109 protein-coding genes and 2 pseudogenes (1 of these 111 running past the window's edge) are annotated in these 115,343 nt (G+C 41.7%); 53 read left to right on the top strand and 58 right to left on the bottom strand.

What is annotated here, in order from left to right:
- From V7K56_RS25075 to V7K56_RS25065, 3 genes are all read left to right on the top strand, one after another.
- Nucleotides 1-327: the final stretch of an aldehyde dehydrogenase family protein gene (locus V7K56_RS25075; protein WP_334914684.1), read on the top strand. It extends 1,194 nt beyond the left edge of the window; only the last 327 of its 1,521 coding nucleotides appear in the window; its start codon lies off the left edge, out of view; it ends in the stop codon at nucleotides 325-327.
- A gap of 97 nt (nucleotides 328-424) precedes the next feature.
- Nucleotides 425-892, top strand: a complete 468-nt coding sequence (locus tag V7K56_RS25070; protein ID WP_334914682.1) for a nuclear transport factor 2 family protein — start codon at nucleotides 425-427, stop codon at nucleotides 890-892.
- Nucleotides 893-1,101: 209 nt separating this feature from the next.
- Nucleotides 1,102-1,344 carry a hypothetical protein gene (locus V7K56_RS25065; RefSeq protein WP_334914680.1) on the top strand — a complete coding sequence of 81 codons (243 nt, stop codon included), beginning with the start codon at nucleotides 1,102-1,104 and terminating at the stop codon, nucleotides 1,342-1,344.
- A 164-nt stretch (nucleotides 1,345-1,508) separates the two neighbouring features.
- Here the strand turns inward: V7K56_RS25065 and V7K56_RS25060 are convergent, their stop codons facing one another.
- Entirely contained in the window at nucleotides 1,509-1,691 is a 183-nt protein-coding gene (locus V7K56_RS25060) for a hypothetical protein (protein WP_334914678.1), read from the bottom strand.
- A 593-nt stretch (nucleotides 1,692-2,284) separates the two neighbouring features.
- Here V7K56_RS25060 and V7K56_RS25055 point away from each other — a divergent pair.
- Complete coding sequence (locus V7K56_RS25055) at nucleotides 2,285-3,265, top strand: aldo/keto reductase (protein WP_334914676.1); 981 nt, start codon at nucleotides 2,285-2,287, stop codon at nucleotides 3,263-3,265.
- A 151-nt stretch (nucleotides 3,266-3,416) separates the two neighbouring features.
- On the opposite strand, the gene V7K56_RS25050 is transcribed toward V7K56_RS25055, so the two are convergent.
- A complete protein-coding gene (locus V7K56_RS25050) occupies nucleotides 3,417-3,614 on the bottom strand; it encodes a hypothetical protein (RefSeq protein ID WP_334914673.1) in 198 nt (65 codons plus the stop codon).
- A 34-nt stretch (nucleotides 3,615-3,648) separates the two neighbouring features.
- Between V7K56_RS25050 and V7K56_RS25045 the strand changes: the two genes are divergently transcribed.
- Together V7K56_RS25045 and V7K56_RS25040 are read left to right on the top strand one after the other, a co-directional pair.
- Nucleotides 3,649-4,146 (top strand): DUF4174 domain-containing protein, encoded by a 498-nt coding sequence (locus tag V7K56_RS25045; protein WP_334914671.1) that lies wholly within the window; start codon nucleotides 3,649-3,651, stop codon nucleotides 4,144-4,146.
- 430 nt (nucleotides 4,147-4,576) lie between these two features.
- Complete coding sequence (locus tag V7K56_RS25040) at nucleotides 4,577-4,849, top strand: GlsB/YeaQ/YmgE family stress response membrane protein (protein WP_334914669.1); 273 nt, start codon at nucleotides 4,577-4,579, stop codon at nucleotides 4,847-4,849.
- Between the two features lie 506 nt (nucleotides 4,850-5,355).
- Here the strand turns inward: V7K56_RS25040 and V7K56_RS25035 are convergent.
- From V7K56_RS25035 to V7K56_RS25020, 4 genes are all read right to left on the bottom strand, one after another.
- A complete protein-coding gene (locus V7K56_RS25035) occupies nucleotides 5,356-6,642 on the bottom strand; it encodes a glycosyltransferase (RefSeq protein ID WP_334914667.1) in 1,287 nt (428 codons plus the stop codon).
- A gap of 180 nt (nucleotides 6,643-6,822) precedes the next feature.
- Nucleotides 6,823-7,104, bottom strand: coding sequence for a Dabb family protein (locus V7K56_RS25030; protein WP_334914665.1), 282 nt, complete (start codon nucleotides 7,102-7,104; stop codon nucleotides 6,823-6,825).
- 200 nt (nucleotides 7,105-7,304) lie between these two features.
- A complete protein-coding gene (locus tag V7K56_RS25025; RefSeq protein WP_334914662.1) occupies nucleotides 7,305-7,757 on the bottom strand; it encodes an acyl-CoA thioesterase in 453 nt (150 codons plus the stop codon).
- A gap of 162 nt (nucleotides 7,758-7,919) precedes the next feature.
- Entirely contained in the window at nucleotides 7,920-8,099 is a 180-nt protein-coding gene (locus tag V7K56_RS25020) for an AraC family transcriptional regulator (protein ID WP_334914660.1), read from the bottom strand.
- Between the two features lie 1,318 nt (nucleotides 8,100-9,417).
- On the opposite strand from V7K56_RS25020, the gene V7K56_RS25015 reads away from it, so the two are divergent.
- The 3 genes from V7K56_RS25015 (at nucleotide 9,418) to V7K56_RS25005 (ending at nucleotide 12,496) form a co-directional block, all read left to right on the top strand.
- Nucleotides 9,418-10,131, top strand: a complete 714-nt coding sequence (locus V7K56_RS25015; protein WP_334914658.1) for a hypothetical protein — start codon at nucleotides 9,418-9,420, stop codon at nucleotides 10,129-10,131.
- 182 nt (nucleotides 10,132-10,313) lie between these two features.
- Complete coding sequence (locus tag V7K56_RS25010) at nucleotides 10,314-11,657, top strand: hypothetical protein (protein WP_334914656.1); 1,344 nt, start codon at nucleotides 10,314-10,316, stop codon at nucleotides 11,655-11,657.
- A gap of 338 nt (nucleotides 11,658-11,995) precedes the next feature.
- The gene (locus V7K56_RS25005; RefSeq protein WP_334914654.1) at nucleotides 11,996-12,496 is read left to right on the top strand and encodes a hypothetical protein; all 501 of its coding nucleotides are present in this window, start codon (nucleotides 11,996-11,998) and stop codon (nucleotides 12,494-12,496) included.
- A gap of 352 nt (nucleotides 12,497-12,848) precedes the next feature.
- On the opposite strand, the gene V7K56_RS25000 is transcribed toward V7K56_RS25005, so the two are convergent.
- On the bottom strand, nucleotides 12,849-13,646 hold the full coding sequence (locus tag V7K56_RS25000; protein WP_334914652.1) for a superoxide dismutase: 798 nt from the start codon (nucleotides 13,644-13,646) through the stop codon (nucleotides 12,849-12,851).
- Between the two features lie 403 nt (nucleotides 13,647-14,049).
- Between V7K56_RS25000 and V7K56_RS24995 the strand changes: the two genes are divergently transcribed.
- The 6 genes from V7K56_RS24995 to V7K56_RS24970 all read left to right on the top strand — a co-directional run bounded on the left by V7K56_RS24995 (nucleotide 14,050) and on the right by V7K56_RS24970 (nucleotide 20,871).
- The gene (locus tag V7K56_RS24995; protein WP_334914650.1) at nucleotides 14,050-14,928 is read left to right on the top strand and encodes a phosphodiester glycosidase family protein; all 879 of its coding nucleotides are present in this window, start codon (nucleotides 14,050-14,052) and stop codon (nucleotides 14,926-14,928) included.
- A gap of 106 nt (nucleotides 14,929-15,034) precedes the next feature.
- Nucleotides 15,035-15,346: a threonine dehydratase gene (locus V7K56_RS24990; protein WP_334914648.1), complete on the top strand. Its 312-nt coding sequence runs from the start codon at nucleotides 15,035-15,037 to the stop codon at nucleotides 15,344-15,346.
- 640 nt (nucleotides 15,347-15,986) lie between these two features.
- Complete coding sequence (locus V7K56_RS24985) at nucleotides 15,987-17,036, top strand: adenosine deaminase (RefSeq protein ID WP_334914646.1); 1,050 nt, start codon at nucleotides 15,987-15,989, stop codon at nucleotides 17,034-17,036.
- Nucleotides 17,037-17,378: 342 nt separating this feature from the next.
- Nucleotides 17,379-17,966 carry a peroxiredoxin-like family protein gene (locus V7K56_RS24980; protein WP_334914644.1) on the top strand — a complete coding sequence of 196 codons (588 nt, stop codon included), beginning with the start codon at nucleotides 17,379-17,381 and terminating at the stop codon, nucleotides 17,964-17,966.
- A gap of 571 nt (nucleotides 17,967-18,537) precedes the next feature.
- Entirely contained in the window at nucleotides 18,538-20,298 is a 1,761-nt protein-coding gene (gene mutL / locus V7K56_RS24975) for a DNA mismatch repair endonuclease MutL (protein ID WP_334914642.1), read from the top strand.
- Between the two features lie 360 nt (nucleotides 20,299-20,658).
- The gene (locus V7K56_RS24970) at nucleotides 20,659-20,871 is read left to right on the top strand and encodes a hypothetical protein (RefSeq protein WP_334914640.1); all 213 of its coding nucleotides are present in this window, start codon (nucleotides 20,659-20,661) and stop codon (nucleotides 20,869-20,871) included.
- Between the two features lie 600 nt (nucleotides 20,872-21,471).
- On the opposite strand, the gene cas12k is transcribed toward V7K56_RS24970, so the two are convergent.
- Nucleotides 21,472-23,040 (bottom strand): type V CRISPR-associated protein Cas12k, encoded by a 1,569-nt coding sequence (cas12k, locus tag V7K56_RS24965; protein WP_334914638.1) that lies wholly within the window; start codon nucleotides 23,038-23,040, stop codon nucleotides 21,472-21,474.
- Nucleotides 23,027-23,314 (bottom strand): hypothetical protein, encoded by a 288-nt coding sequence (locus V7K56_RS24960; protein WP_334914636.1) that lies wholly within the window; start codon nucleotides 23,312-23,314, stop codon nucleotides 23,027-23,029. Before V7K56_RS24960 ends, cas12k begins: the two co-directional genes overlap by 14 nt.
- A gap of 137 nt (nucleotides 23,315-23,451) precedes the next feature.
- Between V7K56_RS24960 and V7K56_RS24955 the strand changes: the two genes are divergently transcribed.
- From V7K56_RS24955 to V7K56_RS24945, 3 genes are all read left to right on the top strand, one after another.
- Entirely contained in the window at nucleotides 23,452-23,883 is a 432-nt protein-coding gene (locus V7K56_RS24955) for a MerR family transcriptional regulator (protein ID WP_334914634.1), read from the top strand.
- A gap of 242 nt (nucleotides 23,884-24,125) precedes the next feature.
- Nucleotides 24,126-24,260, top strand: a complete 135-nt coding sequence (locus V7K56_RS24950; RefSeq protein ID WP_334914631.1) for a hypothetical protein — start codon at nucleotides 24,126-24,128, stop codon at nucleotides 24,258-24,260.
- A gap of 105 nt (nucleotides 24,261-24,365) precedes the next feature.
- On the top strand, nucleotides 24,366-24,494 hold the full coding sequence (locus V7K56_RS24945; protein ID WP_334914629.1) for a hypothetical protein: 129 nt from the start codon (nucleotides 24,366-24,368) through the stop codon (nucleotides 24,492-24,494).
- Nucleotides 24,495-24,641: 147 nt separating this feature from the next.
- Here V7K56_RS24945 and V7K56_RS24940 read toward each other — a convergent pair whose 3' ends face one another.
- From V7K56_RS24940 to V7K56_RS24835, 22 genes and pseudogenes are all read right to left on the bottom strand, one after another.
- Nucleotides 24,642-25,151 (bottom strand): plastocyanin/azurin family copper-binding protein, encoded by a 510-nt coding sequence (locus tag V7K56_RS24940; RefSeq protein ID WP_334914627.1) that lies wholly within the window; start codon nucleotides 25,149-25,151, stop codon nucleotides 24,642-24,644.
- 100 nt (nucleotides 25,152-25,251) lie between these two features.
- Entirely contained in the window at nucleotides 25,252-25,443 is a 192-nt protein-coding gene (locus tag V7K56_RS24935) for a DsbA family protein (protein ID WP_334914625.1), read from the bottom strand.
- Nucleotides 25,444-25,848: 405 nt separating this feature from the next.
- Nucleotides 25,849-26,475, bottom strand: coding sequence for a response regulator transcription factor (locus tag V7K56_RS24930; RefSeq protein ID WP_334914623.1), 627 nt, complete (start codon nucleotides 26,473-26,475; stop codon nucleotides 25,849-25,851).
- 159 nt (nucleotides 26,476-26,634) lie between these two features.
- Nucleotides 26,635-27,558, bottom strand: a complete 924-nt coding sequence (locus V7K56_RS24925) for an NADP-dependent oxidoreductase (protein WP_334914621.1) — start codon at nucleotides 27,556-27,558, stop codon at nucleotides 26,635-26,637.
- 51 nt (nucleotides 27,559-27,609) lie between these two features.
- Nucleotides 27,610-27,828 (bottom strand): hypothetical protein, encoded by a 219-nt coding sequence (locus V7K56_RS24920; protein ID WP_334914619.1) that lies wholly within the window; start codon nucleotides 27,826-27,828, stop codon nucleotides 27,610-27,612.
- A 96-nt stretch (nucleotides 27,829-27,924) separates the two neighbouring features.
- Entirely contained in the window at nucleotides 27,925-28,278 is a 354-nt protein-coding gene (locus V7K56_RS24915; RefSeq protein WP_334914617.1) for a hypothetical protein, read from the bottom strand.
- Between the two features lie 178 nt (nucleotides 28,279-28,456).
- The gene (locus V7K56_RS24910) at nucleotides 28,457-28,822 is read right to left on the bottom strand and encodes an antibiotic biosynthesis monooxygenase family protein (RefSeq protein ID WP_334914615.1); all 366 of its coding nucleotides are present in this window, start codon (nucleotides 28,820-28,822) and stop codon (nucleotides 28,457-28,459) included.
- Between the two features lie 134 nt (nucleotides 28,823-28,956).
- Nucleotides 28,957-30,261 carry an alpha/beta hydrolase family protein gene (locus tag V7K56_RS24905; RefSeq protein WP_334914613.1) on the bottom strand — a complete coding sequence of 435 codons (1,305 nt, stop codon included), beginning with the start codon at nucleotides 30,259-30,261 and terminating at the stop codon, nucleotides 28,957-28,959.
- A gap of 157 nt (nucleotides 30,262-30,418) precedes the next feature.
- Nucleotides 30,419-30,745, bottom strand: coding sequence for an antibiotic biosynthesis monooxygenase family protein (locus V7K56_RS24900; protein WP_334914611.1), 327 nt, complete (start codon nucleotides 30,743-30,745; stop codon nucleotides 30,419-30,421).
- 146 nt (nucleotides 30,746-30,891) lie between these two features.
- Nucleotides 30,892-31,659 carry an SDR family NAD(P)-dependent oxidoreductase gene (locus V7K56_RS24895; RefSeq protein WP_334914609.1) on the bottom strand — a complete coding sequence of 256 codons (768 nt, stop codon included), beginning with the start codon at nucleotides 31,657-31,659 and terminating at the stop codon, nucleotides 30,892-30,894.
- A 20-nt stretch (nucleotides 31,660-31,679) separates the two neighbouring features.
- Nucleotides 31,680-31,859: a hypothetical protein gene (locus V7K56_RS24890; protein WP_334914607.1), complete on the bottom strand. Its 180-nt coding sequence runs from the start codon at nucleotides 31,857-31,859 to the stop codon at nucleotides 31,680-31,682.
- An 81-nt stretch (nucleotides 31,860-31,940) separates the two neighbouring features.
- On the bottom strand, nucleotides 31,941-32,246 hold the full coding sequence (locus V7K56_RS24885; protein WP_334914605.1) for a putative quinol monooxygenase: 306 nt from the start codon (nucleotides 32,244-32,246) through the stop codon (nucleotides 31,941-31,943).
- Between the two features lie 98 nt (nucleotides 32,247-32,344).
- Nucleotides 32,345-33,055, bottom strand: a complete 711-nt coding sequence (locus V7K56_RS24880; protein ID WP_334914603.1) for an antibiotic biosynthesis monooxygenase — start codon at nucleotides 33,053-33,055, stop codon at nucleotides 32,345-32,347.
- 61 nt (nucleotides 33,056-33,116) lie between these two features.
- Nucleotides 33,117-33,962 (bottom strand): hypothetical protein, encoded by an 846-nt coding sequence (locus V7K56_RS24875; protein WP_334914601.1) that lies wholly within the window; start codon nucleotides 33,960-33,962, stop codon nucleotides 33,117-33,119.
- 104 nt (nucleotides 33,963-34,066) lie between these two features.
- Nucleotides 34,067-34,891 (bottom strand): annotated as a pseudogene (locus V7K56_RS24870) (IS5 family transposase).
- A 211-nt stretch (nucleotides 34,892-35,102) separates the two neighbouring features.
- The gene (locus V7K56_RS24865; protein WP_334914599.1) at nucleotides 35,103-35,321 is read right to left on the bottom strand and encodes a hypothetical protein; all 219 of its coding nucleotides are present in this window, start codon (nucleotides 35,319-35,321) and stop codon (nucleotides 35,103-35,105) included.
- A 386-nt stretch (nucleotides 35,322-35,707) separates the two neighbouring features.
- Complete coding sequence (locus V7K56_RS24860; protein WP_334914597.1) at nucleotides 35,708-36,619, bottom strand: alpha/beta fold hydrolase; 912 nt, start codon at nucleotides 36,617-36,619, stop codon at nucleotides 35,708-35,710.
- A gap of 146 nt (nucleotides 36,620-36,765) precedes the next feature.
- The gene (locus V7K56_RS24855) at nucleotides 36,766-38,406 is read right to left on the bottom strand and encodes an FAD-dependent monooxygenase (RefSeq protein WP_334914595.1); all 1,641 of its coding nucleotides are present in this window, start codon (nucleotides 38,404-38,406) and stop codon (nucleotides 36,766-36,768) included.
- Between the two features lie 103 nt (nucleotides 38,407-38,509).
- Entirely contained in the window at nucleotides 38,510-39,139 is a 630-nt protein-coding gene (locus V7K56_RS24850) for an NAD(P)-dependent oxidoreductase (protein WP_334914594.1), read from the bottom strand.
- A 115-nt stretch (nucleotides 39,140-39,254) separates the two neighbouring features.
- Nucleotides 39,255-40,139: an NmrA/HSCARG family protein gene (locus V7K56_RS24845; protein WP_334914592.1), complete on the bottom strand. Its 885-nt coding sequence runs from the start codon at nucleotides 40,137-40,139 to the stop codon at nucleotides 39,255-39,257.
- A gap of 69 nt (nucleotides 40,140-40,208) precedes the next feature.
- Nucleotides 40,209-40,673: an HXXEE domain-containing protein gene (locus tag V7K56_RS24840; protein ID WP_334914590.1), complete on the bottom strand. Its 465-nt coding sequence runs from the start codon at nucleotides 40,671-40,673 to the stop codon at nucleotides 40,209-40,211.
- A gap of 257 nt (nucleotides 40,674-40,930) precedes the next feature.
- Nucleotides 40,931-41,092 carry a hypothetical protein gene (locus V7K56_RS24835; protein WP_334914588.1) on the bottom strand — a complete coding sequence of 54 codons (162 nt, stop codon included), beginning with the start codon at nucleotides 41,090-41,092 and terminating at the stop codon, nucleotides 40,931-40,933.
- A gap of 788 nt (nucleotides 41,093-41,880) precedes the next feature.
- On the opposite strand from V7K56_RS24835, the gene V7K56_RS24830 reads away from it, so the two are divergent.
- Together V7K56_RS24830 and V7K56_RS24825 are read left to right on the top strand one after the other, a co-directional pair.
- Nucleotides 41,881-42,495, top strand: coding sequence for a superoxide dismutase (locus V7K56_RS24830; RefSeq protein WP_334914586.1), 615 nt, complete (start codon nucleotides 41,881-41,883; stop codon nucleotides 42,493-42,495).
- Nucleotides 42,496-42,575: 80 nt separating this feature from the next.
- Nucleotides 42,576-42,962 (top strand): YciI family protein, encoded by a 387-nt coding sequence (locus V7K56_RS24825; protein ID WP_334914584.1) that lies wholly within the window; start codon nucleotides 42,576-42,578, stop codon nucleotides 42,960-42,962.
- Between the two features lie 117 nt (nucleotides 42,963-43,079).
- Here the strand turns inward: V7K56_RS24825 and V7K56_RS24820 are convergent, their stop codons facing one another.
- The 3 genes from V7K56_RS24820 to V7K56_RS24810 form a co-directional block, all read right to left on the bottom strand.
- Complete coding sequence (locus tag V7K56_RS24820; RefSeq protein ID WP_334914582.1) at nucleotides 43,080-43,709, bottom strand: response regulator transcription factor; 630 nt, start codon at nucleotides 43,707-43,709, stop codon at nucleotides 43,080-43,082.
- A complete protein-coding gene (locus V7K56_RS24815; protein ID WP_334914580.1) occupies nucleotides 43,706-49,810 on the bottom strand; it encodes an AAA family ATPase in 6,105 nt (2,034 codons plus the stop codon). Before V7K56_RS24815 ends, V7K56_RS24820 begins: the two co-directional genes overlap by 4 nt.
- 702 nt (nucleotides 49,811-50,512) lie before the next feature.
- On the bottom strand, nucleotides 50,513-50,686 hold the full coding sequence (locus V7K56_RS24810; protein WP_334914579.1) for a ribbon-helix-helix domain-containing protein: 174 nt from the start codon (nucleotides 50,684-50,686) through the stop codon (nucleotides 50,513-50,515).
- A 173-nt stretch (nucleotides 50,687-50,859) separates the two neighbouring features.
- On the opposite strand from V7K56_RS24810, the gene V7K56_RS24805 reads away from it, so the two are divergent.
- Nucleotides 50,860-50,994 carry a hypothetical protein gene (locus V7K56_RS24805; RefSeq protein WP_334914577.1) on the top strand — a complete coding sequence of 45 codons (135 nt, stop codon included), beginning with the start codon at nucleotides 50,860-50,862 and terminating at the stop codon, nucleotides 50,992-50,994.
- A gap of 51 nt (nucleotides 50,995-51,045) precedes the next feature.
- Nucleotides 51,046-51,414 (top strand): hypothetical protein, encoded by a 369-nt coding sequence (locus V7K56_RS24800; RefSeq protein WP_334914575.1) that lies wholly within the window; start codon nucleotides 51,046-51,048, stop codon nucleotides 51,412-51,414.
- Nucleotides 51,415-51,460: 46 nt separating this feature from the next.
- On the opposite strand, the gene V7K56_RS24795 is transcribed toward V7K56_RS24800, so the two are convergent.
- From V7K56_RS24795 to V7K56_RS24725, 15 genes are all read right to left on the bottom strand, one after another.
- The gene (locus V7K56_RS24795) at nucleotides 51,461-52,558 is read right to left on the bottom strand and encodes an Mrp/NBP35 family ATP-binding protein (RefSeq protein WP_334914573.1); all 1,098 of its coding nucleotides are present in this window, start codon (nucleotides 52,556-52,558) and stop codon (nucleotides 51,461-51,463) included.
- A gap of 120 nt (nucleotides 52,559-52,678) precedes the next feature.
- The gene (locus V7K56_RS24790) at nucleotides 52,679-54,025 is read right to left on the bottom strand and encodes a hypothetical protein (protein WP_334914571.1); all 1,347 of its coding nucleotides are present in this window, start codon (nucleotides 54,023-54,025) and stop codon (nucleotides 52,679-52,681) included.
- A gap of 82 nt (nucleotides 54,026-54,107) precedes the next feature.
- Nucleotides 54,108-54,869, bottom strand: a complete 762-nt coding sequence (locus V7K56_RS24785) for a DUF4058 family protein (protein ID WP_334914569.1) — start codon at nucleotides 54,867-54,869, stop codon at nucleotides 54,108-54,110.
- A 19-nt stretch (nucleotides 54,870-54,888) separates the two neighbouring features.
- A complete protein-coding gene (locus V7K56_RS24780; protein ID WP_334914567.1) occupies nucleotides 54,889-55,851 on the bottom strand; it encodes a HEAT repeat domain-containing protein in 963 nt (320 codons plus the stop codon).
- Nucleotides 55,852-55,855: 4 nt separating this feature from the next.
- On the bottom strand, nucleotides 55,856-56,083 hold the full coding sequence (locus V7K56_RS24775; RefSeq protein WP_053455107.1) for a 4Fe-4S dicluster domain-containing protein: 228 nt from the start codon (nucleotides 56,081-56,083) through the stop codon (nucleotides 55,856-55,858).
- Between the two features lie 23 nt (nucleotides 56,084-56,106).
- On the bottom strand, nucleotides 56,107-56,616 hold the full coding sequence (locus V7K56_RS24770) for a GNAT family N-acetyltransferase (protein ID WP_334914565.1): 510 nt from the start codon (nucleotides 56,614-56,616) through the stop codon (nucleotides 56,107-56,109).
- Nucleotides 56,617-56,638: 22 nt separating this feature from the next.
- Nucleotides 56,639-57,088, bottom strand: coding sequence for a GNAT family N-acetyltransferase (locus V7K56_RS24765; RefSeq protein ID WP_334914563.1), 450 nt, complete (start codon nucleotides 57,086-57,088; stop codon nucleotides 56,639-56,641).
- Between the two features lie 19 nt (nucleotides 57,089-57,107).
- Nucleotides 57,108-57,890 carry a class I SAM-dependent methyltransferase gene (locus V7K56_RS24760; RefSeq protein WP_334914561.1) on the bottom strand — a complete coding sequence of 261 codons (783 nt, stop codon included), beginning with the start codon at nucleotides 57,888-57,890 and terminating at the stop codon, nucleotides 57,108-57,110.
- A 310-nt stretch (nucleotides 57,891-58,200) separates the two neighbouring features.
- Nucleotides 58,201-59,910: a fumarate reductase/succinate dehydrogenase flavoprotein subunit gene (locus V7K56_RS24755; RefSeq protein WP_334914559.1), complete on the bottom strand. Its 1,710-nt coding sequence runs from the start codon at nucleotides 59,908-59,910 to the stop codon at nucleotides 58,201-58,203.
- 13 nt (nucleotides 59,911-59,923) lie between these two features.
- Entirely contained in the window at nucleotides 59,924-60,871 is a 948-nt protein-coding gene (locus tag V7K56_RS24750; protein WP_334914791.1) for a sulfonate ABC transporter substrate-binding protein, read from the bottom strand.
- Between the two features lie 577 nt (nucleotides 60,872-61,448).
- Nucleotides 61,449-61,808 carry a DOPA 4,5-dioxygenase family protein gene (locus tag V7K56_RS24745; protein WP_334914557.1) on the bottom strand — a complete coding sequence of 120 codons (360 nt, stop codon included), beginning with the start codon at nucleotides 61,806-61,808 and terminating at the stop codon, nucleotides 61,449-61,451.
- Between the two features lie 969 nt (nucleotides 61,809-62,777).
- Complete coding sequence (locus V7K56_RS24740) at nucleotides 62,778-63,119, bottom strand: 4Fe-4S binding protein (RefSeq protein WP_334914555.1); 342 nt, start codon at nucleotides 63,117-63,119, stop codon at nucleotides 62,778-62,780.
- Between the two features lie 13 nt (nucleotides 63,120-63,132).
- A complete protein-coding gene (locus V7K56_RS24735; protein WP_334914553.1) occupies nucleotides 63,133-64,818 on the bottom strand; it encodes an FAD-binding protein in 1,686 nt (561 codons plus the stop codon).
- A 296-nt stretch (nucleotides 64,819-65,114) separates the two neighbouring features.
- The gene (locus V7K56_RS24730) at nucleotides 65,115-66,215 is read right to left on the bottom strand and encodes a hypothetical protein (RefSeq protein ID WP_334914551.1); all 1,101 of its coding nucleotides are present in this window, start codon (nucleotides 66,213-66,215) and stop codon (nucleotides 65,115-65,117) included.
- 15 nt (nucleotides 66,216-66,230) lie between these two features.
- Nucleotides 66,231-67,283 (bottom strand): LLM class flavin-dependent oxidoreductase, encoded by a 1,053-nt coding sequence (locus V7K56_RS24725; RefSeq protein WP_334914549.1) that lies wholly within the window; start codon nucleotides 67,281-67,283, stop codon nucleotides 66,231-66,233.
- 231 nt (nucleotides 67,284-67,514) lie between these two features.
- On the opposite strand from V7K56_RS24725, the gene V7K56_RS24720 reads away from it, so the two are divergent.
- From V7K56_RS24720 to V7K56_RS24680, 9 genes are all read left to right on the top strand, one after another.
- Nucleotides 67,515-68,774: an MFS transporter gene (locus V7K56_RS24720; RefSeq protein ID WP_334914547.1), complete on the top strand. Its 1,260-nt coding sequence runs from the start codon at nucleotides 67,515-67,517 to the stop codon at nucleotides 68,772-68,774.
- Nucleotides 68,775-69,197: 423 nt separating this feature from the next.
- On the top strand, nucleotides 69,198-70,304 hold the full coding sequence (locus V7K56_RS24715) for an LLM class flavin-dependent oxidoreductase (protein WP_334914544.1): 1,107 nt from the start codon (nucleotides 69,198-69,200) through the stop codon (nucleotides 70,302-70,304).
- A complete protein-coding gene (locus V7K56_RS24710) occupies nucleotides 70,292-70,516 on the top strand; it encodes a hypothetical protein (RefSeq protein ID WP_334914542.1) in 225 nt (74 codons plus the stop codon). The genes V7K56_RS24715 and V7K56_RS24710 overlap by 13 nt, the downstream gene beginning before the upstream one ends.
- A gap of 159 nt (nucleotides 70,517-70,675) precedes the next feature.
- A complete protein-coding gene (locus V7K56_RS24705) occupies nucleotides 70,676-72,013 on the top strand; it encodes an LLM class flavin-dependent oxidoreductase (RefSeq protein WP_334914540.1) in 1,338 nt (445 codons plus the stop codon).
- Nucleotides 72,014-72,385: 372 nt separating this feature from the next.
- Nucleotides 72,386-72,931, top strand: a complete 546-nt coding sequence (locus V7K56_RS24700) for a protein-tyrosine phosphatase family protein (protein ID WP_334914538.1) — start codon at nucleotides 72,386-72,388, stop codon at nucleotides 72,929-72,931.
- 65 nt (nucleotides 72,932-72,996) lie between these two features.
- On the top strand, nucleotides 72,997-73,188 hold the full coding sequence (locus tag V7K56_RS24695) for a hypothetical protein (protein WP_334914536.1): 192 nt from the start codon (nucleotides 72,997-72,999) through the stop codon (nucleotides 73,186-73,188).
- Nucleotides 73,189-73,243: 55 nt separating this feature from the next.
- A complete protein-coding gene (locus tag V7K56_RS24690; protein ID WP_334914534.1) occupies nucleotides 73,244-74,041 on the top strand; it encodes a class I SAM-dependent methyltransferase in 798 nt (265 codons plus the stop codon).
- 344 nt (nucleotides 74,042-74,385) lie between these two features.
- The gene (locus V7K56_RS24685; protein WP_334914532.1) at nucleotides 74,386-74,526 is read left to right on the top strand and encodes a hypothetical protein; all 141 of its coding nucleotides are present in this window, start codon (nucleotides 74,386-74,388) and stop codon (nucleotides 74,524-74,526) included.
- Between the two features lie 21 nt (nucleotides 74,527-74,547).
- Nucleotides 74,548-75,786 (top strand): acyl-CoA dehydrogenase family protein, encoded by a 1,239-nt coding sequence (locus tag V7K56_RS24680; protein WP_334914530.1) that lies wholly within the window; start codon nucleotides 74,548-74,550, stop codon nucleotides 75,784-75,786.
- An 85-nt stretch (nucleotides 75,787-75,871) separates the two neighbouring features.
- On the opposite strand, the gene V7K56_RS24675 is transcribed toward V7K56_RS24680, so the two are convergent.
- Together V7K56_RS24675 and V7K56_RS24670 are read right to left on the bottom strand one after the other, a co-directional pair.
- Nucleotides 75,872-76,546, bottom strand: coding sequence for a pentapeptide repeat-containing protein (locus V7K56_RS24675; RefSeq protein ID WP_334914528.1), 675 nt, complete (start codon nucleotides 76,544-76,546; stop codon nucleotides 75,872-75,874).
- Nucleotides 76,547-76,683: 137 nt separating this feature from the next.
- Entirely contained in the window at nucleotides 76,684-77,592 is a 909-nt protein-coding gene (locus tag V7K56_RS24670; RefSeq protein ID WP_334914526.1) for a bile acid:sodium symporter family protein, read from the bottom strand.
- Between the two features lie 21 nt (nucleotides 77,593-77,613).
- Between V7K56_RS24670 and V7K56_RS24665 the strand changes: the two genes are divergently transcribed.
- Entirely contained in the window at nucleotides 77,614-77,901 is a 288-nt protein-coding gene (locus V7K56_RS24665) for a hypothetical protein (protein ID WP_334914524.1), read from the top strand.
- Here the strand turns inward: V7K56_RS24665 and V7K56_RS24660 are convergent.
- Together V7K56_RS24660 and V7K56_RS24655 are read right to left on the bottom strand one after the other, a co-directional pair.
- The gene (locus tag V7K56_RS24660) at nucleotides 77,882-80,221 is read right to left on the bottom strand and encodes an arylsulfatase (RefSeq protein WP_334914522.1); all 2,340 of its coding nucleotides are present in this window, start codon (nucleotides 80,219-80,221) and stop codon (nucleotides 77,882-77,884) included. The two genes, V7K56_RS24665 and V7K56_RS24660, sit on opposite strands and share 20 nt — an antisense overlap.
- Nucleotides 80,222-80,224: 3 nt before the next feature.
- The gene (locus tag V7K56_RS24655; RefSeq protein ID WP_334914520.1) at nucleotides 80,225-81,235 is read right to left on the bottom strand and encodes a formylglycine-generating enzyme family protein; all 1,011 of its coding nucleotides are present in this window, start codon (nucleotides 81,233-81,235) and stop codon (nucleotides 80,225-80,227) included.
- Nucleotides 81,236-82,015: 780 nt separating this feature from the next.
- On the opposite strand from V7K56_RS24655, the gene V7K56_RS24650 reads away from it, so the two are divergent.
- Nucleotides 82,016-82,255: a class II aldolase/adducin family protein gene (locus tag V7K56_RS24650; protein WP_334914518.1), complete on the top strand. Its 240-nt coding sequence runs from the start codon at nucleotides 82,016-82,018 to the stop codon at nucleotides 82,253-82,255.
- A gap of 409 nt (nucleotides 82,256-82,664) precedes the next feature.
- On the opposite strand, the gene V7K56_RS24645 is transcribed toward V7K56_RS24650, so the two are convergent.
- Nucleotides 82,665-83,606, bottom strand: a complete 942-nt coding sequence (locus tag V7K56_RS24645) for an N-acetylmuramoyl-L-alanine amidase (RefSeq protein WP_334914516.1) — start codon at nucleotides 83,604-83,606, stop codon at nucleotides 82,665-82,667.
- A gap of 455 nt (nucleotides 83,607-84,061) precedes the next feature.
- On the opposite strand from V7K56_RS24645, the gene V7K56_RS24640 reads away from it, so the two are divergent.
- The 9 genes from V7K56_RS24640 to urtD all read left to right on the top strand — a co-directional run bounded on the left by V7K56_RS24640 (nucleotide 84,062) and on the right by urtD (nucleotide 95,187).
- Nucleotides 84,062-84,541: a pentapeptide repeat-containing protein gene (locus V7K56_RS24640; RefSeq protein ID WP_334914514.1), complete on the top strand. Its 480-nt coding sequence runs from the start codon at nucleotides 84,062-84,064 to the stop codon at nucleotides 84,539-84,541.
- 247 nt (nucleotides 84,542-84,788) lie between these two features.
- Nucleotides 84,789-88,463, top strand: coding sequence for a magnesium chelatase subunit H (gene bchH, locus V7K56_RS24635; RefSeq protein ID WP_334914512.1), 3,675 nt, complete (start codon nucleotides 84,789-84,791; stop codon nucleotides 88,461-88,463).
- Nucleotides 88,464-88,597: 134 nt separating this feature from the next.
- Nucleotides 88,598-89,359 carry a hypothetical protein gene (locus V7K56_RS24630; protein WP_334914510.1) on the top strand — a complete coding sequence of 254 codons (762 nt, stop codon included), beginning with the start codon at nucleotides 88,598-88,600 and terminating at the stop codon, nucleotides 89,357-89,359.
- 34 nt (nucleotides 89,360-89,393) lie between these two features.
- Nucleotides 89,394-89,615 carry a type II toxin-antitoxin system HicB family antitoxin gene (locus tag V7K56_RS24625; RefSeq protein ID WP_334914508.1) on the top strand — a complete coding sequence of 74 codons (222 nt, stop codon included), beginning with the start codon at nucleotides 89,394-89,396 and terminating at the stop codon, nucleotides 89,613-89,615.
- Nucleotides 89,615-89,800, top strand: a complete 186-nt coding sequence (locus V7K56_RS37235) for a type II toxin-antitoxin system HicA family toxin (RefSeq protein WP_442940173.1) — start codon at nucleotides 89,615-89,617, stop codon at nucleotides 89,798-89,800. Before V7K56_RS24625 ends, V7K56_RS37235 begins: the two co-directional genes overlap by 1 nt.
- A gap of 941 nt (nucleotides 89,801-90,741) precedes the next feature.
- Complete coding sequence (gene urtA / locus V7K56_RS24620; RefSeq protein ID WP_334914506.1) at nucleotides 90,742-92,058, top strand: urea ABC transporter substrate-binding protein; 1,317 nt, start codon at nucleotides 90,742-90,744, stop codon at nucleotides 92,056-92,058.
- A gap of 93 nt (nucleotides 92,059-92,151) precedes the next feature.
- Entirely contained in the window at nucleotides 92,152-93,312 is a 1,161-nt protein-coding gene (locus V7K56_RS24615; RefSeq protein WP_334914504.1) for an ABC transporter permease subunit, read from the top strand.
- Between the two features lie 35 nt (nucleotides 93,313-93,347).
- Entirely contained in the window at nucleotides 93,348-94,466 is a 1,119-nt protein-coding gene (gene urtC, locus V7K56_RS24610; protein ID WP_334914502.1) for an urea ABC transporter permease subunit UrtC, read from the top strand.
- Nucleotides 94,441-95,187, top strand: a complete 747-nt coding sequence (gene urtD, locus V7K56_RS24605) for an urea ABC transporter ATP-binding protein UrtD (protein ID WP_334914500.1) — start codon at nucleotides 94,441-94,443, stop codon at nucleotides 95,185-95,187. The genes urtC and urtD overlap by 26 nt, the downstream gene beginning before the upstream one ends.
- Nucleotides 95,188-95,207: 20 nt before the next feature.
- Here the strand turns inward: urtD and V7K56_RS24600 are convergent, their stop codons facing one another.
- Nucleotides 95,208-95,402 (bottom strand): Imm1 family immunity protein, encoded by a 195-nt coding sequence (locus tag V7K56_RS24600; protein ID WP_334914498.1) that lies wholly within the window; start codon nucleotides 95,400-95,402, stop codon nucleotides 95,208-95,210.
- A gap of 148 nt (nucleotides 95,403-95,550) precedes the next feature.
- On the opposite strand from V7K56_RS24600, the pseudogene V7K56_RS37230 reads away from it, so the two are divergent.
- Both V7K56_RS37230 and V7K56_RS37225 read left to right on the top strand, forming a co-directional pair.
- Nucleotides 95,551-95,778: pseudogene (locus V7K56_RS37230) on the top strand (transposase family protein); the annotation flags it as partial.
- The gene (locus V7K56_RS37225) at nucleotides 95,761-96,078 is read left to right on the top strand and encodes an ISAs1 family transposase (protein WP_442940177.1); all 318 of its coding nucleotides are present in this window, start codon (nucleotides 95,761-95,763) and stop codon (nucleotides 96,076-96,078) included. The pseudogene V7K56_RS37230 and the gene V7K56_RS37225, both read left to right, overlap by 18 nt.
- 289 nt (nucleotides 96,079-96,367) lie before the next feature.
- On the opposite strand, the gene V7K56_RS24590 is transcribed toward V7K56_RS37225, so the two are convergent.
- Entirely contained in the window at nucleotides 96,368-97,666 is a 1,299-nt protein-coding gene (locus V7K56_RS24590; protein ID WP_334914494.1) for a lipase/acyltransferase domain-containing protein, read from the bottom strand.
- 205 nt (nucleotides 97,667-97,871) lie between these two features.
- Entirely contained in the window at nucleotides 97,872-98,471 is a 600-nt protein-coding gene (locus V7K56_RS24585; protein ID WP_334914492.1) for a Uma2 family endonuclease, read from the bottom strand.
- A gap of 148 nt (nucleotides 98,472-98,619) precedes the next feature.
- On the opposite strand from V7K56_RS24585, the gene V7K56_RS24580 reads away from it, so the two are divergent.
- The 9 genes from V7K56_RS24580 (at nucleotide 98,620) to V7K56_RS24535 (ending at nucleotide 115,123) form a co-directional block, all read left to right on the top strand.
- Nucleotides 98,620-98,955, top strand: coding sequence for a GNAT family N-acetyltransferase (locus tag V7K56_RS24580; RefSeq protein ID WP_334914491.1), 336 nt, complete (start codon nucleotides 98,620-98,622; stop codon nucleotides 98,953-98,955).
- Nucleotides 98,956-100,195: 1,240 nt separating this feature from the next.
- Entirely contained in the window at nucleotides 100,196-101,584 is a 1,389-nt protein-coding gene (locus V7K56_RS24575) for an AAA-like domain-containing protein (protein ID WP_334914489.1), read from the top strand.
- A 136-nt stretch (nucleotides 101,585-101,720) separates the two neighbouring features.
- Nucleotides 101,721-102,323 (top strand): hypothetical protein, encoded by a 603-nt coding sequence (locus V7K56_RS24570; RefSeq protein WP_334914487.1) that lies wholly within the window; start codon nucleotides 101,721-101,723, stop codon nucleotides 102,321-102,323.
- A 581-nt stretch (nucleotides 102,324-102,904) separates the two neighbouring features.
- On the top strand, nucleotides 102,905-105,172 hold the full coding sequence (locus V7K56_RS24565; protein WP_334914485.1) for a TOMM precursor leader peptide-binding protein: 2,268 nt from the start codon (nucleotides 102,905-102,907) through the stop codon (nucleotides 105,170-105,172).
- 22 nt (nucleotides 105,173-105,194) lie between these two features.
- The gene (locus tag V7K56_RS24560; RefSeq protein WP_334914483.1) at nucleotides 105,195-105,605 is read left to right on the top strand and encodes a nuclear transport factor 2 family protein; all 411 of its coding nucleotides are present in this window, start codon (nucleotides 105,195-105,197) and stop codon (nucleotides 105,603-105,605) included.
- A gap of 86 nt (nucleotides 105,606-105,691) precedes the next feature.
- Nucleotides 105,692-106,717 (top strand): amidohydrolase family protein, encoded by a 1,026-nt coding sequence (locus V7K56_RS24555; RefSeq protein ID WP_334914481.1) that lies wholly within the window; start codon nucleotides 105,692-105,694, stop codon nucleotides 106,715-106,717.
- 382 nt (nucleotides 106,718-107,099) lie between these two features.
- Nucleotides 107,100-112,553, top strand: a complete 5,454-nt coding sequence (locus V7K56_RS24550; protein ID WP_334914479.1) for a trifunctional serine/threonine-protein kinase/ATP-binding protein/sensor histidine kinase — start codon at nucleotides 107,100-107,102, stop codon at nucleotides 112,551-112,553.
- Complete coding sequence (locus V7K56_RS24545; RefSeq protein WP_334914477.1) at nucleotides 112,550-112,918, top strand: response regulator; 369 nt, start codon at nucleotides 112,550-112,552, stop codon at nucleotides 112,916-112,918. Before V7K56_RS24550 ends, V7K56_RS24545 begins: the two co-directional genes overlap by 4 nt.
- A gap of 24 nt (nucleotides 112,919-112,942) precedes the next feature.
- The gene (locus V7K56_RS24535) at nucleotides 112,943-115,123 is read left to right on the top strand and encodes an AAA-like domain-containing protein (protein WP_442940167.1); all 2,181 of its coding nucleotides are present in this window, start codon (nucleotides 112,943-112,945) and stop codon (nucleotides 115,121-115,123) included.
- Between the two features lie 17 nt (nucleotides 115,124-115,140).
- On the opposite strand, the gene V7K56_RS24530 is transcribed toward V7K56_RS24535, so the two are convergent.
- Nucleotides 115,141-115,343 (bottom strand): hypothetical protein (locus tag V7K56_RS24530; protein ID WP_334914476.1); only part of this gene is annotated, 203 nt, incomplete at its 5' end.

The raw sequence follows: 115,343 nt of genomic DNA, 5'->3' as shown, positions 1-115,343 counted from the left end.
GAGGTCTTCGGTCCAGTCCTAACGATGCAAATCTTCGATACTGAGGCAGAAGCGGTGCAGCTAGCAAACGATAGCGAGTATGGCTTGGCCGCGAGCATTTGGACTCGCGATGTTGACCGCCCATTGCGCGTTGCCCGCGAGATAGATGCAGGCACGATCTGGATCAACAATTGGGCGATCGTTTGGGACGAGTTTGAGGAAGGCGGATTTAAGCGCAGCGGCAACGGCAGGCTGAATGGTCTGACGGCGATCGATGAATTTCTGGAGTACAAACATATCGCTTTCAACTCAGGAGTGATCCCCAGTGTTGGCGTTTCTGCCCAATAGTTGAGCTTGGAGCCAAATCTTGAGTCTTTCTTAAATAAGCCTCACAACCATCAAACCCGACTATCGGGTTTGCATAAGCAGCCTTATCGGAACACGTATGTCTAGTACACCTGTAGAAATCGTTCAAGCCCTTCTCAAAGACCCCACCAACCCTGAGGTCGTCAACCGACTTGTCTCCCCCGATGCCATCTACGTATCGCTCAGCTACGATAATCCCGACCTGAAAAAGCTTATGCCTTGGGCAGGCACGCACAAAGATGGCCAAGCCGCCATCCTCAAAACTTTCCAGGATGTCAACACCTTTTGGACTATCGAGGAGTTTGATATCCAGCAGATATTTGGCGAAGGTGAGAACGTCGCTGTCTTTGGCAGCTTCACCGTCCATTCGGTGAAACTCGATAAAACGTTCATCTCTCCCTTCTCTATCCTGGCAAAGGTGAAGAATGGCTTAGTCACTTACATGCAGTACATGGAGGACACCTTTGGCACAGGTTCGACCTTCCGATCGAGTGGTACCTGGACATTCCAGAGCAACCCAGACGGCAGCGAAGTATCAGTGCCGTAGCAAGGTGTCCCAAGTGAATGGCACGCTTGAAAAGCCGAAAAGCCTGTGGTTTAAACAGTCTGCAATTGAAGAGTATAATGCGTGCCTGGGTTTGGTCATAAAAGGGTAAGCTTTGGGGCGGCGTTTGGTGACTCGTAGTTTGTTATTTAGTACAACATGGCGCAAATAAACATACCATTGCAAGTGGCCCAAGAGCTTGGAATACAATTATGCGTGACTTTTGGCTTTTGAACGCCAGTTGCTACCCTGCGGGAACGCTAAGAGCGAACAAGTCGGCAGAGCCGACGACAGTCGCCTCAAGTCGGGAAACCCTTTCGGCAATCGCTCATGGGGGAAACCCCCAAGACCGCGTTGCCTCACCACGGCGCTGTCTCCCCAACGCACTGGCTCCTTTTGACTTCTGCCTTGCGGTAATAGCCGTTGGTTTCGACTTTGCTCAACCAACTGAGTGATCGATAGTTGAGCGTTCGTGTAGCGTCTCGTAGAGAAGTCGAAACTCGTCAACATAGCTTTTTTTATCAGAAATCACCTTAATAGTCGTCAACTCACTTGCAATTCATCTCATCACCTACCGGATAAGCAGGTGATGAGATGAATTGCTGTATCAGTTATAGTTCTAAGTAGGTGAGTCTGAACGTTCTATTTGCTGACGAATAGTATCAATAGAAGCATTAAGACCAGCCAGTTTGGACTCTAAATCATCTCGCATCCAAATCAAGAATTTTAATTTCCGCTCTAAGCTAGTTTTGTGCGAAATAGGTTCGCTTCCGTAACATGGATTACCCCAAAAAGGAAACATATTTTACCTCTGTATTTAGCTTTTGTAAGAGTGCAATAGATTGCACCACTACATTCTGACGAATAACAATCAGACTAGTGTATGTAACAACCGACCATTATTGTGGGTGCTTAACGAACTTTTGCTAAAAGTTGTCTCTTGAATTGGTGGAGGTATTTAACCAAACTGCTGTCAACTCTATCCACTTTCTCCTCTAAGAAAAAGTTGAAGTGACAATGCCAGGTTAAAAAGTTCTGGCAATTTGGCATCACAACTTTGTATTTTACGGTTTAAATAAGATATCAACAGAACAGAACAACCACAAATCGCCAGTTGTTGACCCAACGCTGTAAAATAACTCAGCAGCCAATTTATAGCGTTTGGTCATCGCTTCGTTACAACTGGCTAGTAATTTACTAGAAAACCCATAGTAAAAGTGCCTATACTAGAAAGCTGTCTTAATACGGCTGGTAAAATAAATGTGAAGTACCAGCAAATCAACATACTTATATCAGTGTAAATACTTCTAATAATAGATGACTTGAAAAAAGGGAAAGGGATAATGCTGAAAGGCGTAATATTCTAAGACCAATTACTAAGTAGGAGATTATTTTATGAGAAGCAGAAAGCTAGGCAAACAAGGGCTAGAAGTTTCAACTATTGGACTTGGTTGTATGGGAATGTCTGAGTTCTATAGCGGTCGTGATGAAATTGAGGCGATCGCGACAATTCATCGAGCATTAGAACTTGGAGTGAATTTTCTCGATACTGCTGATATGTATGGACCGTTTACCAACGAGCAACTAGTAGGCAGAGCAATTAAAGATCGCCGAGATCGAGTAGTTTTAGCAACTAAATTTGGCAATGTCCGTACAGAAGATGGTGGTTTTAAAGGAATTGATGGTAGACCAGAATATGTCCATCAAGCTTGCAATGACTCGCTAAAACGTCTGGGAGTGGAAGTGATTGACCTCTATTATCAACATCGAGTAGATCCAACTGTCCCCATTGAAGATACTGTCGGGGCAATGGCAGAGTTAGTCAAGCTGGGAAAAGTGCGTTATTTGGGGCTTTCAGAAGCTGCTCCGGCGACAATTCGACGGGCTGTAGCAGTTCACCCGATTACTGCACTGCAAACAGAATACTCTCTTTGGAGTCGAGAGCCAGAGGATGAAATTTTACCTACCGTGCGAGAATTAGGAATTGGGTTTGTTCCCTATAGCCCATTAGGAAGAGGGTTTTTATCAGGTGCGATCACTACCCCTGACGATCTTGCACCTGATGACTATCGAAGAAATTCTCCTCGCTTTCAAGGAGAGAATTTTTATAAAAACCTGCAATTAGTAGAGCAAGTCAAAGCGATCGCCAGCGAAAAAGGAGTAACTTCTAGTCAGCTTGCTTTAGCATGGCTACTTGCTCAAGGAGAAGATATTGTCCCAATACCTGGTACAAAACGCCGTACTTACTTGGAAGAAAATATTGCAGCTACCGAAATTATCTTGAGTGAACAAGATTTAAATCGACTTGAAACAGTTGCACCAAAAAATGTGGCAGCTGGTGAACGCTATCCTGACATGAGTGCTATCAACCGTTGATTCATCTGAGTGCTGGAGTATTTTTAAAAATTCCGCTTTCGATGTACAAGCAGATATTACCGCAGCTTAACAAAGTAATCACCCAGAATTCTCAGAGAAAATGTCAAAAGTAGCGATCGCTATTTTATCAGCTACATATCTGGACACTCATTCAATCATCTGGAAACTGCCAGCACGAGATATGTTCAATATCTTTGCTGCCACATTTACAACAGACTGCATCAATCACAGAGTCCACCCATTCATAGCTACAACTATGACAATGATAGAAAATGTTATTGCGGTTAGCCATTTCAATACATTGATGCCACTGTGGTAGTTGATAAAAGTCTGGAAAAGCTTCTGACATTTCATTAAACCTCGTTCATGTCATAGTCTATATTATGAGCTTAACAATCGCTAAAGTGAATAACTCAGTATTAATCGCCCTAACTCTCACTACGTCTATAGCCCTATTGCCCGTCAGCATTGCTACTGTTCAAGCTTCAACCCATACTGTCAAAATGTCTTCATTTAATCTCAGTTCCCAAAAATGGCAAAACCGAGTGCTGCTTGTCTTTGCACCGTCTGTTGATAACCATAATTATCAGCAACAAATGCAGGTATTTAACCAGCACAAAAATGGTTTTAAAGACCGAGATTTAGTTCTAGTTCAAGTTTTGGCAACAGATAAAAGCTATGCCAACGGACAGCTAATAGATGAATCTTCTGTTGCCAATTTGCGAAATCGTTTTGGGGTTGAGCGAGAAAACTTTCGTGTCATTTTGATTGGTAAAGATGGTGGTGTTAAGCGCCAAGAAACTACACCAGTGCAAGCGACAGCAATTTTTAAGCAAATTGACGCTATGCCCATGCGTCAGCAAGAAATGCAAGAACGATAAATTGGTAAAGCAGTTGGTTTTATTGTTTAACATTAATGCAAGTACAGGTAATTGCCCTTTACTACAAATGCTACGCAAATTTTTAAGGGCAAACCTCTTACAGCACCAGAGTTCTACAAGTTGAGTAAACTTAAGTGCGAACATACAAAAGTATTTGCTTTCAAACCTGAGCTTAATTCTTCAAGTAGATGAGAACACTCATTAAAAATGCATATACTGCTATTATCAAGCAATGAATTTACTAGCTCCTAGTTTTAGACCTACTAGGAGCTTTTTTTATTATCCATCTTTAATTAAGGGAGTTCATCATCAGAAGTAATAGCGTTCATCCTCAAGGCTATCGATCATTGCTTCTGTTGGTAGATTGAAGATCAATATTTAGATTGCTATTGTGTATTTGTTACTAAAAAACGTTTATCAAATAAAAACAATGAATATTCTTGCTTGGATTGTTTTAGGTCTAATTGCTGGTGCGATCGCAAAGGCTATCTACCCCGGTCATCAAGGCGGCGGAATTTTAGCAACAATTTTATTAGGAATCGTTGGTGCTTTTATTGGTGGTAGTTTGGGTGTATTCTTCAGTACAGGAAGCTTTGCTCTAGCGGCTCCCTCTTTGAGTATTCCCGGTGTTGCAGTGGCAGTTCTTGGTGCAATTATTGCAGTCTTCTTGTGGAACGCATTAACTAGCCGCAGTGCTTTGTAATAAATTAAATTGAATTAATTAATTTAGAACTTACGCAATTTTTGTCTTAGCTGTCAATGTGTAAGTTCTGTTTATCAACAATTATTGACAGAATTTGCTGCTTGTCATACCGATAGCCTCAACATTATTGAAATGTTAAGGCTATGATTTTATTTTAGATGCCCTATGTGTTGCAGACATTTTTTGAATTGGTATTAGAGGATGTTTGGAAAGTATTAAACTAATCAAGCCAGTCTCTCAGCATTAACCGAATCATTGCGACTTGTACAAATGTTTCATGGGTCTGCGGTAAAATCTCATAGTCTTTACTTAATCAGCGACACCAATTAAACTCTCCCCTTACTGCGCTCAACAACCCAACGTCTTGGCAGTAGAACAAAGGCTTTGGCAGAATGGCACTAAGAAAAGCTGAAACATTTGTAGGTTAAACAGTTACCTCTTGTGATAGTTATATAATCTAAATAGTGATTCCGCGTGATTGTGAATGAGCAGATGATCTGGTGCAATTATCGAATTACTTGCTCATTCACAACGGGCTTCCCTGTAGACATAACCCGTTCAATAATATCCGCTGCACGAACGACTCCCCCTGCTTGCTGATTCGCTGTTTGCAATCGAGTTGCGTGATTGCGGTAAGAATCTTGCGTTAAAACTCGCTCGACCGCGCTTCGCAGTTTAGCAACATTCAAGCCTGACAGCTTAAACCTCTTTCCGCAACCTGTCCACGCAATTCGTGCCGCGACGCCGGGTTGATCATTCGTAATCGGAATCGCTACCATTGGCACACCATGACTAATTGACTCTAAAGCCGTGTTTAACCCCGCATGGGTAATCGTAAGACTCGCTCGTTGAAGTAATTCGAGTTGAGGGGCTTGTCCGACAACTAGGGGTGAACCCGGAAACTTTGGCACAGAGGCTTGACTGGTTTCCCGACCCAGGGAAATGACTAATTGAGCATTCAATCCCATACAGGCTTCTGCAATAGTTTCAAAGACTTGCATCAAACGATTTGACAACGTTCCCAGTGACGCATAAATCAGCGGTTGCCCAGTTAGCTTTGCAAACGGGAAATCAACCGATTCTCTAGAGGCTAGATTATGGTATGCACCCGTGAAGTGAAAACACTTCGGCAGGGTTTCTCGTGGAAATTCAAACTCAGCAGGCTGTTGACATAGTTGAGCGAGTTGTGAATAAGCATCATCTGGGCTGTGGTGTGGGGGTAAATGCCATTCGCGGCGGTATTCATTGATCGTTTCGTCAATTGGCTTTCTAATCCGATGTAACAGCTGATAGCCGATGCGGTTACGAATTTTTGCCCATCCAGCGGAACTATAATTCCAAGGCGTATTATAAGGAGGAACGCTGACATCTTCGTTGCTTGTGAGAGCAGCAGACACGCTGATAAAGGGAATATCTAAATAGTCTGCGATCGTTCCCCCGGCAGGTGAAAGTTGGTCTACCAGTAATGTGTCGATTGCATCCACTTGAACGGCTTTTGGGGCGTGTTGCAGCACAATCGCGGTCGTTCTTTGGATTGACTGTATGGCGTGTTGCAGTGCCGCTAATCCGCTTAATTTTCCCCGTTCCTCAAACACTTGCGCCATCGTTCCCCGTGGAAATTCTGATTCGGCAAAGGCGCAAAACTCCAGTCCTGCGGAATCTGCTTTTTTCTCAGCATCCAGAACGCCCACGACGCTGACTTGATGTCCCCGGCTTTGCAGTTCGCGACCCAAGGCTGTCAACGGATTGAGATGACCTGTTGCTGGAGGGCAGATAATACCAAAATGAGTCATGGTAGATGTTTTTGCATTGAATGAGTGGTGACAAGGCGCGCATCGCCTCGACTGTGGCGAACGCTTCGTTGATCTGTTTCCATTCAACTGAGATAATTCGTAACTGGCGTAAACCTACCGATAAATAGGGGACTGTCAGCGTCTAACGGTCAGCCCAGAATAGCGTAAGGTTAGTTTCACTCAGTAGTCTTCAATGATGGCAAACAAATCATTCTTAACGCTTTCGTGGTCAGGATGGGGTAAATAGTGATCTCGCGCTTCTGGGTTAGCAAAGGTCGTGAGAAAGCTGTGTGTGAAGCCTTTATTAAACCCTTCGGGACTGGAATAAGTACCACTAGAACAGTAATCAATTCCAGGAATAGATTGCTTTAATTCTTCCACTTTTTGCAGAACCTCAACGATCGCAGTGTCGCTCACTTCTGGTTTAAATTTCAAGAGAACCATGTAATGTACTGAAGACATAGTGTATGTGTTTAGCGTTTTCCTAGTGCGTATAGAACAAGTTTAGACGACCAGTTTATGCTACAAATCCTAAGCGCGAATCTTCCCAAGAATGAAACATATTTTGAATAGAAAACATCACTTTATGACTCCCTAGCATTCTTTATCAATCTGAAGTGTAATGAGTTCCAACACTCGATTCCTTTCAGATGCTTATGGCATTACTCAGCATAAACTAGCGAATTCGTAGATTGAGCTTCATCACTTGAGTGCAGATAGGGAGTAAACAAGGCACGTTCCTCTGGGCGAAGTCGTCTTGGACGCATTGTTTGCTTGTCAACAAACAATCCTTTCTGGAATCCCTCAGCCACAAGCGCTTCCTGTGCATTGTAAAAGCGAAATTGCATCATTGCAGAAGCACCTCTCAGTTCAGAAAGCCATAGTTTTATATGTACGGTGTCACCCAGATAGAGCGGAGATTTGTAGGTGATGTTGGTCTGAACCAATACAGGGGCAAAACCCTGCTGGAAGATTTTGTCAGTCGGCAGCCCAACTGCTTCGAGCAGTTTAGTTCGTCCAATTTCCATCCATTGCATGTAAACGGCGTTGTTCACATGACCAAGGAAGTCAATTTGATAGGAATAAATCTCTAAATCGAAGCAAATCTTTTGCATCTTGCTACCTTCCTGGTTCTATTAACGGTTGTGTTTTTTCTGATGGTGCTAGCTGCATTAGATTCTCGTCTTACCTAACTTGCAGTGTACTGAGTTCCAATGCTTGGTTTCTTTCAGATTCTTATCCTGTTAGCGAATCTACTTTGGATTAATTCCGGTGAATCACTTAAACTGCTGCGTTAGATGACTCTGGCTGGAGAAGCCTACCTGTAAGGCAACATCTGCCATCGTCAATCCGTTTTCAACAGCATCTCTTTTGCCCGCTTCACTCGCTATTGAATCACAACTACCGATTTGCTCAGTTATATTCCCGGTTAATTGTAAATAGTTGATTGTTGACAAACATCCTGCTTTTGAGGGATTCTCGCGCTTTGTGCCTCCATCCAACATAGTAAAGTAGTAGATTCAATGGATGATCCTCAAACACACTGATTGAACGTGCCAGCGATCGCGACGAAGTGTAGGAGCCAGCAAACCTTCTCGATATTCTTTTCTAAGCAACCTGAGATATATGGGCTTATATTTCTAGCCGAATGGCACTAAGATAAGCGCTGAAATAAATTTCGTGCTCAAAGCTAGAAATTAGCTTCCAGCTAATTAAGACAAAAATTTTAACTTGTTTGAACGGATTTAAGCTTTAAGCCAGAAATTTATTTCTAGGCTCAAAATGTCTTAACTTAGTGCCATTCTTCTTAGATGAAGTCGTGAATCTCTGCCTTACAAGCTTATAAAGTCTGTGGCAACAACAGCAAGAGCGTGATAAATCGCAAATTTTATACTTGTAATTTAAAATTAATTGTGTTTGGTGGATAGGCGTAGCCCATCATAGACATCGCCTGGTGGGATAATTAAAAACTTGGGTTAGCGATCGCAACTTATTATTTATACGTATATAATTTTAAAAAAGTTATATTTAAGACATAGCTTGGTTGTTTATATACTAATAATATTTAAGAACTTAATATTTATGGTGTATAAATAGATTAAGCTTGCCTCTGAGTTATTTGCTATGAAATTTAATGAAGAGGTAGTTACGATTCCCAGTGTACAACTTTGACAACTGTCCACAATACTGTTGCGTGTCTCAAGCTCATGGTAATATTATTTTACTGTCAAGGAGATATTATTTTATACATCAATTTTTACCATGCTGAAACAGCTAATTAGGTATGCTACCTTCAAAAAACAAAAAATTATTCAACCTACCCAGGAAATAAACAAAAGCCTTAATGTACAAAGCACAGAGCTTTTGAGAATCTGCTTATATAAGGTACTAAAGAGCTAGCTAAGGCTCTTTTTTCGAAATCATCATAGCCAGCAAAAAAGACATAAAACCCTCTTAGAATGGCAAAAACCTAGACAAGAGTAAATAGAAAAGTTTTGACACAATGTCAATAGTTTTTTGTATATGTAAAAATATCAAAAAGCCCAATTTGTATTGTCAATAATACATTCACATTGTGTGTTTTATTTAGACATTGGTTCTCTTTGTGATTAGTTATCTATATAAAAGTCCTATTTGATTAGTGAAAACTTAAGCTACGCTCGCTCAAATTAGGCAAACACTTAAATTTAACAAATAATTTAGGACTGCTAGATCAATCTCGATCTAGTGAAAAATTCGATTATTCACAAAGTCAGTAAGAGTAACAGGAAAAACATGAATATCATAGTTCGTTTGTTTGGAGCAATCGTTCTCCAAGTATCTGCGTTGGCTGCAATGTCTAGCATGGCAATGTCTGATGACAAGCCTTTTGGCATCAATACCCAGCAGACTCCTGCTATTTATCCACGGAAAACAACACAAATGTCTGATGACAAGCCCTTTCGCGTCAATACCCAACAGACTCCTGCTGTTTATCCACAAAAAACAACACAGAGGATTTGCTCTTTAGATCCTATTGAAGATTTATTACCTCCACCACAAACTAAAGCAAGTAATTCTTTACTGTCTTACCTTGCTGAACAAGGTTTTACACAAAATAAAGAGGGTTCCTGGGTCTGTTATGCCAACGATCCTAAAAAAGAGGGACGTTATTTTACTTTATTTAAGGTCAAACAAGTTAATAGCAGGCTGATAGCAAGTTCTTTCCTAGATGAGGGCAGTCTGATTCAAGGGCAGGAAAATCGTAGCTTGAACTTCTTTATGATGCTGATTGAGCATCATACGAATACTACTAAAGAGAATCGTCAAGGTATACGTAGATATCTACAAGCCTTCGTTTCCTTAGTCAAGGAAGGGAAGATCAAACCTACACGTCGTGGGTATCTTTTTGACCAACCAAACCGGGCGATAGTCTTGTATCACACACTCTCATCAGGAAATCTCAAAGGTACAGGAATCACGATCAACATTTATTTGGCTAAGAGTTGAACTGGGGAGCAGGGGAAGATAAGGGAGACAAGGGGGACAAATCAATTCAAAATTCAAAATTCAAAATTCAAAATTAAAGAACTTCTGCCTCCTGCCTCTTCTTTTTCAAAGCCCCATGTCCAATGACAAATGATCAATGACCAATCCCCAATTAAATTGTTGTCGTTTAGTAGAGGTGCATCTTGCCTAAATCAATTGTTCAAAGAATTGCGATGCCGAAGGTAGTTCGCTTTGCAGCGATCGCATTTTCATCTGTTGCAGTAATACTCACTACGTGTCAGTCTGCTTTTGCACAGCTAAATATTGGACGCTATGGTATCCAACAAGGACTGGAGTCTGAGTATCTCCAGTACCAAATTAATAACCAGAATTTGAGCCAGATGCGAGTCATTCCTGGATGTGATGTGGGATTTGGTCTGACTTGTAATAAGACAGGATCGGTAATCCAACAATTAGTAGAGTTAAATAATGGGACTAGTTATCAAAACCTTCTGATCCGAGCAGCCGGTGGGGAGAAAAACTTTCAGAATTTTGCTAGCTTTTACGGTAACAATCCCAATCTCTCTACAGTGCCTTACGCCTCATTTTGGAGAAACGCATCTCCCGCAATCATGGATGGATCTCAATATCTTCTTGGACAAAGTTTTGGTCGCAATCCAGTAGAAGGACTCGGACTTGTAACCAAGCAGTTCTACTGGGCACCATACTCAGGAGTCAATGACTCTGTTAGCCTTCGTAGTGGATTACTAGACCTGAAATTGTCATACGGACGACTGCTGTTTGAAGAAGCCTCAAAAATTTCTAACATTCAAGAGCAGATTCAGTCTCTAGGTCTGTCGCCAGAGATGACAAATTTTTATTTAGATAAAATCTCTACAGGCTTGGATGCGTTGAGTTCTGGAGATCAGAACCAACTCCAACAGAAGATTTTTGAAGTACTATCCTATCCATACTCCGAAGAAGGTGGGGAACTCGGACGGCCTAATAATGCGATTCCAGAAGAATTTAATCATCTTTTAGGAGAAAATATCGCAGGTGATACTTTGCTGAGTGATAATCCACTAGCCTTGGATGGAGAAACACTAGCTTTTGATGCTTTCCCTAGCTCTGCGGGAGATGTCTTGGTACCAGAGAGTTCTGGTTCCTTTCCACTTTGGCCAATAATCGGCGTTGGGGGTCTTGGTTTAATTCTGCTTCTACTACTGGGTAGTGATAGTTCTTCAGCTCAACCACCTGTTTCTTCCGTTCAACCACCTGTTTCTTCATCTCCTCAACCACCTGCACCTGTTTCTCCAGGAAATGCACCTTTGTCTCTCAACAACAAAGGCGAATGCGATCTGACCCCTAATGGTAATGGTTCCAATCACACACAGATCATTGAGATTCCGTGTAATGTTACTCCTCAAACCCCCACGGAAGTGAAAAAGGTAGTGGAGCCATCAACGATTAAAGCGCTTGTATTGCTAATTGTTCTACTATGGATAATCCGTAACAAACACCGAACTTTAAAAATCCGTCATTCGTAATTATGTTACATAAGGAGATTTAGGTTAATTGAGAAGGATAACATCTCAGCTAATCTGGAATATGTCAAATTATTAACAATGCTTGTAATAAACATCTAACAACTATATTTTTTGAGTTGATTATAACTACAACATTGTCTAGCACAATGCTAAACCTAAGTCTGGTTTGATAAGTGAGAATTTAATCAAAGTGCTTTCACCAATAGTATAGTTCCGAGAAACTTTACCATTGTCTCAATTTTAATGCGATTAAACAAAGGTAAGCTATGTTAATCCGTAAAACTTTCACCATACTATTAGTTTGTGCTTTATCGACACTAACCTTTTCCCCAAGCCTAATGAAGGCTCAATCCGTAAAAAACTTGACTGATTCTGGGCGAGCGTCTTGTCGCAGACTTGCCGTCGGGACATACATCTTGTCTACTTTCCTGAATGGTGAATTTGTTGGGCGAAGGGTGATCACACTGACCCTTGATGGCAACTTTTTTTCTATCGACTCAAATCAAGGTGGAACTCAAGGTGTGCCTAGCGCTGCTCAATCTTTCCCTAATAATCGTTTTACTGATGGACAAGGTGTTTGGAAGTGCAACCAATCAGGAGAAATTATCGCTACTGCCTTAAACTTTAATTTCCCGGCTCCACAGAGTAGAAACTCGGTTACAACTGCTAGAGCCGATTACCGTGCAACATTTAATCCTGTGAGTCAGACAGTACAAGGAACATTTGAAATTCGCACTTTTAATCTGAATGCAAATCCTTTGGACAATAATGTGCCAGTGGGTCAAGGCGAACCCTTTAAATTTACCTTCACAGGACAGCGTGTTACTGTTGGTAATTAAAAACTCATACTCAATCTTTTCATCCAATGTTCTTGTTACCAGCAATCGTCATTTTCAATACGTTCAATTTTAGGGCGTTGCTGAATCAAAATGTGAATCAGGCGATCGCTGCAATCAGACGAATACTGGACATGATGAGTCGTAGTGAACCATACTTGAGTAATGTATTACCAATTGAATAGAAAGTTTAAGCTTGTTACCCATGAACCGGATGTAGCCGAGCAAACTAACCGAATTATTCATGTTAAAGATGGTTTAGCTGAAGGGGTAACAAAAAAAGTTACAAACTAGACTGTGTGCATAGCAAAACCTGATGAAAATCGGATAGTTTACCAGCCCTTTAGCGTAGCGTTCAGTTCGGGGAGCGTCCCGTAGAGAAGGAAAGGTATCGCCTGTTAATCTGCGGCCAATTCACCACATTCCACCAATTATCCAAATACTCAGCTCGACGGTTGCGATATTTTAGGTAATAAGCATGTTCCCACAGATCGTTACCCATAATCGGATATGAACCCTCCATAATTGGGTTATCCTGATTTGCTGTGGTAACAATCTGGAGTTGCTTTTGAGGATTGCGTACTAGCCAAACCCAACCACTACCAAAACGAGCTGCACCCGCTGCGTTAAACTGTTTTTTAAAGGCATCAAAACTGCCAAAAGTTTGGTTAATTTCTTGAGCGATCGCTCCTGATGGTTGTCCTCCACCTTGGGGACTCATCAGTTGCCAAAAAATCGTGTGGTTGAGATGACCACCAGCGTTATTACGTACCTTTGTCCGAATATCTTCAGGTATGCTGTTCAAATTCACTAGTAAACCTTCAACACTTCTTTTTTGCAAATCTGAATACTGCTTCAATGCATCATTTAAGTTCTTGACGTAGCTAGCATGATGTGCATCATGATGCAATTTCATCGTTTCAGCATCAATCGCTTTTGCTAGTGCCCCATAAGCATAAGGCAATGGTGCTAGTTGTGCGGGAGAAGCACTTAATGACCTATTAGGATAAGCTACAGTGGCAAACGGTCTAGCAGGTGTTGATGTAGAAGTTTGTGCCTCAGCTATTGGTACTACTTCATGAGAAATTAGCACAGTTGTCAACACAATTGTTGTGAACAAAAAAACTATTGTTTTTCGCCAAAATCTGATCATAAATTGTAGCCTCAAAATCAATATTATTGGCTTATAACCCGATTATAGACTGTTATTTTGCAGTCCAATTTAGCCAAATACTATATATATTACCTTAGTTGTTAGTTAATTCGAGCAAAATATAGATATAGCTGAAGTTTTATTTTTTTAATCTATAATTCAAACCTTGTAACTAATAAATCTCTTGGACTAAAATTAATAATTATTAATACAAATCTTAATTTTATTGTGTTATTGGAGTCTCATTCGCCTGTGTAAACATCTTATTTACACCATAATAGCTAGATTTTATCTACCTTTTAGCTGGACTATGCTACTACAACTTTTCTATTATTCAGCTTAAAATATTTTAATTAAATTAACTAAATCAGCTTTTTTAATCTAACTGCAAGTGAGTTTAAAAGTGAGAAAAATCAAACTACTGGCTTTGATATTAATTAGTTTGGCAATAGTATTGTGGTTTAATTTGCGTTTTTCAACACCGTCAATACCCACTATTGCGGCTTCACCACCAAAAACTATCCGCTACTTTGATCGCACTTTGCCCCAAGGCATCGCTCACATCCTGTTGATTCCAGTTAATAGCAAATTTTTGGTGACTCCTGCGTTATCACAGAAGGTAGCCACTGTAGAGGAATTTGCCCAAAAGCATCAAGCCGTGGCTATTTTGAATGCAGGCTTTTTTGACCCAGTCAACCAAAAAACTACATCTTATGTTGTCCAACAAGGAAAGTTGATAGCCGATCCCAAGGAAAACGAGCGGCTGGTGAACAATCCCAACTTAAAATCTTATTTGGGTCAAATATTCAATCGCACAGAATTCCGTCGCTACTTATGCAGGCAAACTATTCGCTATTCCATTGCCCTACACAGTCAGTCATCACCAGCAGGTTGTCAGTTAGTTGATGCTGTAGGTGCTGGCCCACGCCTATTACCAGAACTCACCTTAGAAAAAGAGGGCTTTGTAGACAATGCCAATAAACGAGATGCCCTTGGCAGCAACCAACCCAATGCCAGAACTGCCGTAGGTATCACCCATGATGGTAGCGTTATCTTAGTTATGGTGGCTCAAAAACCCTTGGTTCCCGCAAACTCTGGAATATCTTTGCCAGCACTTGCTGATTTGATGAAAACTCTTGGTGCCAATCGAGCAATGAATCTGGATGGAGGAAGTTCGTCTTCGCTTTATTACAATGGGAAAACCTTTTACGGGAAGGTTGATTTGGAGGGAAATTCTATCAAGCGTCCTGTGAAGTCGGTTTTGCTGGTTCAAGAAAAGTAGGGGTTGTGGAAATTATACCTACCCACTGGTAGATTTTTGCCATAGCAGCAATCCCCGAATCCGAATTGAGTCACAATGATAATAGGCAATCATTGAAAGTGCTGTTATGCTTCGTCTAACTCAATTTATTCGGAACTTGTTCCTTCGTTTTGAAGGCTTGTTTGGTGTTTTATTCCAAAGTATTTCTAATTTTTTCGGAAATTTATTTGGTTTTTTTGGCAAGCTTTTCGGATTCAGTGAGTCTGGTTATTTCTTGGAATCTGATCGGGTGCAAAACATAAAGCAAGCTTCAGCTAAACAGCCAATTGAAACGAATCGGGATAACACTGCTAAAATTCCTGCCACTAACCGCCGTCGTTTTAATGCCAAACTTGACGACTACTACCTCAACATGGCTCGTGATATGAAAAAGAACTGAAAAAAAGCCATCAAGTAGAGGGTAAGTTTAGCAATAAGCTGTTCCACCTTTAACTTGCATAATTAGGGCGGGCAAAACTTTGGCATGAGGGCTACTTCAATAACACTCAGTACAAGTCAACCGAACGCTGTCCACCTTACAATATTTTAATTAAATTTAGATATGCAAATTATATCAGGAACACTTTACCAATAACTAAATGGCGTTTTGCATTTTCAGAAAAATTATCTAGCCGCAATTAAGGAATTTGTATGTGGGTAGGCGAGCATTTACAGCAGACATTACACTTTTAACAAAAATTTTGTCCAGTTTGAGGCTGGACAATAGCTAGAAATATTTTTGAGCTTGAATATTTACTTGGTTTTTAACTTACCAAATCAACTTTGACTTTTGACTTTTGACTTCCGCCTTGCGGCACTAGTGTAGAAGGTAGGAGGCAGAAATTTATTTGTTGCTCTCAACCCTATCTAATTCCAAGCCACCAAATCGTTCACGCAGTTTACAGGTCAGAGTATTTATTGAAATCCAGATGAAGGGAAACCTCTGCTCCAAAGAAGTTGGAGCTAAGTTTTTTTGATCGAAGATTTTTCTCTCGATGTTTTTGTTACAATCATTAAAATTTTTACCTAAAAATACCACTATGGCTTTATACGCTGAATTACATAGACATCTAGGCGGCTCGGTCGTACCACGAGTTTTATGGCGATATTTCGAGCGACATTCTACGGAGTTAATTTCCCGCTTTGCTGACTATTCAGATTTTGAAGATTTTTATACCCGCCCACGTAACACCCTAGACGAGTATCTAGAATTACATACCCTGGTAGAAAGCGTGCAAACTGTGGAGACTTTGCCTTACTTTATCTATCGCTTGGTGCGGGGTGCTTACATATTTGAAAATTTGGCTTATCTGGAACTGCGCTACACTCCTTATTTGCGGACACCTGAGCATCTGAGTCAATCCGAAAGAATTGACAAGATGGCAGAAATTGTGCGAGTCGTAGGACTTGCCAGCCACCAGCCAGAATATCCGATTGTTACTAGCCAAATTCTCTGTATGCATACGCGCCTACCTTATGAAGTGAACAAGGCGATTGTTGATTTGGCGGCGCAAAATAAACAGTATGTCTGTGCAGTAGATGTAGCCGGAGGTGATAGTTATTACGCCGATCGCTTAGAAGAATGGATTAGCTTATATGATTATGCGCGATCGCTAGGCGTTAACACCACCGGACATCTATATGAAACCACTGCTGGTTGTTACCCAGAACTTTTACCATATTTGATGCGGATTGGTCACGGCATTCAAATTCCCCTACTATATCCAGAGCTACTTAATGATGTGGCTAGACGCGGACAATGTTTGGAGGTTTGTCCGACAACTTATCTAAAAACTGGAACTTTACAGGATATACGCCAACTCAAATTAGTTTTTGACCGTTGTCTTGATGCTGGGGTTGATATCGCTATCTGTACTGATAATGCCGGATTGCACAATGTGCGTCTACCGTTTGAGTATGAGAATCTCTTGACTTACAACATTATTAGTTTTGAACAACTACAAGCTTGTCAAGATGCAGCTTTCCGTCATGCTTTTGCTTGGCCCTACAGTCAACCTCCTGCATCACTATTGAACGGTTTGCTCAAACCTGAACCAGCTAAAATTTTGTCCATGAGAGATACTAATTAACGAATCGCCTAAAGATATTCATAAAGTCAGGTGATTTTATGTTAATTAATGTTGCAATTACTCACTTTTTCTGATGCCATAGAAGAAGTTGTAATGCATAATAAATATCTTGCAAAATTAATGTTTTAAAAATCAAACCACAGATGGACACAGATAATTTATCAGTGTGTATTTGTGGTTTGTTCTTTGTTGAGAAACTATTATTGCTATAATATCAGGCTCGGATAATTAATTTTTTGTAATGCAAATCCAAGGGTTTACTTTCTTTATTTCAGTAAATTCACTGCAACAGTATTTCTCTAGAAAGGTACATAAAAGTATAAGTTAACTTTCAGGAAAATTATGATGAATTTTACAGAATCTCTCAAAAATGAGCTAATTTATTCAGGTATAATTGACCAAACTTTAAAGGTAGGAGATATTATTTCTAATTTCATTCTACCTAATGCTTTGAGTCAACCAGTAGAATTACAAAATCTACTATTTAATGGCCCTGTAGTTATTTCCTTTTTTCGGGGTTATTGGTGTCCTTTCTGTAACTTAGAACTAGCAGGACTCCAGCAAGCATTACCTGCAATTAAAACATTAGGAGCATCAATAATAGCTATTTCACCTCAAAATAATCGTCATACTATATCAACTGTAGAAAAACATGAGCTAACTTATGAAGTATTGAGCGATCGCAGTAACATGATTGCTCGTCAATTTGGGATTGTGTTTCAAATTCCGGAGTATCTAAGACCTATATTAGAAGAAAAGGGTCATGTATTACCTAGATACAATGGAGATGAGTCTTTTGAACTACCTATTCCAGCTACATTTGTAGTCGATCGAGACGGAAAAATCGTTTATGCTTTTGTTGATGCAGATTATACTAAACGGTTAGACCCAATTGAAATAGTCAGTATTCTAAGAAATATTCCTATATAGGACTTACGCACTGTAAAAAATAACTATCTTGTGTATCAACGTAAATAGGTTGTTTCAGGCTTTGGTCAATCACCTTTGATTGAGTGCAATCACTAAAATATCATTGAAAAATTTAGCTATAAGCCTTGAAAACTATACCTGTTATTTTGGCTTTTCTGTCAATGCGTAAGTCCTACTATAGTTAGCAAAAGCTAAAGTATCATCAGCAATATCTAAAAAAGCATGGACGAGCATTTTACAGGATAGGCTAATCTTTCGTCGGTTCAGCAGGATGTTCAAAGCCAAATGCTGTAAATCCACTTACTTGCTATACATATTAGGGAACTTTGCTTGAAGTTTAGCCAGTTTCGGTAAATCATTCACTACCTACATAGTGATCGCTTACTATAGCGCATAGACTTATTTCTTCCCATCTGCTCTCTCATAAGTTATTTGTAAAAAAGGTGACAGTTATTTATTTAACTTACTTACACGGAAAAACTTAGCGTAGGTATCAGTTTCAATTGCCAAATCAAGCGAACATGATATAAGTCATATATAGCGTGCCCCCAGAAGCTATAAACTATAATTTATGGCATCTACTATTCAAGCTCTACCAACAGAAGTTGTATATCTCATAACAGCTGGAGAGGTTATCGACTCTTTAGCCTCTGTGGTGCGGGAATTGGTAGAAAATTCCCTAGACGCAGGTGCAACGCGAATTGTGGTTTCTCTGTGGCCGCAGCAATGGCGAATTCGTGTGGCAGATAATGGTTGTGGAATGAACCTAGATGATTTGCAACAAGCAGCCACAGCCCACAGCACTAGTAAAATTCGCTCTAGTGCCGATTTGTGGAAAATTAACAGTTTGGGGTTTCGTGGTGAGGCGTTGCACAGTTTGACGACTCTGGCAAATTTGGAAATTTTGAGTCGTCCTCTGGGTGGAAAATTAGGATGGGGGATAATTTATGGCGATGGCGGCAAAGTTGTACAAGTTGAAGCAACTGCGATCGCACCTGGTACAGTAGTTACAGTTTCTCATCTTTTCGATAATTGCTCATCTCGTCGTCAGGGACTACCCACAACAGCACAGCAAATGAAAGCCGTGCAAGCCACAATTCACCAAATTGCCCTCTGTCATCCCCACGTCACCTGGCAGATTTGGCAAAATGACCGTCAATGGTTTACCATCTGTCCTGTTACCACAACTAGGCAGTTGCTACCGCAAATTTTACCGCAAGTGCGACAAGGTGACTTGCAAGAAGTGAAACTCGAAATACCCAACCCACTAAACTTAGAAGACAGAACTCCTAACTCCTGTAGAGACGCGATTAATCGCGTCTCTACTCCTAACTCAGCACTAAATTTAGTGGTAGGATTACCTGATCGCTGTCATCGTCATCGTCCAGATTGGGTACGTGTAGCCATTAACGGCAGGATGGTTAAGACACCGGAACTAGAGCAAACGATATTATCAGCATTTCACAGAACATTACCACGCGATCGCTATCCAATTTGTTTCTTACATCTTGCCATTTCCCCTGATCAAATTAACTGGAATCGCAATCCAGCAAAAACAGAAATTTATCTCAACGAAATAATTTATTGGCAAGAACAAATTACCCAAGCAATTAACCAAGCACTCAGCATCTCTTCTAACAATCTCAAAGAAGCTGTTCACACAACACGAGTTAGTAAATTAATCAAAGCCGCAGAAGCCAAAGGCGGTTACAATTTTAATCCTCAAAATCCCAACGAAAATCACAAAAATCTTAACCCTTGTACAGACGCGATTAATCGCGTCTCAACTCCTAACTCTTTAAAAGCTGTCGCTCAAGTTAGCAATACTTATATTGTGGCGGAACATTCAAGTGGTATGTGGTTAGTAGAACAGCACATTGCCCATGAGCGAGTTTTGTATGAGCAATTATGCGATGATTGGCAACTTGTACCCGTCGAACCGTCAATAATTCTTTATCAATTATCGCCAGCGCAAGTATCGCAACTGCAACGCATCGGTTTAGAAATAGAACCCTTTGGTGAACAACTTTGGGCAGTCCGTAATATCCCCGCACCTTTGCAGAAGCGAGACGACTGTGCAGAAGCAATTTTAGAACTTAGTTGGGGAGGTGATTTACAAACAGCCCAAGTAGCTGTCGCCTGTCGCAGTGCCATTCGTAACGGTACACCGATGAATCAACAAGAAATGCAGACACTTTTAGATAATTGGCAACGTACTCGCAACCCCCGTACCTGTCCTCACGGACGCCCAATTTATCTATCTTTAGAAGAATCAGCTTTAGCTCGGTTTTTCCGGCGTCATTGGGTAATTGGTAAAAGTCATGGAATTTGATGTTTTCTGCAATACATGACAACCGACAACTTCCTGTACATTAACTAATTATTTGTCACTGTTAACAGATTATTGTCATTTTTAACAAATTAATGTCCATTAAGCATTCTGGATCAGCCATATTAAAGATGAACTGCTGTGGTCACAATACCAGTTTAACAATGCATGACTTATTAACTAAGGATGTCGGCGCAAATAAACTGACAAGTTTTTGTCCCATTAGTCCAAGAATTCCATGACTTTTACCAATCTTTCAACCCACCTATTTTTAAGAGAAGTTTGTAAAACTCTCCGCAAAAAAATTGTCAATTTTCAAAGTTTTTTTTCAGCCCTTCTCTAGTTAGGAATACTTTTGAAACATTGTACCTGAAAGAATCTATTTTCGTTTCAACACCCCTCTCAGCTAGAGGCGGGTTGAAACGGCTTGGCTATTCAACCAAAGCCAACGCCAAGAGAACTTTTAACCCGCTTTTAGCTGGGAGGGGTGTTGAAACTCATCGCCACGTTGTTGATGCTGTAGGTAATCTTAAAGCTTTCAACCCGCCTCTAGCTGGGAGAGGTGTTGAAACCTAAATTGTTTTCGCTGTTTACATCCTGAGAGTATTTCTTTCAACCCGCCTCTAGCTGGGAGGGGTGTTGAAACCGAGCATCGTACCTACTACTGTGGACAATTCAACTTTCAACCCGCCTCTAGCTGGGAGGGGTGTTGAAACTCTGCGCTCCAAACCTTTGATTTGCCAACAGTTCTGAATGCATTTTTGGCAAGTCTCCCAAAATCACCTATCAGTCAATACTTAAAAAAGTAAATCAATTGACACAGTAAAGGCTATAAACCTTATCTAAATAAGCGATTTAGACTTTTGGCAGATCCCCAGGGAAATTGACCCCACTTCGATTCGCCAAAAAATAATTAAGGTGGGTTCCTCCTTGATCGGAGGTGATTCAGTAGCCACCACTGCGGTAAACCCGCACCTCTATTACTGGGGGCGCACCTTATTCCTGTCCACAAGGGACAGCAGCATCAAGGTGGGTAGCTACTAGGGTCAGAAAGCAAGACTGTTTAACAGCAGTCAAACTAACCCAAATTTACACAGCACAGAGGCTTGTAACAAGCATGAACTGCGGCGCTATTGAGTATTCTTATTCTATTGTCAAGGTTCGGTGTTTTGTCAATCAGTTTATTTTGCGGGAATAGTAAGCGGAGATCGCTAATTCTTTCGCTTTCTCTTGTGGACTACCTCGAATTGGCTGTTTTGACTCCTCTATCACAATTCCAGCTTTAACAGCTGACGAGTGAATATTTGCCATCAATCTGCCGTAACTCCATTGATGAACGCTAACTCGGTACTGTTTGGCATACTTTTGTTGAATTTCTATTAAGTCTGATTTTTGTTCAGCTTTGGCTTGAATCTCACTCTGAACTTGCTCTCGCATATTGTCCAATTTTGCTAGAACAATACTTCCAGCAGAGTATGTTTGGGCGATCGCAATAATCTCTTTGGCGAGTAATCTGTCAATATACTTCCCTAACTCCGATTCTCCAAACTGATTTGGTGCAGCAAGCGTTTGAGCTATTTGGCGTTGGTGGGATAAAAAATGCTTTTGCTGTCGCTGTCGATTTAGCAGTTTGTAATTATCACCCAGTAGTTGTCTGATGCTGCGATAGGTAAGGACTTGACCTGTAGTGCCGTTTACTACTGCTAGCGTTGCAGGCTTTTCTAAGCCGAGGCTAACACCAACAAGAATATGAGATTGTCCTTTATATAAAGGTTTCGTGGGGCGAGGAAAAGGGTTAATAATTCTGTCTAAGGTGGAGTTTTTCCGTTTTATGTGATCTTGCTGTTTTTTATTAAGGTCGCCTTTGGCTTTTGTATTAGTAATACTTTTAGCGATTTCTTCAGCTTTCTCTTCCCTTACTTGATTGGTTCCTTCAGTAGTCCATAGGCGGGTATCTACAGAACAGTAGAGGGTTAAGCGATTAACACTCCAAGGATCGCCTTTGCCTTGCTCTTCTTGCCAAGCAATACGCCCAATACGCAGGGTGAATAGGCTACTGGAGTGTTGATGTTTGCTATTTTTCTTAATTTGTTGATTTTCTAGGAAGCGTTGAAACCAGTGAAGTTGGCGAGAATCACAATACACTTGAAAACTATGCTTACTCAAACATTTGAATTTTACACAGATGCGCCCAAACTGGTTTTTAAACCAAGTCATGTCTTCGCTGGTTTCGTAAGCTACCGGGAAAGGTACTTTGCTAGATTGTCTTAAAAGGCTGTCTTGCCAAAATTTTGCCTCAGCTTCATTTGTTGGAACGTTATGAGTGGCAACAACAATAGTTTCTAACCATTTGGTATCGGTTAAATCTCGACCTTTGGGAATTCTTGTTTCTAGTTGTTCTCTAAGGCGTTCAATCTGAATTTCAAGTTTACGACGGCGTTGAGCAAATTTTTGAGCGTCTTCCTCTTTATTGTTTATTTTGCAACCATTTTTGAGCAAATAGCTGATGGCACAACGAGTTAAGTTATCTTCTGTCTTGCGATAAGACTCAAATAAGTTCTTTGATAAACTGTTGCTATCTGAATTTTGAGCTTTTTTGCGCTTTTTAGCTTTTTTTAGATTCGTTGATTGAGTTTCAGCAGTATTAAGGGGAGCAAATTCAGCCAAAACTTCAGCAGCTTTAGTGCGAAGACTATCTAAGCTGACACCACTACTTTCTACCAATTCAACATCACTTTTGAGCATTTCCAACCAGCGAATTTTGCCTTCTAGTTGGTACTGCGTGCGATCGCTTCATCAGGGCAAACCATGATTTATATATGTAGTTCACCAATGCGATCGCACTCGTATAAAACCGTCCAGGCTGACCAATAAAGCGAGGGTCAGTTTTCAAAGGTTCGCAGAGTTGTTTCACAACACTAGTGGGGTGTTTGCCCTTTTGCCGCCAAGTTTCAAACTCTGGGTGTTGATTTACCTGACGTAGTAGTTCATTAATCAGTGGCGTATTAAGCTCTGCCATCAACTTCCATAGTTGGTGGCGTGATGACTCTGAGGCTACAAGGTGACACTGAATAGTGATTAGACTCATTGCTTTAAAACAATATTGTCTAATACTAACATAATTGTGTTAAACAAGTCTTCTGTAAAATAAATTGTATGCAGGAGACATTTTTTACAAGCAAGGAAGCTGCTGAAATCACAGGCTGTACCCTCCGTCAGCTACAGTATTGGCGAGAAAGGGGGGTAATTGTTCCTGTCATCAGTGAGACTGGAACTGGACGTAGTATTTATTACTCAAAATCAAACTTGCTAGAATTGGCTGCAATGTCATATTGGTTATCTGTGGGGTTAAGTTTTGACATAGCCAGCACCACGCTCAGAAAGCTGAAAGACCAAGAGCCAGAGCTATTTATTTCAGGTAAAGGCAAGCGGTTTATGTTATTGCCGGAAGTACAGAAGCGATCGCTTGAGCTTGTGGAGTATGACAGAAAAAAGGCGATCGGATCTTTGGATGAAGGTAAGCCTGTGATTCCAGTGTGGTTAGACGTGATTTATCAGCAGTTACATCAAAAGTTGGATAAAAATTAAGCCTCTTATTACAAAGCAGACACCACTGTACTTTAAACTGTTACAACTATTGGGATGCGATCGCCTTCTGTACTGGCAACATGAATCACACGACACACAACACTATTGTTAACTTCATCTGGAATATTGCTGATGATGTATTATAAGTTAGCGTCAAGCTAACAATAACACTTGGACTTTTAAGCTTGTATTTAATAGTGGCCAAAACAAGAGAACAGAGTCTTTCAGATGTAGCATACAAAATGAAACAATTACAAGCCAAAAGAGAAGAAATTAACCAAGAAATCGTCAGTATTCAGAAGAGTGATGTAGCTCAAAATGGTTGTTGGATTATTCGTTGCCGGGCTAAAGGTAAGGGCGGAGCTTATTGGTATTAAAAGTGGCAATTATCCGAAGCCATCTTTGTTACCAAAAATGGCTTCAAGAGTTGCCATCAATATATTGGTAAAGCAGGTAGTCCAGCTTTCTTGAAGGCAGTTGAGATGATGAAAAATCGCACAAAAATCGAAGGCTTAAACCAGGTGCTTCATACACTGGAGCTAGGATTAAATGACCTAGTTGAAGAAGCTACAAGATATCAAAAATCTGATGATAATGGCGTTGTTGCATGAATAGAGAGAATGATAAATTATACTCATTACGTGTTCCCTCTCCAGTCTCAATCCGACAATGAAGAAAAAAACTAGCTACAAAGTTCGTCAAAAATGAGCCAATCCTGAATCCCTTGCGGTTCCAGAACGGTTTCAGCAAACTGAAGTTCATCTTTCAACAATGACCTGACCAATCATCCCTTCACTTTGATGAGGTGTACAGGCGTATGTATACTTACCCTCAGGCACGTTAAAAATTTTCGTGAACGTCCCTGTTGGCTCTTTAATCACGTTCTTATGGGAGAGATAACTAAACAACTCGGGATCTATTGCCTTCGGGTCTTCTTCAGTATCGTTATAGGTGTCGAAGGCAACCTTATCAAAGACCACGTTACAAGCAGAATCGGCAGAGAGGTTGTTGACCCACTTAATTGTGTCTCCTGCCTTAATGGTGACAGTAGAGGGTTCAAAGACCAGTTTTCCCCGCGCAGAGCCGATCTGAACCTCCGTAGTGGCAGCCTGAGCAGTACCAGGTAATAGGCTCAGCACAGACAAAATCAACGCTACGATCAGGGAAAGTGCTTTGACTTTACGCATTGGTCGGATTAGAGTTGTCGAAATCCAAGCAGGCAGGTGTGGCAATGTACGGTCTTTGAAGTGATTCATTTTACTTGTCATTACAATCTCCTTCAGGAATAGATAGAGGTATGTTAGTGGTCTCCAAGTTAATTAGTTGTGCTGTGTCTAATAGTGCGTTTCTGTCATCTACTGACATGTGTTAGGTTGCCTGTGAAATGGAGGCTTTGATCGCTCGCTGTAAAGCTTCAAAGCTCCAGTGAGCATCATAGCGATCGCCGTTGATAAAGAAAGTGGGGGTATCCGCAACACCACTCTCGACGCCGCTGTGAAAATCAGCTTGCACACGATTCGTGTAAACATGCTCCGAGAAATTCCACAGGAACTGAGGCATGTTGAGACCAACATGATTGGCGTACTCCACCAGTGAACCATCGTCTAAAGTCAGAGAAGGCAGAAGGTTCAATTACAGGGGGATTCTGACCCAAGCGTAATTTTAGACCACCAAATCGTCGATTTGGTGGGGGTCTTGAACCCAGTTTGGGCAAGGCAAAAAGGCTTACTTCAAAACTCATAAATCCCTTCTACCTCCTGCCTTCTGCCTTCTGCCTTGCCCGAAGGGCAGATAACTGACAATATAGTAGGAAGATCACAATTTTTTTGCACCTATCGATTTCTAGGTTTTTCAATTGAACAATCAGGTATGATTAAATGACTTAAAGTTGTAAGCATATGTCTAACTTTCGATCAGGTGCCAAGCTAACTTTGTGAATCAGCCCTGATCAAACTTGCTTTCCAATCAAATGCTAATAATGCCGCGCTTGAGGGCAGTGACGACTGCTTGCGTCCGATCATCTGCTTGCAACTTACTGAGAATTTGATTCAGATGCGATTTGACTGTGCCTTCGCAAATATTTAATGCTGCGGCGATCGCTCGGTTATTTCTGCCTCTAGCAACTAGGCGAAGTACATCACATTCGCGCTCACTGAGAGTCGAATACTCTATCCGGTCTGCTAGTTTGGCTCCTACCCCAATAGGAATATATTTTTTTCCTTCATGCACTTGCCGAATCGCTTCTAGAAGCTCGTTGCAGCTTGTATCTTTTTTGAGTAAGTAACCTTTTGCCCCAGCACGTAGCCCTCGATAAATATCTTCATCGCCGTCATAGGCTGTTAAAATGATGACTTTGGCATTGGGAAACTCTTGACGAATCATGGTGATTGCCTCAACCCCACTGAGTCCGGTCATTCGCAAATCCATCAAAGTAACATCAGGTTGCAACGCGCGAAAGCATTCGACTGCCTCAATCCCATTGCAAGCTTCTGCAATGGCTTTCATGCCCGATTCATACTTGAAAAATGCCATTAGGCTACACCGCATCACCGTATGTTCATCGACAATCAGAATTCGGATATTGCTGTCCATAGACGTTACTTCCAGCACAGCTTTGTTGCAAAAATTGACCTAGACACAAAATCCCTCACTTACCTCACCTAATTGTTGGCTCAGGCTACCAATAACCTCAGCCTCGGCAGCCTAACGTGATTGCAGTGTTGTCACGTTAACTTGGTTGGGTACGTCCTTTCAAGCACCAATTTGCAGCACGATTTTGCCCCGGACATGACCGCTTTGGCTCAGTTCTTGAGCTTGACGAGCTTCAGACAAAGGGAAAGTTTGAGCCACAACCGTCTTCACCTGCCTGGAATCGAGTAAGCCAGCAATCTCTTGCAGCAGCGAGGCAGAGATTTCCATACTCACCATCTCGGCACGGACACCTCGTTCTTGAGCTTTTTGAGCATTGGGGGGAGCGGGGGTTGAAACTAGAATGCCACCCGGCTTCAGCACTGAATAAGACTGCACTTGGGTGTCGCCGCCTAACGTATCCAGAACGACATCAACGTTCTCAACCACTTGTTCAAAGGGGGTGGCTCTATAGTCAATCACTTGATCTGCGCCCAGAGATTGAACAAATTCTACATTCGCGGCTGAGGTAGTTCCAATCACATGCGCTCCTTTCCACTTAGCAAACTGGACTGCGAACATGCCAACCCCACCTGATTCATGCTGCATCAGGACAGATTGACCCGGCTGGAGATCCGCATGATCAAACAGCGCTTGATAGGCAGTCATTGCCACCATTGGCACCGATGCCGCTTGTACAAAATCGAGTGTCTTAGGTTTGAGCGCGATCGCATCTTGTGAAGCCGTGGCAAACTCAGCATAAGCTCCCATTTTTAGTTCGCCATACACCGCTTGACCGACTTGGAATGTTTTGACCTCTGTACCAATCGCTTCTACAGTGCCCGCAACATCCATTCCAGGTGTGAACGGCAAAGGCATAGGAAAAACCTCTTTCATATAGCCTGCCCGGATTTTCCAATCGAGCGGATTGACTCCGGCAGCCTGAACTCGAATCAGCACCTCATTAGGCTGGGGTTCAGGGAGTGCGATTGTTTCCAGTGTCAGTACGTCTGATGCTTCATAGTCATGAACGCGAATCGCTTGCATCCTGTTACTCCTGCAAATTTGATAGTTGGGTCGCAAATACTTTTACATTATTTAAAGTGAATCAAAGGTGATCCAATCTTGAACACCTTGTGGTTTCAAAACTGCTTCTGCCTGGTGAATTTCATCGTCTGTTCCCTTAATCACGATCAGATATTCTCCTTGCGCTAACCGCTCCCGGTAGCGCTTTATTTGTTTGTCTGAGATGTTTGTGCCAATCGCACCTCCAAGGATTGCACCTGCCACAGCTCCATGAATCAATTCAAAATTCAAAATTCAAAATTAAATACAGCCACCCACAAGGGTTGGGGTTTCTACCTACCGAGTGAGACAAGGATTTTTTCGCCCACGAGGGGCGAGGTTTTAAACCTAACTTTTTTCATAAAAGGTTCCGGTCGCAAGTCCCATAGAAGCGGCTTCTGCGGCTAAGACAATCGAGCCAACTCCTGGAACTGCCAGGGTTACGAGTTCAGCTCCTAAAACGCCGACAATCCCGCCCCAGCCCCCAGCATCTAAAGCACCATGCTCAATTCGCTCGATTGTGCGGTGACGAGCAAATTGGGCTTCAGACTGTACCCTTGGCTCTGATGGGTTCAGCGTCGCCTCGTTTGAGTCACCGTGCTGGGCAACGACACAGAACGTTGTGCATGGGAAAATTAGCGGCTTTGAGTTGACTGAGGGCTGTCTCGATGTGTTGGCGATCGGGAAATGTCCCAGCTGCATTTTTGTGTTCTATTGCCATCTTGAATCTCCTGAAGGTTGATGATCGCAATTAGCTGCCAAAGATCAGCTTCTTCGTAGTCTTCGTGATGCCGTAGGTATACTCTTGCTTGTCTTTCCACGGTTCAACGTGAACCCTGCCAGTTGCATTCACCCGTACTCGATTACCTGATAATACAGGCTAATCAACACAGACGCGGGACACTGCGACCTTTTGGAAAAGGTGTGGCGATGCTACCGTGCTCGAAGGGTAACGGCTCAACTTGGCTTTGAAATCTGGACTATTGAACGCTTGCGTAAAATCTTCCACCGATTCCCAAACTGCGTAGTTAATAAAAACACAACTCTCACCGATGCCACGATGAAACTGTGTAGAAATGCAGCTGGGTTGCTCTTGCATATAAAGAGCATCCTCTGTCCAAGCCTTCACAAGCGCATCAGCATCTTCGGGAGCAACATTGAATTTGTTGATTAAAACGATGGAACCAACATTTTTGTTCATTTGCATTTGGAGTGTTACTCGCTCATCCATTTCAGTAAATTGCATAGCTTAAATCTCCTTGGTTAATTGAACTTGCTAGCGTGTTGTACGCTAGCAAGTCAGTACATTGGAATAAAATAGCCGTCGTTTGCGTAGTCTGTGTTCACGTTGTGGGGCATCTTCAGTCACTAGGGTGCTGGTTAGTTGCCAAAGATTAGCTTCTTCGTACTCTCTGTGATGCCGTAGGTATACTCCCGCTTGTCTCCCCACGGTTCGACGTGAACCATGCCAGTTGCATCCACCTCAGTATACATAGACTGAGCCTCGATCCCTCGTACGCGATCGCTCAACCAGTCCGTCACCATTGTGTACGCTTCCGGTCCTAGCTGTCCGGCACGGCTAGCGTGCATACCGTGGTCTTCGCCCTCGTAGAAGATCAAAGATTTAGCACCCGTCAGGCTGTTGAGGAAGTCGAAGGTATAGTGGGAATCGCTCAACTGGTCGTCCTCACCCGCAGCGACCAGAAATGGACACTTAATCTGCAAAGCAAGCTTGGAGACATCGAGTTTCTGGGCGATCTGGTCAAGCTCCGCTTCGTCTGTTGCGCCAGTCATGTACATAAACCGTAGTTTGAACGTTGGGCTTGCGGTTTCAAACAGCGAGAAGCCACCAGCTTCAAAGCAGGTCATGGCGACACCGCAGGCGAGAAAACGCGGTTCAGCTGCCGCCAGCGTGGTCGCCCAATAAGAGCCGAAGCTGAGACCATGCACAACGATCTGACTGGAATCGATCTCTGGACGGGCAGCCGCCAAATCGAACGCAGATGAACCCAATTTACCGTAGGTGTCCGGGTCGTACCAGACCTCCCGAATCAGTGCCTCGCCTTGCCCGGGACCATCGATCGCTAAAACAGCGAAGCCTCGCTGTAACCACTTATCCCCGTCCATCGCCACCGATAGCTCTTTCCACCCGTCCATGCCAGAGATGATCACGACACAGGGAACGCGATCGCCCTGCTGGTAAGTCGGTGGCAGGGAGAAAATCGCTGGTACCGATCGATCCTCAAACGGCACGTCAATCTGCTCGATGTGCCTGCCAGCAAGCTGGATGAACTTGGCATAGCAATCCGTCTTCTTCTGGTTCAAATCGAGGTTTAGCGGTGTGTTTGCCTCAATTGCCCACTGTGCGCCGCTATAGAGAATACTCGCGGTAAAGAAGCTCTCCCGTGCTGTAGACTCGTGACCCTGTTTGAGTTCGGCTTCGGCACGCAATTCGCGGCGGCGTGCTGCCTTCATGAACTCGCGTGTCATGTCATTGTAAGTCTTGATGAGCTGTCGCAGTCCAATGAAGTCACCCTGCGAATCGTGTCCACATACAGAGGCCCAAACGCTCAAGCGTCCCTGATCCCACTCCGAACCGAGCAGATTGATAATGGCATCTAATAACCAGCGCTGTTCAGAGAAGCGAGATGCGGGGCGCGTGACATCGAGAGGCATTGTTGGCATAAATTTTGCTCCTATTTTTGAGGATTTTTAAGGCATAGTGCCTTCGACGGTTTCCCAACTGAGCGGCTGCAAACCCAGTTGCGACAAACCTGTAATCGCTGTGGATACTTTCCCAAAACTTAGTTCATAGATTCAGAAGCAGAATGAGCGGCTGCCTTTACAGAGGCATTCGCCAGTCCACTTCGCGCATACTCTTAGACGCAATGACTTCCTGGAAAATGCCAGGATGGTGCTCGACACCCGGAATGCTTTCTTCACCTGGTTTGTAGCTGCCGTGGGTCGCATTCCAGGCATCTGCACTTTCCCAAAGCGCGATGTTGATGTACTGGAAGGTTCCGTCGCCAACACCCGTGTTTTTGTGCAGGTGGGTTTCAATAAAGCCGGGGGTGCTGGAGAAGACTCGCGTGGTCTCGTTCCAGGCTCTCAAAAATTCTTCTTCTTTGTCTGCGGGGACGACAAAGGGATTGATCAAAGCAACTGGCATATTTTAGCTCCGTAAGATTATGGAGGTGTACACGTAAGAAATAAACAGTACTTTATAGTACTATTATGTTATGCGTTTAAGCAGACGATCTACTCGCTTTATCCCAGCAAGGCGGAACTTTTCGCCCCTGCGCCCGGATACCAGCCTTAGAACATACCGCCGTTGACAGCGAGCGTGCTGCCAGTAATGTAGGAAGCATCATCAGAAACTAAAAATGCTACGGTTGCGGCGATTTCTTGCGGCTGAGCTAGACGTTGCAGTGAGGTCATGCTCTTGAGTACAGCATCGGCTGACACGTTTTGTAGGGCTGGGTGTGTGTAAAACTTCGCATTCTCTTGTGCCATGTCAGTCGCGGTGCCGCCCGGTGCAATGGCGTTGATGGTGATTCCACGCTCGCCCAGTTCGGGAGCCAAATTAAGCACCATCGCCGAAACAGCAGCTTTGCTGGCAGCATAGAGCGTGTGATAGAAGACCGCAATCCGAGCACTGACTGAGGAAGTCAGCACGATCCGTCCACCCGATCGCAGGTAGGGAGTGGCAGCCTGTGTCGCAAACAGTTGACCGGCAACATTCACACTAAACACCCGCTCGAAATCTTGCGGAGTAATCTCCTCCAGCTTTCCGAAATGCTCGACTCCTGCATTACTGACCAAAATATCGAGTTGACCGTATTGTTCAACTGAAGCAGTCACCAACTGCTGAATTTGCTCAACCTGACTGATGTCTGCTTGAATGGCCGTCGCTTCACCGCCCTGCTGCTGAATTTGGTTAATTACTTCTTCCGCTTTTTCACGGCTATGACTGTAGTTGATGACCACTTTAGCGCCTGACTGCGCCAATCTTATCGCAATCTCTTTGCCAATTCCACGACTCGATCCGGTTATAATCGCCACCTTTCCTTCTAGCTTTTTCATCTGTAACTCCTTCGTGATATTTATAACGTGTCAAAAATTGACCAGTCCTGAATTCCTTGAGTGCTTAGAACTGTTTCGGCTTGATGTAATTCATTGGCTGTTCCTTCAACCACGATCAAATACTGTCCCTGTGCCAACCGTTCGCCATAGCGTTTTGCCTGTTCGTCTGAAATACTCGCTCTGATCGCCGCTGTGATCAAATTGTCATGACACCAATCGGCGATTGGTTGTGTTGATCGGATTCAATTTGAGTTTGGTGCAAGCCTGTCGTTGAGTACGAACTATGCACCCGGTGCCTTTGCCCTTAGAATCGTCGTTTGAACGATCATCGGCATCTGAGTGAAAAGTTCCTCTACTTTTGCATAGAGTGCCTTTGCGACTAGCCCGTTCGCATGAGCATTTCGAGCCGCCTCGTCAGAAAAAGTGTCGAAGGTAGCATACGTATTCGCTCCAATCTTCAAGGCGTAGAAGGTGGTTGTGCCCGGCTCCTGCTCAATTAGAGATTGTGCATATTTTAGGAACTCTTCTACTTCCTGTTCCTTACCTGGCTTGACTTCCATGTATGACCAGATGGCAAACTTATCCATAGGTTTCTCCTTGGGAATAGGGCGCATCCGAGTTGAAGGGTCGGAGCAAGTTAAATCCGGGCACTGGCGTCATGCCAAGCAGTACCAGCACAACGCGTTCATCTAGTGAGAGGCTGTCTTGAATGACCGACTTCCACGGCTACCACGTCGAAGAAGACCCCCTGGAAATCTGCGACCCCCTCCCAATACAGGTTGTCATCGCGGAATCCTGGTCGCTGAATAAGAAAATTGAAGTCGTCGAAGGTGGTCCATACACCCAGGTTGATTACCTGCAACCCGTCGATGCTTCGGTGGAAGTCGATTGCGAGTAGACCAGGTGTTGTCAAGGATTTGGGTGCGTACTTGCGTGCCAAGTCGAGCAGGCGGTCTTGGTTCTCACGGGTGACGCTGAAGATTCCGAAATGGGCGTATGGAGTCTGCATTGACACCTGTGTGGGCGGGGTCATCGATTCTGCCTGATCCGTGAACTCGACCGTGTAGGTGCGGGAGTCCAACAGCTTGAAGGTTGGCAGAGCAACTGCAAGCGATCGAGATGCAACTGGAGCGGACGGTTCTTCACCGTCCGTCGGACTCTTCCATTGTGCATAGCAGGAAACGCCGCCCTGATCGCGACCTCGGAGAAGAATCGCTCCGACGAACTTGGAATCTCCCTTCCATTCCTGTGCGATGTGGTCAGCAGCTTTTTGGACAGCCTCTGCCTGCTGATCCGATGGAACGTCAAAGCGTTTGATCGCGGTCACGATGTCTCGGTCTTGAGAAATAGTGACCACTGGTTCGAGCGTTGAAGAGGTAGCAGATGGATTACTCATTGTTGTCACCGTTTGATTCGTGAGATCGATATCCGGGTCTTGCGATGGAGCACACGTCTCGTTACACTGGCACGATCTTGCAGAAGAACGGCATCGGCAGCTTGAAGCCGCGATCCACGTAGGCGCGTGTCACCGTGTCCAAGTAATTCGGATCATACGAAACGCCGAGAAAGAAGTGCTTGATCGAGTCAAAGTGTGCATAGTTGACCACCAGTATCGGCTGGCTTGGGTCTAGCGCTACCAACGGAAAGGACGAGCGCATCTCCCCTGTCTCGAAGAACCAAGGCAGCGCCTCTTGCCAGCCCGTCCACAGCACATCGACATCACCGGGGCCAGGAAAGAAGTTGAAGAACTGGATGACATTGGGGTCGCGCGACACGCTGGCATAGCGCATCGTGTTCTTGAACGCGCCCACGGTGTGCGAGCTGGTGTTCCGCGTGAGTGCCTTGAAACTCTCATCGCCTTTGTTCCAAGCAGCTGCGGCTGCCGACGCTTGATCCGTGGTTTCGAATTCTGCCAGCAGCGTCCAATCGGCGATGTCGTTCCGTTCTGCCATCTTGAGGGCCGGCTTGATAGTCGGATACTTGTCGGACTGGGTAGCTTGGCGCTTTTCAGCATCATGCAGCACGTTTTCGCATATTGCTTGATCGAACGGCATCGCGCCACCGAGCTCATCGGGTCGGATTTCGCGGTAGGCGGTGATGTCGGCGAGACCGATCCCCGCGGCGTTGGCGCGCAGAGCCTGGGCGAAGACGCGCGCCGTATTCGCGAAGTCAGTACCTGTGCCCTTGACCGCAACGACCACGAACCCGGCGGTGACAGGTTCGGCTCTGATCGCCTCGGTGAGGGTCGCGGCGTGCGGATCTTGCACACCCGGAAAAGGAAATTTAGTGAAGTCTACTGACATAGTTCGTACCTCATTGTTTTAACTGTTTGTGGTTTCTATTCAATTAATTTCCCCTGCAAGTGGGGAGATTAGAGGATGTTTGAAAAGTCGAAGCGAGTCAAAAATTATGCCAATCGTCTGACCATAATACGAATCATCGCTATATAGATAAAAGTCTCCGAAGTTTCCGGTAGTCTTTGATAATCTTTGCTTAAGCGGCGACTCCAGTTAAGCCACCCAAATGTTCTTTCTACTACCCACCGCTTTGGTAATAGGACAAAACCCTTTTTTTCCAAGGGTCGGAGGACAATTTCAACAATCCATTGAAACATATCCATTACCGGTCGCATAAATTCTTGCCCCCGGTATCCTCCGTCCATCCAAATCGTGTGCAACCGCTTTACCTGATTTCCCGTATCATCAACTCGTTTGAGGACTTGTTTTGCTCCAGCACGCTCTGGAATACTGGCAGATGTTACCAAGACCCGTAACACTAGCCAAGCGCAAATCTACTGTCAGATGCCGTTTGCGCCCATGTATCTGTTTTCCGGCATCATAACCCACTTCCAGAAAAATCATCGTTGCGGTTTCCACTGATTGGCTGTCAACTGCGGCTTCGGACGGGCTGGGCGATACGCATGATTGCGTCTGCCCTTTGGGCAATCGCCCCCCTGCAACTCTCACCCACTGGTATAGCTTGTCGTGTACTTTTAACCAAGTGCCATCTTTACACCATGCCCGGAAATAACCATAGACTGTAGACCAAGGGGGAAAATCTCCAGGCAATGCACGCCATGTACATCCAAAGGCATTGTACGTAAATAATCGCATCTCATAAAGTGTACATTGCCGTGGTACGAGGATGACCACCGGATGCGTGCTTCTGGAAATAGCTCAGCAATTAATTCCGACTGTTCCCACGTTAGATCATTAGGATATGCTTTAGTCATTTGCTCACGGGCGTACTGATGTCTACAAATTTCAGCATCAGCCTAGTGAGCTTTCTTACAATAGCCCACCACTTTTCAAACATCCTCTTATATCCATATCCAGCAATGCCTTAGCCACCAACCGTTCACATGTGCATCACGCACCGCTTCGTCGGCAAAGGTATCGAAAGTGGTATGAGTTACCTCTAAAGATTTGAGTTCTGCTGTTCCTTTAGCGTTGACCCTCTTTGATGTGGAATTCGCCACGTGCTAGCAAAATTCCTGCAAACGAGAAGACAGTGGCTAAAGCGTGGTCAATCGTAGCAGCGATATTGGGTGTATGCAAATCTAGCAACGGCCACGGCAACCACCAGCCCCCATAGTAGAACAATGCGGACAGAAGCATAACCGTCCAAAGTACGGGTCGGCGCTGCTGCGCGGGCTGGAACATTACAAACAGCATAATCACCACTGACCCGATGGCAAGCGTAAACCCACGGAACGCATGATAGTTAGTATGTCGAGATCCTAGCGGTAGCGCTGGTGCCTGAAAAGCTGGGTCTAAAGCTAACACTATTGTTTGGTAGATGCTGACGGCACTAAAGCCCACTCCCAGGCAGAGTAGGATGCGGCTGAACCGCAAAAGGTTCAGCTTGCGTTGCTGGCTCATAAAGCCACCTCGACATTAACAGAGATGCCGTAACCCTCTGCCCGTAAGATCCCCAAAGACCTTGCTGTATTTCCTGTATTAATCGTGCCAATTTTCATGATATAACCTCAATTCAGAATGCTGGTTGATATCAGTAACGTACTCCCAGTAACATATTGAAATTCTCTTCATTTGCGACCGAGAAACCCCAACACTGCTTGGTTGAGCAAATCGGGACACTCCTCCGGCAACCAGTGTCCGCAGTCAGGCAGGACATGGCCTTCAACGTTGTCTGCATAGTCCTGCATCTGGTCGACCTGGAACTGCCCCATACTGTCACCGCCACCAATCGCCAGCACCGGCATCTTCAGCTTATCCGCCGACAGCAGCGCGGTGCAGCGCGCGGTTTCGTTGAGCGCGCGGTAGTATTCAAACCCAGCATTGAGGCTGTGCGGCTTTGCATAGGAGCGCGCGTACATATCCAGCAGTTCCGGCGTGAACACCGCCTTGTTAGTGGCATGGGTCTTGATGAAATGCTCGAAGAAGAACCGCTCATGACCCGCGATCAGAGTCTCGGCCAGGCGATCGCCAGCTGAGAAGAAGCTGAAGTGCCAGACCAGTGACTCCCCCTCTGGGGTGAAGGCAGGGAAGTCATAGAGCCGCTGGTCGGCGATCGGTGACTCCATGTAGACTAGCTTCGCGATGTCGGACTGGTGCGTGACTGCCATCGGGTAAGTGTTCCAGATGCCGATATCATGGGCAACGAGATTGAACGGCGCGTCCAAGCTGAAGCTCTTAGCAAGCTTGTAGAGATACACCGAGACATCCTGACCAGCGTAGGAGGTCTTCGGCGGTTCAGATTGACCAAGGCCGGGAAGATCGGGTGCCACCACCGTGAAATTACGGGCAAGCAGCGGTATCAGATGCTGCCATTCGTACCAGGTTTGGCCGAAGCCGTGTACCAAGAAGGTCAGTGGTCCCTCGCCGCCTTTCACATAATGCAGCTTTACGCCATCGATCTCGCGGTAGTCGCTGATAAAGCCCGTCGGCACCGGAAACTCGTCTAAGGATGGGTTGTGCTTGGGAGTACTCATAGTCATAAAGCGTCTCCTTAGGATGCTCAGTTGCATGTTTGTCGAGGTCAAATTAAATGGCATCGGGACAAATTCGTGTCGTCATTATTGAAGTCAAATGTACGGATAATTCCCAAAACTCTTGTCTCAACTTTTTTACTCTGTCCATTAGCTCAATTTGCAATCGGTGGAAACCATTGGTTAAGCCACTTTGTGAGTGCTGGCAAAGCATCATGATCGCCAACAAAGCCGAGATATGAATCAGGTCTCACGAGGACAAGGCTCTGACCACTGCCAAAGGATCTGTCGAATTGGATCTTTGCTTCTGGTTGGTTAGGGGCAGGCGTAATGCGTTGCAGTTTCAAAAACCCATCCCAAGGACTGAGCTGCTCCTTCCAGGTTGGAGATAAGTCCGTTGTACTTTCGCCACCTGCTACCAGAAGAGTAAAGCGCGACGGATCGATAATCTCATAAAGGCGCGCTTTACCAGACTGAGCATTGCCCGAAGCGTCGCTCTCCCAGATCGATACGTCGAGATCCGGCAGACGATCGCCCGCCCGCAAATTCCCATGAACACGATCGGTTTGGGACAGCGAACTGGCTCGGTAATTCCAGGCGACCTCGCTGATCAGTCCAGTACTCAACTGCTGCACCAACTGTGTGCTGAGGAGAACTGGCGCGATGTGCGCGATGAGTTGATGCACGATCACGCTGTCGGAGTTAAACGCATCCGTGGCGGTTTCTGTTTTCGACACGATACCACGGATGACAGAGAGTCTCTCTTCCTCGTAGGTGTTCAGCAGATCTGGAACTGCTTTGCCGTGCCAAACCATAGCTAGCTTCCAGCTCAGGTCAATCATGTCCTGAATGCCGGTGTTCATCCCCTGTCCACCCGCCGGACTATGAACGTGTGCCGCATCGCCGCCAAAGAAGATGCGGTCTTCTCGAAGCGTGTGAAGCATCCGGCTGTTGATCCGGAACCGAGAACTCCAGGTCAGATCCCGCAGCTGGACAGGGATGTGCGAGTCCTCGTCGTAGAGCTTTTGCAGCTCTGCCAAAGTCGGGTCGTCGTCCGTCTTTTCATGCTTTTCTGGATCGGTAGCAATGAACCGGAAGTGACGATTACCCATGGGAAAGACACCCAAGAAGCCATGTTCGGCTGTGAATATCGAGAGTTCATCGTCGGGAATATCCCCATCGAGATAAAGATCCGCAAGAGCATAGCTTTGTTTGTGGGATTTGCCCTGAAATTGAAGATTCAATGCATGGCGAACCATGCTGTGTGACCCTTCGGCGCTAATCAGGTAAGCCGCTTCGAGTTCCTCTAGTACCCCTTCAAAGTTGCGTAGCACAGCCTTCACTCCACCCTGCCCAGCCTGAGAGGACGACTCTAGCTGAGAAAAATTGATCATCTCTGTACCGCGCTCGATTGCAATGCCCTGCCGAACGAGTTGCTCCCGCAGGATGCGCTCGGTTTCTGCCTGGGAGATCAGCAAAATGTAGTTATATCGGCTCTTGATCTGTTCAAGGTGTACTTGACCGAGACACTTGCCGTTCCCATAGATAGTGGCTGCTGTCGCCGGATTGCCGATTCGGAGCATCTCCTGGATTAGCCCACGCTGCTCGAACAGTTCCAATGTGCGGGACTGCACCGCCAAGGCTCGCGATGTGGTGGAGGGTGTTAGCAGCTTGTCCACAATACGGATGGGAACTCCAAAGCGCGACAGCTCCATCGCTGCTGTCATTCCAGTAGGTCCTGCACCCACGATCAGTACAGGTTTAGTTTCGCTTTTTTCTTTCAGCCCTAGCCTCATTCTGCTCTCCTTGATGATCAGACTTACAAAATTTTCATATTTTTGCTCTCTTGACAACCCCTTGTTGAGACTGGTGCAAGATCTGAGATAACGCTTCTCTCTATTAATTAGAAATGAGCGGCGTTTGGTGCAGATAGCGATCGCTACTCAGTTGTTGCAGCATAAAGCCTGCGGTATCAGCGCGAGAGATTTTACCTCCGGTCACATTGTTCAGATCAGTGAAGACGTGATAGTTCTCAGTCGCAGATCCGTTCGTGAGTTGAGCAGGACGAACAATGATCCAATCTAAATTGCTCTTTTGAATTACCGCTTCTTGACGGTCTTTGTCTTTGTAAACTTCTTTGAGTACCAACGGCAGAACGAGCTTGTCGTAAACAAATCCCCCGTGCCCTTTGCTATCTCCCGCGCCCATCCCGGTGATACAGACCAATCGCCGAACGCCGTGCTGCTGCATTGCCTGAACCAGATTTTTTGTCCCTTCAGATAGCAGCGTCATCGGCTTGAAGCTGAGTTTACTGCCCAGTGAACTAATTACAGCTTGCTGATCCGACATGGCAGCTTGTAGAGAATCAGGATTGAGGACATCGCCTTTAATGACGTGCAAGTGATCATGCTGCATGTCAAGTTTCTCAGGACTGCGAACCAGTGCGGTTACTTCATGTCCCTGTGCTAGTGCTTGTTGCACAATCTGTTGCCCAGTCGGACCTGTAGCCCCAATAATCAGAACGTTCATTTTGCCTCTCTATGCTTTTATGTGAACTCGTATGCTGTAGGCGTTTGGTTAGTCAGTACAAGTTGTATATAGGCTGGCATTTATGTACAATCCGCCTGCGATCGCGAGTTAGTGGTTACTTAGAACTTCCAACAGGTTTTGCCCAACCCTTTTCGCGCAAGTAAGAGTCAAAGTCACTCAGCTTAGAAAACTCGCGTTTCAACTGAGCGAAATCCGCCGCGTAGCCGACGTTCTCAAACCAGCGAAACATGATGGTTACTTCCTCTCCAGCTTGCTGCTCAAATGCTTCAAACGGGATTTGTTGGTATTCAACAGGTTTTCCCAAAACGCGGCTAAAGGCAGCAGCAATTTCCGTCATTGTCATATCTACACTGGCAACTTCTTTTTCACGGTTCAAGAACTCGGTAGGACGCTCGAACACCTCGGCGACCATTTCCCCATAATCTTCTTCAGAAAGTTGCTGCAATTTCGTCTGGGGATTGAGCGGTTGCGAAAGCGTTCCCTTGGAAACCATCGGGCGCATCTCGTTGTAATTAAAAAAGAAGAAAACCGGACGCATAATCGTGTATGGCAAACCGATGGCGCGGATGTGTTCTTCGATTTTAAACTTGCTGTCGAAATGGGGAATGCCAGTTTTGCGTTCTGCGCTGCCCACTGAACTGTAGACGAAATGCTGGATGCCCACCGATGAAGCTGCGTCTGCAACAGCCTTGCCCTGACGGATTTCGGTGTCAAATCCGTCTTGGAAGTTTTGTACCGAAAACACGCCGTAGATATCTTGTAAAGCACGATCAAGGGAAGTGCGATCGCCGAAATCTCCTTGTACGAGTTCTGCGCCCGCTTGTTGAAGTGCTTGAGCAGCGGGCTTGTTTGGGTCGCGCACAAAGGCACGCACCTTAAAGTTTCCGTGCTGTAAAAGATGACGTGCTACCGCGCCTCCCTGATGTCCCGTGGCTCCGGTAACTAAGATGATTCGTTCTACAGTTGTTTGCTGTGTCATGTCTGTTTCCTCACTGCGGTTTGTGGGCTTGAAATTTCAGCTAATCTAAACCAATAGTCCGAATTGTTGTTATTGCTGAAAGAATGGCAGCCTTTTGGTTATTTGCAATACGATTGGGAACATCATCATCAGGAACCCAGACACACCCGAGATCACTCCAACGGGCAGCTTCAGCACACCATCCGCCCATGCTCCGTAAAACGTCCAACTTGCAATCGGCAGGAACAGGATGACAGCGGTAAACAACCCTGGTGAGAAGATATGTGTTACCAGAACCGGAACGATGTGAAACAGGACGGCGTTGACAAGCATGAAGGCGGGAAAAGCGAGAGCTATGGCTGGTTTGCGCCACCCGATCGCCGCGCAGGACACGCCCAGAATAATCACGAAGGCATTGACTAGGTAGAATTCATTCCACTCTACTGGTAGATTGAGCACCCGACCAACCCAGTCTTGCCAGTTGTACTCGTACTCCTCCAACATGTGGAGTCCGTAGGCAATGGTGGCAACCCACAAGACATACTCACGCGACATAATTAATCCTCCCAGTAGGTGTCGCACCCACGATCAGTACAGGTTTAGTTTCGCTCATGATTCAATGCTCGCTCCAGGTTTAGTTTCATCATCGAAAAGAGATGAATGTTACTATATGCAACTGTAAGCACCTTATGAGTTATAAGTAATTGTTACAGTTCATCGTTAACTGAGACTGGTGGTTTTAATCTACCCTGTAATATATTGAAAATTCTCTTTTCTGTCACTAAGCAAAGGATGAGTTGCGAACTTAACGATCAAAAAGTTGCCATCCCTATCTTGCGATCGGGAGATACCCCTATCGTAAGATAAGGATGTCTCCCGATCGCAAAATAGCAGCGCATTATGATAGTTAGCCGTGTCTGCAAAATTGGACGATCATCGACCACTAAAACGCGAATATTCGAGAATAGAGTCATACCAATTCGCAATTGACAATTCGCAATTCGCAATTATTACCCCACAACTGAAGTTGGGGGTTTGAACATTGATACTACGTGTTTTTATTTTCTTCATCAATAAATTGAGGAGCCACTGCGGTGGACGGGTTTCCCGGCATAAAGGAGCCAGCGCTGTGGGCGGGTTTCCCGACTTGAGGCGACTGGCGTCAAGTGGCGTGGGCTTGCAACCCTGAATGAATCAATTTCCAATTTTGTCCGCAATTGCGAATTGTTCGGTCATGGCAGTGAGGAAGTGAACGGAATTTGGATGAGAATGCTTGTTCAAACTAGGTGCTTACGTGGATGCGACTTTTATAGACAACGTTTGAGCGCAAATTTGCAATTGTAGTATTTCAAGCTCCTGATCGTAAGATAGGGACGCCTCCACTCCGATTGTTAAGTTCACAACCTGTCTTCTGCTTAGTGACGGAAGATGAAATTTTCAATACATTGTGATCTAGAACGATCGGCAGACTGAATCAGGAATGAGCTGTGTCAGCTTGTTCTAAATCTTTAACGAATTCAGTGAGAAAATCATGGTTTGATACCAGCTGAAATTGAAACTCTAATAGAGCGAGTGGCAGAGGCGTTTCTGATGTGCGAGGGCGCAACCTCCATACTTCCTCTGTAACGACTACTATTCAAATCCATACTTGAAATTGACACAATCGTTATCTGAATTGCTCAGATAGTGCTCAATTTTATGGAATCGGACATTAAGCTGGGATTGTCTAGCTGTATCCTACAACAGGATAGGAGAGTTCACGATGGCTTTTATACTTCAGCCGCTACCTTATGCTTACGACGCATTAGAACCCTACATGTCTGAGAAAACATTAGGGTTCCACCACGATAAACACCACGCGACTTATGTTGCCACACTCAACACGCTCGTTAAAGAAACTGAATTTGCTAACAAATCACTAGAAGAGATTGTCCTAGCAACCTACAATGAAGCAAGCAAAACATCTATCTTCAACAATGCTGCTCAAGTGTGGAACCACACCTTCTTTTGGAACTGCATGAAACCGAACGGTGGCGGTCAACCAAGTGGAATTCTCGCTGAGAAACTCAATCATAGCTTTGGCAGTTTTGATCGGTTCGCTACTGAATTCAAAAGTGCTGGGGCAACTCAGTTTGGTAGTGGTTACGTTTGGTTAGTGCTTGACCAAGATCAGCTCAAGGTGGTCATAACTGGCAATGCGACCAATCCATTAGTGAATCAACAAATTCCTCTGTTGACATGTGATGTATGGGAACATGCCTACTATCTCGATTATCAAAATCGTCGCTCTGATTTTCTGCAATCGTTTTTACAGCATTTGGTGAATTGGGAGTTTGTGATACAGCAGTTGCAGATGCATCAATTAGCCCATGCCTAAGCTTGTGGTAGTTCGGTGAGCATCTCCAACACAATGTCTAAACTTTAAAGTATTAGATTTAAATTTTTTAGGAGTTAAAAATGAGTAAGCGCGTAGAAGCTAACAAAGTTATCGAAAGTTCTGGAAATTCCTTACGGATGCAACTTTATGTTGTCACTTCCGTGGCAACAAGCCTGGAATCTCTTCAACAAAATCTTGTTGAGCATCGAGCCTACTTGAGAGAACTGGAAGATAAAAATGTTTTATTTGGAGCAGGACCTCTTTTGACTGATGATGGTCAATATTTTGAAGGAGATGGCTTGTTAATCTATCGAGCTAGTTCTGTCGAGGAAGCAAAGAAAATTGCACAAGCTGACCCCATGCATACAAGTGGTGCTCGTACTTTCACTATCCGCCCTTGGTTACTCAATGATGGCAAAATTACTATCCAAGTTACCCTATCTGAGCCTCAGCGCTCTCTCATCTAGTTAAATTAATGCGCGACATAATTAATCCTCCCAGTGGATACCGCACCCACGAACAGTACAGGTTTAGTTTCGCTTATGATTCAACGCTCGCTATTGACCTATTTTTGCAACACAATCTCAAGGACTGGCAATCCCCCGTTGAAAGGCAGTAATCACCGCTTGAGTCCGATCGCTCACCCCCAACTTTGATAAAATGTTATTAACGTGAAACTTGACGGTGCCCTCGGTGATGCCCAATGCTGTGCCGATCAATTGGTTGTTTTTGCCTTTCGCTAACATCTTTAATACATCAATCTCGCGTTCACTCAGTTGTGGAGCGTTCATGCGCTCCACCAATTTTGCGCCAACTGTAGCCGGAATGTGTTTTTTTCCGGCGTATACAGATCGAATGGCATCTAATAGCTCACCGCGATCGGCATCTTTGAGCAGGTAGCCTCTGGCTCCAGCCTTTAGTCCGCGATAGATGTCTTCGTCGCTGTCATAGGTAGTGAGAATGATGATGCGAGCGTCGGGAAACTCTTTAAGAATCGCGGTGATTGCCTCAACTCCGGATAACTCTGGTAAGCGTAAATCCATCAAGGTGATATCAGGTTGTAGCGTTTGGAATTGGGCGATCGCTTCAATGCCGGTTTTGGCTTCGCCGAGCGGTTCCAGACCCGGTTCAGAGTCCAGCATGGTGGTTAGCCCAGTCCGCACAATTGGATGATCGTCAACAACCAAAACGCGAATGTTAGAGGATAGAGTCATGGTAGTGAGAAAGTAAATGGAATTTGGATGAGAATGCAAGTTCCCTGTCCGGGTTGACTGCGGAGGCTGAACTTTCCACCTAGACGATCGCAGCGTTGTTGTATCCCAAGCAAGCCAAAGCCGCCATGATCGTTAGCAAATTGCGAATTGAATCCGCGTCCATCATCCTTGATATGTAGCGCGATCGCATCTAGCTTAAAGGTGAGTTCGAGATGTAGCGTTTGTGCTTGAGCATGGCGCAGCGTGTTGGTAATAGCTTCTTGTCCAATTCGCAACAGATTCATACCGATATCGGGTGGCACAGGCTGAGGCGTTCCGACGATGGTGAGGTCGGCTTGCAGGTCAGTGTGAAGCGTCAGTTGCCTCAGCGATCGTTGCAACGACCCTGCCAAATCTCGGTACTCATCGGCATCGGGGTGCAATGACCAAACCGAGCGACGGGCTTCGGCAAGTCCGGTCTTTGCTAAAATTTTGACTTGCTCAATGATATCCCAGGCAATCTCTGCGTCTTGGGTGGCGTAGTATTGCGCGTTGTTGAGTTGCAGCGAGATGCCAGTAAAGGTTTGAGCAAGGGTATCGTGAATCTCTCGTGCTAGACGATTGTGTTCTTCCATGATCGCGACTTGTTTGGCATCTTCAGCCAACCGAGTTAGTTGAAGCGCCAACACGACCTGCTGCGCCAGAGCAGTGACCAGATCCACCGCTTCGGAGGAATAGGCATGACTTTCTAAGTGAGAGATCGAAAAGACACCCAGCAAGTCGTCCCCAAACACGAGCGGAATCAGCAGCAGCGTTTGCACGCCTTCGGGCAAGACTGACCAGGCGCGATAGATTTCCATGTCAGGATGGTTTGACAAATCTGAATATGCGAAAGGCTGATAGTGATGATGCAAAGGCTTCCAGGCGTCGAGCTGACGAAAGACCGAGAATGGTACGACGATCGGGATAGGCGTAGCAGGGGGGTTAGGGACAAGCTGAGTGTTCCAGCGGATTAGGTGCATGGCTGACACCTCTTGCTCGTCATCATTTAACCAAAGACAGGCAACTGGGGCATCAAGCTGCTCGACGACTATGGCAAGGACTTGCCCCAAAAATTTGTCGAGTTCTGGCTCAGTTGCAAGATATGCGAGCGATCGCTGGAGTGCCATCTGTTGCCCTTGCGACATTAACTGGGCTTGTCTGCGCTTAGTGATGTCTTGAAAGGCTACGATTGCATAAGCGACGTTACCCTGTTCATCAAAGATTGGCGTTCCCCACGACTCACACGGAATCCTTTTATTGTTTACCTGAATTTCTATATCATCAATCATGGTACTTTCACCGCTCAACGCACGGACTGCTGCCAATTTCTCAGTTGGGTAGAGTTGATTCGTTCCTGCTATATAAAGTTGATAAGCCTCTACGATTTGATCTTGTGCTATGGAAGGATCATTCCCTTTGCCCAACATCTGAGTTGCGCGTTGATTGATATAATATGAGTGACCCGCCGCATCCAGGACTCTAACGCCCACTGGAACCGCTTCTAGAAATTGAGAAAATCGACTTTCACTAGCGCGGAGCTTTGAGTAGAGTCTGGCATTTTTGATCGCAATCGCTGCTTGAGTGGATAATAGATTCAAGACCTGCGATCGCGTAGCGTCTCCTTCGGAGAATCGATCCGGTGTAAACGCCCCAGCCGCTAATGGATTTTCCAGATACAATACACCGACGAGCTGACTTTGGTTTAGCAGCGGCAAACACAAGATCGATTGAGTTTGATGGCGTTGAATATAAGATTCATGGATAAAATTACCCTCACAAGTTGCATCATCTAAGATCACAGTTTCATGAGTCCGAATCACGTACTGGATAATCGATTCAGGTAGATGATTCGTAATTGGAGTGGATTGCAGCACTTGCGTAGAACAGGCATTTTCACCAGCGCTGAGTTCACACGAAGCTTCAATTAACCATTCTCCTGAAGTTTCCAGAAGCAGAAATCCAGTTTGGGCACCAGCATTCTCAATTAAGATCTGAATTAGGGAACGAAGCAACTGCTCCAGTTCAATTTCGCTTGAAATCGCTTGGGATGATCTCATCACCGCCGCTAAATCGAAAGCAATAGGTGAGGAATTAGAACTAGTTTCAGAAGGGGTGCGAATTGACGTGGGAGCTACAGCCGATGACTGGGGAAATAGCTGTGGGTAGCGAGTTTTTAAATCTTTGACTTTTGCCCTTGCTCCCCACCGTTCATAGCAGTAGTGAGCTTCCTTCATGTAGGTTTGGGCAATTTTCGCCCTACCTCGCGCTAGATAATGTTTGGCAGCTAACTCATAGGCTAACGCTTCTTCTTGCAGATACTCGTTGTCTCTAGCACCTTGCATCGCTTGTTCATACAGTTCTTCTGCCTCAAAAAATTGACCTAAGATCCGTGCTTTTTCTGCTTCAACTAATTCGTATTTATGTTGACAATTTACTGGAGCAGAATGTGCCCATTTTTGCATCTTCTCCTGATTGTTATTGATTTTGAGCAGCAGATGCTCTTGTTCTGAGTCAGAAACAGATTGATATAATTGTATCTGCGCTAAAGAGTCATAGAAATAGAGTACAGGTACTAAAAAAGTTCCTGTATTTCCGTCTAGATAAAGTTCAGCTTGAGAAGCATACTCCACTGCTTGGGGAAAATCTTCAAATAAATAACTTAGAATAAGCTTGTCTAGATACAGATTGTAAAGGTGAGTTCTATCATTTGCTTCAAGGTGAATTGGCAAAAACTGATCTTCATTATAGTGATTACCAAGTAATCGACCTGGATTTGCAACTTGTTCTAGCAAGTTAAAGATAACTTGCTGCAATCTGCGAAAGTAAATTAAAATATTTTCCTGTTTGAACTGAGCTAAAATATTACTGTAAATCCTGATCGCTGATGTAATTTTTGTTAATTCTAAACCAGCAAAATATGCGTATATACAGTTAAGGGCGGCAGCATACATACTATATTCTAAATCTCCTGTTTCCAGCCCAGTCTCATATGCCTCCTGAAGTAAGGGTAAAGTCTGTCTAAGATGAGCTTTACAGTGCATAAGATGCGCTGCAACCATCTCTGTTACCCTAGGTTTAAGTTTTTTACTATCTAATCGCTCAGTCAAGCTGAGTGCCAATTCACCGAATTGGTAAGCTCCTTCAAAATCCCTCATGATTCCATTGAGAATTACCCCACCGTAAGTAGCATAGGCAAAAGATGTAAAGGAAGTATTTCCATACTGAGCAGATAAATTTATTTGCTCTAACACAATCAGTAGTAGTAGTGAAGGAGAAGCATGATAGGCAGCTCCAACTAAGCTTGATAGGATTTGCACCGCAGCCAATTTATCTGGCTCTTTCATTAAAGGTAGCTCCAGCAAATCTTCTATATCTATGGCATTAAAGTAATCTGCTGTCTCTTTTAACTGCCTTTGAACATCAGCTTCTACTGGTGTTTCTGGCAGAGCGATACCCAGCAGTTCTAAAACCTCTAAACCAATCTTAATTGCCTCGTTTTGCCTACCTTGCGCTACGCAAGCTTGAATTTTAGTTTCATAAACTTTGATCTTATCTAAAACAGTGCTTGCCTGTTCTAGAACCACCATCGCCCATTGCTCCATTTGTTGGAAGTCGCCACATAGGTATGCTGCTTCTGTCGCCGCTTCGTGCAATGCCAATGTCAGAGCGTATTGAAACTGCCAGCTATCAGCAGCTAGCAGTTCTATTCCTGTCGTTAAATACTGTAGTGCTGCACTATGAGCTAATGCTTTTTTGGCTTTCTGTCCTGCAATCAGATTCAACCTGGCTATTTTGTCGCGCTCCTGTTGATCCGTGACTAAATCACGACCGAGATTAAGGTGATCAACGACCTCAAATAAATTGGCTGATCTAGTTTCAGGCTGATTACTTTTCAGCAAACAGTAACCAATTTGCAAGTGAACAGCTTGTAGTTGTTCCTGATCAATCAAAGTATAGGCGGCTTGCTGCACACGATCGTGCGAAAACTTGTAATGCTGAATTAACAGATTTTCATCTAACTCTGAAGTAGCTAGAATCAACTCCAACTGAATCACGGTTATCAGTTCTGCAAAAATTTCAACTGCTGGTCGTTCGCAGATGACTGAGAGCGTTGCTAAATCAAACTCAGCACCGACACAAGCTGCTAGACGTAAGATTCGTTGAGTCTCCTCTGGAAGTTGCTTTAACTTTCCAATCATTAACTCTACTACATTATCAGTAATATTTTTGGCTTTGATCTGAGCAACATCCCATTCCCAGTGTTGTTGATTAATGTTGAAGACAATCAGGTCTTCGGTGTACAACGTTTTGAGAAATTCATTCGTAAAATAGGGATTGCCATTCGTTTTACGCCATATTAATTCTGCTAGAGGTGCGATCAACTCACTAGATGTGTGCAAGGTTTCAGCAATCAATTGAGCGACTGCTCCCTGTTCTAGCGGAGCTAATGTAATTTGATTAATCGCAACATTTTCCTGCTTGAGTTTTTCTATCATTGCCCAGAGCGGATGTATCTGGGTTACTTCGTTGTCCCGATAAGCTCCAATTAACAGCAAAAATTGCATCGCCCGATCGCTCAGGATTAACTCAATCAGCCTAAGCGTAGCGAAGTCTATCCACTGCAAATCATCTAGAAAAATGACCAAGGGATGTTCATAGGAACAGCAAGCTCGAATGAACTTTTGAAAGACAAGCTTAAACCGATTTTGTGCCTCGATCGATCCAACCTCCGGCACGGGTGACTGCTTGCCCACTATCAATTCAACTTCCGGAATTACATCAATGATTAGCTGTCCGTTGCTTCCTAAGGCGTTTAGAAGCTGCGATCGCCATTGTTGTACTTGCTCATCGGGTTCACCCAGTAGTTGCTGCACTAGCTTTCGCAGGGCATCAACGATCGCACTATAGGGAACATTGCGCCCAAATTGGTCAAACTTACCAGAGATAAAATAGCCCCGCTTTGCCGCGATCGGTTTGTAGAGTTCCTGCACCAATGCGGATTTGCCAATTCCCGCATAGCCGGAGACCAACATTATGGGCAACAGATGGGGAGCGGATGGGCGATCTGTGCGTCTCCTCGTCAAGTCATCTGCTACATCCGTTACAAAATCTGTTGCTACTATTCTGTCAAACGCCGCCAGTAATGCTTCAATCTCTGCTTCTCGTCCATACAGCTTTTGGGGAATATGAAACTGATCCGAAAAGTCTTGCACTCCCAGCTGAATGTTGTCAATTTGTCCTGTTTCTCTGAGTTGTTGAGCGCAAACCTCTAAATCTGCTTTAATGCCCCAGGCGCTCTGATAGCGATCCTCTGCGTTTTTCGCCATCAGCTTAAGAACGATATCTGAAACGGGTTTAGGAATTGCCGCATTTAGTTGGTGAGGCGGAACAGGTGGTTTGGCAATATGACAATGGACGAGTTCCAGAATGTCTGTGGTGGAAAACGGCAACTGTCCAGTGAGTAGTTCGTAAAATGTTACACCGAGCGAGTAGAAATCAGTACGGTAATCGATCAAACGGTTCATTCGCCCGGTTTGCTCTGGCGACAAGTAGGCGAGAGTGCTTTCTAACACATGAGGACTTTTGAAGGTCGGATTAGTGCGAGTAAACCGAGTGGCAATGCCAAAGTCAATGATTTTGACGACACCAGTATCCGGATTCAAGACAATGTTTCCAGGATTAATATCTTTGTGAATGACATGGGCAGCATGGATTCTGCCCAGAATATCTGTTAGGTCGATCGCAAGTTGCAAAAATGTAGATAGCGACATCGGGCAGAAGTCTCGTCGCTGCCGTATCCAGTATTCTAAGGACTCTCCGCCAAAGTCTTCCAGGAGCATAACGAGTGTGCGTTGATAGTCCTGCTGGCTATATGCCTTGACCACTCCTTTCAAGTTGAGGGAGCGGGTAATTTGATATTCCTGCCTATAGCGTGTTAATTCTTGAGGAGAGGGATAATCTTGCTTGAGCAGTTTGATGACGAGCGCACGATTGTCTGCCTCTCCAATGCCCCGATACACCAGAGAGGCAGAACTCTCATATATCTTGCTTTGGATGACGACTCCAGGTAGGGCGATCATAAAACTCCTGCTTCCGACTCACAACACAATGATCTTTGTGCCTTGATTTTACATTTCAACGGCTTCTCCTAGAATGTTTCGGCAAGATATGGTTAACTCAACTGCTCTTGCTTTGCTCCATGTCATTTCTAACTCCAAAGTAGAATCAATGTTAGGTTTCTTGTGTAGCATCACTATATAAATCTATTAATTGCATCTATCTTAAGATATGGTTTTAAAAATCTGAGCGAAAGTCAAGTTGATGCTTCTATGATTTTTGAGGAAACAAAACTAGGTGCTTACGTGGATGCGACTGTTATAGCCAACGTTTGAGCGCAGATTTGCAATTACAGTGTTTCAAGCTTCTGATCGTTTGTTAGAGATGGTTCCTGATCGTAAGATAGGGAATACCGAAACAGTGGAACAGTTGAGGCCTTTCCTCATGGTGGAGGTCAAAAATCGAAGCTCAATCACGAGTAACTGGCATTAATAGAGTTATTAGTAGAGTCAGATAATGATGCTACTTTGGTTGAATTGTGCGAGCAATTAGAACTGCGTACTTAGGTAAAAATAAGTCGCTCTACAATGGGCAGAATCTTACAAAAGCTGAATTTGACGCGTAAAAAAAACATTGCACACAACTGAAAACCGCTATAGCTGAAATTGCCCGTCTGGATCAGTCAGGATTACGTGCTGCTGCTAGAGATGCGGAGCGCGATCGCCTCACTTCCCCTTCCCAGGCGGTGAAATCGTTCCTTCTGCCTGCGCTTTTTTAATTGCTCGTTTCAGAATTAACACTGCCATTTGCGACAAAGAACGCTCCTCTGCATCCGCCAGTTGTTGCAGAGCTTCTTTGTCTTCTTCTTCCATGTAAATACTTAGTGTTACTTTTCCCATCTGACTATCATCAGCTTTTCTATGTATTTTTATATTAAATCACTAGAAACAAATAAATTTAAATATAAATAAATAAAAAATATGTATAATTACTGATAAGTCAAAAGTCAGCACGCAACTTTCTCAGGGCTGACGCACTGGCTTCTGGCTCCCTCTCACAGGAGACATATTCCATGTTAAGACCTGTTTGCCACAAAACAGATGAACACAGAAGTTATCTACAAGCTTTAGATGACTTCGGTATTGCTGAACTATTGGCGAGGCACTCCGTTGGGCGGGCAATGCCCGACTTGAAGGAAGTGCCGTGAAAACTCAGCGATTATTGTCAACAGCAAGAACAAGAAACTTTAGCAGCGTTGTTGATTTCCCAACTAACCCAGAGTCTTGATGCTGAACTAATTGCTAATTATTTGAGTGCGATGGCGCTCAATCGCCAGGATTTACTCCCAAGATTAATTAACCAGAAATTTTCTGCGAGTTGTGTTGATTTACCCGACGACTTTCCTAATACAGCAAAGACACCCCGCTTTTTGTATGGCGACAAATTGCGTTGGATTGGTTCTGATACTGATTGGGGAACTGCGATCAGCAGATTTTATAGCTTTGCTCCCCATCTTTGCTGCTGGACTTGGTGCTACCTGATTTGGTTGAGTTCATATTGCCCTCTCATGTATTGCTGTAAGCTGATTGGTTCAGCAGCGACTAGGATTCATGGAGCTTATGGGTAAAATCATCTGTTTTGCCTAAAAGTGTTGTCTAGTAAGGATTATTGTTTTATTCTCTGGTGAGAGTGATGAAAGAGTCATACGTAGTTTTATCATCTAGCATAAAAGTAGTGTTTAATGAAGTAGCTATTTTTATAAAAACCTCCCTTGCTGGTGAAGCGTATTCGCTTATCGCAATAGGATTTCCAGTATCACTACCGCTACAAATGCGCTGATCAATGGGAATTTGTCCTAACAGAGGCGCTTGTAATTCTGTGGCTAATTGTTCGCCGCCACCACTACCAAAAATCGGTGTGCGTGAACCACAATCGTTGCAAATTAAATAACTCATATTTTCAATGATCCCAAGGACAGGAACGCCCACTTGGCGAAACATATATATGTTACGTCGTACATCTGCAACAGCAACTTGTTGAGGAGTTGTCACTAAAATGACTCCACAAATTGGGCTTTCTTGGATAATTGTAATTTGAGCATCACCTGTACCGGGAGGTAAATCTATCAATAAATAATCTAATTCCCCCCATTCTACATCTTGCAAAAATTGCGTGATAATTTTATGCAATACAGGCCCCCGCCATGCCAAAGGACGATTTGCTTCTGCAAGTAAACCCACTGACATTACTTTTATTCCCTGAACTTCTAGAGGTAAAAACTTATCACCTATGGGAGTATTAATCACTTGAATATCAGCTTGTCCCAAACCCAACATCTGGGGAACATTGGGGCCATAAACATCAGCATCTAATAGTCCTACTTTTACACCTTGTAATTTTAAAGCTGCGGCGATATTAACGGCTGTTGTGGATTTGCCTACACCACCTTTACCACTAGAAACTGCAAGAGTTGTTTTAACACCAGGAATTGTACAAATTTGAATATAAGTTTTTTTACACCAAGATAGAGATGATAATTTAGATTGAATTTCTGGTTGTAATTGGTGCTGATGAGAACCAATATATAAACGTAAGTAAATATAGTCATCAACTATACGTAAATTTCGTACCATTCCCAAACTAACGATGTCATTTTTTAAAATAGGTTCGATAATTTGTTTGAGTAGTTGAACGACTTCTTGGTGCTGAAAATTAGTATCTGGTTTTACGTAATCTTCTGGACGCTGAAAGGGGGATTGGTGGTTAGACATTTAGAACTCCATAAAAATATTTATGTCAAACCTTGAATTTCCTAAAATGATGTGTGCGTCATAATTATTTTTATTGCAACTATGGTTGTTCTAAATAATATCTTTTATTAGTCGCCATACTTAGCTGCTTCTTCTTTGTCCAACCAAATTTTCATAGTTGACTCGAACCGCATCAGGGACACTAGAACTATCAATCAGTTTGAGAGCTTGTTGAAATCTTCTACGACATGAAGATTCGCTATTTATTTGACGTGCGACTATAGAAGAGTTTTTACGTGGAATCTCAACCATATGCTGAATTTCTTTTGGTGAAAATTCACGGATCATTTCCTCATAAAAAGGTTCTGCAATCTGAGAAATTCCATATCCATTTCCGATGTAGCAACCAACTACCTTTTCAACAAATTCATGTTGTATACTTTTTGGTAATGAACCTTGTTTAGATAGCTCTGCTAATCGCTCTGCAAATGGTGGTTCATTATAGAAATTATTCCATTCTTGATGAACATTCCATAGTTGATTAACTGCTTTTGAGATAATAGTGTGCTTTTCAGAATCATTTAGAAGAGTCAGTAGACCTATTTTTTGAAATAATTGTTGAGATATTATATGTCGCTGTGCATCACCTTTGGCTAGATATTCTGAATGTCGATTAATTAGATGAGACCGAATAGATGATGTGAAATTTTCGCTATAAGGAAGGTATAAATCTATTATATTTAAGCGTACAGGCTCTAGTGTACTTGGATCACAATAGATGCCATGAATCATACCAAACAACAATTCTCTTTGAGCGTCATGAGTTGCATCTAGACGTTCCAACCATAACGAACATTGTCCTTCTGCAAACCGAGAGTTTTTGACTGCGGAAATAAAAGCTCCAATATCTATACCCCGTGGTGAAGTAGATTCAGCAAGAGCATAATTGACACACCTATTTAGAAATGTAATAAACTCGCGGTCGTTGACTTGGCCAATTGTTGGATGCGCTGCTGAAAAGTTGTTACGAGTACTTCTAGATTGGTCTAGGAAAAAATAACCTTCTTCAGTAACAAGATTCAGTTTCAAGCAAAACTCTAAAAGTTGACTATCTTGAAGGTCTAAAAGATGTTTTTCTTCAAAATCTTTTTGGAGAGTTTGAGCAACTATTGGTAAACCAAAATTTTTAACTTTTTCTCTTAATTGTATGATAGCAGCATTCCAAGCATAGTTAATTGCACTATCAAAAAGTCCTACGCTTACTGCAATACACATTCTAGCAATTAGCTCACCACGTAAATTTATTCTAGGAATGCTACGCAATTCTCTAGGTAGGTTTATCCAAGCATATTCAATATCTTCATCACTTGCTAATACTTCTCTTGGAATTCCCAAAGCCACAATAAATTGATTGATAGCTGGTAGTATAGTTTGTGGCAGTGATGGTAGTTTAATTGTTGTAGGCTTTACAGGAATAATCTCTGTCATATCTTAAGATGGTGGCTCTTGATTGTATTTGTTAGTTATTATAATACATAAAATAATACTAAGTATAAATCCTTTTCTTCCTTCACATCCTCTGTAATACTTCTCTCACCCAAGCTTCTTCTTTTGGCGATCGCACTATCTTTAAAGGTTGTGAATAATCAATTGCCAAGTCAAATCTAGCCCGTTCGTAAACTTCATTTAATAACCTTTGCAAGTCAACTATAGGTTCAGGTTCTCCCTCACACAAAGGTACAGGAAAAATAGGAATTGGGTTTTTTAAATCGAAAGTATATAAATCTGCATCAGGTCTGTTGTAACTGGGACTGACCAAGATACTATAATCTGTAACTGACGCTCCAAGAATAGGCATTGACTCACCTTGTCTTAATAAGTCAATTTCTACCAAGTTGGTTGCAGAAGCTAAAATTTTCTGTCGTTTGCTTTCGTCGGCGGCTCTACCTTCTTTGGAGCGTTTATTTTTAGGGGAAAGTATTTCAATCACAGCAACTACTTCTTTGGTTGGAGTTGCTCGCACCTCTAAAAATCGCTCAGTTATTTGTTCAGGTACAGGAACTTTCACTTTACTGGGTTCAGCAAGTTTTGCAGCAGTCAAAGTTGTACTGTTATCTGTAGTGTTACGTTTGGCAACTGCTACATCAGCAATTCCTACGAGTAAAATATCATCTACACTAGTATAAACTCGCTCTTTAATAGAAACTCGGTATTTCGGCGCGATTTGAGGAGTCAGGTCATCAGCGATCACTACAATCAAACGATTGTGAACTTGATGCCAAAGTTCAGGTTGTTCCAAATACGGGTTCATTCCAGGAAATGGATTTCCCATTGTGCTTTTCCTTCGTTATTTACTGCTCCCTTAAGACTATTCTATCTGTTTGCATCTTCTGAATTGCCCGTTGCGCTTGAATAGCCACCTCCTTATCAGGGTCATCTAAGACTTGTTGCAAGGGGTTAATAACATCAGGATGAGCTAAATTACCAAGAGCAATTACTGCTTCTTTGCGGACATCTGCATATTCATCTGTTAATGCTTGAATTAATCTTGGCATAACTTGAATATCTGGGATTTTTTGCAAAGCTTGTACTGCGGATTTCCTCACTTGCCAATGTTCATCATCTAAAGCTATTTTTAGTGCTGAAATTGCTTGATAATTTTCATGAATAGCTAGAGATATTGCGGCATTTCGGCGAACTTGCCAATCACTATCATTCGTGAGTGCTTGACAAAGTATGGTAATTACATCTGTATCTTGTAAATGTCCTAAAGTTAAAGCAGCAGCACGACGGACAATTGTTTCTCGGTCAAAGACTAAATTTAAAGCTTGTGGACATTTTTCTAGTTGATTGATGTATCGCAGTGTAGTAACGGCTGCTTCTCTTAATTCGTGATTTTTTGATTCTAAAAATGGTAAGATAGCTGAGAAAGATTCAATAGCGTGTATTTTCCGCAAAAGCACTAAAATATTTAATTGAAGATTGACATTGTTGCTTTCTAATTTATCTAGTAAAAGTAACAAGTCATTTTGTGTAATCAACTCGTTTAAAGCTGATGCAGCTTCAGTACGAATTTCTAAAAATGTTGAAACAAGACATTCAATTAAAGCAGGAATAGCAACAGGGTTTGCAATTTCCCAAAGGGCAGATATTGCTATTTTTTGCACAACAAAGTTTTCATCTTTCAAAGCAATGATTAAAGCATCTATTGTTTCTTCATCACCGAGATGTTGTAAAGTTTTGACAGCTGTTAGACGGTCATTTACATCAGGCGATCGCAGCATTTCTAGCCACAATTGTATCTCATCATTCATGATTTTAACGTAATAAAAAGGGAATCTGGACAGTAATAGCATTGGTAGGACATTCTTTTTCACAGGGTAGACAAAACCAACACTCATCATATTTCATGTATGCTTTCCCCGTTTCTGGATTCTTAGCTAACACATCTAAAGGACAAACTTCAATACAAGCTGTGCATTTTTCTAAACATTTTGATTCATCAACAATTACAGGAACATCTACTCTTTGATTGATTAAAGCCATAAAACTACCCCCTGATTTTGTAATTAAACCGTTAACCGATAAAATAAATGAGGTAAATTGGCGTGGATAATCTCACGCTCATACTTAAATCCCAACTTTTCTATAACCCTGCGTGAAGCTTGATTTGTTGTGAGAGTAAAGCAAACCACCTCCTGTAACTTCAGCAGTTCAAAAGCAATTTGTAAAATTTGCTCACTCATTTCTGTAGCTAATCCTTGATTCCAAAATTTAGCCATGAGAGCATAAGCTAATTCAACTTCATTCATGCCTTCTACATGAGTATTGCGAAGACCAGCACGACCAACAAATTGATGATTAACTTTGTCTCGAAATACCCACAAACCGAATCCATAACATTGCCAATGGTGCAAGTTATTGAAAATAAATAGTCGTGTTTCTTCATCAGAACGCACACCACCTAAAGTTGCCATAACTTGTTGATTTTGGTGCATCCGGCAAAGTTCATTCAAGTGTTTAAATTTTAGCCGTTCTGCAAACAAGCGATCAGTTGTAAATGTATCAATTAACTGCATATCATTTTTCTAAATCAATTGTTTATAAAAAGCTAATGAATGTTTTATATTGACATAGCCTATTTTTTTCATAAAATAAGTGTGCCTCTTTGCGTTTAATATTAGAACGTAACATAACTCCATCACATTCTTTCATAGCAGCCCATTGTTCGATGTGCTGCATCAAATAACGTCCAATTCCATGATGACGATAATCTTTATCTACTATTAAACCTAAAATAATTGCCTGAGTTGGCATAATTAATAAATCACAAATATAAGCGTGCGTCCAACCAATCACATATTCATTTGCTAAAGTTGCAACACAAATAACATGGTCATCATCATTTTGAATTTTCTTAAGGCGTTGCTCTACTTGTTGAGGTGTTAAAGAATATCCAAGTTGTTCGCCAAGGATAGTAATTCGTTCTGCATCTTTCATCTCAGCTTTTTTAATTTTAAATTGCTCACTAATAGCGACTTTATTTGTCATAGTTTTAAATTATAATTATTTAGTTATCTAGCGTTGCACGGATAAAACGATAACCTATATCAATCTCTGTCAAATTGTGAATATCACCATACTTTTTCATCCATTCTCCACTATTTAAATCTGCTGTAAGTAACTGTAATCCTTGCTCAATTAAATCTTGATTAGCTAAAGCAAAAGACGATATACCCGCACGTACTTCAGGATTAAGATACATTTCTGGTCGTTTCCAAGCTGCTGCTGCGAATAAATCAGATAAGTCATGAGGTAATAAAAAAGGTATAGCCTCAACTCGCCTTGTAGTATTCTTCTGAATTAAATTAATCAGTTCATTAAGTGGTAAAAATCGTAAGCAATCTTCCCATAAAAAGGGGAAATAATCATAAATCCATATCTTTTGAGCTAATCTAATATCAAAAGTTAGCAAAATTATTGTTCCATCTCTAATAACTCGGTGCATTTCTTGAAACGCTTTTTCGAGATTGGAAAAGTGATGAATTGTTAGGATACTCACAACACCATCAACAGACTTATCTGTGAGAGGTAAATTTTCTGCATAGCCAGAAAACCACTTAACTTGTGGATGCTTTACTGCTTGTTTTTGCATCACTACAGAAGGTTCAATAGCATTAACAAGAAATCCTTGGTTAGCTAGCTCTATACTATAACCACCAGCACCAGCCCCAATATCAGCGATAATGCTACCTTTAGGTAAATTGAGTAAATCAATTAATGTATTGACAATGCGAATATCAGGAACGCGAGTTTTTGAATATTGTTGACCAATTGAATTATAAATAGACATATTTATGATACAATCCCTCAAAATAATTTATTTTAAATTATTTAAGCTTTAACTTGAAATGAAGAAATCAAAAATCTGTTGGTTAACCAACTCCAGCAACTTCAAGAGTTCATTTATCATAAATTTTGGTTGCACTTCTTGTGGTAAATTTTGATTTTTTCTGTTGTAATAGCAAAAATCCACGACCTTTACAGATGTTAAAGTTCAACAGTGTATTATCGAGATCAAATTGCTTCATAATACATTTTTGTTTTTTTAGGCATTAATATTGCCTAGTCTCTATCAAAGAATAGCATTTTTGACCGTAATTTCACTGAATTGCAACATTGTAAAATTCTTTGATTGTATCTACTTCTACAATGTAAGGATTTACAGGACGCTTAAACAATACCATTTGCCCTAATTCATCTTTATTTAAATTGACATGACAAAACCATTCCTGATCATTTTTTTCTGGATAATCTAAGCGGTAATGATAAAGACCCCAACGACTTTCTTGACGATACAGTGATGCTCTGGCTGCCATTTCTGCACAGTCGCGAATAAAATGCACTTCCATAGAGCGCATCAATTCATGGGGGTCACGCGCACCCATTACATCTAATGTTTGTTGATATTGGACAAAATGTTTTAACCCAATCTCAATTTTATTACCTGATTTTGGTGGTTGCAGATAATCATTAACTAAACGTCTAAGTTTATATTCAACCTGAGTGTGAGGTACACCGTCGGGGCGAGTTAAAGGTGCATAAATTCTGGCTTTTTCTGTTTCTAAAAAATCTGCATCTGGTTCTATAAAATCCAAATATTGAATATATTCAATGGCATGAATTCCAGCTATTCGACCGAAAACAAATGCCCCAATCATGTAATTATGGGGAACGCTGGCCATGTCTCCGGCTGCATATAAACCTGGGACTGTTGTTTGAGCATTTTCATTTACCCACACACCAGAGGCACTATGACCGCTACATAAGCCAATTTCTGAAATGTGCATCTCTACGCCATGAGTGCGGTAATCCTCATTTCTACCTTGATGAAAGCGTTCTCTACTTGGTCGTTCATTTGCCCAAAGTATGGATTCAATTTCTGCAATTGTATCTTCATCAAGATGAGTCATTTTGAGTTGGACTGGCCCTTTACCAGAATTCAATTCTTTCCAGATTTCCAACATCATTTGACCACTCCAATAGTCACAACTAATGAAGCGATTTCCTTCAGCATTAGCAGTATGAGCGCCAAAAGGCCCGGCAACATAAGCACAGGCAGGGCCATTGTAATCTTTAATTAAAGGATTAATTTGAAAGCATTCAATATTGCTAAGTTCTGCGCCTGCATGATAAGCCATTGAATAGCCATCCCCAGCATTGGTAGGATTTTCATAAGTACCGTAGAGATAGCCAGAAGCAGGTAATCCTAGTCTGCCACAAGCACCTGTACACAGGATGACGGCTTTGGCTTGAATGACTATATAATCGCCGTTTCTAACATCGAATCCCACTGCACCAATAGCACGTCCTTCTTTGACTAACACGCGAGTTGCCATGACGCGATTTGTAACTTTGACTTTGTGACGTTTGACTTGGCGGGTGAGAATGGTTTTCAGGTCTTTACCTTCTGGCATGGGTAAGACATATTTACCTACACGATGCACTTGTTTTAAGTCATAGTTGCCTTGGGCATCTTTTTGAAATTTTACACCCCAGCTTTCTAATTCTTGGATGACTTCATAACCTAATTTCCCTGTTTGATATACAGCTTTTTGGTTGAGAATGCCATCGTTAGCCAGGGTGACTTCGCGCACATATTGTTCTGGTGTGGAATGACCGGGAATGATTGCGGTATTTACTCCATCCATACCCATTGCGATCGCACCACTCCGTCGGATGTTAGCCTTTTCTAAAATCAGTACCTCTGCATCAGGATTTGCTTGTTTGGCTTTAATTCCAGCCATTGTCCCGGCTGTTCCACCACCAATCACAAGCACATCTGTTTTCATCCACTGGGTATCGATATTCATATTCTTCTACCTTCTATTGATTGCCTTTCCAAACGATTTCACTAATATTGATAGATTTCGGTATTAGCTTGATTTTGTAGAAAGTATCGGCAATCTCTTGCTGTTTGCGAATCACTTCCTCTGTTAGCGGTAGTACGCCATAGTCTCGTCGTTTTTCGGCAACTTCCAGCACCCCAACATCAATACCCAATTGTGGGGAAAGAAATTTAGCAACTTCTGTGGGATTATTTTTTGCCCAGTTGTTTCTTTTTTTGACTTCATCAAGCACTGTTTTCAAAGCATCAGGATACTTGTCAACAAAAGATTTAGCAGCCAGATAGTAACCGCGATTGGGTGCTAACCCAGTTGCATCAGTTAGAGTGCGTGCGCCTGTAGCGGCTTGCGCCGCCGATAAGTAAGGGTCCCAAATTGCCCAAGCATCAATATTATTACCCTCAAAAGCCGCACGAGCATCAGGAGGTTGGAGAAAAGCTGGTTTAATATCCTTATAATCTACTCTTCCCTTTTCTAAGGCCTTTACCAATAAGTAGTTAGTATTTGAACCTTTAGCAACACCAATTCGTTTACCCTTAAGGTCTGCAAGAGTTTTAATAGATGAACTTTTCGGCACAAGAATTGCTTCTGCTTTGGAACCCCAAGGATCGTAAGCAACATAAACCAAAGGATTACCCGCAGCCTGGGCAAAGATTGGGGGAGATTCACCAGTGTAGCCAAAATCAATACTCCCTGCGTTCATTGCCTCTAACATTGGCGGCCCAGAAGGAAATTCAGCCCATGTTACTGAAGCGCCACTAGCAGCAAAAGCTTTCTCCAAATCTTTTTGCGCTCTTATGGTGTTGAGAATAGTTGCTGCTTTTTGATAGCCAATCCGAACTACAACCTTTTGATTTGTCGCGGTTTGATTTACTGTCTGCGTTGCGGCAGAATTACTTGTGTTATCGGAAGAACAAGCAGATATCACAAGAGTCAAACTTAACCCACAGGCAAAGAATAAGCCAAATTTGTCAATTCTCCATATTCTATGCCTGTGAAGAAAGCTGTTGACAATCTTCATTGGTTGATTTGATAAATACTTAGTCAACATATGTAGATTCAGACTGTAAGTATATTTAAATTACTATAAATTGAGCAACTTACCGTATTTTATGTATAATATTCACATAGATCAGCCACAAAAGCAAGATCCAAAAAAGTATGTCTATAAGGAAAACACTAAATTTGACAACTGATTTGCATGAATATCTGTTGGTCTAATTGCTATTGATAATGTACTGTGGTCTGGAAGGGTGAGTCAGCTGGAAATAAAAGACTCAGGCTGGCTATTCCTGAGTTCAACAGTAAGCTATCTCAAAACGATCGCATAGACCTGAGTTTGATTGCAATGCCTTCTCTTTCAGAGACGCTACCGCGTAGCTTGCTTCCCCGTTCGCGGAGCGTTCCGTAGGAAAGGGGTACGGCGGGCTTCTCTACGAGACGCTACGCGACCGCCTACGCAGATGGGCTGAGTATTAGCACGCAAGCGTTAGGATAATTCTTAATTAAGAGGCGTTGGGTTTGATTCGTTGTAGGAAGTTGATGTTTAAATCTAGCTTATTGCCTAGCCACAAGGCGTGTGCTGTATGATCTGTGACATCATCACCTGTTTCTGGGTGAACGAGAATATCTAAGCTTTCACGATTGAGCATTAACCAAGGAACGACTTCCGTAAATTGGTTGGGTGCGAAGGCAACTTGATACATGGATTTAGGATGTGGGCCAATGGGCTGATCGTGCCAGCGTCCAAGCTGCACTTCAAATCTAGCTCCCAATCCTTCACGAATACGGGCAGCCATATCACGATTTTCGGTATTATAGTAGACATGAGCATGAAAACCAGTAATGATGCTATTTTCTTTCATAGCTTTATCTAGATGATTTTGTATTATCTCAATAAATATTGTCTTAAAAAAGCGTTGACTTTATCAGCGCATAACCCTACACAAACTGTCTTTCCTGCTTTTCTTAAAATTTCCAATCCCTGACCATTATTGCGAGGATCTGGATCGATTATAGATACATATATTTCATGTATACGAGTATCTTCAGCAATAGTTAAAGCACACGCTGGTGTACGTCCATAAAAAGAACAAGGTTCAAGAGTTACATATATTTTCAAAAAATCGAAAGTTTTTCCTTGAGTATGGTTGAGCGCACTAACTTCAGCATGAGGTTTTCCTGGTGGTTCTTCCGCACTGGGTTCGATAATTGCTGGACTTTATCTGATTTTAAGGAAACAAGCCACAGGATTAGTAAACGTCATAGCGTATTCTGCTACGGTTTTAGGTTTAGGTTTAATACTGTTTTCTCGCTCTTATAATCTACAGACTTACTTAGTATTGATTTTCATTGTCGGAATAATGAATACACTTACCTTGGCAGCTATTATTAACTTTGTACAATTAATTCTGGTTGATGAAACTAAACGGGGTAGAGTCACAAGTATATTCACAAAATTTAGTAACCTGTCAACCTAACGTTGAGTATTACTGGCTACTAGAATCAACCTAAAATTCTTGATTTAATGTTGAGTTTGAAAAGTGTCTCTAATCAACAAAAACTTTACATCACTTGAATTTCTTGATTTGAACAAAAATAATATTTGCACCTCCTCCCATAACACTAGTCATGGCACACAAAACCCGTTCTACATGCCGCTCTAGATGCAAGCGATCGCTTTATTTTTAGTTTCTGACTTCGCTTATGCAATTACTGGGGCGGAAATTTTGGTTGATGTGAGGGAAAAGGGAAAATAAAGGCGATCGCCTTGTTCAAAACGCCTCTCGATTGTGCTGAAAATAAATTGCGATCGCCTCTTAACCCTATTGAAATTAACTTTGATAAGGGCGCGGTAGTTGGCGTAGTTTATGAGCAGTATCTAATTCACTATTGTTTTTTCTGCCATATCCCCAGCCTAATATCTGGCGATATTCACCCATAATGCCGCTTTCAATTAACTCATCCTCATTGACTGCAATATCAGTATGAGATTGGGGAGCAACATAAAGCGCATCCGCAGGACAATACGCCTCACACATGAAACAAGTTTGACAGTCTTCCTTGCGAGCAATTACGGGTGGTTGGTTGGGAACTGCATCAAAGACATTAGTAGGACAAACCTGGACGCACAGATTGCAATTAATACAGAGTTTATGGCTGACAAGCTCAATCATGATATTGCTCCTGTTACAACTTTGATACAACGGGTGTGGTTGGAGTGGTTTGTACTGGTGGTGTGGCAGGAGCATCCGTAATCCAATCGCGCCTCACCCATAGCTTATCTAAGCCGCCTGTGGCTTGATAATAACGCTGATTAGGATCGGTCTGGGGATAGTCGATACGAATATGTTCGCTGCGGGTTTCTCTGCGATGTAAAGCACTAAAGTATGCCCATCGCGCAACAGCAGTTAGAGCAGCCGCGCGACGAGAAAATTCTATGTCGCGCACACTATCTTGTTTTGGATTCCCTTGTACCTGCTGCCACAAAGTTTCTAATTTGGCGAGGGAATCGAGAAGTTTTTGCTCAGAACGCAAGTAATTCTTCTCTAAGGGGAACATCTCGGCTTGGACACCGCGCACAATTGCTTCGCTATCGAATGTCTCAGAAGTCGGGGAGGGCGATAGGCTACGCTTGTCCAAAGGCGATGGCGTTCCGCCCAGCGTAGCTGATCGCAATCCGACTCGACCAGCTGCACGTGCAATCCGTTCATTTGCACGTGCGCCTAGACTCTTCGCAAAAGCAGCCGCCCCAACTCCTGCCCATTGTCCTGTAGAGATTGCCCAGGCAGCATTAGGGCCGCCACCACCAGAAGCTAACCCGGCTAAAAACTCCCGCGATGCAGCATCACCAGCTGCGTAAAGTCCAGGAACTTTTGTAGCACAACTATCATTTACAATCCGAATCCCACCTGTACCTCGGACTGTACCTTCTAAAAGCAGCGTTACAGGTACTCGTTCTGTATAGGGATCGATCCCAGCTTTTTTATATGGTAGAAAAGTGATGAAATGAGACTTTTCAATTACTGCCTTAACTTCAGGTGTGGCTTTATCTAAACGAGCATAAACGGAGCCTTTCATCAGGGCATTGGGGAGAAACCCAGGATCGCGGCGACCATTGATATAACCACCAAGATCGTTACCTGCTTCATCGCTGTAACTAGCCCAGCCAAAGGGAACACCCCGCGTCACTGTGGCATTAAAAGCGGTCGAAATTGCATAGTGATTAGAAGCTTCCATACTGGAGAGTTCGCCGCCAGCTTCCACTGCCATCAGCAGTCCATCACCTGTATTAGTATTGCAACCTAACACTTTACTTAAGAAGGCACAACCGCCATTCGCTAAGACTACTGCACCAGCACGAACGGTATAAGTACGATGATGTTGTCTCTGTATACCTCTTGCTCCTGCCACTGAGCCATCGTCAGCCAATAAAAGCTCTAAAACCGGACTTTGGTCGAAAATCTGCACACCAACACGCAAGAGGTTTTTGCGAAGTACCCGCATATATTCTGGGCCATAATAACTCTGACGCATAGATTCCCCATTTTCTTTGGGGAAACGATAGCCCCATTTTTCTACTAGGGGCAAACTGAGCCAAGTTTTTTCAATGACACGCTCAATCCAACGTAAGTTAGCCAGGTCTTTTCCTGCGCGATAACGCTCCGATACAACTTTGTCCCAATTCTCTGGAGAAGGAGCCATGATGCCATTACCACTCGCAGCCGCAGCACCGCTTGTACCCAGAAAACCTTTATCAGCAATGATGACTTTGACACCTTGGGATGCAGCTGCCCATGCTGCCCACGCAGCAGCAGGGCCGCCACCAATTACCAGCACATCAGCACTTAGTTGTAGTTCATTTTCTATTAGCAATTCTTTTCCTCCTATTTGGCATTACGTTAACGGTAGCGATACCGGAGGTATCGCTGATTTGTTTGTGACTAATGACTGCTGCTTTGTCTGAATAATTATGCAGTAGATAGAGTTTGCATAATATATACAAACAGTGTATAAGGCGAATTACAGTTAGTATGATACTCTAATTATTAGTTTATCAAATATTTAGTTTTACAAGTTAATTATCTATTGGATTTTTAGCGAAGAGTTGGAAATGGCAACATCCACCCTCTACCCTGTATATTTCTATTTGAGATGGTAGAAAATAGTTGTTATGCCCATAACTCAAAACATTGCCAGTCAAAGAAAGCTACTATTGATTTCTGCAATTGCTGAAACCACAACCATTTCATCTGACGAACTCCTTCTGCTGATGCACACCATTGTGTAGCAACGTAAATACTTTGAACAACACAAAGTTGATAGTCATTTATTAGTTGCTCCCAGCTATAGTCGGAAATACCATTACTGATGAGACTTGTATGATACTCACTTAAAATTGGTATTTCCCATTGTCGTCGTAAATCGGTTTCCCACCAATGCACTATCATATATGCAAGATCGCTAACTCCTAGCCATGTAGTCAGCGACCAGTCAAATGGTTGACGGTCGATCAAATAGGTTTTTCCGTTGCCATTCAAGGGAGATAGGATATTACCCGGATTGAGATCGCCATGAATTAGTGTGAATCCAGATGAATCAACAGTGCGTAGGCGTAGCCCGTCGTAGACATCGCTCATTTTAGCAGGATGATACTGAAATACATCTATCAGTACAAACTTCCAAGAAGAATCAATCTCTGTCTTCAGTTCCTCTAACATAGGTACTAAGCCAAGTTGGGCTTGAGCTACATATCGCTCAATTTCAGTCTTGTAGGGAATGCTGGCGTTCAGAGATTGTAATTTTTCGGTTCCCCAGAAATGTGCGTGTAATAGGGCTAGAGACTGAGCAACTGCACAGCCATAAGCAAGTGTTGGTTGTATTTTTCGATTGGAACGATGGCTGACAGATAAATCCTCCATCAGGATGTGATATTGACGAGTTTTTTCGTCATATTGTGCTTGATAGCAAGTTGGTATCGGTCGATTTGCGAGGTTAATATAATCTCGTATGTAATAATTTACTTCAGAATTTCCAAAGAGATTATTTTCACCTGCACATATTTTCAAAAACAGTGATTTCGGTAAGCTTTCTAAGGTTTGTGACTGATATTTAAGCTGAATTATAGCATTGTCAGAATTGCCCCCACATTCTGCAGGTGCGATCGCAAAATCTTCGACTCTGGTAGTCAATGTAGAATTATCGTCAAACAGTACTGAATTAATCCATTCAAGAGTTATCTGAGAAACATCTGTAATAACTTGACTATTCATGTACCCTCTTTAATCCTATACTTTCTGCAAGTGTCGTACACGAGGCATAACTTCTTGGGCAAAACGTGTCATCTCTCGTACAAAGGGATTAAATTGCAACATGAAAGTATCGATACCTGCATCAACGAAAGCTGCAATGCGAGCGGCTACTGTATCATAGCTGCCAACCAATCCTGCGGCTGTGCCACCATTGCCGCCAACAGCTGGGTTTTTGGCGAAGAGTTGGAACATAACGGCTTCTTTGTCAACTCCTTTGGCAACACTTAATTTATATTGTTCTTCTAGCTTTTGCAATGCCATGAGTCGTTCTAGTTCTGCTTGTGCTTCTTCGTCTGTGGGACGGGCAATGACAAAGGCTGATAGCCCAAAGCTGACTGGTTGAGGTAGAAAGCGCGATCGCTCCAAAACTTGTTTAATTACTTTGCGGACATCTTCAATCGGTTGACCGTTGATGAAGTAAACATCTGCTTGTTGGGCCGCTAAAATCTGCGCTGGTTCAGATGCTCCTCCCAAGTAGATGCGGGGATAGGGTTGAGCAACAGGAAAGGGTCGAAGGCTCAAATCTTGGATTTTGAAGTATTCACCCTCGAAGTTCACTTTCTCGCCACTCCACAAAGCTCTCACAACCTGCAACCATTCACCAGAGTAGCGATAACGTTCATCATGGGGTGGGAAAGGGATATTAATACGCTCCATTTCTGGGCGAAACCAAGCACTAATTAAGTTGATGGCAAAACGTCCCTGACTAATGGCATCAATTCCCAAAGCTATTTTGGCTAAGACGGCTGGATGAAACAATAAAGGTTTAATTGCAGCGATAATTTCTATTTTTTCTGTAGCTTCAGCCAATGCTGCACAAGCTGTCCAAGTTTCTAATTGGTCTAACTCTAGACTGCGGGGGTTGGCAAGGTGCTGTGCTATTAAGGTTGTGACATATCCTAAACGTTCTGCTTCTAATACTAGCGATCGCGTGCGCTCATAACTAGCATCAATCGGTTCATCTGGCGTATTGAGAGGGCCAAAGTTACCGCCCACAGGCAACCAAATACCGTAACGTGGTTCTGACATTCTTGCCTCCAAATTAAATGGGGACTGGGAAGATACACCTTGTTTTTTATCCTCACCTATGCAAATCTCATAATAATATACTACAAATCTACCGATTTGCAGTATATTTTTTCTAAGTGCAAAAATAGATGACAAAAGCCACAAACTCTATCGAAATTATTACAGCTGTTAAACCATTATTATTTCATCCCGCGTCTTAGCAAATAGGTATATTAGAAGTATCTACTCAACATGAGTTTGACCCAGAGTTTGCAATCTTTCAAGTCTAGAAACTACCGTCTATTTTTTAGTGGTCAAAGTTTATCTATGATTGGTAGTTTGATGACAGAAACTACCTGTGCATGGCTAGTTTCTTCTCAAACAGAATCAGTAACTTTACTAGGCTTAATTGGTTTCCTCAGCCAGGTTCCTAATTTAATAGTTAGCCCTTTAGCTGGTATTTGGATAGAGCAGTTTAATCGACGTAATATTCTAATTGCTACGCAATTTATTATGATGATTCTCTCATTAGCTTTAGCAATTTTTGCTTTCACAGGAATAATTAGTATTTGGCAGATAATTTGTGCAAGTATATTGCAAGGTTTGCTCAGTAGCGTTGAAATACCTGCTCGTTATGCTTTCATAATGGACATCATTGAAAATAAAGAAGATATTACTAATGCAACCGCTCTCCATTCTTCTTTACTTAGCGGTTCGCGGATTATAGCCCCAGCGATCGCTGGAATTATAATTGCTAGTCTTTCTCCTGCACACTGTTTTTTAATTGATGGTATTAGTTATATTACTATCATTACAGCTTTGTTAGCAATTAAAGTTAACAAACTAACAATGGTACACCGGAATTATCAAAACAACATTTGGCAGAATTTAAAAGAAGGCTTTACATACGCTTATTATTTTTTGCCTATTCGCTCAATTTTACTTCTAATAGCATTACTCAGTTTTTTGGGAATGCCGTATCTAAGAATTATGCCTGTTTTTGCCATTCAAATTCTTCAAGGAGATTCCACTACTCTGGGTTTCTTAACGGGAGCGTCAGGACTGGGGGCATTATGTGGTGGCATTTATTTAAGTTCCCAAACAAATTTAGTTAGGCTTGGTAAAATTATTGCTTTTGCTCCGGCTATATTTGGTACAGCATTAATTACCTTTTCATTGTCGAGAAGCTTTTGGTTATCTTTAATGATAGTTCCAATAATAGGTTGTAGCTATATTTTAGAGTATTCATCTAGTAATTCTGTTTTACAAATAATATCAGATGATGAGAAAAGAGGTCGGCTCATGAGTATATATAATATGTCAGTTATGGGAATTATTCCATTTGGTAATTTATTTATAAGTGGATTAGCAAGTATATTTAATGCAACAAATGCTTTAATTTTTGGAGGCTTGTCTTGCATTCTTGGTTCAATTATTTTTTATAAAATGTTACCAAAAATTGAAAATTTATTGCACCCAATTTATGTCAGTAAAGGAATATTGGATGAATAGCTTAAATTTACAGCTTATTGCAAGTAAATGAAGTACATAGGTAGCAAAACAACATTGTTGTGTCCTCACAATCATCTGTACCTCACCCTACGGGTGACGCTCCTGCGTCGCTCTAAGCGAAGCTATGCCGTAGGCTTTACGCTGCGCTAACAGTAGTCGCTCATGGGGGTTTCCCCCAACACCGCGCTGCTTCACCAAATTGCAATCTGCTGTAATTGACCATCTTTATGTTGGGCTAGATGTTTTTGTCTCATTAGTTCATTAATTATTGTCCTCAACCACAGAATCCAAATACCACCTTGTTTTTTATCCTCACCTATGCAAATCTCATAAAATACTACTATAAATCTACCGATTTACCGTATAATGTTGCTAAGTATAAAAATAAAGTTTTAGTGCCTATTATAAAGGTTCTGGAAAGCTATGTCTGAGACACGTTACGGGATTTGGATTCCCGTTTACGGCAACTGCGGCGTGATGAACCATCCTCTTGAACCTCGTGATGCTAGTTACTCACGAGCCAAGAATTTAATTCAGTTGGCCCAAAGGTGTGGATTTACCACAACTTTAATCGCACAACACATCATCAATCCCAGGAACCAAGAACTCGATCAGCTAGAAACCTGGACAGCAGCAGCAGCCCTGGCCGAAGCAACAAAATCCATCGAGATTATTGCAGCTGTCAAGCCTTTACTTTTCCATCCAGCCGTCTTAGCGAAGATGGCTTTAGGTATTGATGCAATTAGCGGTGGACGTTTTGCCATTAACCTAGTCAGTGCTTGGTTCAAGCCAGAAATGGAAAAACCAGGGATAAATTTTCTTCCCCACGATGAGCGTTATCGCTATTCAGATGAATGGATTAGGGTCGTAAAAGCTCTATGGAGTGGAGAAAAAGTCAATTTCCACGGTGATTATTTTCAAATCAACGATTTGCAGTTTAATCCCCCACCTATAGCCAAACCACATCCGCGCGTATATGTGGGAGGAGAGTCAGAACCAGCCCAAGAACTAGCCGCAAAACAAGCACATACATTTTTTCTCAACGGTCGTCCGATTGAAGTTATCCGCGAAACTATTGCTCAAGTTGCTAAAAAAACTCAGTTTCGCTCTCAACCTCTGGGCTTTGCCATGTCAGCTTTTGTGATTGCTCGACCCACAGACGAAGAGGCAGAAGCAGAATATCAAAACTTGAAAGCAATGAGACTAGCACTAGACGATCGCTCGGAACTACTCAAAGGAGTAGATTCGGAAGTAGTCATGTTCAAAAATATGGCTAAGTACCCCGGTGTGGGAAGCAATGGTGGTACAGCAGCAGGATTGGTAGGTAGCTATGAAACTGTAGCCCATCGGATTGCTGAATTTACCAAAGTAGGAGTTGATACTTTCATGCTGCAATTCCAGCCTTTTGCCATAGAAATGGAGCGTTTTGCTGCGGAAATTATACCAAGAGTGCAGGCGTTAACGGTAGATAGTGAAGCGATGTCTACGACGGGCTGCGCCTACACTAATTTGAAGGCATGGCGCTGCTGAATATTGTGAAAGCGCAAGTAAGTTTAGAAAAGCGCTTACAGCCCTTGGGTATTTCTGTAACCATTTTACAAGAGCTAGAAAAGGCTGGTACTTGGTCTAGAGATAACTATCAGGATTCAGCCAGTCAGTTTCACATTGAATTAGAAGGTGAAAAAGTCACCCAAGCTTTGAAATATTTACAAAAAGCAGAGTTTGAAGTAGAGGTGCATTGACCTGGAGACTAGGGACTGAGTAGACAGGGGAGAGCGGCGCATTTAAGACTAAATTGGCAAAGGATGTATTATTTGAGAAATTAGGCAAAGTGCTGTAAAGCACTTGAATTAAGGCTTTTTTTAGATGTTTTAATTACGAATTATACATACGGAGGGCTAATGAGCAGATCGAAGCAATTAAAACTGGGTGCATTCATGCGCCCGGTAAGCATACATACAGGCGCTTGGCGCTATCCTGGGGCTATAGCTGATGCTAATTTTAACTTCCCAGCACTGAAAAAATTTATCCAAAAACTAGAACAGGGCAAGTTTGACGCATTCTTTATGGCCGATCACTTAGCGGTGCTGAATATGCCAATCAACGCGCTCAAACGCAGCCATACTGTTACATCCTTTGAGCCTTTTACCCTGCTTTCTGCCCTCGCCAGCGTCACCGAATACATCGGACTAGTAGCCACTGCTTCGACAACTTATGACCAGCCCTACCACATCGCTCGTCGCTTTGCCTCTCTCGACCATATCAGTGGCGGCCGTGCTGGCTGGAACATCGTCACCACATCTAATCCAGATGCAGCGCTCAACTTTGGCTTAGAAGAAGAGGTAGAGCATGACGAACGCTACCGACGGGCTAGAGAATTTTATGATGTCGTCACGGGTCTTTGGGATTCCTTTGCTGACGATGCATTCATTCAGGATGTGGAAGCAGGGATTTATTTCGACCCTGCAAAGCTTCACATTCTGGATCATAAGGGAAAATATCTTTCGGTGCGGGGGCCATTGAACATCGCTAGACCAGTCCAAGGCTGGCCGCTAATTGTCCAGGCGGGTGCATCCGAAGCCGGACGGCAATTAGCTGCTGAAACTGCCGAGGCTGTGTTTGCACCTGCTAGTAATCTAGAGGCTGGCAAAGCTTTATTTGCAGACATTAAGGGACGGGCGCGGGCGATCGCACGTGACCCAGATAGTATAAAAATCCTTCCAGGTGCTTTAGTGGTTGTGGGAGAAACTGTCGCCGAGGCCCATTCCAAGCGTCTTCATTTAGACAGCTTAGTACATTATGACAGTGGAATCGCTAGCCTAAATGGTGCGCTTGGCTACGACGTTTCCGGCTTTGATCCGGATGGGCCCTTGCCAGAAATCCCACCGACTAACGCTGGTCACTCTTCACGAGAAAGAGTAATAGCCTTAGCGCAACGTGAGAACTTGACTATTCGACAACTGGCGCAACGCATTGGCAGTTACGGCGGACTGGCCTTTGTAGGCACACCCCAAACTATTGCCGATGAGATGGAGCAATGGCTGACTGAGGAAGGTTCTGACGGTTTCAATATCATGTTTCCTTTTGTTCCTGAAGGGCTGAATGATTTTGTTGACAAAGTTGTGCCAGAACTCCAACAGCGGGGAATTTTTCGCAAAGAGTATGAGGGTAAGACGCTGCGTGAAAATCTCGGACTGGCGCGCCCTGCTAACCGTTTCTTTCAAGCCAGTCTAGTGTGAGCTGTGATCGCTGTTATCAGTTATCAGTAAACAGTAGACATCTCCGAAAATGAAGGAACGGTGAACAACCGTTCGCCCCTAAAAAGGGTTTTGGCGAACGCATATTTAATTTCTGGAGATGTCTTATGTAAACCAGACTTTCTGTGTCAAAATTAATACCAAGCTATTTACTCCACTACGACCCCGTTCACCCGCCGCTAACAGCTTCTCGGACTCAACGAAAAGACTCTATACGGTCGGTGTGCAACGGGATTGTTCTGCTGCGCCAATAGCATGACCTATATAGAATATTCAACCTTCGCTTTGTCGAACTGAATTAATAGGAAAACTTAAGCGTTAAAATCAGTCATTGAACAATTCGATGCACTCGATATGTACAAGTTTGCTTCAGCTTCGGAGAACGAACCCATCGTGTTTGGCTGTGCTCAACCAGGATATAGCGATGAGCAAGTTAACAAGTGGATTGAGTTCATGCACAATCAAGACGTCAAGCGTGTCTGCTGCTTGCTGACTGAGTATCAACTCATTCGCTACACAAATTTACTTGAAGCTTACCGACAGACCTTCGGAATTAACCGGGTTTGTTGGACACCAATCTATGATTTTGATTTTGCCAAGCCGCAAATTCTAATTCACCAAATTCTACCGTTCCTAGCTGCTGCCAACCAGAATGAAGAGAAAGTTGTTGTTCATTGTTCTGGTGGAGTTGGACGCACAGCGCATATTTTAGCGGCTTGGCTTGTGGCTGGACGAGGACTCTCCAATCAAGCCGCGATCGCAGCCGTCAAAAAAACTGGGAAAAATCCCTATGAAGCAGTTATCGCCGCTCCTTTCAAAGGTCGCAACCCCTGGAAAATAGCTGCTGAACTCAACCTGCTACTGGATGAGTGTAGTCGATTGAAAGATAAGTTAGCTTGATGCTGCTCCTCGACAGATACTTTCCAACTACTACCGCCACCCGAAACGCAAGCGGCAGAACGGTCGTGTTCAGCGGACGCAGACAACCTTTGCAACCCAACGAAGAAGACGGTCGTTCCGCTGCAACACGGTTGTTAGCCCGTCATCACGACTTTTTCAGAGCGACCGCAGTCGAGGCAATTCTCATCTTGATACCTCCTTTGATAAGAGATTGGAAAGAACCTCTTCTTTTAATTGAGGATCAAGTTCCCAAGTAGAACTTTCTGGTGACTTTCTAATGAATTTCGGGTTAGATATCGTAAACATAAACACATGACAGATGAAAGAAGTCAGTTAAGAACCACTTTTAATCAAGTAGCACTGTTGTATGACCAAGTTCGACCAGGATATCCAGAAGCGCTTTTTGACGATGTGGTGTCTCTCTCAGAAATCACTCCAGACGGAAGGATATTAGAGATTGGTTGTGGTACTGGTCAGGCAACTGTGCCCTTTGCCCACCGGGATTATTGTATACTCTGCATTGAGTTGGGTGAGAATCTTGCTACGGTTGCCCAAAAAAATCTGGCTGCTTATCCGCAAGTAGAAGTGCGTAACATCGCTTTTGAGGATTGGGTGACCCAAGAAAATGCTTTTGATTTAGTGATTTCGGCGACTGCTTTCCATTGGCTTGACCCAAGTATTGCTTACAAAAAAACTGCTCAAGCCCTCACATCTGAAGGAGCGATCGCGCTATTTTGGAATGAACACGTACATAGTGATGCTAGTAATGGCTTCTTTGAAGAAGTACAGGAGCTATATCAAAGTTTAGCTCCTCAACTGGTTAAAGACGATGAGCCTCCTTTGCGCGAGCAGAAAGTCCCTAATAAAACAGGTGAGATTCAGCAAACAGGTTTGTTTGGTGAAGTAGTCTATCGCTCTTATCGATGGGACGCAACATACAACACTGCAAGTTATCTCAACCTCTTAAATACTTACTCCGGTCATCTAAATTTAGATCGCATTACAAGGGCACGTTTTTTTGATGCGATCGCTAAATTAATTAATACTAAATTCAATGGTCAAATTACTAAAGGTTACTTAACTACTTTATACGTAGCCCACCTATTGTAATCTTATCTAAACATTTTACAGGTATGATTAAACAATTACGTTTTGTAAGGGAAACTGTTACCCCAACACAAACAACCCTTTGTGTATGGGATTTTAAACCCCATTAAGTAGGATAAAGATTATCCTTGAAGAAGTTCACAAATTAGGCAGGCGGCTGGCGTTATCCCTGGGCTTACTCTGTAGACGCTTTTTTGCTTTCAACTTTGAGTCTTTCCCGCAAAAAGACGTTAAAACAGATTGACAATTTGGGGAAAATTTGGGAGTATCAAACTACGGTAATTCGGTAGGTTTTTAGTATTTTATAAAACTTAAGTACATCTAAAACCCTTACAGAGGAATGGTTTTTGTCGAGTGCAGTGGATGGCTTGAATATGTTACCAGATGTAATCGCCTCAAGGCTGGAAACATTCTTCAACTTTGTAGTGCTATCACGTCACCCAGAACTAGCAATTGCCTCACCACTCACCAACATAGATTTTCCATAAGATATTCGGAGATAGAAACTAATGATTAAAAGTCCAGAGAAACTTGCAGATACGACAATTCAGTTTTCGGCTCCTGTGAGAGCAAACTCGCCGGAACTCCAGCAGCTTTTTGATTTTATTGCTCTAGGGGCAAGTGAGCGCGATCGCGATCGCATCCTGCCTTTTGATATCGTTGAATTGATCCGGCGTTCTCGGTTGGGTGCATTGCGAATCCCGGTAGCTGAAGGTGGCGGTGGTAGCACAGCACGCGAATTATTCGAGGTCGTGATTCGGCTGGGAGATGCCGATCCAAACGTCGCTCACATTGTGCGGAATCATTTCTTAGTAACAGAGCGGATTTTGCGTTCTGAGCGCACCCAAAGGAATCGCCGTTGGCTCAAAGCCGTTGCTGATGGTGCGATTATTGGACTCGCTTCCACCGAGCTAGAAGCCAAGCGATCAGGTGGTCGCCAAGTCGTGAATACAAAATTGACACCCGATGGCGACGGCTATCGTCTGAATGGAAGGAAATATTACAGCACTGGCAGCCTTTACGCAGACTGGATTTTTGTGCGTGTGTTAGTACCTGATGGCTCTACAGCGTATATACTCATTCCTACTAACCGCGAGGGTCTTGAACTGGTGGACGACTGGGACGGCTTCGGACAAAGACTGACAGGTACGGGAACGACCACCTTCACAAATGTCCGTGTAGAGGCTGAAGAAGTAATTTTTGAGACAGACACAGACAAAGACAATCTGCCATACAACATCGTCCCGCAATTATTCCTGACTGCCATCAACGCCGGTATTATTCGTAGCGTTCTACGTGATGCTACAGCCCTCATCCGTAACAGACCCCGGACTTTCTACCATGCTGTAAGCGAGCAAGCCTCAGAAGACCCAATCTTGCAACAGACTGTCGGGCAAATTGCCGCCAATGCCTTTGCTGCCGAAGCGATTGTTTTAGCAGCAGCTGATGGTCTTGATCGCCTCCCTGCTGCCCAAGCTCAGGGTGAAGAGGCAGAAACAGCTGTGGCACTGGCAACTTCTCTGAGTGCATCCAAAGCCAAATTGATTGTTGATGATTTGGCTCTACGTTCGGCTACCTTGTTGTTTGAAGTTGGTGGGGCTTCTACAACTAAAAAAAGCTCAAACTTTGATCGTCACTGGCGCAACGCTCGTACTTTGTCCTCACACAACCCAAATCATTTTAAAGCTCGTGCGATCGGTGACTATGAGATTAATGGTACACCATTACCGCAGAGAGGATTCTTTTAATTCTGTTCAAATTCCTGACTTCTAGCTTGGAGAGATCGCTTTATGAGTCCATATAAAGGGTGGTGGAACGACGCAAACGCAATGTTTATTCATCAACAGTTTTAACTACTACATTTGCATACCTTTGAAGAATATAAGCAGCTTGAAATGGATCTAAAATTGCACCTTTAAGCTGACTTATATTAATTTGCAAACCTTCTATTTGCAAGCCTTCTATATTAGAACCTCGAAAATCTGTGTCTTGAAATTTAGCATTAGCAAGGATAATGTTATTTATTTGGCAATTTATAAATGTTACATTTATTAAAGAAATTTCTAAAAATGTAGAATATTCAAGATTACAATTGTCAAAAATAACATTATCAATTTTACTAAAAGTAAACTGTGAAAATTGTCCCTGACATCCTTGAAAAACAACATTTTTTAATCTAGATTTTATTGCTTTAAATTCCAATAATCTAGAGTTAACAAACTCAATTATATTAAGTGAAGCTTCTTCCCATTCAGTATTAGCAAAATCACTTTTAGTAATTATAACATCTTGTAGAGAAAGTCTCTTAAAGTAAGTATTTATAATTTTAACATTATCAAAGTAGGCATACTGAAAATCTACTTCTTTAGTTCCCTCAAGCTGACAATTTGATAAATATACATTTTGATAGCTCTCTGATTCATATAATTGCTTATCTGGTATCCCCTTATTCATTGTTTCAAGTGAAGGTAAAATAGGAGATTCAATAGCTCTATGTTTGCTAGGCATATTTTTTATGAAAAACATTTTATATAAGATAATACTTTATAAGCTTTCTAATCTTTACTTGTTTTCTCTATGAGAGGCTACGCCAACAAGACGCTCTGCAAAGTGTTGCAATGACGGTTATTTAAACGGACATGACATCAAACTTCTACCTGTTCTATCTCTGCATTATTTGGCTGATCTATTTCTGTGAACTTTGGCCCGGCAATAAGAACTGTAACCATCATTAATATACTTGTCACCATGATAATGCTCACCACGCTGGGATCTTCAAAGTTGCTTGTACCCACTAATAATGCTGCGGCAAAATTGCGTTGAGCTGTTCCGACTCCTAGCACTCTTTGGGTATCAATACCAGGGCCGCCTAAAAGATAGCCTACGCTAAAAGAGAAGAGAATAAATACAGCACAAATAAAGATTGCACCTGTTTTTAATAAGGCAATCATATCGTTAGTATGAACTGCCAGTCTGACTACTAGACCTAAAAGTAATCCAGCATTAGATAATTTGAACAAAATCGGCTGAAGAGTCATAGCGATCGCTGGAAATTTAGCTTTGATAAATAGCCCAATTACCAATGGGCTGACCATCATTAATAATAAGGGTTCCGCAATCTCCCAGGAATTGATTTGTACGCCTTCTACCACTAAAGGCAATACAATCGGCATATAAACGATTGTGCCCAACATCAGCAACATCATTAACCCCACGGAAAAAGCTATATTGCCCTTGACTATATGAGCAAGTTTTGGTAATGCTGGGGGCCCTGATGCTACTGCCATGACCAGTAAACCATCTCTAAGCGGTTCACTTAGATGTACTACTTGCAGCAGCAGATAGACAAAAAGCGGCACCAGTACAAAATTTGTCACCAAAGACAATATCACCAGACGGCGGTTGCGGAGTGGTTCCCAAATTTCTTGTACGGTTAGGCGTAAACCCGCACCCAACATAGTGAAAACAATGAATGTGAGAAGCGCTAATTTGTCAATTACTGCCAAAATTTCATTCATGATTTTAATGGGGATTGGGCATTGGGCACGGGGCATGGGGCATTGGGAAGTTAAAACTTGAAAGTTGAGCTTTTGAGGGTGAAAGTTGAGCTTCTGAGGGTGAACGTTGAGCTTTTGAGGGTGAAAGTTGAGCTTCTGAGGGTGAACGTTGAGCTTCTGAGGGTGAACGTTGAGCTTTTGAGGGTGAAAGTTGAGCTTCTGAGGGTGAACGTTGAGCTTCTAAAAGTGAACGTTGAGCTTTTGAGGGTGAACGTTGAGCTTCTGAAGGTGAAAATTCAAGTTTTAACTCCCTCTGATTCCTACCCCATGCCCCATACCCCATTACTTACTTCAACTCCAGGCTGACTTGTTGTAAGTTGCCAGTGAAGGCAAAGGGTACTTGGTAGGTGTCAACTACAGGAGTACCTGTGTCTCTACCGACATCAAAGGTTTCATCTAGGGCTAAACGATAAGCGATGGTTTTTTCGATTCGACCTTCGGCTACCTGTTGTTGGTTGATGAATAATTTTCCAGTTCCCCCTGCACCTACACTGCCACCGTCATAATTAAAGTCGAACCGTAATCTAGATTTACCTGTAGGTAGTTTTTCAGGGGATTGAATAATGTAGCGAACAGCATTGGCATAGTTGTAGGCATAAGTGGGCTTGCCATCCTCAAGGAAAAAACTCCAACCCGCAAAACGTCCGCCTTGGGTTAAGAGGATACCTTCTGCCCCAGTTTCGGGAATTTCTACATTAGCTGTGATGCTGAAGGATCTGTTTTTCAGGTTTGGGGCGCTACCTTCTGGGATGCCAAATACACCAGGATAGTAAGTAAAGGTTGTGCGTCCGGCGGTGAGACTGGGGCGAATTTTGACATCAAACCGTTCTAGGGCGCGATCGTCTAATGGTAAGACTTGGTGGTTACGGGCTTCTTGGAAAAACAGTTTTTGCAGTTTTTCTAGCTTGTCTGGATTTTCTTGGGCCAGGTTGTTCGCTTCACTAAAATCTTCTGCAATGTTGTACAGTTCCCACGGATCTGTATCAAAGTCACCTTTTGCAGTACGTTCCCAAGGCAAGCGACCATGACGAGCCGCCGCCACCCATCCGCGATCGTAAATGGCTCGGTTACCCAACATCTCGAAGTACTGTGTTTCACGATGAGATGGAGCATCAGGGCGATCAAAGGTATAAACCAGACTAGTACCTTCGATTGGTTGTTGCTTGACCCCATTCACTTCTGTGGGAGATGTAATTCCCGTTACTTCTAAAATGGTGGGTGCAATATCAATTACGTGATGGAATTGACTGCGGATTCCACCTTGGTCTTTAATGCCTTCACCCCAAGAAATTACTAAGGGGTTACGAGTTCCACCAAAGTGAGAGGCGATTTGCTTTGTCCATTGGAAGGGAGTGTTGACTGCCCATGCCCAAGCGGCGGGAGAATGGTTGAATGTCTTGGGGCTACCCAAGTCATCATAGGAAGCAAGCAGTTGTGGCAGATTTTCGGGTACACCGTTGAAGAATTTCAATTCGTTAACGGTACCTGTTAAACCGCCTTCTGCACTAGCACCGTTGTCTCCCACGACGTAGATGACTAGGGTGTTGTCTAGTTCGCCAAGTTGGGCAACTGCGTCAATTAAGCGTCCGATTTCATCATCTGTGTGCGCTAGAAATCCTGCAAATACTTCCGCCATGTGGGCAGAGAGTTTCTTTCGATCTGCCGAAAGGGAATCCCAAGCTGGCAGTTCTTGGGGGCGGGGTGTTAGTTGGGCATTGGCAGGAATCACACCCAGTTGTTTTTGACGCGCAAAGATTTCTTCGCGCAATTTATCCCACCCTTGGTCGAATTTGCCTTTGTACTTGTCAATCCAAGCTTTGGGGGCGTGGTGGGGTGCATGGGTGGCTCCAGTGGCGAGATAGGTGAAAAAGGGTTTGTCAGGGGCAATGGATTGTTGGTTGCGAATCCAAGCGATCGCGTGGTCTACTAAGTCGGGAGTGAGGTGGTAATCAGGGTTATTGGCTGGTTTCTCGACTCGTTTCGTATTTTCTACTAAGGCAGGACTCCACTGGTTAGTATCACCACCAAGAAAACCGTAAAAGTACTCAAATCCTAATCCTGTAGGCCAGCGATCAAAAGGCCCGGCGGCGCTGGTTTCATAGTCTGGTGTGTTGTGCCATTTACCGAAAGCAGCCGTGTTATAGCCGTTTTGCCGCAGCACTTCGGCGACGGTGGCAGCACTCTTGGGCAAAATCGTTGTGTAGCCGGGATAACCTGTGGCCAATTCCTCAACTACCCCTGTATTCACTGAATGGTGATTGCGTCCAGTTAACAGTGCTGCCCTGGTTGGCGAGCAAAGGGCTGTGGTGTGGAATTGGTTGTAGCGTAATCCTCTTTCGGCTAGGCGAGTCAAGTTAGGAGTTTCCACCGGACCGCCAAAGGTACTAGCTTGTCCGAAGCCAACATCATCTAGGATCACTAGTAGAACGTTGGGGGCTTTGGCTGGAGCAGCTATAGGTTGGGGAAAATCTGGTTTTGAGTCTTTGTAGGTGATGCCAATTTTGCCCTTGAAGTCTGGTTGGGGAACGGGTAAAACTTTTGATGTGGCAGCTAGGGCAGAGTTATTAACCGTCAGTAAGATAATGACTACAGATAAAATTAGCGATCGCCAAAGTAGGTACAACATAAACTAATTGGTAATTGGTTGAACTTGATTCAAGCTCTTAACTAAGCGAAATCCGATATGGGTAGTTCCGGTGTCGGGGGCTTGAGATTCTCGTGCAGCAGGACGGAAACGGCTGCAATAGTTAGGCGCGCAAAGGTAAGAGCCTCCTTTGATGATGTGTAAGACATTTTCTGTGGGTTTGTTGGGGTCAAAGCTTAGTTTTGCCCCTATGGGATCGACACTATGGTTTTTCTGGTCATGTCCTACCCCAAACAAATCTGAGGTCAATTCCCAGACATTACCTGCCATGTCGTAAAGACCGTAACCGTTGGGTGGAAAGGAACCAACGGGGGCGATACCTACGTAACCATCGCTTCGAGTGTTGAAAAAGGGAAAGATCCCTTGCCAGGTGTTGGCTTTTTTTTCAGAGTAGCGATCGCCCCATGTATAAGTTGCACCGTCTAACCCGCCACGGGCGGCGTATTCCCATTGGGCTTCGCTAGGTAAGGATTTTCCTGCCCATTGAGCGTAGGCTGCGGCATCTTCATAGGCAATATGAACAACTGGGAAGTTGTCTTTTGTGGCAATCGCACTTTCTAGTCCAAAAGAATGCTGCCAATTCGCCCCGGTCTTCCAATGCCACCAACTTAGCTGCTTTGCTCCTGGTTGTACTATCTCAAACACCAAAGAACCTGGTAATCTCTGCTCATCTGGTAAGTCGGGAAACTGTTCTTTGGGTAAAGACCGCTCTGCAACTGTTACATACCCTGTTGCTTTGACAAATGCCGCAAACTGTGCATTTGTCACTTCATATTTATCAATACAAAAGGAACTAACTGTAACATCAAAAGCCGATTGTTCTTCCACAAAACCAGAATTATCTGACCCCATTGTGAATGTCCCTGCTGGAATCAGTACCATTCCTTGTGGACAGGGATTTAGGGTAGCAGTAGCGGGAGGAATGATAAATAAAAGTGCGATCGCCACTCCTGTAGCAAACAATAATCTTAAAAAACTTTTCCCTAGCTTGGACATGCTAAAAATTACCCCCTCACTGAGGCTACGCCTACGCTTTTCATCAACAACATGCAAAATTACTATAAGCTTTTATACCGCTTGCATCAGGTCGTATTTACTGCGAATAAAACACATCAAAATTAAAACTAACTTGGGCTCAAATACTTACTATGTAAAGCTTATAAATATTAATACCTTGATTAAAAATTGAGACATATTGACCTTTAATCAAAATTAGGACTTACGCAAAATTATGAAAAAACGAACCGCAAAGACAAGGCAGTGTGTTGGGCGGGTTCCCCCACTTGAAGCAACTGCCGCGCAAAGGACACGAAGTAAAGAGGGTTTCAGAGAGTTCTTGCGTAAGTCCTGAAAATAATTTAGTTAAAGGAGAATACATAACAATAAAGTGCAGGATTTAAACCTGTTCTTAGCCCTCACCGCCACTCGGACTTTAATTCATACTGAATTCTGATTCCTAACTCCTGACTTCTTCTTACAAAGTACTGTATATCGATAAATTTGCCGTATTTTGTTCCAACATTGATAAACTACCTCTTAGACAAAAATAAGTCAAGAACTTTGTTATATAGGAATCCAGTTTGATTGGGAGAAATTATTTGCGTAGATAGGCAAGAGGCAAAAGGCAACACAGAGAAGTTCGAGCTTTGATCCAGTGGAAGATGCGATCGCTTATGGTCGAGATGCGATTCCTTTGGTACGTCAACAAGTGCAACGACAAGAACGACAAACAGCAACCATAGCTTAATCTACCTGTGAAACAAGAAAGAGAAAATCATGCCAAATTTCACTAGACCACAACCACCTGTCTTTAAACGAGTTGAAGAAGAACGACTCTACCGCAAACAACGCCTTACTGCTGCATTTCGATTGTTTGCTCGTTTTGGCTTTAGTGAAGGAACAGCAGGCCACACCACTGCCAGAGATCCAGAGTTTACCGACCATTTTTGGATAAATCCCCTTGGCAAGTACATCCCAAATAGCAGTTTTAACGAAGATATAGCTAAATGCAAGTAGAACGCAGGGTTGACTAATTAAATGAGCGATCGCCAATAAATAAAGATAAGTACTAACAGTCTACTCTCATTCTGTTCGTAAAACTTAATGTTAGTTATGCTAAGAGTTAGATTAACATAGTATTGTGTTCTTCAGTACAGATTTTTTGTATTAATGTGTATAAGCTAAATCTGCTGAGTAAAATTGCTACATAATACCAATTTGAAAAAAGAATGCGACAGATACATACGGACATACCTTTGTTATGTCTTACTTTCTTAATTTTGAATTTTGAATTTTGAATTGGTATAACTTTGTGGTAAGTCGCTAACCAAACAGCATTCCTTTTCATTCTGAGTAAAGAAGTCAAATTCCCAACTTCTTTACTCAGCACTACTACTCCAGTCTCTAGTCTCTAGTCCCCATCAGCCTAACCAATTAATTTCTGCCAGCTAGCAGGTCCGATAATTCCATCAGCATCTAAACCATTTTGCTTTTGAAAGTTCTTAACTACAGCCTCTGTTTGTGGACCGTAAACACCATCATTATCAACACCTAAACGGTATTGCAAGTATTTGACAACTTCATTACCAGCATGGTTTGGTCTAAGTATTCGTTTTGCCAAAATTTGATTTATGGCATTCCATGTAGCTTCGTTAACAATTCCAGTCGACTGAACCCCAACAATAGTCTGAAATTTTTCTACAGCAGATTTGGTACTAGCCCCTGTGAAGCCATCTTCCACTAATGCCTTACCATTTTTATCGGTTATTTTTAGTCGATTTAAGGCTTTTTGCAGTCTGAGAATCGTAGTATCTACATTATCTCCTTCATCTGGTACGGGGTTAACAGGAACACTTGTCACTTTACCAGTTAAGCCTTTGACAATTGCATTAGCCATTGCTTCTGGATTAAAAAGATTCATATCTTTTTGCGAATCGACAAAGCAACCTTCTACAAGAATCGCAGGCATATCCGTATATTTTAGAACAAACAAGTGGGAACCACTCTTAACACCGCGATTAAAAAATCCTAACTTGACGATTTCATCTAATACAGGTTTAGCGATTTTTCTACCTGTATCGCTAGTTGCAAATACTTCTGTGCCATTAGCTTGCCCGTTAAAGGAGTTAAAATGAATCGAGACGTAAATATCTACTTTACTCGCATTAGCTGTAGAACATCTTTTTGAAAGTGATTCACGTACTGTACTAGCACTACTTGGTTTACATACTACGACTTCATTTCCTAAAGCTCTTAATTTGGCTATAACTCTATTTCCTACGTCTAGAGTTAAATTATCCTCGAATTTAATACCTCTAGCTCCTGTATCTGGTGGACAATTGTGCCCGCTATCAATTCCGAATTTCATTATTTAATCCTCAATTTACTTGTTTTTACACTAGTTCAAAACTCTTATAATTATATAGACAAAGTTTGGTTAATAGCTTTGTTTCAATACTTGTTAGCAATGACTGCATTATCTTCAGCATTACTACGCTATTAGACAAAATAAGTTTTTGTGCAAACTTGAACAGGAACTTTTATTTGGTAAAATCCACTAATTCAAAGTTATATTGTAACCAAAAACACAACCATTATAAATTATCAATATCGAGAACAACCAGTAAATTTTTGCAATAAATTGAAATTTAGTAATTGCCTCCATTCTTTAGATAATAACGCTTTGTAAAAGTGGTAGGACTTACGCACTGTGCCAGTTGCGTAAATCCTGGTTATATCAAAGGGGTTACTGGGATCAAAGAAAGTAGACCAAAGGTTGAGTGGGTTATCTTTATATGTGTTGGTTGATTCGAGGGTTGAGCGATGGACGAAGATAGAAAAAGAATGGAAGAAAAGCAAGAACTTGAGCGTCGGTTCAATGCTAGAGATTTTGAGTTTATCGATAGATTCTTTATCCCCAATATAAGTATTGAGGAATTTTTCAAGCGTGTTGCTGCTAAAGAAAAAGAATTTGTCAATATTTGTCTGAAGCGTCCGAACTTGGCTGGAATCAACTTGGTTGGAGCTAACTTGACTGGGGCTAAGTTGTTGAGTGCTAACCTGAGTGGAGCTAATTTGAGTGGAGCTAACTTGAGCTATGCCTTCTTGGATGGAGCTAACCTGAGTGGTGTCAATCTGGAGGGTGCCAATGTTGCTGAAGCTTCCATAGTTGGAGCTAACTTGGAAAATGCCAACTTCAGAGGAACTATTGGTTTGTTTGGTCACGCTCATGGAGCTTTCTACCACAATACTGTTATGCCCAGTGGCAGGATTTTTGTTGGTCCCGATTGGGTTGAAGGGTGAAAAATCCTCCATTTCCTCCATTTGTATATCAGCAGCGCTACAGGAATCAAAAGAGTTCAATGATGCAGTGCATTTGACTCAACATATCACAACTTTTTTGAAATCAAAATATCCAAAAGGCAGTGGTGATAGTGAAGTTCTAATCCATTTAAGGAATTACTGACCGAAATCTGTGGGTAGATATTTAACAATCAGCCTAAAAGCACGTTTAAAATTTAAGTAAAGAAATATTTCGTAGCTTACAGGCATGAAACGCATCGTCTTGATTGCTGGGTTTGAATCATTCAACGCTGACTTGTACAGAAAAGCAGCCTTTTTGGCTAACTCTCGCTGTCCTGAGTTGGATATTCGGGTGTTTAGCGATCGCGATCTTACCAACAAACGCACTGAGGTGGAAACAGCACTTGATGGCGCTGATGTGTTTTTCGGTAGCCTACTATTTGATTATGACCAGGTTGTGTGGTTGCGCGATCGCATTTCCCAAATTCCCATCCGTCTAGTCTTTGAGTCAGCCTTGGAATTGATAAGTTTAACCAAGGTGGGTGACTTTGCCATTGGTGACAAACCTAAAGGAATGCCCAAACCAGTTAAATTCATCCTCGACAAATTTAGCAACGGACGCGAGGAAGACAAACTTGCTGGTTACATCAGCTTCTTAAAAATTGGCCCCAAACTACTGAAATACGTGCCAGTGCAAAAAGTCCAGGACTTACGCAACTGGTTAATTATCTATGGTTACTGGAATGCTGGCGGTTCAGAAAACGTCGCTTCATTATTCTGGACACTGGCAGAAAAATACTTAGGTTTAAAAGTCGGCGACATTCCCCCGATAGTCGAAACCCCCAACATCGGATTACTCCATCCCGACTATCAAGGGTTTTTTGAATCGCCCCGCGAATATTTGGAATGGTATAAAACCTATTGTAGAGACGCGATTCATCACGTCTCCCCTAATCGCGTCTCCCCAGTTATTGGAATTCTCCTCTACCGAAAACACGTCATCACCAAACAACCTTACATTCCGCAACTTATTCGCAGTTTTGAAAAAGCTGGGTTAACTCCTTTGCCCATTTTCATTAACGGCGTAGAAGGACACGTGGCGGTACGAGATTTAATGACAACCGACTATGAAATTCAGCAACGACAACTAGGTAATATAGAAACTCCCTCACTATCTAGTGAAGCAGTAAAAGTAGATGCGATCGTTTCCACAATTGGCTTTCCTCTAGTGGGTGGCCCGGCTGGTTCAATGGAAGCAGGCCGTCAAATAGAAGTAGCAAAGCGCATCCTCACTGCCAAGAATGTACCTTATATTGTTGCCGCACCATTATTAATTCAAGATATTTCCTCGTGGACGCGCCAAGGTGTCGGCGGATTGCAAAGTGTCGTGTTATATGCATTACCAGAATTGGATGGCGCTATTGATACCGTTCCCCTTGGCGGTTTGGTGGGTGAAAATATTTATCTGGTTCCCGAACGGGTAGAGCGATTAATTGGTAGGGTAAAAACTTGGGTGGCTTTGCGGCAAAAACCTGCATCAGAACGCAAAATTGCCGTTATATTATATGGGTTTCCTCCAGGTTATGGTGCTACGGGGACAGCTGCATTATTAAATGTGCCGCGTAGTTTGCTGAAGTTTCTCCATGCACTCAAAGAACAAGGTTATACCGTAGGAGATTTACCAGAAGATGGGGAAGAATTGATTCGCTGGGTGAAAGAAGCGGATGAAACTTTTGATGATACAAAAAATATCCCCGCCTCCGTTAGCACCCGTACCTTAGAAAAATGGCTGGGATATCTGCAAACCTCCCGCATTGAAAAACAATGGAAATCTCTCACAGGAACTGGAATTAAGACCTATGGCGATGAATTTCAAATTGGTGGTGTGCAATTAGGAAATGTGTGGATAGGCGTACAACCACCTTTGGGAATACAAGGCGACCCGATGCGCTTAATGTTTGAACGGGATTTAACACCACATCCGCAATATGCTGCTTATTATAAATGGTTACAAAATGAGTTTCAAGCTGATGCTGTAGTTCACTTTGGAATGCATGGAACGGTAGAATGGTTGCCTGGTTCTCCGTTGGGTAATACGGGTTATTCTTGGTCGGATATTCTGTTAGGAAATTTGCCTAATCTATATATATATGCGGCGAATAATCCGTCTGAATCAATGTTGGCAAAACGTCGCGGTTATGGTGTATTGATTTCTCATAATGTACCACCTTATGGTCGCGCAGGTTTGTATAAGGAATTGGTAGCGTTGCGAGATTTGATTTCGGAGTATCGTGAAGATCCACAAAAGAATTATGTCTTGAAGGAAGGGATTTGTAAAAAAATCGTGGATTCTGGTTTAGATGCCGATTGTCCGTTTGAGGATGCGAAAAAGTTGGGCATTGCGTTTACTCCTGAAAATCTGCGGATGTTTAGTGGTCATGCTTTTGATGCTTATTTGGTGGAGTTGTATGAATATTTGCAGGTTTTAGAAAATCGGTTGTTTTCTTCTGGGTTGCATATTTTGGGGGAAGCGCCTAATGAAGAGGAGTTGGCTTCTTATTTGGAAGCATATTTTGGGGAAGAGGAAAGAATAAACGAAGAAAGAGAAGAAGAGGAAAGACTAATAAGGGATTTGTTAATGCAATCTACGGATGAGTTAACGAATTTGTTAAGAGGGTTGAATGGGGAATATATTCCGCCTGCGCCTGGAGGGGATTTGTTGCGGGATGGGGCTGGTGTTTTACCGACTGGGAGAAATATTCATGCTTTAGATCCTTATCGGATGCCTTCACCTGCTGCTTATGAACGGGGACGAGAAATTGCTCAAAAAATTATCGCCCAGCATTTAGATGAATATGGTAAATATCCTGAAACTGTGGCGGTGATGTTATGGGGATTGGATGCGATTAAAACTAAGGGTGAATCTTTAGGAATTCTGTTGGAATTGGTGGGGGCTGAACCTGTTAAGGAAGGAACTGGTAGAGTTGTTCGTTATGAATTAAAGCCGTTGGCGGAGGTTGGACATCCCCGCATTGATGTATTAGGTAATTTGTCTGGGATTTTCCGGGATAGTTTTGTAAATATTATCGAATTGTTGGATGATTTATTTCAACGAGCAGCTGATGCCGATGAACCGGAAGATCGGAATTTTATTAGGAAACACGCTTTAGCTTTAAAAACCCAAGGTGTGGAAAATGCATCGGCGAGATTGTTTTCTAATCCAGCAGGTGATTTTGGTTCTTTGGTGAACGACCAAGTTGTAGATGGTAACTGGGAATCTGGCGAGGAGTTAGGCAATACTTGGCAAAGTCGCAATGTATTTAGCTATGGAAGAGAAGATAAAGGTCAAGCTAGACCGGAAGTGTTGAATACGTTGTTAAAAACTAGCGATCGCATTGTTCAAGAAATCGATTCGGTAGAATATGGTTTAACCGATATTCAAGAATATTACGCCAATACGGGCGGTTTGAAAAAGGCGGCAGAAAAACAACGCGGTAAGAAGGTTACAACCAGCTTTGTGGAAAGTTTCTCGAAAGATACTACACCGCGCAAATTAGATGATTTGCTGCGAATAGAGTATCGCACTAAGTTGGTAAATCCCAAATGGGCGCAAGCAATGGCGAATCAAGGTTCTGGTGGTGCGTTTGAAATTTCTCAACGGATGACGGCGTTGATTGGTTGGGGTGGTACTGCCGATTTTAGCGATGATTGGGTTTATGACCAAGCCGCAGATACTTATGCATTAGACGCAGAGATGGCGGATAAATTACGCAAAGCAAATCCTGAAGCTTTTCGCAATATTTTAGGGAGAATGTTGGAGGCGCATGGGCGGGGTTTCTGGGAAGCTGATGATGAGAAGTTAGATAAGTTGCGGCAATTATATGAGTTGACAGATGAGGAGTTGGAAGGGGTCGTAGTTTAATTCAGTATTTATACTGGATTAATATTTAAATTATCTAAATAGAATAATTAAACCAATTTATATGCAGAATACTTCCCTGAAAATAGGCTGTTTCTGTCTATATTTTTGTGTGACACAAAATATTATTCATAATTATGGTTATCCAAAATTCTCTGAACATATCTACACGTCTTGAAGATGTCTCGCGCGAACTATGGCAATTTATTGGTTCCTATGAATCTTGCATAAATGATCCAGCCAAGTGCAAGCATATACACCAGAGGCTCTCACACTTCAACCAGACTCATTCAGACAACTCAGACCATATCTATAATGTTATCCAAGGCTTATCAAAAGGATTTTATCTGATTAAATCTGGTTTAGAATGGCAGGAGCCGACTGTTGGTCATAGCTTTGTTGACAAACCCAATGATACACATAAAGCACGTGGTATTCAGTGGCGACTTGTGATGGCCTGGGGTGGATTTGAAACAATTACCAAAACATTGTTATTGAAAAGAGGTCATGGAGGTCTAGATACAAAAAATATTAAATCTTTCACGGAGCAATGTGATTTACCAAACAATTATAATCCATTGAATCCACCTGATTCAACAAGAGTCCATCTTGAAAGATGGCTTAATATAAATCCATCAATCCGAGGAAGGAGCGCACTTGCAGATTTTCTCAGTCTTGGAAATGGAGATCAAGAAATCATCGAATATTGGATAGTGGAATCTCAACCTGTTTCTAACTGGGTTGAAGCTGTAAGACTCGCGAAAGCATTGCGGAATGCAACTGCTCATGGCGCTCTTTCAGCAACTAAAGTTAAGGAATGGGGACTCCAAAAGCCACTTCTAGCTTTATCAGATAACCTGGCAGAAATTGTTGTGGCTGCAATGCAAAAGCTAGTATAGTTATAGACTCAAAGTGAGGTATTTGGGGTTGGGTATGGAAAACTCTTTTACTGCTGTATATGAAAAGTTAGATGACTGGTATATTGGCTACGTTCAAGAGTTACCTGGTGCTAATGTCCAAGAGAGAACCCTGGAAGAAGCTAGAGAAAGTCTACGAGAAGCAATAGAGTTAATTTTAATATCAAATCGAGAACTCGCAGAGCAACAACTCTCCGGCAAAGATGTCCTCCGTGAAGAGATCACTGTCAAATTATAGTGAAAAGACGTGAATTGATTCGCCATTTAGAAGAGAACAGCTGTTTGTTTCTTCGGGAGGGTGGAAGGCATACGATTTATTACAATCCATTAAACAACAGAATCTCGGCAGTTCCAAGGCACACTGAGATTATTGATATTCTAGCTATCAAAATTTGCAAAGATTTGGAGATTTCCCCACCCTAGTGTTCTAAGTGTGTTATGGCTTCCGCAGGGTATCAAGAATCAGACGGAAATGGTGCGTTACGCTTTTCACATAAGGCAATACGGTTGGGTTAGGAATATTTGTAGGTTGGGTTGAACAGCAGTGAAACCCAACATGAACAGGGATTAAATGTTGGGTTTCGTTCCTCAACCCAACTTATGCAGTTCGAGAGGCAACTCTTTGGTAGTGACCATGCATTTAGTGATGTTGCTTGAGTACCACCAGATAAATAATAGACTCTTTGGTGTTCTTATTTTTGATTCGCTCTTACGCTTGAGACTATGAAAATTTAAACCTTTGCAGCTAAGATTACTTCATTTATAAGAAAGACTTAAGTTTTTCTAGCAAATGTATAAGTCGTTGCTGCAAAGGCTTAATACTTTGCAACAAATGTTCTTTCATGTATAAGAAAGGCTTAAATCATTGCAGCAATTGTTGTAACTAACTTATTAATCTATTTAATACCTGGAATAAAATACAGTCTAAGTGAAATTAACTAAACTATTAAAGATGCGATGTCTACGACGGGTTACGCCTACGCAACTGATTTGCTATATTTTCCCATGACAATTAAAAATTTTCTGGTATAAAAAAATACTAAATCTATAGTGGATTAATATTTACAGCGGTTTTCATAAATAATTTTGCACAAAGATAGCTATTTTTAACTATCTAGAATCAAAAATGTTCGTGGAAGAGAAAGGTTTTGTTCTTCCATGACGTATTGCATAGATATGAGAATCTTTATAAAGTTAACAAAGCTTAATGTTCAAAAGTTTGTTTTTTATTACAAAAACGAACTTTTTTGTATAAGGCGTCACTTTTTACTAGTAAACTATCGCACTAATATCACATTTTAAAGATTGATATTGTCACCTTTCTATAAGTTGGCTAATTCCTCAAGAAGAAAATTCATAAAAAAATGAGAAGACAATTTAACCGACGCAAGTTTATAATTTACGGTTCTTTAACTTTTGGAAGTAGCTTTTTTTTGAAAGCCTGCGCGAACAATTCTCCAACTGCTACACAGAGTCCAGTTGCGTCTCCTAATGCTTCACCAGTGGCGGCTACTGCTAATGACACCATAAAAGTAGGTATTTTGCACTCTCTGAGTGGTACGATGTCTATTAGTGAAAAAAGCGTTGTTGATGCTGAAAAATTAGCAATCAAAGAAATTAACGCAGCTGGTGGTGTCTTAGGTAAACAAATTGAAGCAATTACTGAAGATGGTGCTTCTAACTGGGATACGTTTAGAGAAAAAGCAACTAAGCTAATCGATCAAGATAAAGTTGCTGTAGTGTTTGGTTGTTGGACTTCTGCTAGCCGCAAGAATGTTAAGCCAGTATTCGAGAGCAAAAATCACATGCTCTGGTATCCTGTGCAATACGAAGGTCAAGAGTGTTCTAAAAACATTTTTTACACTGGCGCTGCGCCAAATCAACAAATTGAACCATCTGTTGATTGGCTGTTAAAAAATAAGGGCAAAGAATTCTTCTTAGTTGGCTCTGATTACGTTTTTCCCCGGACAGCTAATACCATAATTAAAGCTCAACTAGAAGCTTTAAATGGAAAAACAGTTGGTGAGGATTATTTACCTCTAGGTAACACAGAAGTTACACCAATTATCACTAAAATTAAGCAAGCTTTGCCTAATGGAGGTGTAATTTACAATACTCTGAATGGTGATAGTAACGTTGCTTTCTTCAAACAATTGAAAGGTGCTGGATTGACAGCAGAAAGATATCCTTCCATGTCTGTCAGTATTGCCGAAGAAGAAGTTAAAGCAATTGGTATAGAGTATCTCAAAGGTCACTACGCTGCTTGGAATTACTTCCAAACAGTAGACACACCTGCTAATAAAAAGTTTGTCGCAGCTTTTAAGAAAGAATACGGTGAAAATCGAGTGACAAATGACCCAATGGAAGCAGCCTACATTGCAGTTTATTTGTGGAAACAAGCAGTACAAAAAGCTGGTACTACAGACATCGCTAAGGTAAGTGCTGCGGCTTATGGTCAAACTCTAGATGCACCTGAAGGTAAAGTGACAATGGATACTAATCATCACATATCTAAAATTGTGCGAATTGGTCAAGTAAGGCTAGATGGTTTGTTTGATATTGTCTATGCTACTCCGACAGCAGTTGAGCCAGTTCCTTGGAATCAATTTGTGAAAGAAACTAAAGGATTTGCTTGTGATTGGAGTGACCCTGCTAAGGGTGGTAAGTACAAGAAGGTTTAATTCATTAGTCATTAGTCATCGGTTAATAGTTACAAACAATAAATAACAAAGGACTGATGACTAAAAAAGCTGATAGTTGTTGTGGAGAAATAAGTGTTAGCAGGATTTTTAGAAGCTGTATTTAATGGTATTAGTATTGGCGCTGTATTATTAATCGCGGCGTTGGGGCTGGCGATTATATTTGGATTGATGGGCGTCATCAATATGGCGCACGGTGAATTGATGATGTTCGGCGCTTATACAACTTATGTTGTCCAAAATGTATGTAAGCAATTAGGTGGGGTGTGGTTTGAAGTCTATATATTTTTGGCTTTGATTATTGCATTTCTATTCACGGCTGCTGTGGGATTAATTTTAGAAAAAGGCGTAATTCGTTATCTTTATGGACGCCCATTAGAAACTCTATTGGCAACTTGGGGAGTAAGTTTAATTTTTCAGCAGTTTGTCCGCAGTGTGAATTGGATATTAATAATTGGTATAGTCTTATTTTCTCTGCTGTTTTTTGGAGGTTTATGGATTTTAAATTCTCGCACCGATTTGGGAAGAGTTCGTAACTGGATTGTGGCGGTGATATTTTTATTATCGCTAGGAGTGACAATCACAACGGGCAATTTGTTGAGTCAAACTTATCAGTTAGCAGTAACTCAACCTTGGTTTGGCGCTCAAAATGTAGATGTAACAGCACCTACTTGGTTACAAGCAGGGGTATCTTTAGGTGGTGTGCAATTACCCTTTGCCAGATTATTTATTATTGCTTTAACAATAATCTGTGTGGCGGGAATTTATTTATTTTTACAACGTTCTAGCTGGGGTTTAAGGATTCGGGCTGTGACGCAAAACCGGAGTATGAGTGCTTGTTTGGGTATCCCAACTCAAAAGGTGGACGCGATTACTTTTGCACTGGGTTCTGGTTTAGCTGGTGTGGCTGGATGTGCGATTAGTTTGCTTGGTTCTGTAGGGCCAAATACGGGACAAAACTATATTATTGATACTTTTATGGTTGTTGTCGTTGGGGGTGTAGGAAATTTAGTCGGTACAATTGTGGCTGCTTTGGGTATTGGTACGGCTAATTTTTTAATTGGTTCTGGGACTCTGGCTCTGTTGTTGACTCCTGTTAAACCTTTGGCAGATTTGTTTACTTTTTTTGCGACGACGAGTATGGCTAAGGTGATGGTATTTGCACTGATTATTGTATTTTTACAGTGGAAGCCTGGGGGGATTTTTCCGCAGAAGGGACGTACTGTTGATGTTTAAACGAACCGCCAAGACGCGAAGGACGCAAAGAAAGAATGAGGAAGAGGGGAGGAAGGTTATTAATTGAGGTGGGGGTGGTGGTTACGATCGCACTCTTGCTGATAATTATTATGCCACTGCTGCTGTCGGAGTTTCGCCTAAATTTGTTGGGGCGATTTTTATCACTGGCGATCGCAGCTTTGGGTATCGATTTGATTTGGGGTTATACTGGTTTATTGAGTTTGGGACATGGTATTTTCTTTGGCTTGGGTGGATATGCGATCGCAATGTACCTGAAACTGCAAGTTCCTACTGGTGAGTTACCTGATTTCATGGGGCTTTATGGGGTTACAGAACTTCCCGCCTTTTGGCAACCTTTTTATTCTTTTCCTTTGACAATAGCTTTGGTGGTACTAATTCCAGGGTTATTGGCGGGATTGTTGGGATATTTGGTTTTCCGAAATCGTCTCAAGGGTGTTTATTTTTCTATCTTGACTCAAGCCGGAACTATTGTATTTTTTAACTTCTTTAATGGTCAGCAAAAACTATTCAATGGTACGAATGGACTGATAGATTTTACAACCTTATTTGGAGCAACGGTCAGCGATACCAAAACCCAATTAGTTTTCTACACGCTGACGGTAGTGTTTCTCGCAATCACCTACGCAATTTGTCGCTGGTTGACAAGTGGACGCTTTGGGAGGTTGTTGATAGCAATTCGTGATGATGAAAGTCGGGTAAGATTTTCTGGCTACGACCCTACAGGTTTTAAGGTGGTGGTGTTTGCAGTTTCCGGTGCGATCGCAGGTATAGCAGGAGCATTCTACACCATTCAGAGTGGTTCTGTCTCACCCAGAGCAATGGATATTGCCTTTTCAATTGAAATGGTGATTTGGGTGGCTGTAGGCGGACGCGCTACTTTAATTGGGGCGATTGTCGGAACTTTGTTAGTAAATTATGCCCGCACTTTTTTAAGCGAGCAATTTGCCGAAATCTGGCTATTTTTCCAAGGCGCATTATTTTTGATAGTCGTCACAGTCCTTCCTGACGGCATCGTGGGATGGTTGCGTAGCCACAATATTTCTCTTTTCCACCGTCGTCAAGAAATTGCTACATATCCCACCTTGGAAGAAGATCCGGAAGTGCAACATGAACGCGAAAATATTGGAAACTGAAAACGTAACTGTTAGTTTTGACGGTTTTAAGGCTTTAAACCAGCTTAACTTTAGTATGGATGTGGGTGAATTACGAGTAGTAATTGGCCCTAATGGTGCGGGAAAGACAACATTTCTAGATGTGATTACGGGAAAAGTTCAGCCAACCGTGGGACAAGTTTTATTCAAAGGAAGAAATTTGCGTTCTTTACCTGAATATAAAATTGCCCGATTGGGAATTGGCCGCAAGTTTCAAACACCCAGAATTTACCTGAACTTAACGCCACGTGAAAATTTAGAAATTACCAGTAACAAGAATAAAAATGTCTTTTCTACTTTGTTTGAACATTCTAATGCTGTTGAAAAGAATAATATTAAAGGATTATTAGAAACCATCGCTTTAACGCCGAAAGCCGATATCAGAGCAGCTTTACTTTCTCACGGAGAAAAGCAACGTTTAGAAATTGGGATGTTAGTAGCACAGTCTCCAGATTTATTACTTGTTGATGAACCAGTTGCGGGTTTAACAGATGAAGAAACCTACAACATTGGCGAATTACTTCTAGCACTAGCGCAGAGTCATTCAATTTTAGTAATTGAACATGATATGGAATTTGTGCGTCAAATTGCCAAGAAAGTAACAGTATTACATGAAGGTTCAGTGCTGTGTGAAGGAAATTTTGAAGAAGTGCAAAATGACTCTCGTGTAATTGAGGTGTATTTGGGAAAACAGGAAGAATGAAACAATTCGCAATACGCATTTTATACCCGCTCAACAACTTCATCTTTTTCCCAAATAACAGATTCTTCCATTGTCCCAAGCTCCACGAAAGCTTTGGCAGCTTTAAGGGTTGTATTCAAGTCAACGCAGGACGAAGCCGGATAAACACCCAGGGCAAACGCATCTAAATATTGACGAGCCTGAATCAGAGTGGAAATTACCAAAACCCTAATCAAATAAGGCTTTCAGTAAATTAAATATTCATTAACTGATAATGATAATTATTGTAGAGGGGGAATTAGAGGCAGCCGATGGCTGCCCTTCATTGAACATGGTATTCTAACAGTTGCTCTAGAGAAGAATTACATTCTTATTCTCCCTTCTATGAAGCTAAAACCAAAAATCACGATTGCTGACCATTTTTGGGGAATAGAAGATCCACGAATAGATCGCACCAAACGGCATAAATTAATTGATATCATAACCATTGCTGTATGTGCAGTGATTTGTGGAGCAGATGGATGGGTAGGAATCGAGACATACGGATGTGCGAAACATGAATGGTTACAAACATTTTTAGAACTACCAAATGGTATTCCGTCGCACGATACGGCAGTCGCCTCAACGGGGGGGGAACCCCCGCACGGTGAGTCCAATGCTGAACAGTTTGGTAAGTCAGTTCGCAGTCATTGGGGAATTGAAAATTCATTGCATTGGCTCTTAGATGTTGCTTTAAGAGAAGATGATTGTCGGATTAGAAAAGATAATGCTCCACAAAATTTTGCAATTCTCAGACATATTGCAGTCAATCTTTTAGGTAAAGAGACGCGTGTCAAACGTGGAATAAAAAATAAACAGTTTCTTGCTAGTTTAGATAACAATTATTTAGAAAGAGTTTTAGAGTTATTCTAAATTCGTATATCAAAAATATAATTTAACATTTTATGTGAGAGTTTGCCTTTATCTCCAGTAAAACATACTTCTAAGTACCCAATCAATGATTTTTTTAGTATGAATGGATAATGAATTAACTTCAGATAAGTTAATTTGTGGTCAAGACGTATTTAAAATTTGTTTTGCTTATGATTCTCTCAGTTTTACAATTATCTATGTCATTTTGAATTGGAGTTTAGTTTTTATTAGGAAATAAGATGCGTTTCCCCTGGGAAGGGAACTAGATTTTCAATTTTCCCTTGCTTGTTTAATTAGGGGATTTTCCAGGAACATAATAATCACTGGGGAATGGACAAACTGATTTCGTCTGTTGTAGGTTCGCCAACAGGCGCTGCAAAACAGCTGGATTACTAGGCAAATCGAAATGACCCACACTTGGGTTGTCAGTTAGAACAAAACGGTAGCAAGGCATCTTTGCCCACACTGCGATCGCGTCGTTGGTGATGTCCTCTTGGTTGGAGTCACCATCTCTTTTAAAGAAAACAGTAGAATCGTTCAGTACCTGCCCCAAACTGAGATTCTGTAGCTGTGCGCCTACAATCGTATCGAGTCCAGAGCCTTTTTCGGCATAGACATCTACGTTGGGGAAGAACGGAGGAGCGAACTTGACAAAGCCAATGTAGAAGGGTGCTAATTGCTGTGCCAGGCTGAGTCCGGCATCTTGGAATAACTGCTGATAGTCCTGCGGTGTGTAGGTTTTACCCCCCTGCACAGTCCGCACTACCACCTCCCGATTTCCGAAGACGGCAGGATCGGAAGAAGACATATAGCTGGAGGGGTGGGTTTGGTACATGGCAGCGCTGCTCGCTGCGTTTGCGGGATCTTTTGGAAAGGAGAAGTCGATGACATTCAGTCCAGTGAAATACACTGGGTATAACAACCCTTGCCCTGGCCAGTTTCCAGCGATGGGGGTAAAGCCGTGAATGAACTTGTTCTTCCATGCCTGGGTGGTGTGGGTGAGCAAGTACTGTGCGTAAAACGGCCCGTTGGAGTGAGCTACCAGATGAACGGGGGTGTTTTTGTTTTGGTAGTATGTCTGCTCGATGAGTCTTTTAGTGCGTATAAGGAAATTATCCATATCTGGAGTTAGGCGCGAATCATAGCCTGCTACGCGGATGTTGACGTTGCTTTTGTAGCCTGCGGCCTCCAGAAATTTGTACAAGGGCTTGTAGAAGGGTGCGCTCTCAGTGCTACCATACTGCTTTAGCTTGACCTCGACCCCAGGCTGGTTGTAGAAGCGTTCGGCCATGGGCTTGGAAGATGCAGGTTTGTATACCAGGGTTAGCAGCTTGTCCTTACACACCTGAGTGAACTGTGGATTGGGGTTTGGATTGAGATACCAATCCTCGAACTTGCCAGACGCAGGGCACTCTGGGAATACAGACTGGTTCTGTACTTTCACTTCAAGAATGGTAAGGTGGAAGGCTGGGAATACGACGACTGGGGTGAGCTTCCGGTAATGAGCATGAGCAGGCACTACAGCCACCAGCATTGATACCCATGCAATGAAGGTCGCTCTTGTCGAAGTTTTCATGGCTGTTTTCATAGTTTTATGACGTTTGCAAGTTTGAAGCGGCGTTGCTACGAACATATCTCTTTTCTTGCTGGCTATCTAAAAAGTATACAGTTATGGGGTGGCCAATATTTATATCCAACTTTTTAACCTTGTGGTAGTCATACACCATGATTATTTGTGCTTAAAGGCGATCACCAATTAGATTGAATCTACTATGTTCGCGCGATCGCATTTTCTATTTTCCTAGTAATTCTGGTCGGTTTGCGCTGTTAAACACCTGCTCTACTGTTAGCGCCCAATCAGCAATTACTACTGATTCCATACAAGTCGCACCTGTAAATACCTTATCTTCATACTGTCCCTCCAGCCACTGGCAAATCGTAATTTGTTGCATTTGTGCGTCAACAATCCAATACTCTAATATTTCCCTAGCGGCATACTCCGTCCGCTTGTAGCGATAATCACGAACGCGGTTCGCTGTTCCCGGAGAAACAATTTCAATCACTAGCGCAGGCGGCGGCATATCGCGGCTGAGGGTAGCACGAGGCGCACTAATAAGGGCAGCATAAGATTCTTCTGTATGAACCATTAAGTCAGGTAAACGACATCTCGCCCGTCGCCCCGCTACCTCAATTTCTGTATCCTTGTAAGCAACTAAATAAAAGGGGAAATGTTTTAGTATTTCAACGAATAGAAATCTTGCCAGATTGCTATTTTCCTGACTTTCTGGTGGCATCTCGACTAGTTCTCCATCCACCAACTCATAGCGCGTGTCTGTACCATCGTCATAGGTAAGATACTCCTCAAAGGTCAGCAGTTTTTGGATTTTCGTCATTTGCTTTGCCTTTTTACCTTACACAGATTACCACATACTCTTGCCAAGTTTCTCCACCACTGTTTCGCTACAAGGTCAAGATTACAGGATTTCCACTCTTCTCTAGTAAGTTTTTCCACGCTAGTTTTTATCTAAGATCGATGAGGCGGTGAGCGAAGATGTCGAACACCAGATAGATAATCGGTTGAAACAGCAGAATACTTATTTTTGGGTTGATAGCACTCCAGTTTTAGTTGCGTCTAGTAAACGAGTATTACCTACAATTGGTCGGATCAATTTAGCTTATACACCACCAGAGTATCGTCGCAAGGGATATGCCACTGCCTGTGTCGCAGCGTTAAGCCAAAAACTTCTAGACTGTGGATGTCGCCGTTGTTTCCTCATAGCAGATTTAGCCAATCCCACAGCCAATCATATTTATCAAGCCATTGGGTATCGCCCCCTAAGCGATTGGCACAAATACTCATTCACCTCCAAGCAGTAAACAGCCAGGAAGCGATCGCTTCCTGGCTTGGGAAATAAATCAAACCAGAAATATTGATTTTTTCATTAGCTCTTAATCTTGTTTTCTATTGAGTGTTTTCTAATTTCCTCTTCTCGTTTTTTGAGCTTTTTACCATTCCATTCTGTAATATTAAAAAATTCTAAAAATTTTGTAATCAGGACTTATGCAACTAGCACAGTGGGAGTTTATTAAAGTGCAGAATATTAAATAATATTTTATATGAGAATTATATGAGCTTTCAAAGGTATCACTAAAAACTTATATGAAGTTTCAAGCTATTAGATGAGATTTTATATGAGATTTTTATGAAATTAATTAACTTGGTAATGCTAAGATAAATAAGTGGAAGATTAATTAATATTTTCCACATCATAATAGAAATAATAGAAATACAGGACTCATATCTGATTTGTGAACAATATTTTAGATAAAATCCTGAAAAAAACGGGCTTTTCAGTTTCAGTATGTTTTTAGAAATCAAATCGGAGTTATATATATCTAATATGTTTACAAAAGGTTAAATTTAAATAATTATTTACAAATGTCTATGTCAAAACAACAGCTATCCTTATGTAGATAACTTTTTATAAACTATATTTTTTCAATTGCATTAACTAAAATTATCATTAATAAAGTCATTATAATATAATTATTTTATAAAAACCTTTAAAAGTATAATTATTTAAAATACTATGAAAAAATATATAACTTGCAAATAGTTTCATAGAGTGATAGAATTTGCCTTAAAAAGTAAATCATCCTTTTTAAATTCTAACTTTTGGGGTGGTTAAAGAATATGATTCAAACGAAGGGAGGTACAGCAATTTTAATGTAATAATCTGACTAAAGTTTAGTTCATTATCTCAAGCAATATCAAGAACAAAAATTAGCGATAGAATTAACGCGATGTGCAACTTTCTCTAAATTCTTGTGAAATAGGCATTTTGTCTATCCTTTCCGGGGCTGCAAGATACCCCGCTCCGAAGTTCTGAGTGCTGGCTTCCAACGTTCAAACTTCTCTCTACCTCATAATGAATCAAGGTTTAACAAAATTAAGTTGCACACTGCATTAATTAATAAAATTACATAATAATCAGCAAAAGTATTACTGGAGAGTAATTTTAAGATGCATATAGGATATGAAGCTTATCCTATATGCATCCTAGCCTTTCTTGTAATTACATAAATTATTGTGCAGAACAGCAGAGAGTATAAGTGCATGGATTCTATAGAACTCGAACCTCTAGTTGAAATTGTTAATCGCAAGCTACTTGAAAAGCAAATTCGCCCTCTCAATTACACAGAAATTCTGATTATGCAAGGTATTTGGCAATATCAAACATATCACCAAATTGCTCAAGAGAGGGGCTATAGTGCTGGCTACTTTACTAACGTTGTTGCTCCACAATTGTGCCAACGACTCACCGAACTCGTAGGTAGTCGTGTTACCAAAAAAAATTGCCGGGTGTTACTAGAGTCTTATCTTGATGCTACCTGTGCAGCTTCAAAAACAACGATGCTAAAGCAACATTCTGTGGACTCATTCCCTGATATCGACCAAAAAGCGTCACCTAGCTACCCCAGTGGTCCAGTTCCGCTTGGTTCCTCTTTTTACATTGAAAATTCTACCCTTTCTACACGAGTTTATGAAGAAATTTCTAAACCAGGAGCCTTAGTACGGATTAAAGCTCCCAAGGAAATGGGTAAAACCTCAATGTTGTTGAGGATTTTAAACTATGCTGACTGCCAAGGCTACCGCACTGTAAGTCTTAATTTAGAACAGATTGACAGTTCAATTTTAAATGATTTAAATCGATTTTTGCGCTGGCTATGTGCTAATGTGAGTCGCCAACTACAAATTGAACCAAGATTAGACGAGTATTGGGATGAAGATATCGGCAGCAAAGTCAGCTGTTCATTATATTTCCGAAAGCATTTACTAGAGCAAATCAACTCTCCTGTAGTCTTGGTTTTAGACGATGTGAACCAGATTTTTGAACATCCACAAGTGGCAAAAGATTTTCTACCGATGTTGCGTTCGTGGTATGAAGAAGCCAAAAGACTGCTCATCTGGCAGAAGCTGCGCCTGGTTGTGGTTCACTCGACAGAAATTTATGTTCCTTTGCAGCTAAACCAGTCTCCTTTTAATGTTGGGCTACCAATTCAGTTAAACAATTTTAGTTTTGAGCAGGTACAGCAGCTAGCTCAATGCTATGGACTCGACTGGAACGATGGAGAAGAAGCTAGACAACTAATAGATATGGTAGGAGGACATCCAGCATTAATACACACAGCAATATATCATCTAAGCCGTAAGGAAATGACTTTGAAGCAAATACTAAAAACAGCCCCCAGATATACGGGAATTTATTCCTATCATCTACAACGTCATTGGGCAAATTTACAACAACAACCGGAACTAGAAGTTGCTCTTTATAAAGTTATGAGTTCTACTGAACCAGTGCAATTAGAACCAATCATTGCTTACAATTTAAGCAGTATGGGGCTAATTAAGTTAGATGGCAGCCAAGCAACACCGAGTTGTCAACTGTATCAACAGTATTTTAAGAATCATTTATCAAATGAAGAGTGTGTTGCAATTTTGTAGTAAAATTCGGAATGAAAACTTGTAAATGAAAATATCATATTCTTGAATTAAACTTTTATTAAATTAATAATATATATAAAATTTTTGTTCAAGAATAAAGAAGCTTTCAATCTATGAAAATAAGGAGACAAATCAAATGCCATTAGTACCAAAACAAATACCTAGTGAAAAGTTAGCTGAACATCTCAAACAGAAGCTATCCGGAAGTGCAAATCAGCCTTTTTCGGAAAACTTTTTGCTATTAACTTGCCTATTATCTTATTTAATGACCTTAGTTTTGCTTAGTCAATGGGGCGAAGAAAAGTTTAAAGAAATCGCTGCAAAAACTGGCGATTGCTTCGAGGAGTGGGAGTATTCTTTAGTACAAACATTTAAACACGAAGTTCAGAAAGGAACAGAGTATAAAGAGATATTTCAAATGTTAGATGAACAGATTAAACAACAGGGCGAAAAACTGCCCAAGTTTACAGATTTATTTAGCGGCTCAAATGAGATATTTGAAATAGATCTGCTCTTTGATATCGATGGACTTTCTGTAGAGCCTACTCATTTAAGGAGCATGGACTTAACATTCCACTTAAAAGTTCCTTATCCTGTACGCACCTATATAGATCCAAATAATCATGAAGAGATTGATGGTCTTGTGAAATGGATCAATACTCTTAAGGAATGGTTAGTAAACCCCACGAGTAAATTACCTCGCCCTGAGAGTAACTATATACCTTCTTATACTTCCTAAAGAATATCTTTAGCCTAGAAGAAAATAGTCAATTGCTTTCTATTATTTCGCCTTTTTCAGATATTGCACCTTACCCTGAGTATGTCTTGAACTTCAGTTAGGGCTTCATAGCCAAAGTCCGTTTGAACGGACTCAAATGTGTATTTAGTAAGTTAAAACTTAGTTGAGATTTGAGCCAATCAATTTATTGGCGGACAAAAAACTAGGTACAATATCTAGGTTTTTTGATTAGGGCGGGCGATACACTATAATGTCGCCCCCATTTGCATCATTAAAAGGTGTGCATTAAATACAGCAGATTGCAACTAACTTGGTGAGGTGCAGATAATTGTAAGGGTGTTCGCTCTTAGCGTTCCCGCAGGGTAGGGCCGTTTGCTCCTACCCATGTACTTCATTTACCTGAAAAACCCTGTATAAACTAAAATATCTAATTATTTAAAGATATGAAGGCAGTAAATAAAAATATACTAAACAAAATACTAAATAAGCCAAGGTTCCATAAGCCTAAGTTTAGTCCTCGTTTTAATGTTCAAACTCTAGAATTAGAAGGCGTATTTCTTGTATCGGAAAAAGATTCTCTTTTGCTTAGTGATAGTTTCACATTTAATACCTCCAATTTTCTCACATTTTTATTAAAAAACCTCGAAATTCCTCAAGAAAATCTGTATCAAAAGCTAACTAATTTAATTGATGGTAATCACACCGTTGACGAAATTGTTGATGAAATAGTTCCACAAATTCTAGCGAAAGAAGTAAATAATTGGGATATCATTTCTGCTTATGCTAAGGTTTACCATGCTTTAATGCAGATGGAACAAAAGGGTTATATTGTTGAAAACGATAATCATTTGACCTCTAACTTAGCAATTTTTTGCGAATATCTGAATATCGATCCAAAAGAAGCACAAATTCGTTTGCAAACCACTCAAGTAGCAGTGAAATCTTTTGGTTCTAATCTTCCTACTGCCCAATTTAAAACTATTTTAGAATCACTGAACATCAAAGTGTCAGATCAAGGAGATATAGAAGTAGTTTTAACGGATGACTATCTCCAAGACGGTTTAGAGTCTTACAATCAGGAAGCCTTGCATCTGTCACGCCACTGGATGCTTGTCAAACCTGTAGGAACAGTTGTGTGGATAGGACCTATATTTCATCCCGCAAAAACAGGGTGTTGGAAATGCTTAGCTCAACGTTTACGAAACAATAGACCTATTGAAAAATTTATCCAAAAATATCAAGGTATTTCAACACCGATAATTCCTCCGCTTTATTCGCTTCATAGCTGGCAAACTATCTTAGGGATGGTAGCAACAGAAGTTCTTAAATGGATTTTATTAGGAGAAAATAAACGACTAGAAAGTTGTTTAGTTACTTATGATACCTTTTCTTTAGAAATACAAAACCACATGCTAGTTAAGCGTCCCCAGTGTCCTAGTTGTGGAAAAATATTATCTGGTTTTGGTATAAATCCTCAACCAATTATTTTAAAAAATCAAAAGAAAACCTTTACAACCGATGGTGGACACCGTTGTTGTTCACCTTCAGAAACACTAAATAAATATCAACATCATATTAGTCCTATTACAGGAGTTATCAGAGAACTTAGAAAAATAGATCAAGGAGCGAATAGTTTAACCCATACTTATATAGCTAAACATCACTTCGCGACAATGTTTGACAATCTGGATTCCTTACGCTTAAATCTTTCTGGTAGAAGTGCAGGAAAAGGAAAAACTGACCAACAAGCTCAAGCAAGTGGTTTTTGCGAAGCTATTGAGCGATATTCCAGTGTTTTTCAAGGGGATGAAATATGGGAAATAGGTAACTACCAACAAATGGGAGATAAAGCTATTCATCCTAATGCTTGTATGAATTTTAGTCAAGAACAATACCAAAACCGCGTCTCATGGAATGCTAGCCGTTCTGGTTGGTTTCAAAAAGTTCCAGAACCTTTTGATGAGGAAAGAGAAATTAAGTGGACACCTGTTTGGTCTTTAACCCATAAAGAATTTAAATATTTACCAACTGCTTATTGCTATCATGGCTATCCCGAACTCATCAAGCCTGATTGTTGGGCTGATACCAATGGCTGTGCTGCTGGTAACACAATAGAAGAAGCAATTTTGCAAGGTTTTATGGAGTTAGTGGAGCGGGATTGTGTAGCCTTATGGTGGTATAACCGTATCCAAAGACCGAGTGTCGATTTGGATAGTTTTGATGAACCGTATTTTCAAGCATTAAAGAATTATTACCAAACAATTCCTCGCGAACTTTGGGTTTTGGATATAACTAGCGATCTGAATATTCCTGCTTTCGTTGCTATTTCTAGAAGAACAGATAGAGAGACCGAGGACATCGTTTTGGGCTTTGGTGCCCATTTTGACGCGAAACTTGCTATTGGGAGAGCATTAACTGAGGTACATCAGATTCTTCCTAACGTCTTATTCGATGATGCTAATGCCACTACTCAGTATCCTGCGTTTTCAGATCAGCTAGCCATAGATTGGTGGAAAACTGCTAAGTTGCAAAACCAGTCTTATTTAGCTCCTAATGAAAGCGTCTCGTCAAAAGTGTGTGCTGATTATCCGCAAATTTGGAACGAAGACTTATTAGAAGATATCAAGACCTGCCAGCGAATTGTCGAGAAACATGGTATGGAAATGCTAGTTTTGGATCAAACTCGTCCTGATATCGGACTCAAGGTGGTCAAGGTGATCGTTCCAGGATTGCGCCACTGGTGGAAACGTTTAGGTTCAGGACGACTTTATGAGGTTCCAGTGAAATTGGGTTTTTTGGAAGAGCCGCTCAAGGAAAATCAACTCAACCCCTTTCCAATGTGGATGTAATAGTAACTTAGATATCAAGGCTATGTCAGCAAACAATAAACAGCTTATTAAAAATTGGATCGAAAAAAAGTTGCAAGGTCAAGGAAATCCTTTAGAAGACTTAGATCAGCAGGTAGTATTTTTTATTCCTGGTGCAAGTGCTAATCCTCTTTTTGGTAAGTTTGTAGGTATTGAGGAAGTTAAGAGATTTTTTCAGTTGTTACAAGCAAAACTATTGCAAAAAAAAGTAACTCAAAGTTTTTTGGTAAAAGATTACATTGCTGATAAAAAACAAGTAGTAGTCTTGCTAGAAGAAACTTTCATCCCAGAAAAAGAGCCATCCAATGTTTCTTTTAATCATACTGCCTGGGTTTTTAAATTGAATGATGAGCAAAAAATTGTTGATCTCTATTGCTACGATAATACTTTAGTTACATCCAAAGTTTTGGAATAAGTGATCGCACATTATCTAAATTAGATGCCATGCTTAACGGTTATAAAATCATAGATGCAGATTCACATGTGTATGAGCCAAACTACATGTGGGAAAAGTATCTTGAACCTGCATTTAAAAGCTTTGCACTGTCGCTAGACTATAAAATTCAGGGCGAAGAAATTTATCTAAAAATCTCTGATCGCGTTCGCAACGAAGGAGCTAAACGAGTCACACAAACTCACCCCATATCCGTGCTTACTGGCTTCAATTCTGAGTCTCATGTCCAAGCAATGAAGCAAATGGGGGTTGATATTTCTTTTGTCTATCCAACTATCGGATTGTGGCTATTCGCCATTGATACAATGACACCGCAACTTGTTGGGGCATTCACCCGCGCTTATAACAATTGGTTAAAAGATTTTTGTAGCTATGATCCAGAAATTCTTAGAGGAGTGGGAGCCATTAATCTTCACGCTCCCGAAGAGATGGTGCCAGAACTGCTACGGATAGTGGATTTTGGTTGGAAAAGTGTCTTTTTGCGCCCTAACCCAGTTAAGGGACGATTACTCAGTGACCCTGCCTATGAGCCATTTTGGACAAAGTGTGAAGAACTAGGGATAGCAGTCGGTCTGCATGAAGGTACCCACAGTCGCTTGCCAACCACGGGAGCAGACCGATTTAATACCCGTTTTGCTATGCACGCCTGTTCTCATCCGATGGAGCAAATGATGGCACTATTAACACTGATTGAAGGAGGAGTCTTAGAGCGACATTCTCAGTTGAAGGTGGGTTTTCTGGAGTCGGGTTGTGGCTGGTTACCTTACTGGCTGTGGCGGCTTGATGAAGAATACGAAAACCTATATTGGGAGATTAAACACAACGTCAAAATGAAGCCTTCAGAGTACTTCCGTCGCCAGTGTTTTATCTCAATAGAGCCTTCTGAGCCTTATATTGCTGAAATTATTCAGTATATTGGCTCCGATAACTTGATCTTTGGTTCTGACTACCCCCACATGGATCACAACGTAGACGTTGTCGAGAAAGCGACGGCACTTCAAGAGCAGCTATCTATGAAAACTGTGCAAAAAATTCTTTGGGATAACCCTGCTCGCTTCTACGGGCTGGAGTAAAACGCCATAATCACCCGTCCTGATTAAGGAAATTATAATTAATACAGACAGACACTTGATCCCAAACGTATATGTAGGAGCTTGTCACGAAACAACCTTCCTTCTTTTTAGTTAGAAATGCTTTCTCAGTAAGCTTTTTAGGTGGCAAATTGTAAAAGTTGTTTCTTGACAGGCTCTAGAGAAGCTATTAGGCATTTAACTTGTACATTTACCTGATGACTGATAACCGTCAACCGTCAACCGTCACATGTTGTTTTACTATTTGATTTTTGAATAAAACTCAGTACACATCTGTTCCTTGCCCACGTAAGTAAATTCAGGAATCAAAGCAGACTGCTATAAGTCTATTGGCATCGTTATCTTTTTTCAGTAAAACCCAATTATGGACACTATTACTGGCTACCAAATTACAGCAAAAATCTATGAAAGTGATAACTCATTAGTCTACCGAGCTATCCTTAACCATAATCATCAACCCGTTATCCTCAAAATTCTTAAAGAAAATTATCCAACTCCTTCAGAACTTATTAGATATAAACAAGAATATGAAATCACTTGCTATTTGAACCTAGATGGAGTTATCAAAGCGTATGACTTGCAAAGACATCAAAATAGCCTAGTCATGTTTTTAGAGGATTTTGGTGGTGAATCCTTAAATATATTAATGGCAGAACGAAAGTTTACTTTAGAAGAATTTCTGATCATTGCCATCAAGATTACCGCAAGTTTAGATGTTATTCACGCTGCCAATGTCATCCACAAGGACATTAACCCATCTAATATCGTCTTTAACCCCAAAACTGGGGAACTCAAAATCATCGACTTTGGCATTTCCACTATCTTATTGTCTGAAAAACCGACGATTTATAATCTCGATCATTTAGAAGGAACTTTAGCCTATATCTCGCCAGAGCAAACCGGCAGAATGAACCGGACGATAGATTACCGGACTGACTTTTATTCGCTAGGTGTCACCTTTTACAAAATGCTCACTCATCAATTTCCTTTTGAAACTACTGATGCTATGGAGTTACTACATTGCCATATTGCTAAACAACCTGTACCTCCTGAGCAAATAATAGATGAGATCCCCAAAACTGTTTCCAGCATTGTAATGAAGTTGTTAGCGAAAACGGCAGAGGAGCGGTATCAAAGTGCTTGGGGACTAAAAGCAGATTTGGAAACATGCTTGAACCAATTACAGGCTACTGGTCAAATTTCAAACTTACCTCTTGCTCATCAAGATATTTCTGATAAATTTCAAATTCCCCAAAAACTTTATGGTCGAGAGGAACAAGTAAACCAACTATTGGCTACTTTTGAGCGAGTCAGCCTTGGTTCAACCGAGATGATGCTCGTTGTTGGTTACTCAGGCATCGGCAAATCAACCTTAGTCAATGAAATTTATAAGCCGATTATGCGACAGCGAGGATACTTTATCTTAGGCAAGTTTGACCAGTTTAAGCGAGATATTCCTTATGCTTCTTTGATTCAAGCATTCCAAGAATTGATTAGGCAGTTGCTGACAGAAAGTGAAGTACAGCTCCAAGTATGGAAACAAAAGCTTTTAGATGCTCTTGGTAATAATGGTCAAGTCATCATAGATGTGATTCCCGAGGTAAAACTAATTATTGGTGAACAACCACCAGTGCTAAAACTAGGACAAACTGAATCTCAAAATCGTTTTAACTTAGTATTTCAAAAATTTGTTGATGTTTTTACGAAAAAAGAACACCCCTTAGCTATCTTTCTAGACGATTTACAGTGGGCAGATTTACCGTCTTTGAAGTTAATTGAACTACTGGTCACCAATATTGATAGCCAATACTTATTAATGCTAGGGGCATATCGAGATAATGAAGTCAATGCTACTCATCCTTTAATACTTCACCTAGAGGAAATTCGAAAGGTGGGCAGTAAAGTACAATATATTACCCTTAAGCCTTTAAGTATTAACCATGTCAACCAATTAATTGCTGATACCCTGAAATGCTCAACAGAAGTCTCAAAGTCATTAGCAGATTTAGTATTTAATCAAACCAACGGTAATCCTTTTTTCGTAAACCAATTACTTCATAGTTTGTATCAACAAAATTTATTATTTTTTGACCGTAACATTGGTGTTTGGAAATGGGAAATAAAACACATTAAAGCTGTTGAAATAACCGATAATGTGGTTGAACTAATGTTAAATAAAATTCAAAGATTAGATAAAAGTTCGCAGAATATTTTAAAATTAGCTGCTTGTATAGGAAACCAATTTAATTTAGAAGTTCTTTCTGTTGTCAATGGTAAATCTCTTTCTGATACAGCAACCGCTCTTTTTCCAGCGCTTCAAGAAGGTTTAATTTTGCCTCTAAGTAATGATTATAAAATTTCTTTACTCTATAATGAAGACACTAATTTAATTTGTAACTCAAAAATATTTGTTTCTTTTATTGATAGTTATCTATCTTCCATACCTTATAAATTCTTGCATGACCGAGTTCAGCAAGCAGCTTATGCTTTAATTCCAGAAGCTCATAAAAAAGAAGTTCACTTAAAAATTGGTCAACAGTTACTGAATAATACTCATCAAGACGATATAGAAGAAAATATTTTTGAGATTGTAAACCACTATAATATAGGTGCAGAACTGATTAATCATCAGTCAGAAAGAAATAATCTCGCTCAATTAAATCTATTAGCAGGTAGACGAGCAAAAGCTTCAACTGCTTATGAATCTGCCCTAAAATACTTAGAGGCAGGATTAGAACTATTAACATCGCATAGTTGGGAAAACCAATACGACTTGACATTATCTCTTTATTTAGAAACGGTAGAAGCGCAATACTTAAATACCCAATTTCAAAGAGCTGAAAAGCTTTCCCTTATTGTTATAAAAGAAGCAAAAACACTTCTTGATACAGTGAAAATCTATGAAATAAAAATTCAGTCTTACTATGCTACACTTTCTCTACAAAAAGCAATAGATACCGCATGTGAAATTCTTACAAAAATTGGAGTTTTCTTGCCGCAAAAACCAAGTAAGTGGGCAATTAAGAAGGAACAAAAAGCCATAGAGCTACTGTTAAAAGACAAAGAAATAGAAGATTTAATTAATTTACCAGAAATGACAGATCCTTACAAACTTGCGGCTGTAAGGATATTATTGATAGTCACTTCTGCTGCAATAATTACGAATTCTTTATTATATCCTTTAGTTACGTTAACTACTGTAAATCTTTGTATAAAATATGGAAATCCGCCCCAAGCAGCTGGTGTATATGTTTTTTACGGTCAGCTTTTGTGCGGCTTCATGAAAGACATTAATTCTGGCTATCAGTTTGGGCAATTATCTTTGAAACTGTTAGAGAAATCCAATGTTAGAGAAATTCAATCTTTAGTAATACATTATTATAATGGATTTATCCGACACTGGAAGGAGCCAGTCAAAGCAATAAAATTAAAACAAATGCAGGAAGGAATTCACATTGGGATAGAAACAGGAGCTTTTGAGAATGCTTGTTATAATGCTATAGACTATTGCCTATTTTCTATTTTTGCTAAATCTAATCTAGAAGAATTTGAACAAAAATATATAGAATATACAAAATTAACTGTTGAATTAAAACAAGATTATTCAGTTTTTTACATCAAAGCTGTTATCCAAATTGCATTTAATTTAATTGATAAATCTAAAAATGAATACTACTTAATTAGTGGTAACTCTCTAGAAGAAGAAAATTTATTATTAAAAGAATGGATCAAGAATAATACTCAGTGGTTATTAAATATTACATATTTAGGTAAAATAATCGTATCTTATTTTTTCAAAAACTATGTTAAGGCTGTTGAAGCGGCTATAGAATGTGATAAGTACGCAGAAAGTTGTGCTGCATATTTAGTGTCAGTTCAACACAATTTTTACTTTTCTCTTTCTCTTCTAGCTCTAAATAATTGTGACAAAAATCAGCAAAAGCAGTTGTTGAGAAAAGTTTCTTTAAATCAGAAAATAATGAAAAAATGGGCATTCCACTGTCCAGCAAATTTTTTACATAAATATGAGCTAGTGGAAGCTGAGAAAGCGCGATTAATGGGCAAAAATCTCAGAGCGATGGAATACTACGAGCGCGCGATTCGAGGAGCGAAAGAACAAAAATTCCTACAAGAAGAAGCCCTAGCCTATGAACGAGCAGCAGAATTTTATCTCTCTATTGGTAAAGAGGAAATTGGTTATTTCTACCTCAACAATGCATACTTTTGTTATACTTGCTGGGGAGCGAAAGCCAAAGTTAAAGATTTAGAATCTGAATATCCGCAATTGCTAGTAGGAGCAGTAAACCGAACCGAGATTCAGAAGATCAGTACTACTACCTCTACTACTGGTAGTGATATGAAAGTGCTGGAACTGACAACAGTTATCAAAGCATCGCAAGCTCTAGCTCATGAAATCATTCTAGACAAGCTGTTAAAAAAGTTGATGAAAATAGTAATTGAGAATGCAGGTGCTCAAAAAGGCTACCTGATTCTCGATAAGGAGAGTAAATGGGTAATTGAAGCCGAAGGGTCAATTGATTCCGATCAGGTTACAATACTACAATCAATTCCAGTAGACTCTGTAGATGCTGTTCATCAAGTACCCTTGTTGTCAACAGCGATCGTAAATTATGTTGCCCGCACTCAGAAAAATGTAGTTTTAAATAATGCTATCGATGAGCAAGAGTTTACTTATGACCCTTATATTATTGCTACTCAACCCAAATCTATTCTTTGCACTCCTCTGCTTCATCAAGGTAAGCTAACTGGTATTTTATATTTAAAAAATAATTTAACAACGGGTGCTTTTACTCCCGAACGAGTCGAAATATTAAAAATCCTTTCTGCCCAAGCTGCTATTTCCATTGAAAATTCTCGTCTCTACGAGCAATTAGAGGATTCTAATCGAACTCTAGAACACAAAGTCAAAGCAAGAACCCAAGAATTAGAGGAGAAAAATAAAGAGTTGGACACCACCCTGCAAAAGCTGAAATCCACGCAAACCCAGATGCTCGCGCAAGAAAAACTGGCTTCTATGGGAGCTTTAGCAGCAGGCATTGCTCATGAGATTAAAAATCCCCTAAACTTTGTTAACAACTTTGCTGAACTTTCTGTTGAACTAGCCCAAGAACTATTTGAAGAAATAGAAAATCAAAAAGAACAATTATACCCAGCAACAAAAGAATATATTGAAGATATTTTAGAAAATCTCAGCCAAAACGCTAAAAAAATTAATGAGCATGGCAAAAGGGCAGACAATATTGTACGTGGAATGCTTATGCTCTCTCGAGGGCAATCTGGTCAACGAAACTTGACAGATATCCACACTTTGCTAGAAGAATCTATTAATTTGGTTTATCATGGAATGCGTGCCAAGCAGCCTTCCTTTGAAATTGCTATAGTGAAAAATTACGATGATTACCTCGCCAAAGTAAATGTCGTGCCGCAAGATATTAGCCGGGCTTTTATAAATATAATTAATAATGCTTGTTATGCATTAACTGAGAAGACAAAAGAAGTAGATGAGGGATTTTTACCTATGCTTTCTATCAGCACTAAGGATTTAGGTAAGCAACTAGAAATAAGTATTCGAGATAATGGCAAAGGCATTCCACAGGGTGTCATAGATAGAATTTTTGATCCTTTTTTTACTACTAAAGTAACTGGAGAAGGAACAGGTTTGGGTTTATCTATTAGTCACGATATTATTGTTCATGAACATCAAGGCGAGATTAAAATAAAAACTGAAGAAAATAATTATACAGAGTTTATTCTAAGTTTACCCAAAAGTATTCCTGAAAACGATATTCAAAAATGATAATAATAGTTGTAGATGACGAGCAAGATTGTCAGTTGTTATTTAAGCAACAATTTAGGAGAGAGATTAAAAATAATCAAGTTCAATTATATTTTGCATTCTCAGCAGAAGAAGCATTACATTACTTACAAGATCAGTTAACTGATTATATACCTATAATTTTGGCAGATATCAATATGCCAGGGATGAATGGGTTAGAAATGCTCAAAATTATTAAAGCAACCTTTCCTAATTTAAAAGTACTTATGATTACTGCTTATGATGACGAAAATAACTATCTAACTGCCGTCAAATATGGAGCTGATGCCTATATTACAAAGCCAATTGAATTTAATAAATTGAAGGAAACAATTTTGAATTTATAAATAATTATCACTGAGAAACTGACGATGTTAGCTAAAATACTGGTTGTGGATGATGAACCTGACTTAGAGCATCTCATCCGACAGAAATTTAGAAAACAAATACGGCAACAGCAATTTCAATTTGTTTTTGTTCATAATGGTTTTGAGGCACTAGAAAAGTTGCAGGCTGAACCGGATATAGATATAGTATTAACCGATATTTCTATGCCGGAAATGGATGGGCTGACTTTGCTCACTAAACTCAATGAGCTATATCCCACTATTAAAGCAGTAATTATTTCTGCCTATAGCGATATTGAAAATATTAGAACGGCGATGAATCGTGGTGCTTTTGACTTTCTAACTAAGCCGCTCGATCTGCAAGATTTAGAAATTACTACTAACAAAACTCTGCAACATGTGCAGCAGATGAATGCGGCTTGGGAACAGGAACGCCTAGCACAGCAAAAGCAAGTAGAATTATTGATTCATCTGCAACAAGAAATCGCTATGCGCCAGCAGATAGAAGAAGCGTTGCGTGAAAGCGAGAGCAGGCTTGCTCAATTTTTGGAAGCTGTACCAGTAGGGGTATTTGTTATTGATGCCAATGGTAAATCTTACTACGCTAATCAAAATGCGCAACAGATACTTGGCAAGGGAATCGTAATAAAAGCCACTGCCAATCAACTAAACGAAATTTATCAAGCTTATTTGGCAGGGACAGGACAGTTGTACCCCACTGAGCAGCAGCCCATTGTGCGAGCGTTAAGTGGTGAAAGCGTCTCTGTCGATGATATTGAAATTCGCCAAGCAGCCAAGATTATTCCCTTAGAAGTATCAGCTACACCGATTTTTGATGACAAAGGTCAAATTATTTATGCCATAGCTGCTTTTCAAGATATTAGTCAACGTAGAAAGGCAGAAGTTGAACGCATTCAGTTTACACAGGAATTAACACTTAAAAATGTTGACTTACAGCAGGCAAAAGATGCATTAGCTGAATCCAACCGCACCCTAGAACAAAAAGTTGAAGAACGCACTCAAGAACTAACACAAACGTTAGAAATTCTGAAAGCTACTCAAAATAAACTAATATTTGAAAATGCCTTGCTTAGGAATGCAGAACAAGTTTCAACCTATGATTATCAAGTTGGTGGTAGTTTACCAATGGATGCTCCCACGTATGTGGTGCGTTCCGCAGACCGTTATCTTTATAAAACATTGAAGATTGGGGATTTTTGTTACATTCTGAATGCGCGGCAAATGGGCAAGTCAAGCCTTATGGTGCGTATGATGCATCATCTTCAGCAAGAAGGTTTCAGCTGTGCAGCCATTGACATGACTCGCCTTGGCAGTGAAAACATCACTCCTATTCAGTGGTACAAAGGATTAGCAGTCGAGTTGTGGCAAAGCTTTAATCTACTAGAAACAGTGAATCTTAAAGTCTGGTGGAATGAGCAAAAAGATTTATCGCCAATCCAGTGCTTGAGTCGGTTTATAGAAGATATTATCTTAAATTATGTCAAAACTAACAAAATTTTTATCTTTCTAGACGAAATTGATAGCACTTTGGGGTTAAATTTTCCCGTTAATGATTTTTTTACTTTAATTCGCTTTTGTTATAACCAACGCAGTATTAATCCAGACTATCGGCGTTTAACTTTTGCTCTCTTTGGTGTTGTTACACCTTCTGATTTAATAAGTGACTACAAAAGAACACCTTTTAATATTGGTCAAGCAATTCATTTGGAAGGTTTTAAAGAACATGAAGCCCAACCTTTACTTCAAGGATTAGCAGATAAAGTTAGCAATCCTCAAGTAGTACTGAAAGAAATGTTAGCTTGGACGAGTGGTCAGCCTTTTCTCACTCAAAAGCTTTGTCAGATCATCCGTAATTCTTTATTCTCTGTTCCTGCTGGTTGTGAAGCAGAGAGAATTAAGAACTTAGTGCAAACCCAGCTGATTGAAAACTGGGAATCTCAAGATCAGCCAGAGCATTTGAGAACAATTCGCGATCGCATCCTTAAAAGTGAATGTAGGCCTGTAGAGCTACTTAAACTCTATCAAAGAATTTGGCATCAAAAAGAAGTCGTCTCAGTTGATAGTCTAGAAGAAAAAGAATTGCTCTTATCAGGGCTGGTGGTCAAGCAACAAGGTTCTCTAAAAGTTCATAACCGTATTTATGAATTGGTATTTGACAGTAGTTGGATTAATCTACATATCTGAACCTGAATTTTTGTCACTTAAAGGAGAAAGTGTCCAGAAAATGGGGTCTTGGCAACTTTTGGTGATCTAGGTTGGGGGAAGGCAGAGGGCAGATGGCAGAAGCTAGAAGGAAGAAAGATATAATTGAGATACTTCAGTGCGACCCGAAAGTCGCTCGCGAGAGTGGAACCCTCAAAAAGTTCCCAGGTTAGTATCCAAACCTGTACCCACCCGAAGGGGC

Source organism: Nostoc sp. (assembly GCF_036917535.1).
GTDB lineage: Bacteria > Cyanobacteriota > Cyanobacteriia > Cyanobacteriales > Nostocaceae > Nostoc.
This window is presented reverse-complemented; position numbering and strand designations above follow the sequence as displayed.

Bases quoted from the DNA above. Each gene is read 5' to 3' on its own strand.
- V7K56_RS24760 (WP_334914561.1), bottom strand. From the start codon at position 57,890: ATGTCTATTTATAATTCAATTGGTCAACAATATTCAAAAACTCGCGTT.
- V7K56_RS24590 (WP_334914494.1), bottom strand. From the start codon at position 97,666: ATGAAAACAGCCATGAAAACTTCGACAAGAGCGACCTTCATTGCATGG.
- V7K56_RS24720 (WP_334914547.1), top strand. From the start codon at position 67,515: ATGAGTTTGACCCAGAGTTTGCAATCTTTCAAGTCTAGAAACTACCGT.
- V7K56_RS24900 (WP_334914611.1), bottom strand. From the start codon at position 30,745: ATGCCAGTTGCTTTGATCAATCCCTTTGTCGTCCCCGCAGACAAAGAA.
- V7K56_RS24705 (WP_334914540.1), top strand. From the start codon at position 70,676: ATGAGCAGATCGAAGCAATTAAAACTGGGTGCATTCATGCGCCCGGTA.
- V7K56_RS24555 (WP_334914481.1), top strand. From the start codon at position 105,692: ATGTGGGAAAAGTATCTTGAACCTGCATTTAAAAGCTTTGCACTGTCG.
- V7K56_RS24875 (WP_334914601.1), bottom strand. From the start codon at position 33,962: ATGTCAGTAGACTTCACTAAATTTCCTTTTCCGGGTGTGCAAGATCCG.
- V7K56_RS24835 (WP_334914588.1), bottom strand. From the start codon at position 41,092: ATGACTCTATTCTCGAATATTCGCGTTTTAGTGGTCGATGATCGTCCA.
- V7K56_RS24805 (WP_334914577.1), top strand. From the start codon at position 50,860: ATGTTAAGACCTGTTTGCCACAAAACAGATGAACACAGAAGTTATCTA.
- urtD (WP_334914500.1), top strand. From the start codon at position 94,441: ATGAACGCGAAAATATTGGAAACTGAAAACGTAACTGTTAGTTTTGAC.
- V7K56_RS25025 (WP_334914662.1), bottom strand. From the start codon at position 7,757: ATGCAAAAGATTTGCTTCGATTTAGAGATTTATTCCTATCAAATTGAC.
- V7K56_RS24535 (WP_442940167.1), top strand. From the start codon at position 112,943: ATGTTAGCTAAAATACTGGTTGTGGATGATGAACCTGACTTAGAGCAT.
- V7K56_RS24680 (WP_334914530.1), top strand. From the start codon at position 74,548: ATGATTAAAAGTCCAGAGAAACTTGCAGATACGACAATTCAGTTTTCG.
- V7K56_RS24860 (WP_334914597.1), bottom strand. From the start codon at position 36,619: ATGACTATGAGTACTCCCAAGCACAACCCATCCTTAGACGAGTTTCCG.
- V7K56_RS24725 (WP_334914549.1), bottom strand. From the start codon at position 67,283: ATGTCAGAACCACGTTACGGTATTTGGTTGCCTGTGGGCGGTAACTTT.
- V7K56_RS24780 (WP_334914567.1), bottom strand. From the start codon at position 55,851: ATGAATGATGAGATACAATTGTGGCTAGAAATGCTGCGATCGCCTGAT.
- V7K56_RS24575 (WP_334914489.1), top strand. From the start codon at position 100,196: ATGGATTCTATAGAACTCGAACCTCTAGTTGAAATTGTTAATCGCAAG.
- V7K56_RS24795 (WP_334914573.1), bottom strand. From the start codon at position 52,558: ATGTCTAACCACCAATCCCCCTTTCAGCGTCCAGAAGATTACGTAAAA.
- V7K56_RS25000 (WP_334914652.1), bottom strand. From the start codon at position 13,646: ATGATCAGATTTTGGCGAAAAACAATAGTTTTTTTGTTCACAACAATT.
- V7K56_RS24825 (WP_334914584.1), top strand. From the start codon at position 42,576: ATGAGTAAGCGCGTAGAAGCTAACAAAGTTATCGAAAGTTCTGGAAAT.
- V7K56_RS24710 (WP_334914542.1), top strand. From the start codon at position 70,292: ATGGCGCTGCTGAATATTGTGAAAGCGCAAGTAAGTTTAGAAAAGCGC.
- V7K56_RS24585 (WP_334914492.1), bottom strand. From the start codon at position 98,471: ATGACGAAAATCCAAAAACTGCTGACCTTTGAGGAGTATCTTACCTAT.
- V7K56_RS24810 (WP_334914579.1), bottom strand. From the start codon at position 50,686: ATGGGAAAAGTAACACTAAGTATTTACATGGAAGAAGAAGACAAAGAA.
- V7K56_RS25065 (WP_334914680.1), top strand. From the start codon at position 1,102: ATGCGTGACTTTTGGCTTTTGAACGCCAGTTGCTACCCTGCGGGAACG.
- V7K56_RS24745 (WP_334914557.1), bottom strand. From the start codon at position 61,808: ATGAAAGAAAATAGCATCATTACTGGTTTTCATGCTCATGTCTACTAT.
- V7K56_RS24700 (WP_334914538.1), top strand. From the start codon at position 72,386: ATGTACAAGTTTGCTTCAGCTTCGGAGAACGAACCCATCGTGTTTGGC.
- V7K56_RS24830 (WP_334914586.1), top strand. From the start codon at position 41,881: ATGGCTTTTATACTTCAGCCGCTACCTTATGCTTACGACGCATTAGAA.
- V7K56_RS24840 (WP_334914590.1), bottom strand. From the start codon at position 40,673: ATGTCGCGTGAGTATGTCTTGTGGGTTGCCACCATTGCCTACGGACTC.
- V7K56_RS24905 (WP_334914613.1), bottom strand. From the start codon at position 30,261: ATGCCAACAATGCCTCTCGATGTCACGCGCCCCGCATCTCGCTTCTCT.
- V7K56_RS24730 (WP_334914551.1), bottom strand. From the start codon at position 66,215: ATGAATAGTCAAGTTATTACAGATGTTTCTCAGATAACTCTTGAATGG.
- V7K56_RS25030 (WP_334914665.1), bottom strand. From the start codon at position 7,104: ATGTCTTCAGTACATTACATGGTTCTCTTGAAATTTAAACCAGAAGTG.
- V7K56_RS24560 (WP_334914483.1), top strand. From the start codon at position 105,195: ATGTCAGCAAACAATAAACAGCTTATTAAAAATTGGATCGAAAAAAAG.
- V7K56_RS25040 (WP_334914669.1), top strand. From the start codon at position 4,577: ATGAATATTCTTGCTTGGATTGTTTTAGGTCTAATTGCTGGTGCGATC.
- V7K56_RS24765 (WP_334914563.1), bottom strand. From the start codon at position 57,088: ATGACAAATAAAGTCGCTATTAGTGAGCAATTTAAAATTAAAAAAGCT.
- V7K56_RS24850 (WP_334914594.1), bottom strand. From the start codon at position 39,139: ATGAACGTTCTGATTATTGGGGCTACAGGTCCGACTGGGCAACAGATT.
- V7K56_RS24880 (WP_334914603.1), bottom strand. From the start codon at position 33,055: ATGAGTAATCCATCTGCTACCTCTTCAACGCTCGAACCAGTGGTCACT.
- V7K56_RS25005 (WP_334914654.1), top strand. From the start codon at position 11,996: ATGAAGGCTCAATCCGTAAAAAACTTGACTGATTCTGGGCGAGCGTCT.
- V7K56_RS24640 (WP_334914514.1), top strand. From the start codon at position 84,062: ATGGACGAAGATAGAAAAAGAATGGAAGAAAAGCAAGAACTTGAGCGT.
- V7K56_RS24570 (WP_334914487.1), top strand. From the start codon at position 101,721: ATGCCATTAGTACCAAAACAAATACCTAGTGAAAAGTTAGCTGAACAT.
- V7K56_RS24865 (WP_334914599.1), bottom strand. From the start codon at position 35,321: ATGTTCCAGCCCGCGCAGCAGCGCCGACCCGTACTTTGGACGGTTATG.
- V7K56_RS24625 (WP_334914508.1), top strand. From the start codon at position 89,394: ATGGAAAACTCTTTTACTGCTGTATATGAAAAGTTAGATGACTGGTAT.
- V7K56_RS25055 (WP_334914676.1), top strand. From the start codon at position 2,285: ATGAGAAGCAGAAAGCTAGGCAAACAAGGGCTAGAAGTTTCAACTATT.
- V7K56_RS24550 (WP_334914479.1), top strand. From the start codon at position 107,100: ATGGACACTATTACTGGCTACCAAATTACAGCAAAAATCTATGAAAGT.
- V7K56_RS24945 (WP_334914629.1), top strand. From the start codon at position 24,366: ATGATGAAAAATCGCACAAAAATCGAAGGCTTAAACCAGGTGCTTCAT.
- V7K56_RS24650 (WP_334914518.1), top strand. From the start codon at position 82,016: ATGCCAAATTTCACTAGACCACAACCACCTGTCTTTAAACGAGTTGAA.
- V7K56_RS24670 (WP_334914526.1), bottom strand. From the start codon at position 77,592: ATGCCCCGTGCCCAATGCCCAATCCCCATTAAAATCATGAATGAAATT.
- urtA (WP_334914506.1), top strand. From the start codon at position 90,742: ATGAGAAGACAATTTAACCGACGCAAGTTTATAATTTACGGTTCTTTA.
- V7K56_RS25045 (WP_334914671.1), top strand. From the start codon at position 3,649: ATGAGCTTAACAATCGCTAAAGTGAATAACTCAGTATTAATCGCCCTA.
- V7K56_RS24755 (WP_334914559.1), bottom strand. From the start codon at position 59,910: ATGAATATCGATACCCAGTGGATGAAAACAGATGTGCTTGTGATTGGT.
- V7K56_RS24895 (WP_334914609.1), bottom strand. From the start codon at position 31,659: ATGAAAAAGCTAGAAGGAAAGGTGGCGATTATAACCGGATCGAGTCGT.
- V7K56_RS24855 (WP_334914595.1), bottom strand. From the start codon at position 38,406: ATGAGGCTAGGGCTGAAAGAAAAAAGCGAAACTAAACCTGTACTGATC.
- V7K56_RS24775 (WP_053455107.1), bottom strand. From the start codon at position 56,083: ATGGCTTTAATCAATCAAAGAGTAGATGTTCCTGTAATTGTTGATGAA.
- V7K56_RS24990 (WP_334914648.1), top strand. From the start codon at position 15,035: ATGCTTCGTCTAACTCAATTTATTCGGAACTTGTTCCTTCGTTTTGAA.
- V7K56_RS24930 (WP_334914623.1), bottom strand. From the start codon at position 26,475: ATGGACAGCAATATCCGAATTCTGATTGTCGATGAACATACGGTGATG.
- V7K56_RS24960 (WP_334914636.1), bottom strand. From the start codon at position 23,314: ATGGCAGAGCTTAATACGCCACTGATTAATGAACTACTACGTCAGGTA.
- V7K56_RS24545 (WP_334914477.1), top strand. From the start codon at position 112,550: ATGATAATAATAGTTGTAGATGACGAGCAAGATTGTCAGTTGTTATTT.
- V7K56_RS24910 (WP_334914615.1), bottom strand. From the start codon at position 28,822: ATGCAATTTACTGAAATGGATGAGCGAGTAACACTCCAAATGCAAATG.
- V7K56_RS24985 (WP_334914646.1), top strand. From the start codon at position 15,987: ATGGCTTTATACGCTGAATTACATAGACATCTAGGCGGCTCGGTCGTA.
- V7K56_RS24815 (WP_334914580.1), bottom strand. From the start codon at position 49,810: ATGATCGCCCTACCTGGAGTCGTCATCCAAAGCAAGATATATGAGAGT.
- V7K56_RS24630 (WP_334914510.1), top strand. From the start codon at position 88,598: ATGGTTATCCAAAATTCTCTGAACATATCTACACGTCTTGAAGATGTC.
- V7K56_RS25050 (WP_334914673.1), bottom strand. From the start codon at position 3,614: ATGTCAGAAGCTTTTCCAGACTTTTATCAACTACCACAGTGGCATCAA.
- V7K56_RS25015 (WP_334914658.1), top strand. From the start codon at position 9,418: ATGAATATCATAGTTCGTTTGTTTGGAGCAATCGTTCTCCAAGTATCT.
- V7K56_RS24925 (WP_334914621.1), bottom strand. From the start codon at position 27,558: ATGCAAGCGATTCGCGTTCATGACTATGAAGCATCAGACGTACTGACA.
- V7K56_RS24675 (WP_334914528.1), bottom strand. From the start codon at position 76,546: ATGCCTAGCAAACATAGAGCTATTGAATCTCCTATTTTACCTTCACTT.
- bchH (WP_334914512.1), top strand. From the start codon at position 84,789: ATGAAACGCATCGTCTTGATTGCTGGGTTTGAATCATTCAACGCTGAC.
- V7K56_RS24770 (WP_334914565.1), bottom strand. From the start codon at position 56,616: ATGCAGTTAATTGATACATTTACAACTGATCGCTTGTTTGCAGAACGG.
- V7K56_RS24655 (WP_334914520.1), bottom strand. From the start codon at position 81,235: ATGTCCAAGCTAGGGAAAAGTTTTTTAAGATTATTGTTTGCTACAGGA.
- V7K56_RS24790 (WP_334914571.1), bottom strand. From the start codon at position 54,025: ATGACAGAGATTATTCCTGTAAAGCCTACAACAATTAAACTACCATCA.
- V7K56_RS25070 (WP_334914682.1), top strand. From the start codon at position 425: ATGTCTAGTACACCTGTAGAAATCGTTCAAGCCCTTCTCAAAGACCCC.
- cas12k (WP_334914638.1), bottom strand. From the start codon at position 23,040: ATGCTCAAAAGTGATGTTGAATTGGTAGAAAGTAGTGGTGTCAGCTTA.
- V7K56_RS25060 (WP_334914678.1), bottom strand. From the start codon at position 1,691: ATGTTTCCTTTTTGGGGTAATCCATGTTACGGAAGCGAACCTATTTCG.
- V7K56_RS24885 (WP_334914605.1), bottom strand. From the start codon at position 32,246: ATGGATAAGTTTGCCATCTGGTCATACATGGAAGTCAAGCCAGGTAAG.
- V7K56_RS24785 (WP_334914569.1), bottom strand. From the start codon at position 54,869: ATGGGAAATCCATTTCCTGGAATGAACCCGTATTTGGAACAACCTGAA.
- V7K56_RS24820 (WP_334914582.1), bottom strand. From the start codon at position 43,709: ATGACTCTATCCTCTAACATTCGCGTTTTGGTTGTTGACGATCATCCA.
- V7K56_RS24715 (WP_334914544.1), top strand. From the start codon at position 69,198: ATGTCTGAGACACGTTACGGGATTTGGATTCCCGTTTACGGCAACTGC.
- V7K56_RS24915 (WP_334914617.1), bottom strand. From the start codon at position 28,278: ATGCAGCTGGGACATTTCCCGATCGCCAACACATCGAGACAGCCCTCA.
- V7K56_RS24690 (WP_334914534.1), top strand. From the start codon at position 73,244: ATGACAGATGAAAGAAGTCAGTTAAGAACCACTTTTAATCAAGTAGCA.
- V7K56_RS24660 (WP_334914522.1), bottom strand. From the start codon at position 80,221: ATGTTGTACCTACTTTGGCGATCGCTAATTTTATCTGTAGTCATTATC.
- V7K56_RS24845 (WP_334914592.1), bottom strand. From the start codon at position 40,139: ATGACACAGCAAACAACTGTAGAACGAATCATCTTAGTTACCGGAGCC.
- V7K56_RS24935 (WP_334914625.1), bottom strand. From the start codon at position 25,443: ATGCCTCAGTTCCTGTGGAATTTCTCGGAGCATGTTTACACGAATCGT.
- V7K56_RS24955 (WP_334914634.1), top strand. From the start codon at position 23,452: ATGCAGGAGACATTTTTTACAAGCAAGGAAGCTGCTGAAATCACAGGC.
- V7K56_RS24950 (WP_334914631.1), top strand. From the start codon at position 24,126: ATGAAACAATTACAAGCCAAAAGAGAAGAAATTAACCAAGAAATCGTC.
- V7K56_RS24940 (WP_334914627.1), bottom strand. From the start codon at position 25,151: ATGACAAGTAAAATGAATCACTTCAAAGACCGTACATTGCCACACCTG.
- mutL (WP_334914642.1), top strand. From the start codon at position 18,538: ATGGCATCTACTATTCAAGCTCTACCAACAGAAGTTGTATATCTCATA.
- V7K56_RS24740 (WP_334914555.1), bottom strand. From the start codon at position 63,119: ATGATTGAGCTTGTCAGCCATAAACTCTGTATTAATTGCAATCTGTGC.
- urtC (WP_334914502.1), top strand. From the start codon at position 93,348: ATGAGGAAGAGGGGAGGAAGGTTATTAATTGAGGTGGGGGTGGTGGTT.
- V7K56_RS24645 (WP_334914516.1), bottom strand. From the start codon at position 83,606: ATGAAATTCGGAATTGATAGCGGGCACAATTGTCCACCAGATACAGGA.
- V7K56_RS25035 (WP_334914667.1), bottom strand. From the start codon at position 6,642: ATGACTCATTTTGGTATTATCTGCCCTCCAGCAACAGGTCATCTCAAT.
- V7K56_RS24980 (WP_334914644.1), top strand. From the start codon at position 17,379: ATGATGAATTTTACAGAATCTCTCAAAAATGAGCTAATTTATTCAGGT.